This window comes from Sphingomonas paeninsulae (assembly GCF_003660165.1).
Taxonomy (GTDB): domain Bacteria; phylum Pseudomonadota; class Alphaproteobacteria; order Sphingomonadales; family Sphingomonadaceae; genus Sphingomonas_O; species Sphingomonas_O paeninsulae.
The window spans coordinates 2,714,974-2,822,840 of record NZ_CP032829.1; the positions used below are offsets into that span (position 1 = coordinate 2,714,974).

Below are 107,867 nucleotides of genomic sequence, written 5' to 3' on the forward strand. Positions count from 1 at the left end.
GGTCACCGGTGGACGGCAAAGTCTGGTGGGAAGCAGACGTTCGCCAATGACGTAGTTTATCGCTTTATTGGGTGCCAAGTCCGGTTAAAGCGGGCGAGCTGCGGCGTATTTGGACGAATAGCATCAAAGACGACCGCGCCGACCTCTCCGTAGAAGGGGGGATTGTTTCCCACGCCAGATGTCACGCTTCCACCCTTCACGCGTTCGAAGACAATACCCGTCCCATCCATCGCCCCGTAAATCGCGCCTTTCCAAGAAGAGGCTAGAGTATCCAGCTTAGAAATAAGCTTCATGTACGAAGAAGAAGACAGCGTGATCCTCACAGATTGCAGAGACACGTCTTTCCCAGATATTGGTTTAATGACCATCAGGCCTTCCGCGCCTTCTGGCGTGCGATGAAGCGAAATCGCAAAGTTTGTATCGCCAAATGAAGGCATCACGACGAGTCGAAAGCCATCGGGTGCAAGTGCAGAAATCGGTGGTAGCTGATTTAACAAATCAATCTCTGATCGATCATAATAGGGGTTCTTCAATCGGTTCAACGCCGGGCCTTGCTGCATAAGTGTCGTTTCGCGGAGAGCATCTCGCCTTTTCAATTCAGCCAAGCCGAAATAGCCTACGAAAAGCATCTGTAGGCCAACGACAGCGGTACTGAAGTAACCAAACCAGTGAAGATATTTGAGCCTAAACCAATGCGTCATAACTCCCGACTACCATACCTTGAGATGTCCGCAATTGGGCGGAAGCGGGCATTTACTACCGTTTACTCAACTCAAATATCCGTCCTCACACTAGCGTGCCCGCAATAGCGTAATCTTCGCCTTGCCATGCACTCGTTCCACTTCGACATCATAGCCTTCGACCGTGACGGTTTCTTTCTTCATCGTTTCGACACTGGCTAGGGCACCGGGGGCGATCCAACCGAGGCGCAGGAGGCGTTCGAGAGCGACTATGCCTGCGCCGCTTTCGTAAGGCGGGTCGAGAAGGATCAGGTCGTAGGGCACCGCTGCCGGCCCGAGCGCCATTACGGATTGCGCACGGATTTCGGTTTTCGGTCTGGTGGGCGGGATTGGCTTGGCTTCGCTTTCTTCACTTGCGGTCGTCGAAAGCGTGACTTGCGGCAGAATGCGCGATGGCGCGCGCGAGAAGGAGTTAGGCCTGGAGTCATCGCCCATCATCTTGACGATGTTGGTTTTCAGCGCGCTGATTGCATCTCCATCCTGTTCGACGAAGGTGCAGCTTGCCGCGCCGCGCGACAGGGCTTCCAGCCCAAGCGCACCGGAACCCGCGAACAGGTCGAGCACGCGTAGCCCTTCGAAACTGCCGAGGCGGCTGACCAGCATGGAGAACAGCGCTTCACGTGTGCGGTCGGCGGTGGGACGGGTGGTGTCGCCTTTTGGAGCGATCAGGGGGCGGCCGCGATAGATGCCGGAGATGATGCGCATTTACTTGTTCTTTCCGCCGCGTGGTGGGGTGCCGGTTATGTTGCGCGTTGGACCGGGGCGAGGTTTGCGGGGGCCGGACGATGGGCGCGATCCACCAGGTTTGCCGCCCGGTTTGCCCGATGGCGAGAAGCGCGTGACTGGCGCGGACGGGGCGACTCCCGGTACGGTCGGAGCATTGCGCCAATGTTTTTTGACGGCGGGCTTAGCGGCGGCATCTCGTTCGCGGACGGCTGCTTTGACTGCGGCTTCGCGTTCGACCTTTGGACCGAAGTTGCTTGAACGTGCGCGGCGTTTGTCGCCGGGTGCTTCGACCGGCTTCTGAGTGAAAATACGCGATGCCTCAGAACGAATGATTGGGGCACGAGCAGGAGCCGCGCGCGGAGGCGCGGCAATCGGGCGAGGTGTCGGAGCAGGCCGCGACCGTGGCGCATCGTTACGGCGACCGCGACCACCAACGGCCAGCGTCGCATCATCGTTGATCCCGACCATCTTCATCCCCTTCATGTTTTTCATGAAATCGACGACGATGTTCTGCTTGATCTCGTCAACTGCACCGACCGGCATATCGTGGAGCGGGAACGGGCCGTAAGCGGTACGGATCAAGCGACTAACCTGAAGGCCCAGATGTTCGAGGACGCGGCGGACTTCGCGATTCTTGCCCTCTGCCAGTTTCATTTCGATCCAGAAGTTGGTGCCGGTGCGGCGTTCCATATTGGCGTCGATGCTGCCGTAACGGACGCCTTCGATCTCGATACCTTCGATGAGATCTTCGAGCTGAGCCTGCGATACGTGACCATAGCAGCGCGCGCGATAGGTGCGGGGAATGCCCGACGATGGCAATTCGAGTTGACGCTTCAACTCGCCATCGTTGGTCAACAGCAGCAGCCCCTCGGTATTTAGATCGAGGCGACCGACCGGAACGACGCGGGGCAGTTCACCGGGTAATTTGTCATAGATAGTCGGCCGACCCTTTGGATCTCGCTCGGCAACCAAAAGCCCGGTCGGTTTGTGATAGCGGAACAGACGCGCGGTTTCGGGTGGCGCGACGGGGTTGCCATCGACAGTGATCCCCTTCAGCGACGTCAGGATCGTGGCAGGGGTCTCCAGCGGAACGCCGTCGAGGGCGATGCGGCGCTCCTCGATCATGCGCTCAATTTCGCGCCGCGACGCAACGCCTGCACGCGCAAGCAGCTTGGCAATGCGATCGCCGGTTTTATTGCCGTGCTTGTCGACAGGTGACTTCTCAGGTGGTTTCATAACGCCGCTTTAGCGGTTCGGCCCGACTTGTCGAAGCCCTGTCCTGCTCTACAAGGCATCCATACGATAAAACCGTTGGGGATATGATGGATCAGGGCAGCGAAGCGACGGGAACGAGAGGCGGCTTTACGAGCGGCGTGCGCCCTTATTTCGAAAAAGCACCGCTGGCGTCGTTCTTTCTGGGCATATCGTCCGGCTTTCCACTGACCTTGCTGCTATCCACAATGACCTATTGGTTGTCGAAAGAGGGAATCGACAAGAAGACGATCGGCTTCGCTGTCGGATTGACCACGCCCTATACGCTGAAGTTTCTGTGGGCACCGTTGCTGGACAGGGTGCGATTGCCGGTATTGACCGGGATGTTCGGGCAACGCCGGTCGTGGCTGTTCCTTATTCAGGCGCTGTTGGTTTTCGTGATCTGGAACCTCGGCACCAGCGACCCGGCGCATCATATCGGACGGTTTGCGTTCTGGGCTATTGCGACTGCTTTCCTGTCGGCGACACAGGATATCGTCATCGACGCCTATCGGATCGAAATCCTCAGCGACCGGCAACTGGCTCACGGAACGGCGATGAACCAGTTCGGCTATCGCACGGGTAATTTGATTGCGGGCGCGGGAACGATTGCCGTCTTTTCGCCCGAAGCATTGGGATTTGGATGGCCTTTGGCTTATGGACTGACTTCGTTACTGGTTATTCCGGCTGCCGTTGCGGCGCTGATGATCGGACCGGGACGTCACGTCGAACGGATTGGGAACGAGCGATCGGTCAACTGGATTGCCGAGACCGTAGTTGCGCCCTTTGCAGAGTTTTTTCGTAGGCGCGGTGCGTGGCTCATTCTGTTGTTCGTGCTCACCTATAAATTAGGCGACGCGATGGGACAGTTGATGCTTAATCCGATGATCGTCGACCACGGTTTTAGCGACACGGAATATATCGCGATCAACAAATTGGTGGGCTTCTGGGCGCTGATTATCGGGTCAGGGCTCGGCGCGCCCGTAATCGCAAGATTCGGAATATCGCGATCATTGTTTATTTCCGGGATTATCATGGCAATCGCCAATTTGGCGTTCGCGATGGTGGCGTTTTCAGGGCATAATCTGGAAATGCTGACGTTTGCTGTGGGGCTGGAAAACCTGTTCGCAGGGATCGGTCTGACGGTTTTCGCAACATATCTCGCGGGGCTGTCGAACCTTGCGTTTACAGCAACTCAATATGCCCTGCTCTCTAGCGTCGCTGCGGTGGGGCGAACATTCATATCCGCGCCATCGGGTTATGTGCAGGAGTGGTTGGGCTGGCCCGGATTTTATGTCTTCGCTGCCTGCATGGCGATCCCGGGGCTGATCTTTCTGTGGTTGATGCAACGGCACGGCTTCGTCGTGGAACGAGCACGGCAACCGGAGTCTGAAATCATCGACTAACAGGTCTGCCCAAGTCTGCCATCGCAGTCGCTAGCCCTTGCGCAATGAACAGCGCGGACAGGTGGTCGAGCGTGCCCGTCAGTCGCGTCAGGGCAGCGCGCGCGGTGGGCGTCGTATCGCTGGCGGTTTCGATAAGGTCGAGGAACGCTGCCTCTCCCTCAGTCATCCGGGGACAGCAACAGGGTGCAATCGTAATCGGGTGTCTGGCGACGCGCGATACTTCCTGCATCAGCATACGGAGGAAAATGAGCGGCTTTTGATAACCGATTCCGCAAGTTGCGATCATCGTATTGGCGGCGTGCGCATTGTCGGTGCCCCCCGAAGCCATCAGTCGCATCGCGACGAGAACGTTCCTCGCAGGCTGGGCAGCGGGGGCGAGATGGGGCAGCAATTCAGCGATCGTCAGCGATTCGTCGGCCATTAGGTCCTCCTCTAATGGTCAAAGTGTGGCGCTATTGAGAATTACTCGCAAGTCCTAATCTGGTAGTTGACGATTTTCCCGCAATGCCTCGCCCGCTAGGTAAAGCGATCCGACGATCAATATGTTTGCAGGCGCGAGGAACTGGGACAATGCATCCCCCAAATCACCGCCAGTGCGGCCGCGCCACCGTGTTGCGAGCGCTCCGGTGTCGGCACTCGCATGATGCGGCACGTTGATGAATGTCAGGCTCAAAGCATGGGGCGCGAGGGCCGCAAGAATATTGTCGGCGTCCTTGTTCGCGAGAATGCCGACAATGAGGTGTCGCGGTCTGGCTTGGAGTTCCAGGGCAAGCGCCTCGGCTGCAGCAGGATTGTGAGCGCCGTCGACAGTGATCGTGCTTCCCGCAGGAGCGAGTGCTGTCAACGGGCCGGGAGCAAGTTCTTGCAAACGGGCAGGCCATCGGGTTTGGGCAATCCCCGTTCGGATTGCATCATCAGACACGAATTGGGTCGTGCGCAGCATTGTTGCTGCAAGGTTGGCATTGCGAATCTGATGTCCGCCCGGCAGGCCGGGACGAAGCGAAAGGTCGATTTTCCAGTCGCGAGTTTCGATCAGCAATGGGGCGCCAATTGTCGCTGCGGCAACCTCTATCTGCGCAATAGCTTCGGCAGGCTGGGCTAGTACGACCAACGGAACGCCACGCTTGGCGATTCCTGCTTTTTCGGTTGCCATCTCCCTCAACGTCTCACCTAGAAATGCCTGATGATCGACGCCGAGTTGAGCTATGCCGCAGACTATTGGCCGGGCGATAATGTTAGTCGCATCCAATCGTCCGCCCAGACCAACTTCGACGATACAGGCGTCCGCTGGCGATCGGCTGAACGCAACGAAAGCCGCAGCAGTTGTCGCTTCAAAAAAACTGGGACCGATTGCATGTGCTTCGGCAACATCCAACACTTCGGCGAGAAGGGCTGCAAGCTCCCCATCTTCAATAAGCTTACCCGCGATGCGAATCCGTTCATTGAACCGGACAAGGTGTGGGCTGGTATAAACATGAGCAGTCAGCCCGGCGGCTTCGATACTCGACCGGATAAAGGCGCAGGTCGAGCCTTTTCCGTTGGTGCCCGCGACATGGAATACCGGCGGCAAATGCTTGTGTGGATTGCCAAGATGACCGAGCAATTCGGTGATCCGCTCAAGTCCAAGGATATCCCGGCCCGGCGACAATTGCGCGAACCTGTCGAGTTGTGCCTGAACGGCCGGGTCATCCGACCGCGCGTGGTCGGCCATTAAGCGGCTGCCTTATCCACCATCAGAAAACCGATCAGGCGAGCCAGTGTCTCGCGCAGATCATGGCGTTTTACGACCATATCGAGCATCCCGTGGTCGAGCAGATACTCAGCACGCTGGAACCCTTCAGGCAGTTTCTCGCGGATTGTCGTTTCGATCACGCGCTGTCCGGCAAAGCCGATCAATGCGCCGGGTTCGGCCATCTGGACGTCGCCAAGCATGGCATAGCTGGCCGTCACGCCGCCGGTCGTCGGGTCGGTCATGACAACGATATAGGGCAGTCCGGCCTCGCGAAGTTCAGCGATCGCGACGGTGGTGCGTGGCATCTGCATGAGCGACAATATGCCCTCCTGCATCCGTGCGCCGCCGGCTGCCGTGAAGATGATATAGGGTGCATGCAGCGCGATGGCCCTGCGAACGCCCGCCAGAAATGCAGCGCCGACAGCAACACCCATCGATCCGCCCATGAAGGCGAAATCCTGAACACCAATGACTGCAGGGTGACCGTCGATCGTGCCGCTGGCGGTAATGAGCGCGTCGGTTTCGTTGGTGGCGAGCCGTGCCGCGCGCAGGCGATCGGGGTATTTTTTCGAATCGCGGAATTTCAGCGGGTCGTCGGTCGTTTTCGGCGTTTCGAGCTCGTCATAACCGTCGTCAAAAATCTGCGCGAAACGGGCATCTGGACCAATGCGCCCATGATGGCCGCATTGTGGGCAGACCGACAGGTTTTCCTCATACTCGCGGCTGAACACCATCTGCCCGCACCCCGAGCATTTGATCCAGAGATTGTCCGACGTTTCGCGCTTTGCGATAAACGGGATGCGTTTGCGGACATCATCGATCCAGCTCATGCGGAAACTTTCGTGCGTGCGGAATGGACCGCAGTGGAGAGGGTGCGGATATAGGTTTCAACATGGGCGGGCGCATCGGCCCCATGTTTCGCGACGATTTCGACGATTGCCGAGCCAACGACAACACCATCGGCGACGCGCGCGATTGCAGCGGCCTGATCGGGTGTGCGGACACCGAAGCCGACGGCGACGGGGATGGCGGTCGCAGCTTTCAGACGGGCTACGGCGGATTCGATGCTGGTTTGGGCTGCCTGTTGCAAGCCGGTGATCCCCGCGACCGAGACGTAATAGAGAAATCCGCTCGCGCCATCGAGGACGGTTGGCAGGCGCGCAGCGTCCGTTGTCGGCGTAGCGAGACGGATCGGCGCGATACCGGCGGCGCGAAGGGCAGGGCCCATTTCCGCATCTTCTTCGGGCGGTAAATCGACACAGATGACGCCATCGACACCAGCATTTTTAGCGGCGGCAGCAAACCATTCCGGACCGCGTCGTGCCATGGGGTTTGCATAACCCATCAGGATCAATGGCACGTTTGGATGCCGCGTACGGAAGCCCTTGGCGATCTCCAGGATATCGGCTGTTTTGGTGCCCGCGGCCAGGCTCCGCAAATTGGCGGCCTGAATTGCAGGGCCGTCTGCCATCGGATCGGTGAAAGGCATCCCGAGTTCGATGATGTCCGCGCCACCCGCAACAAGCGCATCTAGGATTGCCGGTGTCGCCGATGGAGTTGGATCGCCAGCGGTCACAAAAGTAATCAGTGCCGCACGATTGGCGGGAAAGGCTGAAGAAAGACGGGTCACAGCTTTACACCCAGCGCTTCGGCGACGGTGAAGATATCTTTATCTCCACGACCACAAAGGTTCGCAACGATGATGCTGTCCTTTGGCATCTTCGGCGCGCGGCGCATGACGGCGGCGATTGCATGAGCGGGTTCGAGCGCGGGGATGATCCCCTCGATCGCACACATTAGTTTGAATGCCTCAAGCGCTTCGATATCGGTAGCGCTGTCATATTCGACGCGACCGATCTCTTTTAGCCAACTGTGTTCTGGACCGATGCCGGGATAATCCAGTCCTGCCGAGATGCTGTGCGCTTCAGTAATCTGGCCGTCGTCGTCCTGCAGAAGATAGGTTTTGTTACCGTGGAGAATGCCCGGCGACCCACCGGCCAGCGATGCCGCGTGCTCCTTGTCCAGACCATGACCTGCAGCCTCGATCCCCAGCATCTTGACGTCTGCGTCGTCCAGAAACGGATGGAACAGCCCGATCGCGTTCGATCCGCCGCCAATTGCCGCCACCAGCAAATCGGGCAGGCGACCCTCCCGCTTCAGGATTTGCTCGCGCGCTTCCTTGCCGATGACACTTTGAAAATCGCGGACGAGTTCGGGATAGGGGTGCGGTCCCGCTGCCGTACCGATAATGTAAAAAGTGTCGTCGACGTTTGCGACCCAGTCACGCAATGCCTCGTTCATGGCATCTTTCAACGTTTGCGCGCCGCTCGTGACAGGGCGAACCTCAGCTCCGAGCAACTTCATGCGGAATACGTTGGGCGACTGCCGCTCGACATCGCGGGCACCCATGAAGATTGTGCAGGGCAGGCCGAAACGCGCGGCCACGGTGGCCGTGGCGACGCCGTGCTGACCAGCGCCGGTTTCCGCAATGATCCGTGTCTTGCCCATGCGCAGGGCCAGCAAAATCTGGCCGATACAATTGTTGATCTTGTGCGCGCCGGTGTGATTCAGCTCATCGCGCTTAAAATAGATTTTTGCGCCACCGAGATGCTCGGTCAGTCGCTCGGCAAAATACAGTGGGCTGGGGCGTCCGACATAATGTTCCATCAGATCGTCGAACTGCGCCGCGAACGCCGGGTCGATCTTTGCCGCGCGATACTCCCGATCGAGGTCGAGGACGAGCGGCATCAGTGTTTCGGCAACATAACGCCCGCCGAACTGCCCAAAATGGCCGCGATCATCGGGCTGCGCGCGAAGGGTGTTAGCTCCGGCGGGCAGTGTCTGGATGGGGAGTGTCTGGATGGGGAGTGTGTTTGTGTCTGTCATAGGTTCGATGTGGCTTTAAGGAACGCGGCAATCTTGTCCATATCCTTGACGCCGGGCGCGGATTCGACGCCCGATGAAATATCGACCAGCGGCGCTCCCGTTACGCGAACTGATTCGGCAACATTTTCGACATCCAGTCCTCCGGACAAGGCCCATGGCATATCGTGGGAAAACCCTTCTAGCAGCGTCCAGTCGAACCGCAGACCCATTCCACCCGGCAGCGTATTTTCGGGCGTCTTGGCATCATATAGAATGCGCGCTGCGACGTCGCGCCAGCGTCGCGCCTGATCGAGATCGGCGCGCGTCCGCACCGCAACGACTCCCCAGATTTCCAAACCTTTCGTGGCGATCGCGGCGGCGCGTGCCGGTGTCGTGTTGTGAAGCTGCAAGACGTCGAGGTGACCCGCAGCCACTGCTTGCTCGACCAGCAGATTGCACGGGTCAACGAAGACGCCAACGCGCTTTACGTGAGCGGGAACCGATGCAGCCAGTTCGGCAACGCGTTCGAACGTCACATTGCGTGGACTGGACGGGTAGAAAACGAACCCGACATGGCTCGCACCACCTGCGATTGCCGCGTCGAGCGTTCGTGGCGTCGATAGCCCGCAGATTTTGGTTTGAACGGACATGAGAGCTTTCACTTTTTCCGACGCCGCTTTGGAAAGCGGAAGTTGGATTACAGAGTCGCTTCGATTGCTCGAACAGCGCTGTCGGGATCGGCAGCCTGAGTGATCGGGCGGCCGATAATGAGGATCGATGCGCCATCGTCGAGCGCTTTGCGCGGCGTCACCACGCGCTTCTGATCGCTTGATTCACCGGTTGGGGGACGAACGCCTGGCACGACGAAATAACCTTCAGGCCAAAACTTGTGGACCGCCGCCACTTCCTCGCCGGAGCACACGATTCCATCCAGTCCGGCCTCGCGAGCAGCGGCAGTCAGGCGCATGACCTGATCGCGGGGATCACCCGAGACCCCCGCTGCAGCCAGATCACTCTGATCGAGACTGGTGAGCACAGTGACTGCAACGACTTTCGTTCCCATGGGGGCGGCAGCCTTTGCATCCTCCATCATCGCCCGGCCGCCCGCTGCATGGACGGTCAATATGGCGGGGGATAGCGGCCGCAGTGCGTGAATGGCTTTCGCGACCGTATTGGGAATGTCGTGGAGCTTCAGGTCAAGAAAGATAGGTAGCCCAAGGCCCGCCATCGTCCGTACACCAGCGCGACCGTTGGCCGAAAAAAACTCGAGGCCAAGCTTTATGCCGCCGACATGACGTTTGACAAGCGCGACGATTTTCTGCGCGCGCTCGATATCGGGGGTGTCGATGGCGACCCAGATTGGACTGGTCATAATGTTGCCGTGGGAGCCGTGATCGGAACCGTATCAACGACCACGCCGCCATTTTGCAGCGGTACGATCTCGTTGAGGCCGCGTGTCTCGATCAGGTTACGGTTTGCGGTTTCGAGTTTACGGCGCAGGCTCCAGCGTGTGACGCGGTGGAGTATCCAGGGCGGTAACAGCCCGAGCAGAAAGACCGCAAGCAGCAGAACCGGCAGCTTCCATTCGGCCTCAATATCGCTCCACAAATGGACCGTTACGGGCACCCAGTTATTGAAGGCGAAGATCACGGCCAGCACGGCAATGACGACCCAGAATACGGTGCGGAGAAACTGCATTTGGCGAGCAACCTTATTGTGTCTCGTCTCGATCTAGGCTCGTTTTGCCCTTTTTGCCACCCGCCAGTTCGGTGCGCAGCGCGGCAATGAGGGGAGCGATGTGAGTGAGGCGCACCGCTTCCTCATCGAGTATTGCATGAAATAAATCCTGTTTGGTGCTCGCGATCATGCTGGGGTCAAGGCGAGCAGAAGCAGGGAGTGTCGATACGACGATGTCCACAAGCCGCTCCGCACCGTGAAGTCGGCCCCACAGATAGTCGTTTTCGCGATAGGTTCGACTGAAGAATGCGCCGAAGCTGTTGAATTGAATCCCTTTTAGGGTCGCCGACGCATCGCCGGTTCGGATCGATTGCGCTTCATCAGGTGAAATTCGGTCGACCTTGATTTCGTCGAACTCGTCGAAGCCTTCGCCCTGAAGGAGCGCAAGTGTCGCGACATCGTAAAATGGAAAGCCGAGGTAGGCGAGCAGTGGTGCGCGTCGGTCCGCCTTCGGGCAAGCCGCAAGCGCCTCGGCAATCGCTGCGTCGGTGGCGCCATCGAGTGCCAATAGATCGGCGGACAAGTCGGGAGCGGCTTCGAGGTCAAGATAATAAGCCAACCTCTCGTAAAGTGCAGCACTTACCTTCTCAAAATGGGCGTCTGGATAAGCCTCCTCAAGTTCGGCCAGCGTGCGGCCGAGGAAGCGAAGGCGGCGGATGCGGTAAGCAATGTCGTGCTTGGCAAAAAACTCGAGCGGGGTCAGCGTTTCTGAATCCTCGACCAGAATCGCCCGAGCTTTCGGTGGCGCAGCATCAACAATGTTCGCCATTTTTAGCTGGCAGTAACTGACATAGCTATGTCCGGCATCACGGGCGGCCCGCTCCTCCGCACGCTGTCTCCATCCGGCCAGACGGGCAGGATTGGGTCGGTCGATGAACAACGTACGGCCAAACAGTCCCGCGACCGATGCTTCGACATCGGGCCGTAGCTTTTCAACGATCAGGCGCATTCGCTTGATTCTGGCTGATCGCTGCTCCAGCGCTTCCAGATTGTCGCGGATTGGCTGCTCGCGTGGAATGTCCGACAGCGCGCCAAATATCGTCGTGAAAAACCCCGGTATCTCGGCCTCGCCACCGCGGTTTATCTTTACCGAACGAATGCCCGGTTTCGGGTCGATATACACGAAACGCCGATCGACCTCGCGGCGCGCGGGCCTTTGTTTCAGTGCTTCGATTGCCGGTCGAAAAGGCGCATTGGCCAGCACTGACCCGTCGATCAGGACTGCCTTATCAATCAGTTCCGATGCCGCACGACGAGGCAGCACCCGCGTAAGGAATGCATCGCGATCCGACCATTCACGATTGCTGCTACCAAGCACACGGTCGAGTTCGGCGGCGGTGAACGGTGGAAAGGCTCCCGGAAAACTCGCAGTAGCCCGCGCTGCGAACGTCAGATTTTCAACCGCGTCCAAAAGATCAGGCTCGCCCGGCGCATCACGAAAAGCGAACGTCAGTCGATGTTCGTTTTCTATAATCTGCGCTGGAGAGTTTAATTTCAGCGTTTCCGGATGCCCGTGAAAATCGGTCACTGTCACGAATAGATCGAGTGGCTGTTCGTCGGGCAGAAGGCGTGGCCCAACAGCCTGTTTACCCATCGCGTCGAACGCATCGAGCAGCAATCGTGTGAATGTTTCGCCACCAAATGGCGGTTCGAACCATCGGGCGCGAACGAACCGCGTCAGCTTTGCGTTGATTTCGTCTCGCGTTTGCTCGTCCAGGTCATCATCCCACGTCGCTCCCTGGCGGCCCGAAAACGCCCAGACCAACGGCGTTGCCCAGAATTTGGAGAACCGATGAGACGCTTTTGCTTGCGGGTCGAGTAGCGAATCGACGTCGGCCGATTCGAGCCACAGGTCGGTCAGCGGATCGAGCGATTGCCCGGTTGCGATTGCCTGAGCCAGAAAAATTCCGTTGATTCCGCCTGCCGATGCGCCGGCAATGATATCGGCGAGAACACGTAGTTTCAGACCCGATGTGACAGCTATGGATTCGAACAGTCCGGCGTAGATCAGGGAGGTAGGAGAGGGGGCCGTCTCTTCATCGTGGAACGCCCGCGAAGCTCGTGCGAGGTGCCAGATCTCCTTGGTGATACCGTGCATATAGACCGCAAGGCTGATCCCGCCGTAACAGATCAGCGCAAGCCGGAGTTCTTTCTCTCTCATCGTCCTTCTCTCATATCCGCGATGTCGCACGGTGGCGCGCTTACGCCTAGCCCGCAAACACGCTTGCGTTCCCGGTTCGTTCGCGGCAGGAGGGCGAAATGGCGAAACCGCAAAAACGATATGTCTGTCAGGCTTGCGGGTCGGTGGCGTCGAAATGGGCAGGGCAATGCGACGACTGTCTTGAATGGAATACGCTGGTCGAAGATGCAGGCGCGGTCGTTACGCCGTTTTCTGCGCGCCATAACCTTCAGGCGGGCGGCAGGGCGGTAACGCTTGTCGCGCTCGATGCCGAGACACCGCTTCCAGATCGTATGCCGAGCGGGATTGCAGAACTGGACCGCGCGTTAGGCGGCGGTTTTGTGGCAGGCTCTGCAACGCTGATCGGTGGCGATCCTGGTATCGGCAAATCGACATTGTTGTTGCAGGCCGCTGCCAAACTGGCACTTGCCGGAAGGCGGGTCGCCTATGTGTCGGGAGAAGAAGCCGCCGATCAGGTGCGACTGCGCGCGCGGCGATTGGGCCTCGGAAATGCGCCGGTTGGGCTGGCTGCGGCAACTTCGGTGCGCGATATATTGGCGACATTTCCGGTTGCGCCCGATTTGCTCGTGATCGATTCGATCCAAACGATGCATTCGGACTTGATCGAAGGTGCCGCTGGAACGGTTAGTCAGGTGCGAGCATCGGCAGGCGAATTAATCCGTTTTGCCAAGGAGCGCGGGACGGCAGTTGTGCTGGTTGGTCATGTCACCAAGGACGGCAGCATCGCTGGACCACGCGTGCTGGAACATATGGTTGACACCGTGCTGAGCTTCGAGGGTGAGCGCAGTCATCAATATCGCATCCTTCGCGCGATCAAGAACCGGTTTGGTGGCACCGACGAAATCGGCGTTTTCGCAATGAGCGAGGATGGACTTGGCGAAGTTGGCAACCCGTCGTCCCTATTCCTGACGACGCGTGGAGAGGCTGTGACCGGAACGGTGGTGTTTCCTGCGCTGGAAGGAACGCGGCCTGTTCTGGTTGAAGTTCAGGCGCTGACGGTGCGGCTTGCCAGCGGAGCGACGCCGCGGCGTGCTGTTGTTGGCTGGGATTCGGGGCGATTGGCGATGATACTCGCCGTGCTGGAAGCGCGTTGTGGCCTGTCGTTTGCATCGGCTGAAGTGTATTTGAACATCGCAGGCGGTTATCGACTGAGCGACCCGGCGGCCGATCTGGCTGTTGCCGCGGCCTTGATCAGCGCGTTTTCGGAGCGACCGGTCCCGGCAGACGTGATCGCGTTCGGCGAGGTTGCGCTTTCAGGAGAGGTGCGTCCGGTTGCCCATGCGGGACTGAGGCTGAAAGAAGCGACGAAGCTTGGTTTCGAACGCGCATGGTTGCCATCAGGCGTAAAAGGAGAGGGGATCGCGCTCAACGGGTTCCGCAGTCTCGGTTCGCTCGTGGACTTCATGTTGGGACGTTCATGAATGGCCCTTTTGAAATGCAGGTGATGCAAGGCGGGGGTTGCGCGGCTCACGCACCCGGATTAGGGCGACTTGCAACAGATTTCACTCACATGAACGAGAAGGACCCTTCATGAGCGAGACCGCCGACCGGGTTAAGAAGATTGTCGTAGAGCATCTCGGTGTCGATGCCGACAAGGTGACCGAAGAATCGAGTTTCATCGACGATCTGGGCGCAGACAGCCTTGATATCGTTGAACTTGTTATGGCCTTCGAAGAAGAATTTGGTGTCGAGATTCCTGACGACGCGGCTGAAAAGATCACGACCGTTAAGGACGCGATCAGCTTCATAGACGCTAACAAGGGCTGACCCTTAGCAGGCTTGCCCTTGGTGAGCCGGCGTGTTTCGGACGGCCTCCCCGCATCTGCAGGGAGGCCGTTTTCGTATTAGACGTTTGATTTGAATGATTTGGGAGGCGAATATGCGCCGTGTCGTCGTCACTGGACTGGGAATGGTCACGCCACTTGGCGCTGACGTGGAAACCGTTTGGGCCAACATATTGGCTTCAAAATCGGGTGCCGGACCGATCACGCGCTTCGACGCGACCGACTATGCCTGCAGGATCGCGATGGAAGTGAAGCCGGCCGACCACCCTTATGGCTTCGACCCTAACAAGCGTGTTGATCACAAGGTGCAGCGCCAGGTCGATCCGTTCATCATCTTCGGTATCGACGCTGCTGGGCAGGCACTCGAAGACGCTGGTCTGACCGACATGACCGAAGAACAGCGTTTCCGCGCCGGACTGTCGATCGGTTCGGGCATCGGTGGCCTTCCAGGGATCGCCAGCGAATCGATCGTCCTTCACGAACGCGGTCCGCGCCGCGTTTCACCCCACTTTGTGCACGGCCGTTTGATTAACCTGATCTCGGGTCAGGTCAGCATCAAATATGGCCTTATGGGGCCGAACCATGCAGTCGTTACAGCTTGTTCGACCGGCGCTCATTCCATCGGCGACGCGGCACGGATGATCCGGGACGACGATGCCGATGTTATGCTGGCTGGTGGGGCAGAGGGGGCGATTTGCCCGCTCGGGATCGCCGGATTCTCACAGGCGCGTGCGCTATCGACTGCTTTTAACGACACGCCTGAAAAGGCTTCGCGTCCCTACGATGTCGATCGCGATGGTTTCGTGATGGGTGAAGGGGCAGGGGTTGTCGTCCTCGAAGAATATGAACATGCCAAGGCGCGTGGCGCGAAAATCTATGCCGAAGTCATCGGCTACGGCCTGTCGGGCGACGCATATCACGTCACCGCGCCGCATCCAGAAGGCTCGGGCGCTTTCCGTTCGATGCAAATGGCCATGCGGAAATCCGGTCTCGAACTTTCAGATATCGATTACATCAACGCGCACGGCACATCGACGCCGCTGGGTGATGAGCTTGAGCTTGGAGCCGTCCGCCGTTTGTTCGGTAGCGCGATGGACACGGTGTCGATGAGTTCGACTAAATCGGCTACCGGGCACTTGCTCGGTGGTGCCGGTGCGATCGAGAGCATCTTCTGCATCCTCGCTTTGCGCGACCAGATCGTCCCACCAACGCTTAACCTCGACAATCCGAGCGAAGGGTGCGCTGGCGTCGATCTCGTCCCTCACGTCCCCAAAGAGCGCAAGGTGAAGGCTGTCCTGAATAACAGCTTTGGCTTCGGTGGCACCAACGCCAGTCTGGTAATGAAAGCGATCTGATGCGCCGCCTGATGATTGTCGTGTTGCTAGTCGTCGCGGCATTCATCGGGATTACCGTGTTCCGTAACGCGGCCGGTGCTCCCCGTGATATCAATGTCGTTATCCCGGCAGGCTCTAGCCTGACCTCTGCGGCAAAGACACTTGAACAGGCGGGGGCGATAAAATCGTCGCGGGCGTTTCTGACCGATGCCAAATTGTTCGGCAACAAAGACCCGATCAAGCCCGGCGAATACCATATTACGCGCGGCATGGGTCCCGAATCGATCCTGAAACTGCTCCAATCGGGCAGGACGCTGCAGCGCTTTGTGATTGTTCCCGAGGGTATGCCGTCGATTCTTGTGCAGGAAAAGCTTATGGCGACACCGCTCCTGACCGGTGAAATCGCAACGCCGCCGGAAGGATCTTTGCTGCCCGACGCATATTCCTACACGCGCGGTGAACCGCGTTCAGCAATCGTAGGGCGGATGCAAAAGGCCATGCAGACTGCGCTCGCCAACGCCTGGAAAGCGCGCAAGCCGACGACTGCCGTTACGACGCCCGAAGCCGCCATCATCCTTGCGTCGATTGTAGAAAAAGAAACAGCTTTGGCCAGCGAACGCCGGATGGTCGCTGGCGTGTATTCCAATCGCCTGAAACGGGCGATGCCGTTGCAGGCCGATCCGACAACGATTTATCCGATCACGCACGGTAAACCGCTCGGTCGCCGCATTCTGCGTTCCGAGTTGCAGGCCAAAAACGGCTATAACACCTATCGCAAGTCGGGCCTGCCCATCGGCCCGATCACTAACCCGGGCAAAGCTTCGATCTTGGCGGTTCTGGATCCAGCCCCGACGCAAGCGCTGTATTTTGTCGCGAACGGATCAGGCGGTTCGTCATTTGCCGACACGCTACCGCAACACAGCGCCAATGTGCAGAAATTCTATGCTCTGCGCCGTTCCCGGGGTGAGATGTAAGTCAACGCTATTTCGACGCGTAAACCTTCACCAAATCAAACAGATAGTCCCGCCCCTCGTAAAGCGATGAAACTCGCATCCGTTCATTCAAACCGTGGATGCCGTTAAAATCGGACTCTCCAAAGATGCCGGGTACGCCATAAACAGGAATACCAATCGCTTCGAGAAATATACCATCGGTCGCGCCGGTCGACATTAGCGGAAGAATCGGGACACCGGGGAAATGTTTCTCGGCGACTGCAGTAGCAGGCCCGACAATTTTTGCATCCAGCGCGGGAGGCTTGGCGATCGGCCGGATCGGCGGGGTCATCGTCAAATTTATTTTCGGGTCGTTGATCGCTGTCACCAGAGCAGCGCGCGTCGTCTCGTTCGTTTCGCCAGGGAAAATACGGCAGTTGATGTTGGCCCCAGCGCGCTGAGGCAACGCATTGTTTGCGTGGCCACCGTCGAGCAACGTCGCGACGCACGTCGTCCGCAATGTCGAGTGATAGGTTGGATCGGTCGATACGATTTTGTTGGCAGCTGTATCGGTAGGGTTGGCGAGCAAGGCGGTTATCGCGCCGCCCATTTGGCCGCCGACGTTTTTTGCGGTCTGGGAGAAATAAGCCCGCGTGGTGTCGGTGAATTTCGCGGGAAATTCGTACATCCTGACAGCGCGTAACGCGTCGGCGAGTTCATAGATCGCATTGTCGGGAACTGGCCGGGAACTGTGGCCGCCGGGGTTAGTCGCTTCGATCCGATAATTCTGAACTGCCTTTTCACCGACCTGCATCGCGAGCGACATCTTCTTTCCGCTCGGATCGAGTTCGCCACCGCCCCCCTCATTCAGGGCGAATTCGGCGGCAATTAGTTCAGGACGATTCTGAGCGAGCCATGCTGCGCCATTGAAAGCATAGCTCGTCTCTTCCCCGCATGTCAGCGCAAGCTTGATCGTTCGCTTTGGCTTATACCCCTCCTGTCGAAACCGAACCATCGCGTCGGTCCAGATCGCCGCCATCGACTTATCGTCAGCAGCGCCACGCGCATAGAAAAAGCCATTTTCCTCAATCAGCTTGAAAGGATCGCGCGTCCAGTCCTCGCGCTTTGCCTCCACCACATCGATATGGGCCAAAAGGAGCATTGGTTTGATTCGAGCGTCGGTCCCCTTCAGAACCGCTACGAGGCCGCCGTCTTTTGGGTGCTCAGATGTCAAGAAATAGGTTATCTCGGAATCGGTGAAACCAGCAGCCTTCAATCGAGCACCCATTTTGGCGGCAGCATCGGTGCAACTACCTACCGACAGCGTCGTGTTCGTCTCGACCAGCTCCTGATAAAGTGCTCTGAACGCTGTCTGATCCGGGCGGAGCGTTTGTGCGGATGCGGGAGAAAACGCGGCTGTGGCGAGTAGCACGGCGGCGAACGTTCTGGCGATCATGGCATTCCCCTTGTCACGGAGATGCTATGCGCTTCAACATTAGTCGTAAAGTGCCCTTGGCATCGGCGGGTGTCGTCCTCATATGCGGTTCGAGGACGTGTCTGTCCTTTCCAGATTATCCAAACAGAGGAGACCCCGATGATCGTCGGCCGTGAAGTTCCCAATGTAACCCTAAAGACCCGCGTTCGTGATGAATCGGTCGAAGGACCAAACCCATTTCGCTGGCAGGACGTCGCAACCGGTGACCTGTTTAAGGGCAAACGTGTCGTGATTTTCGGCCTGCCCGGTGCTTATACCCCAACTTGTTCGTCCAAGCAGCTTCCCGGTTTCGAGGGCGGTTATGACGAAATGAAGAGCCTTGGTATGGACGAGCTTTATTGCGTGTCCGTCAATGATGCTTTCGTAATGTACAACTGGGGTAAGGCTCAGGGTCTCGAGAAGGTAAAACTGCTTCCCGACGGTTCGGGCGACTTTACGCGTCGGATGGGTATGTTGATCGACAAAAGCCATCTGGGCTTCGGTCAGCGTTCATGGCGCTATGCTGCTGTCATCGATAACGGCAAGGTTGCTGCATGGTTCGAAGAACCCGGCATCAATGACAACGGTTCGGATTCCGATCCTTATGAGCAGTCGACGCCAGAAAACATTCTCGCTTGGCTAAAGGCCAACCCGAAGAAGTAAGCTCTATTTCCCCTCTCGGTTACGGGAGGGGGATTATAAGCGAAGGCCGGTCGTCTCCGGCAAGCCCGCCATCAAATTGAGACTCTGGACGGCAGCACCACTCGCGCCTTTGCCCAAATTATCCAATGCCGCGACGAGCCGCGCTTGGGTGCCCTCCGCATTACCGAACACGAACAGGTCGAGCCTGTCGCTATCTGCGGCTTGGTTCACGGTGAGCAACTCTGGTGGCTGAGGCAGGGTGACAATAGACGATCCGGAAAATGCCTGAGCCAGCGCTTCCCGAACGATCGCAACCGATGGCTGTGCGGGCATGGCACCAAGATGCAGTGGCACTTCCACGATCATCCCGCGATACGTGCTTGCTACTGAGGGCGCAAAGATCGGCCCATGCGACAATCCCGAATGGCGCTGCATTTCGGGGATGTGTTTATGGGCAAGCGTCAGCGCATAGGTACGCCATGCTGCTTGCGGCTGTCCCGATTCGAATTCGGCTATCATGGCTTTGCCACCGCCTGAATATCCGGAGACTGCGTTGACGGTAATCGGCCAGTCCTTCGGGATCAGACCTGCGCGAATCAATGGCGTGACGAGGGCAAGAAAGCCTGTCGGGTAACAACCCGGGTTCGACACGCGCATCGCTCCCGCAACATCGTTTCCGAGTTCGGGAAAACCATAGGTCCAACCCGTCGTCGTTCGAAACGAAGTAGAGGCGTCGATCACGCGCGTATGCGAATTGTCGATGAGTGATACCGCCTCGCGTGCAGCATCATCGGGGAGGCAAAGAATGACGATATCGGCAGCGTTAAGCGCGTCCTTACGGGCTGCGGCATTTTTGCGTGCAGAATCATCCAGTTTAAGAAGCTCAAACTCCGGTCGCCCGGTCAGTCGTGTTTCGATCTCAAGCCCCGTAGTGCCCGCCGCTCCATCAATAAAAATTCGCATCATAGAGGTTCAATCGCGTTTGAAACTACATAACCCACAGCGCCCGCGCTGCGGCCCCAACCCCAGCCCCCGCTGATATCGAGCAAGTCGAACTGCTCGCCGGGGTTAAGTGATACCATTGTTTCTGCTTCAGCCGAAGGCGCAGCACGCAATTCGGTGGTGGCAATTACATTGAATGCACACGCCTTTGCATAATGCGGAGCGAACACACGATCGGCGAGATCGACATCTGCGAGGTCACCTCGAACAGCATCGACGCGCAGATCTATTGGCACAGTTCGGCCTTTGAGTGAAAACCGCTTACGCTGCGGCGCGGGTACGTTGTTGTTTGCCAGCGATGAGCCGCCCGAATGCGTCAAGAAAATCTGCCCCTTCATCCGTCTTTGCGACGAAGATATTGCGACGGTCCATTTCGTCGCGCTGACGGCGCAGATAGCCGAGCGCACCCAGTCTGTTCAAGGCGCGTGTCACGACGGGCTTCGAAACGCTTAAACCCTTGGCTAAACCACGCACGGTATGTGGCCCCGGCGTGAGGTAAACCAGCATCAAGAGCGCCATCTGGCGATTTGTCAGGTCGGGATGCCCCGAACGGACGTATTCGACGAGCGGTCCCATCCAGTGTTCGAGCGTATCGGGTGCCAAGGTCCATCCTTCCCACCCATTCGGCAATGAGGGCGGTTCGAATAGTCAAACGCACACTTTGGCAATCGGTTGCGCAGGTTTGGTGATTAGCGGGGAAACCGGTCTTGCAGCATCGCCCAGACAGCGCGCAGACCCAGTGCCTCGCCACCTTTCGGGCGGCCGGGTTTGGATGACGGACGCCATGCGAACGTGTCGAGGTGCAGCCACGGATTTGTGGGCGCAACGAACTTCTGCAGGAATAGCGCGGCGGTCGTAGCGCCTGCAAAGCCACTGTCGGGAGAGTTGTTCAGGTCGGCGATTTCTGACTTCAGCATGTCGTCGTAACCGGCGTGAAGCGGGAGTCGCCAGAGGGGGTCATCCTCGGCGACGCCCGATTTCAACACCGCGTCGGCCAGCGCGTCATCATTTGCAAAGGTTGCTGGAAGATCGGGACCAAGAGCAACGCGTGCTGCGCCGGTCAGGGTTGCAAAGTCGATGATGAGTGCAGGGTCGCCCTCTGCTGCTTTGGTCAGGGCATCAGCGAGGACGAGGCGACCTTCGGCGTCGGTATTGGCAACCTCGACCGTCAGCCCCTTGCGACTCGTGAGGATATCGCCGGGCCGGAAAGCATTGCCCGAAATCGCGTTTTCGACGGCGGGGATCAGGAGATGAAGGCGGACGGGCAGGCGGGATTGCATAATAAGCTGAGCCAGCGCGAGGGCATGCGCCGCGCCGCCCATGTCCTTCTTCATATTTCGCATGCCGGACGAGGGTTTGATATCGAGTCCACCCGAATCGAAAACCACGCCTTTGCCGATGATGGCGACTAAGGGGTGAGTAGTGCTGCCCCATTCTACCTCGATAAGGCGCGGGGCGTTTTTCTTGTCGGCGGCGATTCCGACTGCATGAATCATCGGATAGCCGGTTTCGAGGTTGTGTCCCTTCGTGACCGTCAAAACGCCATTATATGTTTTCGCGACTTTTTCCGCTTCGGCTTCGAGTTCGCTGGGCCCCATGTCGGCAGCGGGCGTGTTCACCAGATCGCGAACGAGAGTGACCGCTTCGGCTTCGCGAATGGTCGATTCGATGCGGGCGAGATCGGCGGTCAGGAGGATGCGTGGGCCGGTTGGTTTGGCGTCGGGTTTATACCGGTCGAAGGCGTAGTGAGCGAGCAGCCAGCCCAGAGCGGCCGGTCCTGGCGAGACACCCTCGGCCAGCCGATAAGTCCCTTCCGGAAGCAATTCGGCTGCGCGGGCTAGGCACCATGTTTTGAGATCGGCAGCATCTTTTACGCCGACGACGGCTGACCATGAGTCTGATAAAGATATGACTGCGAGGCTGTCGGAGGCGCCCGTAAACCGCTGAGCAGAAAGAACAATCCTAACGTTCTCAGGCTGTGCAAGCAGCCAGTTTTCGTATCCGGTGCTGTCCACGATATGGATGGTGATAGCCGTTTGCCCGCGATCAGCTTCCAACATTGCCTTCACTCCGTAACAACACCGAACAGATCATGTGCATCCGCGTCTTCGATCAGTACGCGGACGATATCGCCCTGTGCCAGCCCCGATGTGTCACGCAGGAAAACCTCTCCGTCGATCTCGGGAGCATCGGCTTTCGAGCGGCCGGTTGCGCCGCCTTCTTCGTCAACGGCATCGATAATGACGTCGAGTGTGCGACCAATTTTGGCTTGTAGCTTTGCCGCAGAAATAGCGGCGGTGCGCTCCATCAGACGAGCATAACGCTCTTCCTTGACCTCTTCCGGGACGGGGTTCGGCAAGTCGTTCGCGGGCGCGCCCTGTACAGGTTCAAAGCGGAATGCACCGACGCGGTCAAGTTGCGCTTCGTCGAGCCAATCCATCAAATACTGGAAGTCAGATTCAGTTTCACCGGGAAAACCGACCACAAATGTGGAACGAATGGCAATATCAGGACAGATTTCGCGCCATTTATGGACGCGTTCGAGCACTTTTAGCTCGTTAGCCGGCCGTTTCATCGCCTTAAGCACCGAGGGCGCTGCGTGCTGGAACGGAATATCGAGATATGGAGTGATCAAACCCTCCGCCATCAGGGGAATGACCTGATCGACGTGCGGATAGGGATAAACGTAATGCAGGCGGACCCACACCTGATTTTCCGGCGTGCCCAGCGAGCCGAGTTCGCGGGCGAGATCTGTCATGTGAGCCCGGACTTCGCGGCCATGCCATTCGCGCGACTGATGACGGATATCGACGCCATAGGCCGAAGTATCCTGACTGATGACAAGCAGTTCCTTCGTTCCCGCAGCGACCAGCTTTTCAGCTTCGCGCAGGATGGCGTCGGGACGGCGGGAAACGAGGTCGCCACGGATGCTGGGGATAATGCAGAACGAACAGCGGTGATTGCAGCCCTCTGAAATCTTCAGATAGCTATAGTGGCGCGGCGTCAATTTCAGGCCGCTGTCAGGCACCAAATTCAGAAATGCATTTTTCGGCATCGGAGCATATTCGTGCACGGCACCGACGACAGATTCGTACTGATGCGCGCCACTGATCGCCAAAACCTTTGGAAAACGCGCGCGGATCATTTCCGCTTCTTTGCCCAAACAGCCGGTAACGATGACACGGCCGTTTTCGGCGATCGCTTCACCAATGGCTTCGAGTGATTCTTCCTTGGCGGAGTCGAGGAAGCCGCAGGTGTTGACCAGCACGATGTCGGCACCCGCATAATCGGGCGACAGGCCATAGCCGTCAGCGCGCAGCTTGGTGAGAATACGTTCGCTGTCGACAAGTGCCTTGGGGCAGCCGAGCGAAACCATGCCGACTTTCGGCGGTGTAGGGAGGATGGTGGCCATGAGAGGGGCCGCCTGTAGGGGAAAATGCGGGGTTTGGCTAGGCGTGTGGGAGTACGGGCTCCAACGTGTCAAAACTAACGGATGGAGCGAGTCGCGATCAGGACGCTGGCACCAGCTTTGTCAGTCCACCCATATAGGGGATGAGGACATCAGGTACGACCACGCTTCCATCGGTTTGCTGGTAGTTTTCCATCACCGCAACCAGTGTGCGCCCAACAGCGAGTGCCGAACCGTTCAGAGTGTGAACGAACTCGTTTTTTGGCTTCGTGCCTTTTTCGCCGACCAGTTTGTAGCGCGCATTCATGCGACGGGCCTGAAAATCGCCGCAGTTCGAACAACTGCTTATCTCTCGATATAGCGCCTGACCGGGAAGCCAGACCTCCAGATCGTATGTTTTTTTGGCGGAAAAACCCATGTCACCGGCGCAAAGCAGCATCCGGCGATAAGGAAGTTTCAGGCGGTCGAGGATTGTCTCGGCAGCCTGTGTCATGCGTTCATGTTCGGCGTCGGACTGGTCGGGCGTGGTGATCGATACCATCTCTACCTTGTCGAACTGATGTTGGCGGATCAGGCCACGCGTGTCGCGCCCGGCGGCACCGGCTTCCATACGGAAACAGGGCGTCAGTGCTGCAAAGCGAAGCGGAAGTTCGCCTTCGGTCAGGATCTTTTCACGGACGAGGTTGGTCAGGCTGACCTCCGATGTCGAGATAAGCCAGCGCCCATCGGTGGTCTTGAACAGATCGTCGGCGAATTTCGGAAGCTGGGCTGTGCCGAACATTGCATCGTCGCGCACCAGCAATGGAGGAGATACTTCCTGCGCATCAAACTCATTGGTCTGCACGTCGATCATGAACTGACCGAGCGCGCGAGACAGGCGGGCAATCTGACCGCGAAGATAAGCGAAGCGGGCACCGGCGACAGCCTGTGCTGATTCGAAGTCGAGTCCGAGCGCAGGGCCGAAATCGGCGTGTTCGCGCGGGCTGAAATCGAAGGCTGGGATCGTGCCGCGCGTATGGACGACAATGTTGCCGGATTCGTCCGCGCCGTCCGGAACATCGGCGACAGGGAGATTTGGGAGCGCGGCAAGCAGGTCGGTCAGATCTTTTTCAGACTGGTCGGCGGCGGACGGAGCATTTTTCAGCGCCTGCGCTTCGGCCTTCAGTCGATTGGCAGTCCCAACATCGCCTTGAGCCATTGCGTGGCCGATTTGCTTGGCGATCGCGTTGCTGTCGGCCTGGGCCTTTTGCAGCGCGCTGAGAACGGCGCGGTTAAGTGTGTCGGCTTCAAGGATCGGCACCGATGCACCCTGCACGCCCCGCCGCTTCAAAGCAGCGTCGAAAGCCTCAGGATTTTCGCGAATGTATCGAATGTCGTGCATAATCCGCGGCTAGCGGGGAGGGGACTGAGAGGCAAGTCACCGCGATTCTGTTCTTCTGCTCACCTCCGGTGGATGGTGGTGAGAGATGGTCAATCCAATCCGCTCGTGTCGAATGTAGTCGAGACACGCTATCTTACTTACGCGTGTTGCTCATCCCTCGACTATGCTCAGGACGAGCGAATCAGGATTTACGCCGTCTTTCTGGCGAATTTGCCGCGCGCAACCAGCGCCGCTGCGCCAAGACCGAACAGCAGAACCATTGGTGGTGCAGGAACGGGATGGGGGTCGCCGCTCGACGTCCAGCCCCCTGTGCTGCCGTGATGGCCGCCGCTGGACGTCCAGCCTCCTGTGCTGCCGTGATGGCCGCCGCTGGACGTCGAGGTCGAAGTTGATCCCGAAGAAGACGAAGAGGAAGATGTGCTGGTCGAACTGCTGGTCGAGGACGACGATGCGCTCGATGTCGAGACATTGCCGCTCGAAGATGAGGTAGAGGACACGTTGCCGCTGGAGGTCGAAGTGGATGATCCACCGGTCGAACTTGTCGATGTCGAGGTCAGGCCGCCGGTTGAGGTTGAAGTCGAACTTCCGCCCGAGCCGCCCGAAGACGTCGACGTTGAACCACCGCTCGTCGATGTCAAACCGCCGGTGCTGGTTGATGTCACGACGACGCTGCCACCACCCCCGCCCGAACTACCGCCGAAGAAGCCGCCACCGAAGACGCCGCCGCCGCCGAAGCCGCCCGAACCGCCGACAACCGGAATGAACTGTGCGCCGCCGCTGCCTCCTTCGAATGGTCCGCGGTCATAGGCGGCATCGCGCGGGGCCATTGGAGGCAGAGGTGCCCGGCTGGCGATCGTCGTTACCGTACTCGTGCCGCCGCCGATCGCGCACGCGCTCTGGACGCGGCGGACATGCCGAACGACTCGGCGCTGGGCAATTTGCCTTGGAGCCACGCGCTTATGCTTGAAAGCCTTTGGATGATGGACGCGGGGGCGGGGCTGTTCGACAACATGCATCGCGCCGCCGCCAATGATCGCACCACCACATGCGCAAGCGCAGAGTTTCGCCAAGGCCATCTTAACCGACATCATTGTATCCCGTGTTCACACCGCTTTTGTGGGACTTCACCCGCGATCCTGTGAGATCACCGTGCAGAGTCTGACAAATGGTTCAAGCGTATTAACCACTTTTTTACCATTTTTGACGGGTCGAGATCGTGCTGCGCTTCAACAAAGCTGGTTAATGTTTCATTTAGGGTCTGTTTTTCGGACGATAATTATTCAGTTGTTTGGAAAACCAGTCGCTTGCGCGGCCTCAATGGCCTCCGTATAGGCGCGCCAATAGCAATTGAGTGTCCGGCAGCGCACCGTTGCGGTGACCGGGCCAGCGGTGGAGAATCCGAGTGGCGACCGTGGCGAACAATAATCCAACGACCGCCGATGATGCAGAATATCGACCATCGGTCGATGAGCCTTTCATGGGTGAGAAACAGCTTAATTATTTTCGCGAGAAGTTGGTGGCGTGGAAGGACTCGCTGCTGCGTGAGGGGCAGGATACGCTCACCACGCTACAGAACGAACCACTGCGCGAACCGGACGTAACCGATCGTGCTTCAAGCGAGACGGACTGGTCGATCGAACTGCGTACGCGCGACCGCCAGCGCAAACTGATTGCCAAGATCGACGCGGCCCTGCGCCGCATCGAGGATGGCGAGTACGGATATTGCGATGTGACCGGCGAACCGATTTCCCTGAAGCGACTCGAAGCTCGGCCGATCGCGACGATGACCCTCGAAGCGCAGGAAAAGCACGAGCGGCAGGAAAAGGTTTCGCGCGACGAATAACGTCACGTTTACGCTTTAGCGATTTTTTGCCATTATGGTCGCTCCTGAAGACAATTTACCGGCGGGGAAATTCGAATCGTGAATGCCGAGGCCAAAGTTCTGAGAGCCCAGCGTCAGGCGGAACGCGACAGCTTGTTCCTGCGTGCGACTTTGCAGGTTCAGGGTATTGCCGGGCCAATCAACGTGCGCGTTCGTAACCTGTCGAACGGTGGCATGATGATTGATGGCAATTCCCTGATGATGCCGGGACAATTGGTGCAAACCGAATTGCGCGGCATCGGACCTGTCACGGGTGTAATCGCATGGGTCGAAGCAGGGCGCGCTGGCGTCGCTTTCGACGATATGGTCGATCCGAAGATGGCCCGGTCGCAGGTAACGGCTGTGCCCGAGGCGGCGATCATGAAAGCACCGAAGACTAACGATCGCCGACCCGGACTTAAGACGCGCAGCTAAGCGGGTAAGCTATCCCGACTTTCGACCGGACAGCGCCTCTTTCAGTCGTAGTTTTTGTTTCTTCAACATGCTCAATAACGTCGAGTCGGGAAGAGGGCGGCGGGTTTCGTCGGCGAGGCGGCGTTCTATCCCGGCGTGCTTTGCTTCCAGGGCTGAGAGGTGCGTCGATTGCATGTGGCAAACTCCTTCAAAGCGGGGAATGATTGAACCACTGATCGTGGCGATTGTCTCCTAGTTTTTTGCACCGAATCGACGGATCGACTCTGGAATAGCGACGGGCTGAGAATCGCCGGATTGCTAACCCACGGTTGAACGGTTCGGGGGTCCGGTCTAACGACATTTTCAGTTAATTTGGGGGCAAGTCGATGGAACCGAACGAGCTGGCGGTTCGCCTTCACAATTTTCGCATCGAACACCGCGATCTGGATGTTGCGCTTGCCGCAATTCTTGCGCTTGGCACGCCCGACCAGTTGCAGGCGGCCCGGCTGAAAAAACGCAAGTTGCGGCTCAAGGATGAGATTATGCGGCTCGAAACGATGCAAATTCCCGACATCATTGCATAAACCCGCCTAGCTGGCCGGGCTTTGCTGTGCCAATAGATGGCTATGCTCGCCCGGCGCCTCACCGACAGTCTGTATGTCGAAGCCATGTTGCTCGCCGACGAGGCGCGCGCTTATTTCGATGCGAGTTATCAGGGGGATGGTCGTGAAGCGCTGGAGCCTTTTGATAGGGTGCTGTTTTCCTGTGAGTCGCTGAAGGTTACGACACGCCTGATGCACATCATCGCGTGGCTGCTGACCCAGCGTGCCGTCGATGCCGGAGAATTGTCGCGCGACCAGGTGCGCGAACCGTCGCGTCGGCTGGGTCCAGCAGTGGCAAGCGATGACGCCGGGCTAAACCGATTGCCCGAAGCAGCGCGCAAGCTGATTGCGACGAGCGTGGATCTATATCGCAGGGTCGAACGGCTTGATGCAGGGACAGGTGATGACGTGTTGACGACCAGCTCCGCGCGCCACCTGCTCCACCGGCTGAGCCAGTCGTTTTGACGTTGGCGCGGTGTTCACGATGACGGCTTTAACAGGCCTCGATATTCTGGTGTTGCTGGTCGTCGGCGCGGCGGCAGTATTTGGGTTTATGCGCGGGTTTGTCAGCGAAACCATGTCGCTCGCCGCCTGGGTGCTGGCGATACTGGCAGTGAAATTATTGCATGAGCCCGTGGCAGCGGCGCTGGTCGGTCCGATCGGCACCGACACTGGTGCGTCGGTGCTCGCGTTTGCATTGATTTTCGGACTGACATTTTTTGTCGTGCGTTTGCTTGGCAACAAGCTTGGCTCGGCTTCGCGGCGGTCGCTGCTCGGTCCGCTCGATCGTTTGCTCGGGTTCGGGTTCGGTGCGGTGAAGGGGATTATCGTAGCCACGCTGGCATTTTTGTTTGCGTCGCTGGTTTTCGACACGTTGCATGGAGCGGCGCAACCGCGGCCTCCGTGGATGACGAAATCCCGGACCTATCCACTGTTGCGCGCGAGCAGCGCGGGACTCGTCGATTTTGTCGAGAAGCGTCGCGCAGAGTGAGCGCCGGACTTTATAATATTGACGTGTTGAGGTTGGCGACTTCGCTCGCCGACTGGCCGCGACTGAGTGACCCGCAAGCGAGTGCCGAGAAAAAGTCGGTCGTGTGCGGGAGCCGCGTCACTGTCGACGTTACGCTGGATGAAAACGGCCGCGTCGCCGTGTTCGGCCAGGATGTTCAGGCGTGCGCGCTGGGGCAGGCGTCGGCAGCGCTTTTGGCACGGCACATCATTGGGCGGAGTGCCGGGGAAATCGAAGATGCAAGCGCGGCCCTCAAGGGGTTTCTTGCTGGCACTAACGAATCGATCGGCGAGTGGCCGGGCCTCGAAGTGCTGACGAGTGCACGCGGTTATCCCGCTCGCCATGCTTCGATACGGTTGCCGTTCGAGGCCGCTGCCGAAGCCGCGAAATTGGCGACGGAACGATGAGCCAGACCGTCCTTCGCGAAGGCGTCGTCATGCTTGGCGCAGGATTTATGTTCGTCATGCTGTTCCGCCGTTTCGGCCTGGGTGCAGTCCTTGGTTATCTGGTGGCGGGCGTTGTGATTGGGCCGCATGGCCTTGGCATCATCGGGGGCGCGGAAAACAAACTTAACGTCGCTGAACTTGGCATTGCGCTGTTGCTATTTTTGGTCGGCCTGGAACTGAATCCGGCGCGGTTATGGCGGCTAAAACGCGACATTTTTGGCATGGGATTTGTGCAAGTCGTTGCCTGTGGCCTCGCGGTGGCGCTGATCGTGCGATTCGCGGCGGGCGTGTCGTGGGGGGCGGCGTTGGCGCTCGGCCTCCCGCTCGCGCTCTCTTCGACCGCGCAGGTTTTGCCTAGTTTGAAATCTTCGGGACGGATCAACACGCCGTTTGGTGAGCGCGCGTTTTCAGTTCTGCTGTTTCAGGATTTGTCGATCGTTCCGCTGATTACGATTATCGCAGCGATGTCGCGCGCGCCGGTCGATCCGTCGGTTCCACCGGGCTGGTTGATGGCGATTTACACCGTCGGTGCGATTGCCGGACTGGTCGCGGCGGGGCGCTACATTATCGGGCCGGTGCTACGGTTGGTGGGGCGCGTTGGGGAGCAGGAACTGTTCATCGTCGTCGGACTGTTTACGGTTTTCGCCAGCGCTGCGGTCATGGAATCTTTGCACCTGTCGACGGCACTCGGCGCGTTCATCGCTGGTGTGATGCTGGCAGATTCACCTTACCGGCATGAGATTGAGGCCGATATTGAGCCGTTCAGGGCGATCCTGCTGGGACTGTTCTTCATCGCGGTCGGCATGGTTCTCGACGTTAACGCAGTGCTCGATAATCCGGGGCTGGTCATCGGCATGGCGTTGGCGCTGGTGGCGACAAAGACGGCGCTGATATTCGGGATCGGTCGGCTTTTCGGCATGGAAACCCGGCCCGCGTTCGGTCTCGGCCTGTTGTTAAGTCAGGGCGGCGAATTCGGTTTTGTCCTTTTTGCTCAGGCTCAGGCGGCAATGCTGATCGAACCACGCGCAGCGAGTATCTTTGGCGCAGTCGTAACGCTGTCGATGGCGACAACGCCGTTCCTGCTGATGATCGCGCGCAAGTTCGAATATGTCGCGCCCAAGGGTGCGAAGCCGGAGGGACCAGCAGATGCTCCCGATTCGAGCGCGATCATTATTGGTTACGGACGGTTCGGACAGACCGTATCCAATATGCTGAAGGCACAGGGCGTTTCGGTGACACTGATCGACCTCAAGCCTTCGCAGATCGAACGCACCGCAGAATTCGGGACAAAGGTATATTATGGCGACGGTCGTCGAATCGACCTGTTGCGGACGGCGGGAGCGGATCAGGCGCGGCTGATATTATTCTGCACCGATGACAAGGATCTGGGACCAAAGGAATTGTCGCCCATACTGGGCGCATTTCCGCAAGCGGCGGTGTTGGTTCGGGCGTTCGACCGCCGCCAGATGATTACGCTGTCCCCGCTAGACATCACGATCGCGATTCGTGAAGTTTATGAATCGGCAATCTACATGGGGATCGAGGCATTGAAGTCTCTTGGCGTCGCGGGCGAGCGCATTCAGGAGATCGAACATGGTTATCGCGAGCATGATAATGCCCGGTTGGAGGCGCAGACCGTGACCGGAGATTTGCACATTCGTGAAGATCTGTTCGGACGCGAACCGGCGATCGTCAGGCGCGAAGCATGAAGCGCGACTGGTTGATCGTAGCCGCAGCTTTGTCGGGGGCAATCGCGATAGGGGCGGGCGCATTCGCATCGCACGGCGCAAGCGGTACTGCACGCGAACTGTTGAAAACCGGGGGACTGTATCAGATGGTTCATGCCGTTGCGGCGGTTGCGTTGATCGACAGGGCGCGACGGCCCGCCTGGCTCATGTTGGCGGGCGCGGCTGTGTTTGCATTCAGCCTGTACGCGCTTGCGTTGGGTGCGCCACGGATTGCCGGAGCGATTACGCCGTTTGGTGGGATGGGAATGATTGCCGGGTGGCTGTGGCTAAGCTTTGCCAGGCGTCCCGGCCGGAAACGCTGATCGGCATTTGTCGGAGCAGTAAATCACATTTTCCCAGTCGCGCGCCCATTTCTTGCGCCACGCAAAAGGGCGTTCGCAGACTGGGCATATTTTTTGGGGCAGGTCGCGTTTGGCAACACCGTTGGGCATCAGCCCACATCGCTGTCCAGAAACGCCGCGACTTCATCAAGTGACACTGATTTGTCGAGAAACGTCTGGCCGATCCCGCGTGCGAGCAGGAAAGGCACAGTGCCCCCCTCGCGTTTTTTGTCGTGAGACATGTGCGCGGCAAGGACCGAACCCGACGCCGTGACGTCAGCGGAGCGCGCGCTGGCAGGCAGGCCCATCCGGTGCAAATGCGCCGTAACAAGCGAGGCATCCTCGGTCGAACATAAGCCCCGTGCAGCGGAAAAACGGAAAGCGATTGCCATTCCGGCTGCAACAGCTTCGCCGTGGAGGAGGCGGTCACTGTAGCCGGTTTCGGCTTCGAGAGCGTGGCCGAAGGTGTGACCCAGGTTCAGCAAGGCGCGACGGCCGCTGGTTTCGCGTTCGTCCTCACCGACGATGGCGGCCTTCGCACGAACGCTGGTTTCGATGGCATGGGTGCGGGCGGCGGGATCGCCGGACAGCAGCGCGGGCCCATTGCCTTCACACCAGGCAAAGAATTCGGGATTGTCGATCAGTCCGTATTTCACGACTTCGGCATATCCGGCGCGGACTTCTCGCACAGGCAGAGTGTCGAGCGTGGCGGGGTCGATCAGAACAAAGCTCGGCTGGTAGAATGCGCCGATCAGGTTTTTGCCCGCACGCGTGTTGATCGCGGTCTTGCCACCGACCGAGGAGTCGACCTGAGACAATAAAGTGGTGGGGATTTGCACGACCGAGCAGCCACGCTTCACGATGCTGGCGGCAAAGCCGGTCAGGTCGCCGATCACGCCGCCGCCCAATGCGACGATGGCTTCGCTGCGTTCTATCTCAAGCGCAAGCAAGGCATCGCAAAGCTGTTCCAGATGTGCCCATGACTTGGTCGATTCGCCTGCTGGCAGGATGATCGGGTCGATTCGGGTTCCTGCGAGCGCGGCCGTCAGTGCCGTAAGGTGGCTGGCGGCAACATTCGTGTCGGTCACCACCACCAGTCGCCCTTTGCCGGTCCACGGCGCGAGGTGGCGCGCGGCATCAGCCAGCGCGTTATTCTCAATGACGATGTCATAGCTTCGCGCGGCAAGGCCGACGGTCACGATGCTCAAGCGCGAAGTTCCTTTAATATGGCGTCGACGGTCGCCTCATGCGGCGCGGGATGGCTGAAAACATGTAGGGGCGCGAGTGCATAAACCGGATTACGCACCTCAGCGAGTTCGCGCAGCACGGTTTCGGGATCACGATCGGCAAGCAGAGGGCGATCACCGCGCCGCCCGACGCGCTGGACGAGGGTTTGGATATCGGCCTGAAGCCAGATCGTCGTGGCGTTGTTCAATATCAGTTCGCGGGTATCCGATTGCATGAACGCCCCGCCGCCGGTCGCAATAACCTTGCGCGTGCCATCGATCAGCCGGGCGATTACCCGGCGTTCACCGTCGCGGAAGTGCTGCTCGCCGAAGCGTTCGAATATTTCAGCAACCGTCAGGCCTGCCGCCGTCTCTATCTCTGTATCCGCATCGACGAACGGAATGTTCAATCGGCTGGCCAGTCGGCGCCCGACTGTCGATTTTCCGACACCCATCATGCCGATAAGAACGATGGGAAGCTTTGCCACTTGTTTGGGTTGAGTGTTCGTCGTCATCCGGTTGGGGCTATACATACGAGGCGTCATTCGGGCAAAGAGCAGCGCAACGGTTTTTCGCCAGCGATTATCAAACGAAACGAGTTGAGTGCCATGAGAAGTGTGATCTGGATTGTCGTAGCGATCGTACTGATCGGTGGCGTCGTGGCGTTGTCGCGCAAGGATACGAGCAAGCCGCTGGTACACGTCGAAAAGATCGTTCCCGATAATGCGCTCACGCACTAAAGTTTTTAATGCCGCCCTGAGCGTGGCGCGGCGCTTTCGTACTGACTTTCTGACGACTGCGGCACTGACCGCCGCGCTGGGGGCAGCCGCGCTTTACCCGGCGCTGGCACAGAAGGGGCCCGAATCGATCCTGCCGCCGGGTTTCGGGCAGCCTGAGCCGGCAGCGCAGCCGAAAGCTGCCACGCCGAAAACAGTGACGCCGAAAGCCGCGACGTCGCCAGCCAAGGCGCCAGCCAACCTTATTCCTGAGCCCGCCCCGGCATCAGCGCCGTCAATTCCATTAACGCCGACGACGGATGCTCTGAACGTTGCAGAAGCGGTCGATGACGGGTTGGATAATGAAATAGCGGCAATCGAACCGACCGAATTGCCGGAGGAAGCCCGGAGATCGATCGACCGCGTTGGATTGATGACCCCCGACAATGGCGGACTGGCAGCGGATGCTTTCGGCAATGCGAACGGCGTTTTCCTGACGAGTGTGATGCAGGGGATGGACGCACCGGTCGCGTCACGCTGGGCCTCTATATTGTTGCGTCGTGCGCTGCTGTCACAAACCGATACGCCCCGTGGCATTGCGGGATCCGACTGGATCGCCGCGCGGGCATGGCTGATGGTGCGGATGGGCGAGGCCGACAATGCGCGCAGTCTTGTCCAGCGGGTCGATGCTGTAAATTACACGCCATGGCTGAACACAGTCGCGATGCAGGCGGCTTTGGCGACCGGAGATCCGGCTTCATTATGCAGCATCGCCGATGCGGCGGCGCAGACGAACAATGATCCCAGCTGGCCGCTGGCGCGTGCAATGTGCGCCGGGCTGTCGGGCGAATCGGGTACGGCCAGCGCGCTGGTCGATCAGGCGCGGGCTTCGCGAAGGGCGGGGGCATCGACGTTCTGCTCGCCGAAAAAGTCGTGGGCGTCGGCACCAACAACCGGCGAGCGATCACAATTCAGTGGGATGGCGTCGATCAACTGACATCGTGGCGGTTTGGTTTGGCGACCGCGACCGGTGTCGTAATTCCTGACGATTTGTTGAACACGGTCGGGCCGCAGGTTCGTGCGTGGCAGGCGCGTTCACCCTTGCTTTCGCCAGGTGCGCGGGCGGCATCGGCAGACTGGGCGGCGACGCTCGGCGTGTTTTCGAACGCGGCACTGGTCGATCTTTACGGGGCGATCTTTGATAATGCGGACCCTTCGGAGCGGAGTGGCACAACCGCAGAGTCCCTGCACAATGCCTATGTCGGGGAGCCGTCGGATCGGCTGTCTGCGCTCAAGGCACTTTGGGGCGATGGCAGCCAGTCGGCGTTGCAGCATTATGCGCGGTTGATCCTGACCGCTCGGGCAGCGGCAATGATCGTACCGGCAGACGGAGCGGCGCAGTCGGATTCTATCGTTGCGGCAATGATGTCGGCAGGCTTTGATATTCAGGCCGCGCAATGGGCGGGTTCAGTCGGTTCGGGATCGCTCGGCTGGGGATTGCTCGCCGTTGGTACACCGCGCGTTCCCTTCAGGATTGATAGCGGCAAGCTCGACTCGTTCCGCAGTTCGGCGGGGGATGCTGGTACGACGCGTGCGCGGTTCCTGTTTGCAGGATTGGCCGGACTGGGGCGCCTGTCGGCTGGTGATATCGCCCAGCTTTCGCAGGATTATGGCGTTCCGATCGCACGGCAAAACTCGTGGACGCGTGCACTGGACAAGGCCGTTCTCGACCGTCAGCCGGGAACAGTCGCGCTGCTTTGTGCCGCAGGGATGCAGACTGCGCGTTGGGGCGCTGTTCCGCCTGCACAGCTTTACCATATCGTTGCCAGCCTGAAGGCTGTTGGGCTGGAACCTGAGGCGCGAATGATTGCGGCTGAGGCGGTCACCCGGTCGTGAGTGGAGACCGGCAGCGGATCGAGGATTTCCTCGCGATGCTGGCGGCGGAATCGGGGTCTGCGGCGAACACGCTGTCGGCTTATGCGTCCGACCTGTATCAGGCATCCGAGATATTGGGATCGAAGCTGGCGTTAGCTGATCCGGTCGAATTGCAGCGACTCTCGGCGGAATGGGAGCCATTGGCACGGTCGAGCGTGGCGCGAAAGGCGGCGGCGCTGCGGCGGTTTTTCGGGTTTTTACAGGATGAGGGCGTGCGGGCGGATGACCCGTCGCACGCTTTGCCGCGGGTTGGCGGAGCGCGGCGGCTGCCGCGCACGCTCGATCACGAGGCGGTTGCCAAACTGTTTGCCGCGATTCCCGAAAGCGATCTCCGCCTTACTGCTTTGGTCGAATTACTTTATGGATCGGGATTGCGTGCGACCGAACTCGTTTCGCTCGATGTGCGCGCGATCGCTGCCGACCGTCCGTTCACGATATTGAAGGGGAAGGGCGGCCGCGAACGGATGGTGCCCGTATCCGATCGAGCACGGGCGGCCGTATCGGCATGGTTGGCAATCCGTCCGCAGGGTTCGCGCTGGTTGTTTCCATCGGGAAAGGCGCATCTTAGCAGAGTGCGGCTGTTCCAGATGATGAAGACGCTGGCAGCGAACGCAGGCATTCCGCCCGAACGTGTCAGTCCCCACGTCCTGCGTCACGCTTTTGCCACTCATCTGCTCGAAGGTGGGGCCGATTTGCGGGCGTTGCAGACGATGCTGGGTCATGCCGATATCGCGACGACCGAAATTTACACTCATGTAGAGACTGCGCGGCTGGTCGAACTGGTCAATACGCGGCATCCGCTTCTGGACAAGCATCCACGCTGACGGCACTCAGGATGACAGCCCCTCGTTGACCGCGCGCTCAAGCGAACCTAGTCGGATTGCATGACAGCATTTCTCGATTTTGAAAAACCCGTTGCCGAACTTCAGGCGCGTATCGCCGCATTGCGTGAAACCGCAGATGGCGGCGAGGCCGACATTTCGGTCGAAGTTTCGCGTATCGAGGCGAAAGCCGACAAATTGCTGCGGGATACTTATACAAAGCTGACCCCCTGGCAAAAAACGCAGGTGGCACGGCACCCCGATCGTCCGCATTTCCGGGATTACGTCGCGGGCATGCTCAGCGACTTCACCCTGCTATCTGGCGACCGTGCATTTGGCGACGATCAGGCAATTCTGGGCGGCCTGGGCTATATCGACGGACGGCGCGTCATGGTGATCGGGCATGAGAAGGGCAACGACACCGCCAGTCGCATACGCCACAATTTCGGCATGGGGCGACCCGAGGGTTATCGTAAGGCGATCAGGCTGATGCAGTTGGCGGATCGCTTTGGTGTTCCGGTAGTAACGCTTGTCGATACATCGGGTGCTTTCCCCGGAGTGCAGGCAGAGGAACGTGGTCAGGCGGAGGCGATCGCCCGATCGACTGAGCAATGCCTTGCGCTCGGCGTCCCGATGATTTCGGCCATCGTAGGCGAGGGAGGTTCGGGCGGCGCGATTGCGCTTGCTGCGGGAAACCGTGTCCTGATGTTCGAACATGCTGTTTACGCTGTCATCTCGCCCGAAGGCTGCGCATCGATATTGTGGCGGAGCGGTGAGCGTGCTGCCGATGCCGCCGAAGCGATGAAGGTCACGGCTTCGGATCTAAACCGGTTGAAAGTCGTTGATCGCATCGTCGCTGAACCGGTCGGCGGTGCGCATCGGAATCCCGCTGTCGCCATCGCCAATCTGAAAATGGCGATTGTTGACGAACTGGATACACTGACGCCGATGACTTCGCAGGCCTTACGCACTGACCGCCGCAATAAATTCCTGTCGATGGGAAACCTGTAGTCGGCCGAAATGCAAATCGGGCGGCAAACCGATGTTTGCCGCCCGAAATATTCAGCAAGTCTGTCGATCTGCTTTTATAGGCAGATCAGAAGGATCAACCCACCTTCATGTTGGTCGAAACGTTAGTGAACGTCGTTGTAAGCTTCGAACCAAGTGCGCTCATTGCAGTGATGGCGGCGACAGCGATCAGAGCGGCAATCAGGCCATACTCGATTGCGGTTGCGCCCTTGGTATCCTTGAACATTTTGCGAACGAATTTCATAACTAGTCTCCTGTAAGTGTCTCTAACTACCCGACTGTCCCCGCCGAAGCACGTTCAGTAATATTGGTATTATGCAGAACAAGTTGCCAAATGTTTAATACGAAATAGCTAGTTGGCGTTCTGCACTTTGGTGGAAATATTGTTCCACAAACCGCTTGTTGCGGCTCCAAGCGCTTGAAGTCCTGCTAACATGCCAAGACAAACAAGTGCCACGATCAAGCCATACTCAACAGCAGTCGCTCCCTTTTTATTGAGGGCAAGCGCGCGCATCAGTTTCAACATCGCCTTGTCCCCGGTCCCGTTGTGCCTCTAGAGGCCAGAAGATCGATACTGCGTGCGGAGTTAAGAAAATCCTTATATCCCCGGAACAGAGTGAAACTGACGCGCTGTGGGTCGTGGCTGCGGCGCTCATCGCTGCGGATGGCCGGGTGTTGGTGCAACGACGGCCGCCCGGAAAATCGCTTGCGGGACTGTGGGAGTTTCCTGGAGGAAAGCCTGAAATCGGCGAAAGCCCGGAGCAAGCACTGGTCCGCGAGCTCGATGAAGAGTTGGGTATTGCGGTGGAAACGCGTGATCTCACGGCGTCAGCCTTTGCCAGCGAGGCGCTTGGTCACAGGCACTTGATCCTGCTGCTTTATATTTGTCGAATTTGGGAGGGCGCGCCTAGAGCGCTCCATGCGAGCGAGTTGCGTTGGGTGGATTTTGCGGAATTAAATCGCCTTGATATGCCACCTGCGGATCGTCCGCTGATCGCAGCACTCGCCAAACTGATCTAGTCGCGCCTGGCCAATGCTGCAGCCAGTGAAGTTGTCCCGCTGCCACGCTTTGCCGGTTTCGGTTGATCGGGCGAGGGTGCCCACCCTGTCAGCGTCACGAGGCTGATGGTTTCGCGAACCTTGCCATTGGCGTCGGCACGCGCGGCAAACGATGCGATGGCTGCGGAAAGCCACTTTCGTGTAACTCCGTGGCGCTGGGCGAGGACGTTCGTTGCAGCGGCCGCGCGAAGGTCGTCGATAAGGCGTCCAAAGTCCCGATAGCTGAGATCGAAACTATCGAGATCGGCTACCGGTAATGCGAACCCGGCGCGAACCAGCAAGTCACCGGCAGAGGCAACATCGACCTGAGGGTGGAGGCGAGCTGCGCTTGTGCCGACAGCAGCGTCCGCTGCGGCGATGGCGGCACGCGTGGTGGGCAGGCTGGGAGCGGCGGCCATACATCCAAGGAACAGGCCGTCAGGCCTTAAGGCACGGCGAACAAGCAGCAGTGCCCCAGGCAGGTCGGCCACCGTATCGAGCAACCCCGCCACAAGTACGAGATCGAAAGTTTCCGGAGGAAAGGGCAGGCGGTCTTCGTCTACTCGGACGCCGTGATAAAGTGCGGCACGAACGGCGGATGGATCGGCAACAGTAACTGCAATGCCTTTTGCTTTGACCTCCGCAATCAACCGTCCTTCGGCACCAAGGATGAGCGCCGACGTGAAATCGCGCTTTACGGTACTTAGTCGGTCGAGCAGTTCGTCGATGATCAGGCCGGTGAAGAAAGCCTCGGGCATCGCCGTCGTCCGGTCGCGCCGGATGCTCCGTGCGTTGCGGTCGAATAACTCTGGCGGGCGAGACGTCACGGGGCCGCTTGTGCCAAGGTTCGCCAGCGCCGACAAGGTCGCGATGTCGCCTGTCTATCAACTCATGCGCCCGATCCTCGACTATGTCCTGCCGCCGCGTTGTCCGGGGTGCGGCAATGTAGTCGAAGCAGATCATCGATTTTGCGTGCCGTGCTGGCAACAGCTCGATTTCCTGACGGGATCGGGTTGTGCACGCTGTTCGATCCCAATGAGCGTTCAGGATGGCTTGACATGCGGTCCATGCCTCGGAAGTCCGCCTTCGTTCGATGGTGTCATCGCGGCGGTGGCCTATGGCGATATCGCGCGGCGCGTTGCGTTACGGCTGAAATATGGACGCCGCACCGGTTTTGCTCGGACGATTGCTTCAGTATTGGCACCGCGCCTGCAATCCGACGTTGCTTTATATATTCCCGTTCCTCTCCATCGTTGGCGCTTGTGGTCCCGTGGCTTCAACCAATCCCATGCAATCGGGACCGCGCTAGCGAGGTTGCATGGCGTAAGTTGCCGATCCGACATCCTGATCAGAACGCGCGCGACACCGCCGTTGCGGGGCATGAACGCGTCGGAGCGACAACGTACTGTAAAATCTGCCTTTGCAACTACGATCAAACTGCAGGGACAGCACATCTATCTGGTCGATGACGTGTTCACGACCGGCGCGACCGCCGACGCCTGCGCCCGCGTGTTAAAAAGAGCGGGAGCAGGGCGCGTAACGGTTGTATGTTGGACTCGGGTGATCCGCGACGATTGACAAGCCGGGTGGCCGACCACAACTCTACAGGACAAATGGAGTGTGCGTTCGTGCCCAAAATACAGGTCTATACAAAGCCGTTCTGTCCCTATTGCTATCGTGCCCTGGCGTTGCTGGGCACGAAGGGTGCGACCGTCGTGGAAACAGACATTTCGATGGATAGGGCAGGTCGCGATGAAATGTTATCGCGAGCGAATGGCCGAACGACTGTACCGCAGATTTTCATCGGTAACCGCCATATCGGCGGATCTGATGATCTCGCCGCGTTGGAACGGGCAGGCGAACTCGACGCATTGCTCGCAGCCTGACGCGTGAAGATCGCCATCTTGCAAATGACATCGGGCATCGACCCGGCAGCTAATGCGCGGACGATCGTCAGTGCTGTGACGCAGGCCGGCGTGGGCGGGGCCAAAATGTTGTTCACGCCCGAAATGTCGGGCCTTGTTGACCGCGATCGCTCGCGTGGGCGCGCCAGTGTGCGGAGTGAGGGTGATGACGTAGTATTACGCGCCGTCTGCGCTGCCGCCAAAGAACAGGGCATTTGGGTTTCGATCGGTTCGTTGGCAATTTCTGGAGCGCGGGACGATGGCAGGCTGGTCAATCGAAGTTTCCTGATCGACCCAGCGGGCAAGGTCACAGCACGCTACGACAAGATTCATTTGTTCGATGTGGACCTGCCAACCGGTGAAAGCTGGCGCGAGTCTGCTGCTTATGCTCCCGGTGAACGAGCGGTGGTCACGGAATCTCCGCTCGGAAAACTGGGGCTAACGGTTTGTTATGACCTGCGTTTCCCCGCGCTTTATTCTGCGTTGACCGATGCGGGTGCTACCGTCCTGACCGTCCCTGCGGCGTTCACCGTGCCGACCGGACGGGCGCACTGGCATCTATTGCTACGCGCCCGCGCGGTCGAGGCCGGTGCTTTCGTGGTTGCCGCCGCGCAGACAGGCCTTCATGAGGACGGTCGGGAGACGTTCGGACATTCGCTCGTTGTAGATCCATGGGGAAATGTGTTGCTCGACATGGGAACAGAACCGACGCTGGGGATGTGCGATCTCGACCTTGCCGAAGTCGATCGCATTCGCGGTCGGATACCGGCGTTGTCGCATCGACGCCCGATTACGCTGACGTGATCGTATTCGATCTCCAGTGCGAGAAGGCGCACGGCTTTGAAGCATGGTTTGCAAGCAGCACCGCCTTCGAGTCGCAATGCGAGGCTGGACAAGTGATTTGTCCGTTTTGCGGTTCGGCAAAAATCGGGAAGGCCGTGATGGCACCCAGAATTGCGGCAAAGGCGTCGATGTCGCGTGGTTCGATGACGCCCGCCGAGGCGATGACGAAGCTTGCGACCATGCAGACCGAACTATTGAAGGATTCGAAATGGGTCGGCAGTGCATTTGCCGAGAAGGCGCGGGCTATGGCGGATGGGGATGCAGCCCCGGCAACGATACACGGCACCGCGACACCAAAAGAGGCTATTGCCCTTCGCGAAGAAGGTATCAGCGCATTGCCGCTGCCCTTTCCTGTGATCCCGCCCGAAAAGCGCAATTGACCACGGGCCGTTCGCACCGGTACGAGCAACCTCGTGCCCCGATAGCTCAGCTGGACAGAGCAACGGTTTCCTAAGTCGTTTGGCGCTTTTCTCGCCATCGTCATTTTATGGCAGATTTCAGCCATTTTTGATACCCCTCTTAGTTGCAGACCGTTGCTCCTGTGCCCCGGATTGTGTCACCCCGTGCATTGCTTTCAATTTCTGCGCTGGCGTCAGGAACTCTAGATAAAGCTCTGTTGTCTTGATGCTGTCGTGCCCGAGAAGGCCTTGCAGCGTGTAGATGGAACCGCGACCCTCGCGCAGATATGTGACCGCATAAAGGTGCCGGTAATCGTGGAAGCGATAGGGTTCGAAATCCGTTTTCGATTGTGACGCTTTTTGTGCCACCCTTCGCTTGATGTCGCCGAACCTCGATGCTGGTGATCCCCACCGTTCGCCAGTGCCATGCCAGAACACCCAAGGCTTGCCGATGAACTGTGCCTGTCGGGCGACAATGGCCTTCATCTGGCGCGTGTAGGGAATGACCCGCATCTTGTTCCGCTTTCCTACAATAGTCACGGATTCGTCCAGGGGGTCTAACTGAGAATGCTTCAGGCCAAATAGCTCGGCTTGCCGTAACCCTGAGATCAACGCGAATTCGCAAGCGTCACGGAAACGATCTGGCGCAGCCTTTTCAAGCATACGCATCGAATCTCGCTCGGGCAGGCAAATCGGGTCGCGCTTTTCCTGAAGGATGCGCGCCGTCCGAAATGCCAGCGTCGGGTTGCTGTCTATCCAGTTCTCGCTCATCGCATAGTCCAGCACACTTGAGAGCGCGGTAAGATCGCGCTTCAATGTGGCGACCGTGCAAACTCGGAGACGCGCCTTTCGGATCGTTCGGAGCAATTCAGGATTGATGTCGTTTAAGGTCTTGTCATCAAGGAACGTGCGCAGCTGCGCGAGGCTCACCAGATACCGCTTGAACGTGCTGGCGGACAGGTTCTCAACGCCATGCTCGTTCCATGCGACGACTGCCGATTGCCAGCTTTGTGGCGCTATGATGCCAAAGCAGGCCTCGTTCTCGATGCGGGCGCGCTCTGCCTTCAGGCGTCTTTCCGCGAGCGCGCGAACACGCGTGAGTAGGCTGAATCGATACTCGGTGCCTTGGACCTTGAAACGCGCCCACCAGATGCCGTTGCGCGGATAGATGTTCGGCACTTGGATTCCTTCCGATTGACCGATTGCGCCCATTGGCGAAGTATCTGGACATCAAATGTCCACCGGCCAGCAGGCTTGCCCGCGCCGGGTATCTCCTCACGAGCAGCAAGGTCTTGAAGCGTGCGCTTAGGCAGTCCCGTTATCAAGACAGCTTCAGCGATGCATACGCGCTCTGCAATCGTCATCCCCCGGCTCCCGCAAGCTCGCGCGACATTGCGACCGGCCAGTCGGGTGCGCGGGAACTGGCAGGGGCGGCAACTCTCGGCCTGTCGTGATGCCAGACTAGACCTTGCACGATCTCAATATCGGCATGATGCTTGCCGTCGAGGGCAAGGTAATACCCACTGTCCCGCTCGCCTTCTGGTGTCAGCGTTAGATGCGACACGAAAAAATACGGAGCGGCGTTCTCATTCTTGCCAAGCGTCGTTTCGCGCATGACCTGCTTAAACATGAAGTGCCGTTTCCGCCAGCGTGCGCCGGTGAAGTGATACACCTTCAGCACGTCGCCGGCTGCGATGCTCCGACCGGTTTTGTCGTAAATCTGGGTCACAATTCCCCCTCAGCATGAAACACGACCCCAACCAGCGCATCGTCGGCGAATTGGCGGATAACCCTAAGACGCGTCGGTTTAAGCAACTCTGCATCTTGAGCGCTGAAAGGCTCTGGATTGGTCATGCGGATTGGCCCGTCTTGGTTAAACGCCTTGCGGCCTTGCCAGTTTGGCGGGATGGTGGTGTCAGTGGTCATCTCTTGAACCCCCACGTTATATCTCCGATGATGCCCCTGTCGTGCCACGCTGGCTTTTTGGGTCGGTAAAGTGCGGCGATTAATGCGAGCGCAGCCAAAGCCTGCGCTTTCCGCAACTCTTTTATGATCTCATCTTCCCTCATCTCAAGCCACCCCGCGCGCTGGGTCGGCGAGGGTGAATAAAAATTTTCTCATGCCGCCTCTCCGAAAAGTGAACCTTGCCGCTGGGCATCCTCAATGCGCTCGCAAGCCAACCCGAAATATACCGGGTCTTTCTCAATGCCGATGAATGACCGCCCCTCAAGCATCGCAGCAACGCCAGTCGATCCGCTGCCCATGAAGGGATCGAGGCACGACCCGCCTTCAGGCACCAGCGCAACGACTATCTCGCGCATCAGCGGCAACCATTTTTGCGTCGGATGGGCAACCTTTTCGCTGGCGCGGATACCGGCGCGATAGGTGTCCGAATAGAACACGTTACGACGCCTTGGATCGGCATCATTGAACGGCGCACCGGGCGTATAGCCGTATAGCGCGAACTCAAATCCGCTAGGCCACCAGTTCCCCGGCATAGCGGGAGGCGGGCAAGCCTTGATCCAGCACGCGGGCTTGACCGTAAACCGATCTTCCAGCGCCAGTTCGAAGAAGCTGACTTGTGACGCGCCACAGAAAACAAAGAATGCGTTGGCAAGTTCGCCTGATGCAGCGATTGCCTCTATCGTTTCATCGCGTGTGGCTGCTCCGTCCCATGCAAATTGCAGGGTGCGCTTGCCGTCCAACTTGTTCTGCGCGCCAAAGTTATTTCGTATGGCATACGGCGGATCTGCAATGAGGGTGTCCACTTTGCCAATCGTCGGCAGGATGTCGCGGCAGTCGCCTAGGTAAAGCTTAGCGTTTCCGATTATGAAAGGTTCAGCCATCACTTTTCCCCCTCCTTGCGATCCCGCTCTGGCTCAGCGAGGCGGGGCGGAGTGGACAGGGCGGGATCAGCGTTTACGTGCACGGCCATGTAATCTCTCCTGTTTCATATTCTTTTTCGCCGTAGGTGCAGCACTTTGGGCAATAGACCTCCACGCGGTATTCATTGCTGAACTGCGACGAAACACTCTCTTGCCAATCATGGGAGCAAATCTGGTTTGGGATGCTTCTCACGTCCTCCTTCTGACTCTCAACGACCTCCGACGCGCCGGACAGGGCGGCAGCGATAGCGCGGGCAATGGTGGGCCAGCGGAAGAACGCATTTTCCATACCGCTGTCCGTATATTCTTCGCCATCAGGTCCGCGCAAAATATCCTTCACGCGCTGAACCGTTGTCCCGACATCCCCTTCCGCCCCGCCGCTGCTTTCGCCGGGGCCGTGGTCGATGGGTGGGGTGCGGATGGTGAATTGGGCTGCATAGTCCGACGCTGCCTCTCCAAAATCAGGGTCTGGCTCCACGTTGCCTGCTGCCCAATGGTTATGGACGTCTGTTGCGCCTGCTATGTAGGCGTTGGCCCGTTCACCACTGATCGCGGCGTCTATGGTCGGCTGCATGGCGGCGATGGCGGCGAGTGCGTTCAATCTCCTCGCGAACAAATGGGCTTCGTCGCGGTCGTCAAAAGACTGCACCCTTTTTCCGCGATCAATCGCATAATACTTGCTTTGGATGTCGGCCCCGTCTGTTGCCCACGCCCGCATAGCTTCCGCCACCCGCTCGACATCACACTCCCGCGCCTGTTCAATGCCCTCGACCGGCTGCGCGGATGCGTTCATTGCCTTTGCGATCACCTTGTCATCATAAATTATGGGCGGGTATCCGATGTGAGCGGCTTCATCCTTCGCAGCCACAGCGACGGCCAATGCCTCGGCAATCGTTGCCCCCTCAAAACGACGGTCAGCAAAGCCAGTCCAGAACCCGCTGCATTCGACAGCGTTATTCGGCGGCCCTTCTGGATTGTCGCAAAGGATCGTGACGGTGTCAGCTTCTTCATCGCGCAAACGATTGACCATCACCCATTCGTCGCGTGCCTCGACCGGCTGCGCGGTGGGGGTGGCTAGGGCGGCATTTGGAAAAGCAACACGCTGTTCCGGCCCGTCCAGCATGTAGATCACGTCGCCAAGGAACGCGTGCAGTTCGGCGTCGGAACCGTTGCGGCAAACATGTCCAACCCTGTCAACGTACGGGGCAGGCTCCAGATACCGACGCGCCATGTCCTGCATTTTCGCGAAGTGCGCGGTTTTCAATTCTTCACTCATCATGTTTCACCCCTCTGTTCAGCCCGCAAATCCTCAGCCCGCCAAGGAAACACGAAGCCTTGGCCATCAGGCCGAACGCGGTTGCTGCGGAGATATGCTGCCGACTGGCGGTAGTCGCGCGCGGGCAGGGTGCGGGATTGGAGGACCGCGTTCATGATTCCACCGTGAAAGGGTGTTCGCCCGCCCATTCGGCATGAAGCCGGTTTGCGATGGCTGGGTGGCGAGCGTCCGCGCTACTGCCAACTTCACTGTCGGCAGGCATAACTTCCTCGATTTGGGCGATGGAATTGCGTGGCAACCACTCGTAAACGCGGTCATGTGGCGCTCGCTCATCCACTATAAACAAGCGTAGCCCACTGCCCGCAGCGAGGTAATCGACGGATCCCTGCGCATCGATATGAACGATGACCATTGCTGGCGTTGTCATACATCACCCCGCGCGATCTTCGCCATGCGCCGCCCGATGCTCGCCATGTTCGGCGTTTCCAGCGCTATGATGGCGTCGAGTTTGGATTGGGCGCTGAACGAGCGCTCCTTCCAAGCATTCGACTGACCGATCCAATGATTAATCTCATCCACCACGTCTTTCGCTTTGATTAGCGGCGCTGTTATTGCCGGTCGCTGAGTCAACCATTCAAACATCTCTCTCGTCCTTCTAAAATCACCGCCGCGCTTGTTGGGTCGCGGCGGCTCCCTGTGGAAATTCAGATACCCATCGATTGGCGGGCCGCGTTTTTCACGCGCCACCGCTTGTAATAGGCCAGTTGCCTATCCCGGTTTTTGGCGTACCAGCGGCGGTTGGCGGCGCGACGGTTCACTAGGTCGCGCTCGCGGGCAGTCTCGCGATCGGTCATTGGTCGAACTCGGCCAACAAGACGGCGGCGTGATCCTTCAGCTTCTCACCATCGCCATCATCCAGAAGCGGCAACAACGCAGCCAAGCGGGCGTCGATGTCCACGCGGATTTCGCAGTCGTCCAGTTCGGATATTGCCGATTCCAGGGTGGCGATTTCGCCGGTTTGGGACTGGTCTAGAACTTCGTCGGCTTCAGGGTCGGCAGCGATGCGATGCTCAAGGGCGTCCAGACGGGAAACCGGGGCGGCTTCACGTTCTGGGGTCAGCGCAATTGACGGGACCGTTTCGTCACGGTCAAAGCTGTCCTCAAGGTCTGTGGACATCGGCAGACGCTTCGATAGGCGGCGCATGACGGTCTTGCGGGCCATCTCCGACCACCACGCAACCCACGGGCCATTTCCACTCGCGCGGCTGACTTTGCGAACCTGCTCAATCTCTTCGAAGTTCATCACTTCCAGCAGGCGCGCGCCATCCTTCAGGACGGCTGTTGCATATGCGCCGATTGCCTTGCCGCGCGGCTTGTCGAGGGCAGGAGGATTGTGCGTTACGTCCTCGTCAAACCCGAGATGCCAGACGAACTCGTCATTTTCGTAAACGACTTGCGCGCTGATTTTTGAGACATCGCCTGACTGGCGGATCTTCTTCAGGATGCCCGCAATCATCGGCATGGCCTGTGCCTTGTTGCCGAACTTCACGATTGCAGCTTCGCGACCATCCGGGAGCAAGCCATCCTGTGCCAGCCTGACGATAGCGCCGAACAGCGACGACCGATCGAGGCCAGCAAGGTCGGGGTTGTTCTGAATGGCGGTCATCGCAACGCGAGTGAATTTCTCAACGGTGACGTGCTTTGGTAGTGCCGCCTGAAACTGCGGGGCCATCTGCGTCAGGTTCTGCCGAATGACCGCGATAGGGTCAGCGCGACGATCTGCTAAATTCGTAGCCATGTTAATTCGCCTCTTTCACTGAAAACTGACGCCAGCCCTTGCGAGCGCCGATATGGGTTCCGACGTGAGCCTCGGTGATCAGCGTCCCCGCCGCCCCCTTCGTCTGCGAGCAACTGACCTTGTGCAGCGGAAGCATCGCGTAACCGGCGCTTCCAATCTTCATCATCAGGGCGTTCTTTGCGGTTTCTGCGCGAACATCGGCGGCTTTCGCCTCTGCCTTCGCCGCTTGCCATTCATCAGCAAGGTCAGACGCTTCATTATCGCCGCGCAAATCCGCCACCTCCTCAGTCGGAACGCCAAGCAGTTCCGTTATCGCCCGTCCGTCGCGTTCGAAGTCGGGGACCGGGGCGTCGCCCGCACGGATGGCCTGCCAGAACTGTTCAACGCGGCGCTCGATATCGGCGTAAACCAGTGGTCGGAAATCATACTGGTAGCGGCGCAACTCATTGCCGCCGACGAGAACAATCATGTCGCCCCAAAGCGCGCCAGACAGCCCTTGATAGGACATGTTCTGCAACAGATAATTCAGCGGCGGTTCGTAACCCCACTTCTTTACCTGGAGCCAATCGACCATCTTCACCTCAAGGATGCCTTTCCCGCGTTCCGGGCAGGTGGCGATACAATCGGGATGACCGCCTAGGCCTTTGCCATTATCGAGCCGGTGCGGCGTTTTGAGGGGTACGTAGCCCCACCGTTCGCAGGCGGCTTCGATGATCAGCGGTTCAAGTTTCACGCCCCAATAAGAACGCTCATTTTCCGGCACATTGTTGGCATCGACCGCGTTGAACTCCGGCGTTGCTATCGCTCCGGTCTTGCGGTGGTACAGTTCGAACTCGGTTAGCCATGGAGACGCGCCGAAAAGGGCTGCTACTTCCGACGCTCCGACGACCGACGCGCGAAATGCAGCATCGTCCTGTTCGACCGCCTTCAACTGCGTTGCCATGTCACTTAGCTCCCAAAATAATGATGAAAAACAGCGCGACCGGCACGATCAGCGCGAACACAGCCACAGCCAGCGCGGAGGTGAGCAAGCTTTCGGGTTTCGACGCGGGGATCATGACACGGCCTTCCGACCAGCCCAAAACCGCGCAACGCCAGCATCCATCTTGTCGTAAACAGCCGCCTGCCGATCAGCGCGATCCGCGTCCTGTGCGGCAGCATATTCGGGGTCGGTCTGGTAGCGGCGTGTCTCGGCTAGGCAGGCGCTCATCGCTGGAACTTTCGCCAGCCATGCGTCCTCGGTCACGATCTCGCTGCCGTCGCGCTCAAGGCTTCGTTGAATTGCGAAGTGGTTGCGGGTCATGGTTCAGTACTTCCCTTCAAAATCAGGAACCGCGCTCACAGGTTTGGAGAGCAGCGCGAGGAGGAGACGGATCATTGCGGGGCGGCCTTGGCGATTGCGGCGCGGGCGTTGTCCCAAAGCAGCTTCGGACGGTGTGTCTCGAAGCTGCTCACGAGCGCCTCCAAAGCCGCCAGCAGATCAGGCGCGGCGGCTATGAGGTGGGCGTTGGCGGTCTCTGCACCGTCTGGCATATCCATTTCGATAGACGCGACGGTCCACTCGCCCTTTTTGCCGAAGCGCGTGGCGCGGGCGACATTGCCGACAATCTCAAAGCCGTCGTGATAGTCGTCGACGCGCCAAGGTCCCGGAGTATGCTGAGCACTCATCGCGCAGCCACCTGACGCGACCACTGCCAGTCTTTTTCAACATGCCGATACCGCCGATCCTCGCACTCCCGCTCGTATTCGCTACGGCAATCTGCAACCGCATCCGCAATCGCATCCGTCGGCATCAGGGCATCGACCGCCTCAAGCAGCGCGCAAATGTCTGCGGTGATGGTGTCGGAATCATCGGCGTAGGTCAGCCGCTCGGTTGCAGCGATTACCGCCGACTTGCGGGTGGCGAATTGGGCTAGGGCTGAGTGTGTCATTTGGCTGCACCCATTTCCAGCGCGGCAACCCGCTCCATGTCAGCCATTGCGACCTCGTTGCTTTCGTAAAAGCGCACAGGGCTGATAGGGATGCCGGACGCCTTAGCGATCTGCATCGCCGCGAACGCAATGTTGGTCGCGCCCTCAAGTGCATAGCCTTCTGCGCCTGCCGCATGGACGATATGGCCAGCGCGGCAATGCGTTGTGCCGCAGTGCCAAGTGGACATGTCGAACGCGCCCTCAACCTTTGCCGCAGCCAACACCTTGGTGTGGAGGTTTTCGACCACCGGCACGATGAAAGCGGGCGTGTTAGCCTGGACGGGGGCGAGATTTTTTTTGCTATACAGGCCCGAGCAGTCCGAGCAGTCCGAGCAGTCCGAGCAGTCCGAGCAGCCCGAGCAGCGCGAGCAGTCCGAGCAGCCCGAGCAGCCCGAGCAGTCCGAGCAGCGCGAGCAGCCCGAGCAGTCCGAGCAGCCCGAGCAGCCCGAGCAGTCCGAGCAGCGCGAGCAGTCCGAGCAGCGCGAGCAGCCCGAGCAGTCCGAGCAGTCCGAGCAGTCCGAGCAGTCCGAGCAGTCCGAGCAGTCCGAGCAGTCCGAGCAGTTGGTACACCAGTCGCAATTGATCAGGCTGGCTAGCGACTTTTCAGCAGCCTCGCGGGTGCCCCAATATGAAATGCTCGCCTTGTTGTTGCGGGCATCGATCAGCCAATCGCCATCTTCGCGATATGTGGTGGCTGTCTGCACTGCGTCTGCGGGGGTGGTTTGCATTTTTCGGCGTCCATCTGTGGTGATGGAGCCTTTATGCGGAACGTACGTACGTCCGTCAACTCATAAACGTACGGAAGTACGATTTTATCAGAATTTAACGTACAACGTGGAGGCCAATCTTCCCTAGGCAACAAAAAACCCCTTGAGATGAATCCGCAGTAGCAAGCACAAAGAGCAATATTGATAAATATGCTTGCTAAGCGGACGCAGCAAGCAGAGACTGGCTCGGGCAGCAAGCACGGAGCGATTCTTAGTGATGGATACCCCACAGAGTAAGGGCGGGAAGGCCCGCTCAGAATTGCTTTCGCCATCAGAGCGCCAGCGGATCGCGCGGGCGGCTGCGAAGGCTCGCTGGGATGAGCCTTGCCCAAAGGCCATCTTCGGTGAGCAGGATAAGCCCATCCGAATCAGCGATATAGAGGTGCCCTGCTACGTCTTGGATGACGGTAAGCGCGTGATAACTATGAATGGAATAATGGACACATTCGGCATGGCGCGAGGCGGCGCTATGGTGAAGGGTATGAATCGTTTAGAGCTTTTTGTCTCCAGAAACAGAATAAAACCTTTCATTTCCAGTGATTTGTACGAGCGAATCGTTAGCCCGATTCGGTTCAGAATTAAGAACTCCACTGCCTATGGTTTTGATTCTGATACACTGATTGACGTGGCCGAAGCGGTCATCCAAGCTGACAATGCAGGCACCTTGCAGAAGCAGCAGGCGGGCATAGCACATCAATGCCGGGTGATTACATCAAGCCTTACCCGCGTCGGCCTTATCGCCCTCATTGATGAGGCGACGGGCTATCAGACTAATCGCGACAAGGACGAACTCCAGCAAATTCTCAGTGCCTATTTGCTGCCTGAGCATCGACCTTGGATGGAGACAATCCCAGTAGAATTCACAAACGAGATATACCGGGTTTATGGCTGGACCCGAACAGCGAACAATCGAGGGCCGCGCTATGCAGGGAAGCTCATCCGCAACTTAATTTATGAAAAGCTCCCAAAGCCGGTTCTCCCCGCCTTAGATGAAATCAACCCAACGAATGCCAAATACCAACGAAAGCACCGGCACCATCAGTTTTTGACAGAAAAACAGGGCCTAGATCACTTTCGAACGCAAGTTATCACGGTGATGACATTGCTCCGGATTTCGAAAAACAAGGGCGATTTTAACAGGCATCTTATCTCGTATTTTGGTTCGCAAATGTCATTTGCTTTTGATGATGATGTATGAAGTTTAGCATCATAAATTGAACTTCAGGCAACAAAAAACCCCGCCGAAGCGAGGTTTGGTGGAGTTTATCGGGCGGGCAGGTTATTTCTTATGCGCTTCGGCTGCTGCCATCCCGCTTTGATATGCAGATGCGGTCGTCCCCATCGCGCTGACATAAATTGCCACAGCTGCGTAAGTAAGGCTGATTATCCCAATTACAGAGCCTATGATGGCAATTATAATTGTAGATTTGGCGTTTCGTGCGTGCGCATCGACGGCGGCAATTTCCACTTTAAGTTGGCCGACATCTTTGGCGACAGAGCCCAAAGCGATAGTGAAACCATCCATCTTGCCGATCAGTTGGGCAAATTTGGTTTCTGTCCGCGCCTCAACGGCCTCCAGCTTCGCGTCCAAAAATCGCTCATCGAACGAATTTGTTGCCGCCCCTGAAGCGATAGTTTTGGGTGCTGCCTGTGTCATATAACTTCCCTGTATATAGGGAGTCTGTGAAAAAATGGTAGCCGCCATAGCTGCCGCGCGTCCTGTCCACCATGTCGGGGGCGCGTTAGGCGACGGCGGCAGCATCTATCATCCCTAACTGGTCGCCGATCATTTTATGAACCGCCCGCAGCACTTCCGTCGGCATTACAAGACTCGCTACATTTTTTACTGCTGGCCGTGTATTTCCCGCTTCATCTCCAACCAAATTTTGCTCGCGAAATACAAGCAAAGATGTTTCTGGGTTCACAAAAGACTGCGCGCCAGTAGCCCATACTCTTGGGAGATCCATGCCGAGGGAGAATTCTGGTCCGCGACTTTGAATTTCGGCATTAATATCTTGAATTTGCGAGTTTTCTGAACCTTGATCGGCCACTTGTGTCTCCTGCTCTATTGTCATCACAATTCCCTCACCCGCATCGCGCTCTGGGCAACGCGGCCACTCATAGCGCTCCACCGCCAGCGGATTGAGCCAACATCGAAACCATCTCGCGCTGGCGGATATCACCTTGCTTGGTCCGCACCATGCCGGGGATCAGGAAGCCGTCAATCAGCAGCCAGATAAACCCAATGACGATAAAGTAGGAAAGTATCTGCATAATCGCGCTGGCAGGACGACCGAGATAGAAGCGGTGTGCGCTCACAAGGCCAAGAAATAGCCAAAGTAGATAGGCGACCGCCACACTAGCCCCCTCATTCGTTACGCGTTGCTCGATAAGCTGCAATTGTGCAGTCGATAATGCCATTTAATCCCCCGTTTTTGTTGCCGCCGCCCCCGGCAATGCCACTAAGCTGCCGATGCTAGTACGTCGCTCATCCGCAGCGCCTTATCGATACGCAGCACATCGTTCATTGCGATACGAAAGGTCAGCTTTGGCTCGTATTGTTGAAGCTCAACGAATTGAGACGTGCGCCTAACAAGTCGCTTTATCAACACATGGCGAGCCGTCTCTCCGTCATCGGTATCGTCGGTTGGACGCAAATAGACGACAACGAAATCCCGCGCGCTAATAGAAGATGTTTTCTGAACAACAAGCAGATCTCCATCGTCAAACGCCGGGTCCATTGAGTTGCCCTGGACATAAAGCCCATAGACATCCCGCTTGCCATTGAGGATCTGAGGTCGCTCGCGATATTCGATAATATCCGCTGTATTCAGCCTAGTTAGTTCGATAGCCTCGCCATCCACAATAGTATCCGCCCCCATAGCTGAACCATACACCGGCAGATCGTCATTCATACGACTTAAGCTGGATCCTTCGTATTTCACCGTCTTGGCGTTCGATGGCGGTCGGTGCGAAACCAGCGCCTCTATTTCCTCCTCTAAGATCGGAGGCGCACCTTTGCCTCGTAGCGCTTTAGCAAACCTGTCGGCGGCCTTTCTGCCTAAAGGCGTATCATATGTGTCCTTAAAATACTCTTGAACTGAAGACTTACCTTTGTAGTCGCCGCCTTTTGCGATGTCGTCCAGTGACATCGTTGTTCTCGCCTTAAGATCGAGCAGCACTTGGCCGACAGTTTTGCGTTCTGACATGTACGTGTCTTCGCAGATGTGAGGTACGTTATCTAGGCCGTTGACAACCGTACGTACCTCGGCGTACGTCAAGTTCATGAGCAACTTTCGAGACTTGATCGCATCGCGTGGCGGCATTCGACCGCTAGCTCGCGCCTTAGGCCACAAGAACCCGTCCACGGTTCAGGGTTGGTGGGAGCGAAACAGCATCCCCGAAGCTCATCTGCCATCGGTATCGGACATATCTTGCGCCACTGAGCAAGCACGCGCCGCATGAACCGCAAGCTCGAAGGCGCGGGGAGGGCGGGCAACTCCCAGCCCGAGTTGCTGACGTGCACAAATTGGCGCGCTCGCATCTCCACAACGCCACGCCCTGCACCCGTCGAGACTGCTGCTGCGGTGACTAACTCTTTCCATGACAAGCCAAATACATCGAACCGGGAGCAAATCCGTGAGCAACTATGAAATGCCGACGCCAGTTGTGGCGGGCGACCATATTCACCGCACCCTCGGCCTGTTTATTGGACGGGGCCGTAAATATCAGTGCAGTGACATCGAAACTGGCACGGGAATCCCGGAACGCACGGTAAGTGCGTGGCTGGCATCCGACCCGCTGGAGCGTCGCGCACCCAAAGGCTGGCATTTACTGACTCTGTGCGGGTTTCTCGGGGAGGTGTTCACCAGCAAGATTATCGGACTGGTAGGGCAGGGTGCGCATTCGCTTGATCCGGAAGCCAATGCGCCGGGCGTCATCATCGCCCAGCTTATCGGCGGGACGGCTGAGTTCGCCATTCGCGGCGCTGACCACATTTATTGCAACGTCGATCGCGGTGCGCTGGAGCCGGTCGCTGATCAGATGATCGCCACGCTGACACCCTTTTCAACGAAGGGGCGGTGAGCATGATGGACCTGAACCCCTTCAAGCTGCGCCGTCAACGTGACGAAGCCCGCGCGACAGCCGAACTGCTCACCGAGAGAAATCTCAACCTCCGCTATGGGCTGAACAAGCTGGCGGAGGATTATCATTCTGTCGGTACGCAACTCGCCATCGCAAACGCCCGTCTCCAAAAGCGCAAGATCGACCGCAAAGCCGCTGACCGTGCGCCGATACGGGCCACGCTTGCCGGGCTTCGGCGTGGGTTGGGGGTGGGGGCATGACACTCCCTATCCCCGCGCACGCTCAGACGATCCTGCGCATTCTGACCGCCGCCGCAAACGCTGGCGATCAATGTCCGACTAACGGCGTTCTGGCGGAGGCTATCGGTGCGCTGTCGATATCGGCCCCAGCAAACGCAATATCCCTGCTTGAGGCCATTGGCCTGATCACGGTTGAACGCGGCTCGTGCCGACGCATGGTCACTATCGTTGCAACGGGCAAATCAACCGCGCCTGTCGTGAGCAAAATTCGGGCTTACGGCACGAGCGCCAGCCCAAAACCTCATAATCGCAAGCGGCGCCCGCTTGAATACGCCGAGCCTGTCCGCGTCGATCCATCACGCATCGTTGACCGTGACCCGTGCACATATTGCGGCACGCGATCCGATCACGGCTGCATTCATAATCGGAGGGCGGCGTAATGGCTATCGGACAAGTAAATTGGACCGTTGAGGATGATGAGCGGCTTTGCGACTTGGTCGCGAACGAGCTTCCCTTACAGCGCATCCCACTGCGTATGAATCGCAGCCTGCTATCGGTGAAAGCGCGCTGGCGTCGGGTTGTCCGCGAGATGGGGCCGCAGGCGATATGACTCCGACGCAACGCCGCGCCATTCTGAATAAGCACGCTAACGCGCACTATATTCGGCCCGAGAGACTGCTTGCCCACGATCAGACGGCCTCCGTCTCAGGCATCCGCCAGCGCATCATGCGTGATTTGCGAAGTGAAGGCTTCGCCATTTCCGAAATCTGCCGAATTTTAAACCGCTCAGATACAACCGTGCGCTTTGGATTGAGGCGCGCCGCATGACTGCCGCGCAGATCACTGCCACCGTTCGCAATCTGCCGGTTTCCACAAGCCTGCCGGGGACGCTGACGCGCGGACAATGCACGGCTCAGGACTTTTTGCGCTGGCCATCGCGCCGCGACGATTTTCCCAAATTATCAATCATCCAGCACGCAGTCGAAACCGGAAGGAATGGATAATGGACACCGCTACTTTGAAGGCGCTCGCCAACGGGCCACTGAACAACGCGCTCGAATTGTTTCTGCCTGAAGGCCGGATGAGTCTGAAGCGCCGTCGCGCGCAATACCCCCCCTGTTGGCGGGCTACGTTGTGCCCGTCGATGTCCCGTTGCCGCTAGTCGGCGGACACATGGGCCGATGATCGCCGCGCCCGTTTTCAACCAAGGAGAGAAGTAATGTCGGATATTATCCAGGCGGACAAGCTGCGGCTGTTTATCGAAAGAATTGAGCGGCTCGAAGAAGAGAAGAAGGCATCAGCGATGATGTTCGCGACGTTTACAGCGAAATGAAGGGGCAGGGCTACAATACGCCAATCGTCCGCCAGATCGTCAAGCTTCGCCGCATGGAGAAGAATGACCGCGACGAGATGGACGCGTTGCTGGAAACATATCGCGATGCGCTCGGGCTGGCGTGATTCCAACTCGCACCAAATACCGGGCGGTTAAAACCGTCTGCGGCGCGCTTCACCTGCATGACAGCAAGGCTGAGGCGCGTCGGTGCGACGATCTGACTGCGCTTGAGGCTGCGGGGCATATCTCGCGCCTTGAGCAGCAGCCGGTGTTCCGCGTCGAGATCAACGGCAAACTGATGTGCCGATACGTTGCCGACTTCGCGTGGTTCACGGATGACTGCCGAATTGTCGAGGACTGCAAAGGCTTCAAGACCGACATTTACCGGTTGAAAAAGAAGCTGGTTGAAGCCTCGCACCCCGGCGTGGTCATCACCGAATGGCCGGTGCGCGCTCCAAAGAAAAGGAAGCCCCGTGCCAAAGCTACAGCTTAGTTGCGAGCATTGCCACGTCGCCTTTGAACGATGGCCATCTGCGCCCGCGAAATATTGCTCGCGCGATTGTTGGAAGGCGGCGACCGTTTCTACGTTCGATTATGCCGGATGGCACAAAGACAATCGCGTCGATCAAAATGCAAAGAAATCGGCTTGGCGCAAAGCCAACCCTGAAAAGCGGTTGGCCATTCAGCGCAAATGGCGTGCGGCGAACAAAGCCACCATTGCGGCCAACGGCGGGATGCGCCGGGAGGCTATCAAGGCAGGCGTTGATAAATCGGCAGTTACGGCTGTTTTGACCGCTGCTGACGGCCATTGCACCTATTGCGACGGCCAGTTCGAACGCCTCGAGTTAGACCACATCGACAGCCTCGCCTTTGGCGGGAAGCACGCTCTCAATAATTTCCTGCCAGCCTGCCGAAGCTGCAACGCCAGCAAGTCAGACAAAGACGCGGCTGAGTGGATATTTGAGAAGCACGGCATCAATGGGTTGGTTCGAGCCGTCTATATGCTGGAAAACCGCCAGCGATGGACTCCTGAGGCGTCGCATCCCGGCACCGTGATTACGATATTTCCGCCGAAGAAGGCGAAGAAGCGGAAGGCGAGGGTATGAGCCACGAAGATGACATCAGGAAAGAGCGGGAAGCGGTCGATCGGCTGAACGCCGCGCTCGAGCAGATATCAGAGGATATCATATGGTATTGGGGCTGGGGCGACGGAGAGGGTGGATACGTCCTTGAGAAATTGCCCGCCATTGTGAACGAGCGTGATTTCGATTGGCCCGGTGACGGGAAGGCTAAACCGAGAATCTACCAAAAGAAGGTTATCAGCCGCAGCCTGTCCAAGGCGGTGTTCGAACGCGACGCCTTCCGTTGTGTGATTTGCTCTACTCACGTCGATTTAACCTGTGATCATATTTACCCTGAATCGTTGGGCGGCGAAACCATACTCGCCAACCTTCAGACTATGTGCCGCTCTTGCAATGCCAAAAAGGGCGTTCGCACTTGAGCAATCACATCATCTCGATGGCGTACAAGCGCGACCTCCGCACGGCTATGCGCAAGTCGGTAATGGTTTTGCTTGCCGACAAGGCCAGCGACGATGGTAGCGGCATCTGGGCGTCTAAAAAGACGATGGCCGACGAGTTGTGCTGCTCGAAGCAGACGGTGATCGATACCGTGCAGCAGTTCATTGATGAGGGGCTGCTGGTTAAGCTGGGTGAGCGCCGCAACGCCAATGGGTACACCGTTGAGTACGGCATCGACATGGCCGCGCTGGCCGCAACTCCGATGGTTAAATGCCATCAGGATAAGGGGTCTAGTGATTGGACCGGTAAACCTGCTGGACCGGTCAACGTGGCAGGGGGACCAGTCAACCTGCTGGACCCAAACCCTCCAGAACCATACCCAAGATAGCTAAAGCTACCTTGGGTAAACGCGCGCCGAAAGTTGAAAAGCATCTTTTGCCCGACGACTGGAAGCCGATAGCGTTCGGCGCTGACACCGAGAGCGCGAAGATACTGGCGAAGTGGCCACCCGGCGAGATCCCGTTCCAACTCGAACACTTCCGTGCCCACCACCTCAAGAAAAACGACCAATTCAGCAACTGGCAGCACGCTTGGTCAACGTGGGTTTTGAACAGCCGAAAATTCAGAGGAAATGACCATGGAAAACAACATCATCATGTTCCCGTCGCCAGCGATGGCATTGGACGCACGGGGCGAGCTGCACAAACTGCAAGAGAACAAATTCGTTTGGCGGGCTACGGCTGATTTCATCTGGTCGGAACTAACGACATCGCTTGCGCTGGTCTGTCCGGTCAGCATGACAGAGGATGACCGGGCGCAGTGGATTGCATCAGCCGTCACGACGATGATGGAGGTGGGAGTTAGTCCGGGCGACCTCCGCAAAGCCAATCTTTCTGCTCGCACCGATCCGGCTTGTGACCATCCAGCGAAGATCATCCCGGCCATCATGCGTGCGTTGGGGCCTAATTGGGTTTCATCCCGCGTCGAAATTTATGAGACGGATACTCGGCAACCTATGGATTTCACCGAGATCGAGGCCCGCGTGAAAAGTCGCGATATTACCGAACATGAGCTGAACACGCTTCCGAAGCAGTGGTTGCAAATATTCGACTGCCGCAACCTCGTCCGGTGGCATGGCAATGCTCGCGTTTACCGTCTTCGCGCAGAAGGCCGGGAGCAATCCGCATGACGCCGCCACACACACTGACAGCGCATCACCCAAAACGCGCAGAAAACCGCCATATATCGCGCGATTTGGCGGCAGAGGAAACCACCCCCACGCACCCCGACCCGTTCGTTACTTGGGCGCTTTGGGCGATGGGGGAGAGTGATGAAAGAGCGGCCAACACCCGTCCGGCCTTATGCGCTGCGCCCGTGCCCACCCGATTTTCGCGAACGGTATATGCTCGGCGGTTGGGAAGAGGTCGAACTCGAATACGGATCGCGTCCCAGCGTCATCACGCGTTGGATCGAGGAAAATGGCGGCGATGAACTGCGTTATGCGCGTTCCGAACATCTCAAGGCAATGCGCGCTGAAGCGTCGGTAGCGCGGCTTCAGAGAAGAAGGGTAGGATAATTACATGTATGTCAGTGACCATGCTGTTTTGCGCTACATCGAGCGCGTGATCGGTCTCGATGTCGAGGCTGTTCGGGTAAAGATCGCCAGCCCAACCGTTCAGAAAGCCGTCGATTTCGGATGCGAAACTGTGGTGCTTGGAACGGGGCAGCGGATCATCCTTCATGGAGATGTCGCGGTCACCGTTCTGCCGAAGGGCGCGAGGGGTACGCGGTGAGTGAAGGTATCCGCACCCCGGAACTTGAGGCTATCCTGATTGATGGCATCAGCGACGGAATACCACTGCGCCAGCTTTGCCGGACGCACGGGATAGGGAAGTCGACCGTATATGACTGGATGGCTGACGACAAAGAATTTGCCGGACGCTTCGCGCGCGCACGTGAGATTGGCTTCGACGCCATTGCCGCCGACTGTCTCGACATTGCTGACGATGTATCGAATGACACAAAGATCGTTGGCGAGGATGAGCGCGAGGTTGCCAACACTGAATGGATCAGCAGGTCAAAGCTGCGCGTGGAAACCCGCTTGAAGCTGCTCGCGAAGTGGGATCCGAAACGCTACGGCGATAAGATCCAGCACACCGGCGATGGTGGCGGGGCGATTGGCATCACCATCACCAGTGACGACGCCGCGCTGTAGCCGTGGTGTTTGCTCTCACGGCCAAACAGCAGGAAGCAAACCGTCTTCTTGGGTCGCCAGCTACCAATATCATGCTCCGGGGCGGATCGCGATCAGGCAAGACGTTTTTAATAACCCGTGCGATCTGTATACGCGCGATGAAGGCGGAACGGACACGTCACGCGATCTTCCGTTTCAGGTTTAACCACGCAAAGGCGTCAATCTGGAACGAAACGCTGCCCAAGGTAATGAGCCTATGTTTTCCGGGAATTCCTTTGTCGACGAACGAAACTGATTTGATCGCGACGTTTCCGAATAACAGCCAGATCATCCTTGGCGGGCTGGATGATAAGGCGCGCGTCGAAAAAGTGCTGGGTCAGGAATACGCCACAATTTACGCGAATGAGGCTTCGCAGATACCATGGTCATCTATCGAAACATCCCAATCGCGCCTTGCCCAATCGTCACCACTCGCCCTGAAATATTATTATGACTGCAACCCACCTTCAAAATTGCACTGGTCCTATCAGTTGTTTCGCGCCGGTTTGAAGCCAGGAACGAAAGAAGCATTGGCGAATCCGGCCGATTATGCCGAAATGCTGGTAAATCCTGCCGATAATCGCGCCAATCTCCCCGCCAAATATTTCGAAATTCTTGCGGGCATGTCATCGGCACAACGCCATCGCTTTGAAGCAGGAGAATGGGCGTCCGAAGTTAATGGGGCGCTGTGGAGCGTTGAAGGCGTCGATACAAACCGCGTGACCCTTGCCCCCGAGATGCAGAGGATTGTTGTGGCGGTTGACCCTAGTGGGACGAAAGGCGACGGCCAAGGCGATGACATCGGCATCGTGGTAGTCGGTAAGGGCACCGATGGCCGCGCCTACGTGCTCGCCGATCGCACCTGCCATTTATCGCCCGATGGCTGGGGCAGGCAGGCCGTAAAAGCATACAAGGACTTCGGCGCAGATCGGATCGTGGCAGAGAAAAACTATGGCGGCGCGATGGTGGAGGCTGTGATAAAAATGACAGATAAGACCGTCAGCTATAAATCCGTGAGCGCCACTCGCGGGAAAGTTGTGCGCGCGGAGCCTATAGCCGCCTTATACGAGCAAGGTCGGGTAAGCCATGTGGGGCCGTTTCCCGATCTGGAAGATCAGATGTTTAGCTTCACCCCCTCCGGCTATGTCGGCGAAGGGTCGCCTGATCGGGCCGATGCACTGGTGTGGGCATTAACCGAACTGATGTTGGGCGGTTCCAATTACTCATGGGACGCCCTGTAGCGCCAGCGTCGGTAACAGGGCCTTCCCGTCCGCGATAACCACGCGGGCCTATGAGCATGGTTCGCAGCTTCTTCGACGGCCTGACCAACGTCCTGTCCGGCGCAGGAACCAGTGTCGATAAGCGGGTTCACGCTCGATACGGCCTGAACATCGTCGATCAGCATCAGGTTGAAGCGAGTTACCGAACATCTTGGCTCGCTCGCAAGATCGTCGACATGCCAGCCCACGACATGACTCGAGAGTGGCGCGACTGGAAAGCTGACGGTGAACTTATCGGCAAGATCGAAGCCGAAGAAAAGCGATTGTGCCTGCGTGAGCGGGTGACGCAGGCGATCGTTCTTGGTCGTCTCGGTGGTGGCGCGATCTACCTCGGGATCAAGGGGGATGACCCTTCTCAGCCTCTAGCTGTAGAGCATATTCGCCCCGGCCAACTGTCCTACATCGCGGTATTCTCGCGCTGGCAACTGACGATAGGGCAGGAGGTTTCTGACCCTGAAGATGCTCTGTTCGGTGGCCCCGACTATTTCCAGATTACAAGCATCGCGAACAAGGTCGGTGTGCGGATACATCCGAGCCGAATGGTTATCTTCAAAGGTGCGCACGTCATGCGTGGCATTGGCTCGCAATGGGAGGACGCGTTCTGGGGCGATCCTATCTATCAGGCTGTTGGTGACGCGATCCGCAACGCTGATAGTGCGCAGAATAGTTTTGCCAGTCTGATTGATGAGGCTACTTACGACGTCATTGGCATCCCCGGCCTGATGGAGCGTCTATCACAACCGGGTGGAGACGCACAGCTATCCAAGCGCCTCGATGCAGCCCGACAGGGCAAATCTAATCATCGCGCGATCATCCTCGATAGTGGCGAGGGCGGCAAAGATGCCGAGACGTGGGTGACGCGTCAGGTCACTTGGGCCGGAATGCCCGAATTGATGGCCGCGTTCCTGCAAACGGTCGCTGGAGCTTCGGATATTCCCTACACGAGGTTGCTTGGCACCTCGGCAACCGGCATGTCTGCAACCGGCGAAGGCGACAAAAACGATTACCTGTCGAGCATTGCGACCAAGCAAGAAACCATGCTCCGCCCGAATATGGTTCGCATCGATGCCGTGATGCTGCGATCGGCCGGGATCAAGGATGAGCTATGGTTCGATTGGTCACCGTTGTTCGAGATGGGCGAGAAGGAGCGCGCGGCCCTCGATAAGCTGAAGGCGGATACCGCGAAGGTGTGGGGTGATAGCGGGTTGGTGCCGATCGATGCGCTAGCCAAGGGTGCGCAGAATCTTCTGACGGAAGATGGAACCTACCCCGGGCTGGATGAGGAACTGAAGAAGGCAGAGGCCATTGTTGCGCCAGACGCGGATGTCGCCCCCGTCGTGGCCAACCCCGATGACTTAGGCCTGACCAGTGAGGCTAAGCCAAAGCCGCTATTGAAAATCGTGGGCGATGCTGCGCCGCGTCCGCTCTACGTCAACCGTCCGCTGCTCAACGCCGCCGAATTTATCGCATGGGCCAAGGCTCAGGGATTCAAAACCACAACGCCCGCCGATGATCTGCACGTCACGATACTTTACAGCAAGACGCCTGTGGACTGGATGAAGATGGGCACCGATGGCTGGGGCAGCGATGCCAAAGGCAATTTGGACGTCGCCCCCGGTGGCGCTCGTATTGTTGAGCCATTGGGCGACAAAGGCGCGGTCGTGCTGTTATTCACATCGTCAAGCTTGTCGTGGCGTCATGAGGAAATGGTCCGCAACGGTGCATCGCATGACTTCGACGAATACCAGTCGCACGTCACGATTTCATATGATGCTAGCGATGTCGATCTGTCGAAGGTTGAGCCGTATCGTGGCGTACTGAAGTTCGGGCCGGAAGTGTTCACCGAGATTGTTGAAGATTGGAAGCCCACCGGCGGCGAGGCGTGAAATTTCTTCTCGCCGAATTCGCCCGCCGCAAAACCAACCGGCGTGGTGTCCTAAAACTCCGCAGCTTCGTTACCCCCAAGACGTTCGCCGATGAACTCGCCCGCATCAGCCTGCGCGTGGTCGCGGCATGGGATGGCGAACTGGCGGCGATCGAGCGGACCTATTCGACCACGCTGGATGGCATGACGCGCGACACGGCGGCAGACCTTGGCGCGCAGATCGAAGATATAGGACAGGCGGTGAACCGGCTGATCCTGACGTTGACGCCTTCGTTGCGTGCGTGGGCCTTGCGTGTCGAGAAATACAGCCGCGAGAAGTGGGCAGGCGCTGTCCTATCCGGGACCGGCGTTGACCTTGGCACGATCCTGCACAGCGGCGATGTGACCGAGACACTGGAAACCGTCGTGGCTCGTAACGTCGCACTGATCCGCGATGTATCGGCGCAGGCACAGGGCCGGATTTCCGATAGCGTGTTTCGCGGGTTGCAAAAGCGGTCGGCGGCGGTCGAAGTGGCTAAAGAGATACGCGAGGCCACGGGTATGGCGCGCGATCGGAGCATTCGGATTGCCGGGGATCAATCGAAGAAGCTGACTTCGAAGCTGGATCAGGAACGGCAGCAACAGGCGGGACTAGAGAAATTCGAATGGGTGCATGGTGGCTCCCAAAATCCGCGACCGGAGCATGAAGAACTGGACGGGCAGATATTCAGCTATGCGGAGCCGCCTTCAAGTCTTCCTGGGGAAGAAATTAACTGTTCCTGCCGTGCCGGGCCAGTGTTGAGTCTGGATGATTAGAAGGCTATAAAAGTCGAGCCGAACGAGGGGTCTAGACCTCGCCCGGCTCTAACCAAAACGATCACGGAAGGATCGAATATGGCTGAATCTCTCGTAGCTGCCGTGCGGCGCACTCGCAAATCTTATCCCCGCATCCAACCCGGCGACGTTTTCAATAAGCTGACCGTAGTGTCCGGCGACACCCCCTACATTCAACCGTCGAGCGGGAAGCCTGTCGATCGGTGGATTGTTCGTTGCGAATGTGGGCGAACGCTTCAAAGAAACCCTGCCCAATTACGTTCCGGCCAATCGAAAGATTGTGGATGCGGGCGGAAATACAAAGCTCCGGCGATAGGCACTGTGTTTGGAAGTTTGACCGTTTGCGGAGAACCGCGCAGCATCAATAAGCAATGGATGGTCCCGTGCCTCTGCAAATGCGGCGAACGCAGGCTACCGTTTTCATTTTCACTGACTGACGGAAGTTCCACTTCATGCGGCAAGTGCCGCGCTCCCATGAGCGATGAAGCTAAAGACGCTATTGGTTCGGCAAACCGGACGCATGGCAAATCAGCTACGTCCATATATCGCACTTGGCAGGCGATGAAAAACCGTTGCACCGACCCACGCAACCAAGCTTTCCCGATGTACGGCGGGCGCGGAATTGACGTTGATCCTCGATGGCTTGCCAGTTTCGAGGCGTTCTACGCTGACATGGGCGATAGGCCTGATGGAGGCTACAGCATCGACAGGATCGACAATGACAAAGGGTATTATCCTGAGAATTGCCGATGGGCCGATGATTCAACCCAAAACAGAAATCGTCGCTCTTTCACTATAGTCAGGCGCGGCAAACAGATTAACGCTCCCTCAGCCAGCGTCGGTAAACTCACTTAACAGCCACGAATAAACGGTCCAACATGTTCATGTCGGACCATCTTACGCTCGACGCGCCACGACGCACCAAGGACGGCTACATGGCCGTTCGGGCTAAGGCTGCACGGACAGGCCATTATGCCTATTCGGGCCGCGATGTGGACCCCAGCAACATGCACGGTCTGCGCGACACGACGACTGTCAATGTTTTGCGCGATGCCGATCAGGTTTTCGCCGCGAAAGCTGCTCATAGCTTCATCGGCAAGCCGATCACCGACAACCATCCTGCCGACAGTGTGACATCTGCCAATTGGAAGGATCACGCTCGCGGCACGATCATGGGCGCGAAGTGGGAAGAGGGTGGCTACCTCGCCTTCGACCTCATGCTTACCGATGAGAGCGCCATCAAGGCGGTTGATTCCGGTAAGCGTGAGTTGTCGAACGGCTATTCCTGCGAGCTTGAATTTGGCGATTTCACAGCGGCGGACGGCACGAAATGCCTCGCCCGGCAGGCCAACATCGTCGGGAATCATATTGCCCTGGTCGATAAAGGCCGTGCCGGTCCCGAATGTCGCATCGTTGATGCTGCCGCGTGTGACGCAATTTCACCAACGACCCTGCAATCCATTTTTACCGACAGCGGAGAACGCACTATGAAGAAACTGACCATCGACGGCCTGCTGGTCGATCTTGCCGACGCCGAGGCGGTTACCGCTGTTGTTGCGAAATTGCAGGGTGCCGCCGCTGCTGCGATTACCGCCAAAGATACCGCAGAAGCCGCGCTGGCGACCACCACGACGCTATCGGCAACCAAGGATGCTGAGATTGCCACGCTTAAGCAGCAGGTCTCTGACGCAAAACTGACGCCGCAACAGTTGCGGGATGCTGGCAAGGCTTACGCCCTAACGCTGGATACCGCCAAGAAGCTGGCTCCATCGCTCAGCCTCGCGGACACGATGGATGAAGCCGCGATCAAAAAGGCGGTCGTTTCGGCTAAGTTAGGCGACGTCGCCAAGGATTGGACCGACGCTCAGGTCGATGTCTCGTTTGCCACGATGGCAACTGCGACGCCGGTCACAGACAGCGTCCGCACCGTGATGACGAACGGAATCGTCCAGATCGGCGATGCATCTGCCCGTGAGACATCATCGCTCGCCAAAGCCAACGATCATAACGCCTGGCGCAACGCCAGCGCGGCAGCTTAAACAGGAGGGCGCGCAATGGCGTATCAGAACGGTTACACGCAATTCCAGCCTGACGGTTTCCCCGGCATGTTGGGGAACATGGAAAACTGGAACGGTCTTACCCGAACCGCGACAGCAACGATCGCGTTCGGTGCTCCGGCTCAGCGTTCCGGCGACAAGCAGTGCGCTCCACTCGTTACGGGCGGCGAGTTCATCGGCATCGCGATCGGGCATCACGTCATCACCAGCACGAACGGCGACAGCTACGGGCAGTACGACAACGTGCCGCTCGCTGATGAAGCCGGGAAGATTGGTGGCCTCGCTGATGCTGCAATCTCAGTTGGCGCTGCTCTCAACTGGAACACAGCCAGCGGTCGATACACCACTGCCTCTGTTTCCGGCACCGTGATTGCCGTTCCGGGTGCCGAGGCTGACACCGCCGCCGCTGCTGCGGGTTCGTTCTTCTGGGTGCGGCTGCGCCGTACCCCATCTTAAGGAGGTTTGACTGATGTACCAACTCAACGACGCACAGCAGGCCACCTTCGGGTTCGTCTATAACCAGTCCCTGCTGGTCAATTCGACCGTTTACGAAACTAAGTTCCCCGACCTCGACTTTGGGCGACTGGTCTATGTCGATAGCTCGGCACCTGAATTCGCGCCCGGTATTGCGACCTTCATCTCCAGCACGCTCGGCAAGGCTGATTGGTTCTCTGGCGCCGCCAAAGACATCAAGAAGGCCGATGTGACGCGCGATCGAGTTGAAACCCGGTTCCACATGGCCGCGATCGGCTATGGCTATAATATCGAGGAAGCCGGGCAGGCTCAGTTGATGGGCATGAACCTGGACACAGGAAAAGCCGAAGCCGCACGCCGCGCATACATGGAGTTCATGTGGAACGTCACTCTCACCGGCGATACCACGAAGGGCTTGGCTGGCCTTATCAGTCAGACGGCGGGCGTCACCATCGGCACAGCACCTGCAGACGGTACGGGTTCTGTAACCACTTGGTTCGCCACAGATGGTACGATGACAAAGACGGCCACGCAGATCCTGCGCGACTTCAACAATGTCATCCTCGGCATCTTTACCGGGTCGCTTACCGTTGAAATGGCTGACACTGTTTTGCTTCCGTATTCGACTGAGGCGTTCCTTGGCGCAACACCGATGTCGGCTACGAACAGCGAGACGGTACTTTCGTTCATTGAGCGCAACAACGTTTATACCCGTCGCACCGGTCAACCCCTCACAATCCGGGGTGAGCTTGGTTTGGACGCTGCGGGTGCTGGCGCAACGAAGCGCATGGTTGCCTATGCCAACCGTCAGGACGTGGTGAAACTGCACCTGCCAATGCCGCATCGCTTCTTGCCCGTGGCAACGGCTGACAACGTGCATTTCGACATTCCCGGCATTTTCCGTACCGGTGGCGTCGAAGTCATCCGGCCCGGCGCTTTTCGTTATCTGGACGGGATCTAAGCCATGGCCGAAGCAAAGAATGTCAAGCATGTCGTCACCAACGTGTCAGGTGGCCCACGGGTAATCAACGCGATTCCCGGCGTCCTGTTGCAGAATGGGGAGTCCACCGATGGCGCTGTTGAAATGACCGAGGCTGAGTTCGCGGTCGCCAAGTCCACCGAGTGGTTCAAGTTCGGCGATAAGTCAGATGCGAGGCCCAAGCCTGCCGACAAAGCAGACTAAAGCTTCAAATAACTTCCTGACGGGAGTGAAGGGGCTGGCGTCCAACGCTGGCCCCTTTTGCATTTACCAGCGTCGGTAACGAACCCAGATGTGGCAAAATAGAACGTCGGGCCATGACAGCAACCGTCGCCACGTTCAAAACGATATTCCCCTCGTTTGTCACGACCGCTGACACATCGGCTCAATACTGGCTTGATCGGGCCTTATTGACGACAGGCGCTTGGGACGACGACCACGCCAGCTATCTACTGACGGCGCACTATCTAACGCTGCAAGGGCACGGGACGGGCGCTGAGGCTGAACTTGCAGCCGGTGGGGCGTCAGGCTTCACCTTGATCCAGTCGGGGGCGTTAAAGCTGGAGCGGGCATCGGCAAAAACCGGGTATGCTTCGACCTCCTACGGCCTGCAGTTTTTGCCCTTTCTTCGCGCCCATTTTGGCGGTCCCTCGATCACGTCAACCGGATCCGTTTGCGATGGCCTGCTGCGCGGTGGCGTTGCTGGGGCCTATCCGTGGGCTTGATGGACGGCGGACTTGCGCGGGTGTTCGCATCCGTGCTTGCTCCGATGTACCTTGACGCCACGCTCCACCGCAGATCCGATGCCGACGACGGTTTCGGCACAATCGGAATAGCTTGGTCCGACGAGTGCATCCGTGCCCAACTCGACAGCGCAACGCACGCGATGCGCATGACGCCGGGGTTCACTGACACCGATGTGGCAATCTACGTGCTAGCGGCAGACCTATGCGATCCGATCGACAGCGATTGCGAAATCACCGTGCGCGATCAGCGCTATGCGGTTGCCTCGGTCACGACTGACCCCGCGCTGTCCTATTACCTGTGCCGTGGTCAGCGGGCGTGACGGTCTTGCAAAAATTACCGGAATTTGCGATACATAAGCGGACTGAACGGGTGCTTGTAACACCGCGCTCAGCCCTAACCAAAACGATCACGGAAGGATCGAATGTGGCTAATCGCCGACTATATCCCTGCAAGACGTGTGGCAAGTTGACCATTTTGCGAATGGGTATGTGCAATCTTCATTACAAGCGCTTGCGCAAACATGGCGACCCGCTCGCTGGCCCGACTTTCCGTGGGGATTTGCTTAAATGGATCGACAAGCACGTTGATTATAAAGGCGATGAATGCCTGTCTTGGCCCTTCAGTAAGAAGGGTGAGGGCCGAGGCGGCATAACGGTCGATGGCAAAGAAATGTGGGTCGCGCGCTATATGTGCGAGCGAGCGCATGGTCCCGCGCCGACGACAGATCACGAGTCTGCGCACTCTTGTGGAAACGGGCATCTTGGGTGCACTAACCCTCACCACCTGCGTTGGGCGACCCGGACTGAAAATCAGGCGGATCGTTTTAAGCACGGCACTGATAGTCGTGGGGAAAAGTGTGGCTCGGCTAAGCTAAATCGAGCGCAAGTGCTCGATATCAGAGCTTCCCAAGGGGCGCTTACAAACCGGCAACTAGCCGACAGGCATCAAATTTCAATTGAGACTATTCGCGACATTCATAACTGCCGGAGTTGGTCATGGCTGTAACTGGCTGCAAGACACACACCGACCGCCTGAAGCGCATGGCCAGCCAGGCCAACGTTGAGCGGGTCGGGAAAGCGCTGTTCAAGGCGGGGCTGGCAATTCAGGTTGAAGCCCAGACCTCGATCACCAAGGGTAAGGTGTCGGGCAAAGGCCATGTCCGATCGAAGCCGGGGCAGGCTCCCAATGAGGATACCGGCGTCCTGAGCGGTAACATCGAAACCGTTCAGGAAGCGCCGCTCCGGGTGACAGTTTCGAGCAACGCGCCCTACGCAATACCGCTCGAACTCGGCACTTCGAAGATGGCCGCTCGCCCGTACATGAAACCTGCCGTCGCCAAGAAGCGCGATGAGGTTACAGCCTATGTCCGGCGCGTCATTCAAAACACAATTGGAGGTTAATCATGGCCCAGTGGCTCAAGTTCAAGCGTGATTACGACCACATCTGGGGACGAACGCGCACACTGCGTTTAAGGCGGACAGCGTGGTCTTCGTGAAAGATGAGGTAGCCGATCTTGCCATCGCTGCCAAGGCTGCGGAATCGGTGAAACGCCCAGATAAGGGCGACGAAAGCCGCGAAGAGGGCTGATGGCCAACGATCCCCGTCTGCCTGTTCGTCGGTCCGTCGTCGCGCTCCTACGGTCGGACGCGCCGCTATCGGTGATGGTAGACGTTCGCACCTATGGACCTGAGACGCCAGCGAACGTGACTTGGCCGTTTAACCGGTATGGCAGCGCGACCTATATCCCTGAGCGAGCGACATGCATGGACGGGGCGAAGGTTTTTGTGTCGGTTCATAGCTTTGCGCGCGGCCCCGGAGAAGACGCAGCCTCAGCTATTGCGGCGAGGATAGCCAAGATACTCGATGGAGCCACACTGGTGCTTGAAAACGGGGACGAGGCCACTGTCACAGTGACAGGCGGGCAGACACTGAGAGACACGGATGAGGCAAGCGCCTGGCACTGCACGACAGACATTGAGGTCACCGTCGTTTCGCAGTAGGCCTACGGGGTGGACGACACCCCCTCCGATGCTGAACGCCTGTTTGGCGCACTGATCGCGCAACTGCACGCGAATGGCACGATTGATCTTGATGACATTTCGGAGATGGCATTACGGCTCGATTCTCCCGAACTGGCGGCAGCGGTGCGCGGGTATGCGTTCGAGGGCGCTGTGAAGCCGGGGGATCGGGTGAAGGTGCGATTGACGGTTGTTAAGCCCGTTTAGCCGTTGTCGTCATCTTTATCATACGGAACCGGGGAAAATAGATCGTTCGCCGAAGAAAGTAGGCTGTTCGGCGTTTCGTGCGCGTGTGGAATTTCTCTCATTCTCTGTCGGGCCTGTTCGAGTATTTTTGCGACACAATATGGCACGACCGTAATCACCATTGCTGTTGCCGCCGATGCAGCAAGGCCGGGAGCGCCTAGAGCCTGATCACCATAGGCGGGCCTCGCTATCTGCATAAGCGTACCCCACATGAGCCATGTGCTGCACCCGGCGGCAAAGAGCGTAATGATGTCGAACAGCCCAACGATTGCTTTGAACATATTGCCAGCCCCTAATTTGATGCTGTTACGAGCGGAGATATGTCTTTTTTCTCGAAATCGGCGCGGTGCTGAACGAAGCTTTCTTCATCTACGATTTGCAGATCGGATCGGCCCGTCATAAATCCCGGCTTGATCTGACAGCGAACGTATTTCGTTTGTCCGGCAGCGACGATCACGTCCACGCTGGCGGTCTTGTTGGTCAGGATATAGTCGCCTGCGGGCACAGACCATTCGGCGTATTTGCCGCGCCCAAGTTCAACAAGCTCTTGCCCCTTGTAGCGGATTGGGCAGCCTAACGCTGCGCCCATTACGCTAGAGCCGCGATACATGATGATCGTGGCGGTCGGTATCGTGATAGTCGGAGCGGCAGTTTGAGCCAGTGACATGACTGGCGTGGTAATGATCGCGCAAGCGAATGCGGCGAAGTTGATTTTCAAGATGATTTACCCCCGTTTGTTACGGCGGCATAGCTATTCGGTTTGGATGCTCGTTTCAACAACCCGGCGATTAAACCCTCAAAGCCTCACCGGTCATCTTCTCGGCAGCATTTCGCAAAGCATCCTCCCCCAAGCATTCATGCTTTTGCCTGACAGTTGGGCGGCCAGTGCGGCTTGCGCATGAACGCTCGGGTCAATCCGAAACATCACCTTGCCGGAATAAGGCTTCTGCGGCGCTTTGCCGATCTTGGCGCAAGTGGCGATATAGTCCTCAACCGCCTCATGGAATGCCTCGATAAACGCCTTTCCATCATCGGCATGGAAGCTGATATTGTCATCGATCCCGGCCAGTTTGCCGACGAGGATCATATCGTCGGCGTCGAAATCGACGGTTGCGGCATAGCCCTTGTAGGTCATTACGGTCATGGCTCAACTCCTAGCTTTATAAGGGAATCGCGGGCTTCACGAACCTGATAACGCTTAGCTTCCTTCGCCGGGTGAGGGCGGTGGAAGCTGAAAACCAGTTCGCCTTTCACGAAACGGACGCGAGAACCATTGCCCTCGATCACTTCGCATCCGACCGCGACCAGCAAGCCCTCAATGGCAGCCCATGCAATGGTGCCCGATGCCGGATCGGTGAACACCATCTTGAGCGTCTTCTTATGCTTGCTATTCATGCTGGCATATAGCGATAGCGCAGGCGGAAATGCAAGCGAAAAGCGCTAGCGTTCTGCGATAGTTCCGGCGCGCGCCTTCGTCACGTCCGACAGGGCGGATCGAAAGGGTCGCCCCTTTTCATTTAACCAGCGTCGGTAAACCCTCCGTCGTCACAGATTTAATGTTCCGCGAAATCATTCACGTTCGCGGAGATAACCATGGCACGTCCGGCACTCATCAAAGGCGGCTATTTCACCATCCTGATGGGCGATGGAGCCACACCGGCGGAGGTGTTCACTGTCCTTTGCGGCCTGAATACGCGGTCCTTCACCATCCAAACCAACACGAGCGACGTGTTTGTAGCCGATTGCGCGCTCCCAGAAGATGTACCAGCGCGTCAGGTTAATCTCACCGGCAAGCAGTGGGACATGAGCGGTGCGGGATTGTATAACCGTACTGACGCCACCCGCATTCGTGCAGCCGTGGGCGTTGTTAAAAACTACCGGTTCAGCGAACTTGAGCCAGCTTCGCCCGCCGTTGCGGTGGATTCAGGCTGGTGGGCTGGCGCTTTCGTCCTGACTAACTGGCAGCAGCAGGCCGCTGATGGGCAGTATGTCACCGCCTCCATGACCTTTGTGTCTGATGGCCCGGTTCTTTGGGTTCCCACCGTTTAAGCGAGGTGGCCCGTGCAGACGCATATTGATCTACTATTCGGCGACGGCGAGTACACGTTCAAGCTTGGCTTGCGGCAAATCCTTGCGATCGAAGAAAAATGCGGCCCTATCGGCGAGGTATTTGCCCGGCTGCTGAAGGGGCGCTACGTCGGCAACGTCGATGGTTCGGGCATTGGACTAGCTTCTGAAGGCGCGTTCCGCGTTGACGATATCATGGAAACAATCCGGCAGGGCCTCATCGGTGGTGGAGCGGGGTCGTTGATGGCATTCCAGTCGTAGTCACGTCGATTGTCGCAAACCGTTTGGTCGCCACCTACGTCGATGGACTGCCGCTTAACCGAAGTTGGACGGACGCCACCGCCGTGATGTCGGCCTGCATCGAAGGTTATAACCCTCCCGAAAAAACAATCGCTGAGCCTAAAAAAAAAGTGAGGCCGTCGCGCTCGACTGGGGCGAAATCCTCGCCAACTGCAACGTGATGGGGGTTGCGCCTAGCGAAGCTGGCAAGTTGACGCTCTACGAGTACGGCGCGCTGCTGCACTTCTGGAACAAGCGCAACAGCCCCGACGAAGAGGAAGAGGTCGAGGCTCCCGACTTCGATATCTTCGAGGCTGAGACTGCCCGTCTGATCGCCGCTGGCGTGGCCGCGAACTGATGGCCGTCACTTCAGACAGTGTCGTCGTTACGCTTGAGGCGAAGATCGACGGCTATAATCGAGACATCAACCAAGCGGCAGACAACACATCTCGTAAACTCGATCAGATTACGGGTTCCACGAAAAAGATGGGCGCGGCTGGGACTGATGCATTCGCATTACTTCGCGGTGCTGCTGTTGGATTTGCCGCCTCCGTAGGAGTCGACGCTCTCGCTCGGGTTATTAAGTCCGGCCTTGATTACGCAGCGGGCTTAAAAAACATAGCGCAAGCCGCAGGGGTTAGCTCGCAGTTTCTTCAGGAATTCAGGTTTGCAGCGACTGCCAGTGGCGCAACCATAGAACAAGCGGATGCGGGACTAGCAAAATTCAGCAAATCCTTGGGAGATGCATTCAACGGCAAGTCGAAAGAGGCTGTCGCCAATGTAACGGCGGCACTCGTCGGGACCGGCGTGTCACTGCAACAACTCGCCAAAATGACCGATAGCGCACGGTTTGAAGCGATCTCTGATGGGCTGTCGAAGATCAAAGACCCTGCCCAAGCCGGAACACGCGCTCTGGCATTGTTTGGAGAGGCTAACCGCGCGCTGATCCCCACATTGACAGCGGGCGGTGCCGCGTTTCGCAAGGCTGCATTGGACGCTCAATCTTTCGGGCTGATCCTCTCAGATAGCCAGATCGCACACGCTGATGAGACTGCGAGTAAAATCCAGCGCTTAACCCAAGCGTTGCAGGTCAAGATCGCGGGCACGGTGGCAGATAATGCCAATGCTATCGGCACCTTGGCGAATGAGTTGACTAACCTCGCGGTCTGGGCAGTGAAGGCGGGTCAGCAGTTCATTGGCTTTGCAAACATCGTGCGAAACCAAAGCTTTTTGACGGCTCTCGGAACCTACAAGAGCGCTGACCTACTTGCTGCCGCCACTCCGAAGGGCAACGCAGTGTCGGCAATCCGCGGCGCGGCGGACGCACAACGCCGACTTGCATCTGCCGAGAGACAAGTCGGCTACGCTCCGGATTCCGCATCCAATCAATCCGAGTTGGTTGCAGCCAAGAGAGCGGCTGTGGACGCCGTTCAAAATGCCAAAGATGCTGTCACCGCGGCGAAAGCGTCGCTCAACCCTAATGCGGGAAATGCGACCGCAGGAGGCTCCGCCACAGTAACTCCGCCTAAAGGCCCTAAAGGTCCAAAAGGAAAAGATCCCGCGGACATCGAGCGCGAATTCAACCGCGCCCTTGCTCGCGCGCAGGAAGACTACCTCCGCGAGCAGGAGGACATGACTGCGGACATCGCGATCCGCGCCGGGATCGAGAGCGACCTAGCTGAACGCCAACGCCTCCAGTCCGTCGAGGATGTGAGCCTCAACAAGGATTATTCACAGGCACGCAAAGACACGCTGATCGCCGCCATCGACAAGGCGGCATCAGCCCGGCAGGATTCGATCAACCAGCAGAAGATCGAAGCGCTTGCTGATGAGTCCGCCAAGATCGCCGTTGGCTCCCTAAGCAGCCAAGAGGATATTCTAAAATTGCAGGGCGGGCTTGCAACTACGCAGGCGAAACGCCGCGATATTGAACTGTCGATCATAGCGCTCAAGTATGAAGAGGAGCGCATTCAGAACCAGCGCGTGATCGATGACACGCTCGCCAGCAAAGAGGCTAAAGCAGATGCGCGTCGTCGCAACGAGACGCTGGCGCAACGTCAGAACTTAGATATTCAGACGGCCGAGCAGAACACGATGACGCCGGGCGAAAGCTATTTGAAGGATCTCCGGAAAGACGCTCAGGGCCTTAACGAGGATTTCCAGCAAGTTGCTGTCGACGGCCTTAAGTCTCTCAACGACGGGATAGCCGACGCCATTCTTAGCGGCAAATCGCTAGGTGAAGTGTTCAATTCGGTCGTTAACCAGATCGTCTCTGGCTTGCTGAAGATCGCTATTCAACAAGCGATAATTAAGCCGCTCGGGGAATCGCTGTTCAGCGGCGGCGGCGGCGGGGGAGGCCTGCTTTCCGGCATCGGCAATTTTGCGAGCAAACTCGTCGGTCGCGCATCCGGTGGTGACGTGCAGGGTGGTCAGACCTACCGAGTCAATGAAACGGGCATTGAGGGTTTCCAGCCAGCCGGGTCGGGAAAGATTATCCCGCTCGGTCGGATGCCGACCGCAGTCTCAGGCGGCGGTACATCGATCGTTCAATCCTTTACTCTGGACGCGCGTGGCGGTGTCGTAACGCAAGACCTTCTTGATTACGTCAACGCACAGGCGGGGCAGGCGGCAATTGCGGGGGCGCGTGGGGGCGCTCAGATCGCATCGCGAAACTATGCCAAAGCAGCCGCCCGGAGGCTTGCATGAGTATCATGTTGCCAGACCCTCGGTATCTGGAGGTTTCATTCTCTCCGTTGGATTGGGGGCAACTCTTACGCCGTCACTGGGCGGCCCGGTCCAGCGCATCAATCGCCTCGGAAATCGCACAGCCATAAGTTACACGCTGCGTCCGCTATACAGTCCAACCGAGGGCCGTATCTTCGTGGCGCGGCTTATGCGTGGTCGTCAGGTCGGCGTTATCGTGGTGGTGCCCCAATCAGGGATCATCGTCGGAACGCCTGGAAGTCCGCTGGTGAACGGCGCTGTTGGTGGCGGCATCGCTTTGCCCATCAAAGGGCTGACGGCGGGCTATGTAATGAAGGAGGGTCAACCTCTGTCGATCATCCATAACTCACGTCGCTTCCTGCACTGGTTTGCTGGTGATTATACGGCTGATGGCTCAGGTAGCGGGGCCACCAACATATATCCGCCGTTGCGCACGGCGTTGACGAACAACGATGTCATCGAGATTGCCAAGCCGTACATCGAAGGCTCGCTTTCCGCTGACAGTGATCGCTGGAGCAAGCAGGCCGCGGCCCGAAACCCGATCAGTTTCACTGTGACGGAGGACGCATAGTGGCCACTCCAGCGATGGTCACAGCCCTTCAGGCGAACCCGACCACATTATTCGGTGCGCTCCAGATCGACCTGAAATCGGGGCAGACCGTCCGCGTCCTCGACGGCTGCGCCAGCCTTACCTTCAACGGCGGCACGTTCACTGGACTTGACCCATTGTTCGGTACGATTGCGGCCATCGACACCATTGAGGACGGGTTCGGCGACGAAGCCCCAGCGTTGTCGTTCAATTTCATCCCGGCCAGCGGTGCATCGATCGCAGCGCTGGCGGTACCTGCGAACCAAGGCTCACGCGTCCGTGTCTGGTTGGGCGCTCTCGACACATCCTACAACGTCGTCGCTGACCCAATCCTGCTGTTCGACGGTGAACTTGACCAGATCACGCCAACAGTCGGCAAGGACAAGCGCGAACTCGACGTAGATGCCGTCTCTGGAATGGAGCGGTTCTTCGACAATCAGGAGGGTGTCCGCCTTTCGCCGACCTTTCATAAATCATTGTGGCCGGGAGAGACGGGTTTGGACAATATCACCGGGCTTGAAAACAAGGTTTTCTGGGGCGTGATGGGTGAAAGCGTTTCGCCTGTGACCATAGGTTATGTCGGCGGTCCTTCTGGAGGCAGCGGTCGCGGCAATTCTGGCGCGGTCCAATGGTGATGCACGTCCTAGAACGCCGAAAAATCGCCACCGAGGCGACGATGGCGCGGTTCGTGGGCAAAGAATTTCGTTGGGGTTCCGCCGATTGCGCCAAGCTCGCTGCCTTCCACCTTCGCCAGTTGGGCGTGAAGGTCGGTATTGCGAAGGCGGGCAAGTGGACAACCGCGCTGGGAGCCAAGGCGGCTTTGAAGCGAATGGGCGTGAAGTCGCTTTCGGAATTGGCTGACAAGCATCTGGCGGAGATCGCACCCGCTGCCGCACTGCCGGGCGATATCATGATCATGCCCGGCGATAATGATTTTGAAGGGTTAGCGATCGTGCTGGGGAACGGGGCCGTGCTTGGCTGGCACGAAGAGGCGGAAGGGTGCGCGGTGTTGCGCATTACCTATGAGCAAACGCGGGCTTGGCGGGCGATTGTATGAGCAAAATCCTCAAGATTGCAGCCGTGGTTGTCGGTGTCGTGGCTATTACAGTGGCGACCGCTGGCATCGGAACGGCACCCGCAATCGCCGCATCGGGGACCGGCTTTGGGGCCGTTGCGGCATCGGCTGCGGTTGGAGCCAGCGCGTTCGGGTTGTCGGTCGGAACGTTGACAGCCGTTGCCGCGGGCCTCTCCCTCGCCAGTTCTGCGCTCGCCAAAAAGCCCCAATCAGGAAGCGCAGTCGGATCGCCCACCAACTGGAAAGCCGATGTTGGCGCACCGTTGCCCTACTGGATCGGGCGCACGCTCAACGCGGGCAGTCTCGTGCATCGTATCGGCTACCCCGGCCCGGACGCTGGTGTTCCCAACCAGCTTGAAACCTTCGTCACGGTCTATTCTGGTGCAGGGCCGATAGCTGGTTTCGACAGCTACCTGATGGACAAGGTTGCGACCACGTTCACCGGTACGAACGGAGCCGTGGTTGGCACGCTTGCCGGGTATGCTTGGTTGACGGCAAAACTTGGCGCGCAACCGGAAGCCGCCGCGCACGTCGCACCTTATGCAGTACCGCCTGGTTGGGGTCCGTCTGCAAAGTTGTCGGGTCTGGCATCCACGATGCTGACGATATGCTTCGACAACAAGGGCAAGGTCTATCCTACGGGCGAACCGAAGCTGGCAATCGTCGGGCGGGGTGTCAGCGCCTACGATCCTCGCAAGGATAGTACCTATCCGGGCGGCTCAGGGACGCAACGGTCGGCAACAGAGTCCACATGGGCCTACAGCGACAATCCGTGGCTCCACGCGCTTACTTGGGCCATCGGGCGGCGTTCGAACGGTATCCGCACAATAGGCGTGGGAATGCCGATTGCGAGCATCGACGTTGACGCGTTCGTGCAGGCTGCAAACGTGGCTGACGCGAATGGCTGGAAGATCGGCGGCGTTGTCGGTTCGACCGATGACAAGTGGAACGTCCTGAAGCAAATGTGTCAGGCAGGCGGTGGCGAGCCTGTCCGGCAAGCTGCGATGCTGTCCTGCTTTGTCAACGCGCCGAAAGTCAGCCTTGCCACTATCACCGCTGACGATCTAGCCGATGGCGATATTTCATTTCCGGCGATGCAGCCGCGCCGTGCCCGGATTAACAGCATCGTACCGACGTATCGTTCTGAAAGTCACGATTGGGAGGTCGTGGCGGGCGATGTGGTGAAGGGAGCCACGTACATCGTCGAAGATGGCGAGACACGCACGCGACAGGTCGATTACCCGCTAGTGCAGTGCTTTGCAGGTCAGCAACCAACGCAGGCCGCGCAACTGGCTGCATATGATATCGTCAACGCCCGCGAATATGGCCCAATCCCCATCCCTCTCAAACCGGCATGGATCAGGTTCAAGAATGGCGACTGCCTGACGCTGAACATCCCTGACGCAAATTTGGTCAATCAGACGGCCATCATATTGAAGCGCGGACTTGATCCTTCGAACGGTTCGGTGTCGTTGACATTTCGCTCGGAGACTGCGGCCAAGCACGCGTTTGCTTTGGGTAAAACCACGACAGCGCCGCCAACGCCATCGATCAGTGCGCCGCCTGTTAATCCCTACTGGATGGACCCGAATGCCACGCGCGATATTACCCTCGTTGACGTATCGTACTCCGGCACCATCAACATCAACGGCAATAGCCTGAGTGGCAATGGCTCGGGTGGGGACTGGACAACCGGCGGGGCTGACAAGAATTATTATACGAGCAGTGAAGTCGCAGTTCGTATGGCCAGCCTGCAATCCCGTTTGATGATAGGGCTAACTTCTCGGGCGTCGTTTTCCGCGCCGATTTACACAAAAATGGAATATGCGATCTATTCGCAAACGCAGGGAAGCGGTTCAGCTTATCTGATTTTTGAATCAGGGAAGAACGTATTCACTGTTCCTACGATTGTTTCAGCGCCCGACGACTATCTGCAAGTCATTAACGACGGGGCGGTCGTTCGATATTATATTAATGGCACGCTGGTTTATAAATCGCTGGTTGCGCCGGGCGGCATAAAATATCGAGCTGTCATTACAGTTGGGTCAGGTTCGACAGCTACGGCGATCGTCACCGATATAAAAGCAGGACCGACGCTTTCCGCCATTGACACGTTGGCAGGAAGCGGTGCGCAAAACCTTATCTATAACGGCGGCGCGGAACTCGGAACGACGGCCGGTTGGGTTACGAATTATCTAGGCGGCGCGGGACCGGTTGGATTTTACGCCGACCCCACCTACGCACAATCGGGAAAATACTCGTTTGTCTTGTCCAAGTCGGCGACTAGCGACCAAAATGGCGCAACCTGCAAATCAGTCGCCGTCATGCCCGGCGAAATCTACAATATAAAAGTCTTTCTCTATGGCATTGGCTCGTCAAGTACGGGCTTGTATCTCCGCCCCGGGGAAAGTGCTGTCGAAGGTTATCCGGCAAGCCAAATTAGCGGTTCACCTTCGCCCGACTTTGTCGCAAATGGCCCAGTCGCCAACGGCTTAACGGTCTACGATCTTGTCTATACCGTCCCTGCTGGCGTCTATTTCTTTTCGCTGAATGTCATTGCTTACACCGGAACGCCAAGCATTGCCTTTGAAGCGGCGATGCTCAAACAGATTGGCGCGCGCAATCTGCTAACTGACGGGGGCGTTGACCTCGCCACCGTTGTGCCGGGCACCTTCGCATGGAAGACCGGGTCATCAGGCACCCAGACAACAACATCGGGCGCATCGGCGGCAGATACCGGTGTTATCAATGGTACAGGTACGGGCACTGTGACGGCAGGCACCCGCGTAACCTTGACTGGAAACGCGGCGTTTTCTGCCGCGACCGGGTATCCGGGGCAAACAGCTTCAGTTGCCTTGCAGCTATACTACAACGTGAATGGTGCTGGATGGGTGTTTACCGGCGTGAGTGTCGCCAACAATGGCGGCTTCCAAAACATAAATCTACAGTCGGCTAGTTGGATCGTGCCTGTGACCGGAAAAATGCAATTTGCCTATAATGTACATAGCATCGGAAGCGGCGGGATGCCGGTAACGGTCACGTCACACAGTATAAATCTTGAAGTGATCAACTTCAAATGACGGCTTTCAAACTGCACAACGACGATTGCTCCATCGTAGAATACGGGGTCGAGGTTGGGGATGTCTCATCACTTCCCGCCGCGCCTGACGGGTTCCGGTGGACTGAGGTGCCGACGCCTGCTTTAGACTACACGGTCGAGCTACTGGACGGGAAGTACACTGCGGTCCCCTACGTGTTCTCACCGGTTATCGTTCTGAGCAGCACCAAGGCGGCGATGAGAAACGCGCTCTCCACGCTCCGCGACGTGATGGAATGGGCCGGATGCGCAACACCTGTTGGCCGTTCCGACACCACTCCCGACAGTCAGCGCAAGGTCAACGGTGCAGTGACTATGGCCCTTATCGCCAGCACTGCCGGTGCGCCGTTCTCGATCGACTGGACGATGGCTGACAACTCGTCGGCCACGCTGGACGCACAGGGGATGATTGCATTGGGCGTCGCGGTCGGACGCTATGTTTCGGCCTGCCATGACCGGGGCGCGGTCATCAAGGCGGCGATCGACGCGGCGGCAACCATCGAGGCACTTGAGGCAATCGACATTGCGGCAGACTGGCCAACGTGATCCAGCGCCTGAAGCTCTGGGCGTTGTGTGTCCTGATCGCTCTCGACCAGCTGGCGCACTGCCTGCTTGGCGGCCCTAAATATATCCTGTTCGGCGGACCGACCCCGGACCCAGATGAAACCATTTCCTCAATCGTCGGTCGCCAAGCCATCGTCGGCAAGCGGTGGGCGCTGATCTGCGAAGTGTTCATCGACGCACTGTTCGGCGCTGGTCACTGCCGCAGCAAGATCGGCACCTAACCAGCGTCGGTAAATATGCCGACGTAAACTGAATAATCACATCGTGAAGGAGTAGTCGTATGCGCTTACCCGCAGGATTTGCCGCGCCGTGATGGAAATCCCCGACTCCATCCCGGTCAAGGTCGAGGGCCTTTCGCCCAGCACCTATGTCCTCGTCGCGATCCTGACAGTCATCGTCGGCGGGTTAATCAAAGTGTGGCCTGCGCTTCGGAAGATCGCGGCGGAGGGGGACCAATCATTGCGTCAGGACTTGATGCGTCGCGTCCACGACCTTGAAGCCGAACTCAAGGCTGAGCGCGAGGATCGGGCGAAGTCTGAAGCATTGCTCCACGGCCAAATCCACGAACTGCGCAACAGTATGGTCGAACTGACACTTGCGGCGGGGAGAATGACGAAATGACGGACCTTAACTGGCCGCGCATCCAGGCACGCATTGGCGTCACGCCAGACGGGCAACCCGGCCCACGCACCTATGCAGCACTGTTCAGCAAGGTTGCAGGCCGCGACCTTGGCGACCGTGGCCGCGATCTGGGCGTTGGCGCATCGCAATATCTGGCGCGGTATCGGATCATCACGCCATTGCGCCTCGCGCACTTCCTTGGACAGACATCTCATGAATCGGGCCGCTATAAATACCTCCGCGAGATATGGGGGCCGACACCGCAACAGGCCCGCTACGAAGGGCGGATAGACCTCGGCAACGTGCAGGCTGGCGACGGCAAGCGCTTCATGGGGCGCGGCATTCTGCAAATCACAGGCCACGGTAACTATCACCGCGCAAGCGGGCGCATTGGGGTGGACATCGAGAGCAACCCGCCGCTCGCCGAACGCCCTGACATCGCCGTCCTGACCGCGTGCGACTTCTGGGCCGCGCACAACCTGAACGAACTGGCGGACGCGGACAACCTTCGCGCTCTCACTCGCGCGATCAACGGTGGCGTCAACGGCATCGCTGATCGCATCGAACTAACGAACGTGGCGAAGGGTATGCTGGCATGAAAATCATAAACCCTGACTGGTTCAAGAACCTGCTCGCGATGTTCCTCGTTTCAGCGTTCACGGCTGTTATCCCGCTGCTAATCTTCAAGGATATCCCGACATCAAACCGCGATATCATTACTTATATGGTCGGCCAGCTTAGCGGCATGGCTCTGATGGCCCTCGGTTTCTACTTCACACAGAAAGCGGGTCAGGACGTTCTCGATACCAAACGCGCCGACAATACTACGACCGCCCTTAACGCGATCACCGCAGTCGCAAACGCCGGATCTACGCCCGCGCCCGCTGACGCAATCGAAGCCGCTCAGGACGTTGCCGATACCGCCCAATCCAAAGCTAATGAAATCAAGGAATCCACCCCATGAAACGAATGATCTTGCCGCTACTGCTCGCCCTGTCGGCCTGCACGCCACCCGTTCCCATAAGCGCTATCGCGCCAGCCCAGATCGCCAGTCACACAACCGCCGACGATATCGCCATCCGCTCCGCCGAGCAGGCTTACAAACTGTCGCGCACCATCATCGAGTTGGGCGTCGATAGTGGGCTGCTGAAAGGCGCGAACGCAACCAAGGCGGCGAACATCGACAATCAGGCTTACGCGGCCCTGACAGCGGCGCGCACGGCCTATGCGGCATTCAATTCTCCCGGCCTGCTTTCCGCAGCGTCGCAACTCAGCATCTTCGCCGATCAGGTGCAGGCGCTCGTGAAAGGAACAGTCAAGTGAAGATCAATCTGCAAACAGTGCTTGGCGCGCTGCCATCACTTGTCCCGTTGCTCAACGGTTCGAGTGCGGTGGTCGATCTTGTCAGCGAGATCGTCAAATCTTTCGACGTGAAAGATCAGGCCGTCATTCAGGAATCTATCGCTGTGTTGGCGGGCGATAATGACGCTGGCCATGCGCGGTTGCAGGCCAAGTTGCTGGCGGCTTCGGGAAAATGAAACGCAAAGTCGGAACTATGTCGGCAGGCGGAATGCGCGGCGAACTGTCTGCGTTCATCACCCGCGCTGACGGCACGATCGAAGACCTCGGAGTCATCGCGCGCACCCGCGATCCCCTCTGGTTCCGCATCAAATCTACATTCGGAAAGGTGTTCAAATGAAAGTCCTCTACAACGTACTGAACGCGCAACTCGTTCAGACCTCGAAACAAATTGAGTTCGAGGGGCAGTCCGCCACGCTGACGGTTGAACGCATGGTCGTGGAAGCCCTGCCACTCGACGGGGTTAGTGGCACTCTCACGCTTAATCTGCCCTCTGACACGATTGTTGCTGAGGGCGACACCATCACTGTTCTGGTCGGGGAGGCTGAATAATGGCGAATATCTTCTCATCGGCAGGCAAAGCGCTGATAATCTCACGCCTCATGGGGTCCGGTACCGAACCGAAACAGATTGGTTGGGGAACCGGCGCGGGCACGTCGGCAGTCGGCGACACTACGCTGTTTACCGAAAAGGCGGTGGATCTCGCGACCGGAACCGGTACCCGCGTTGCTGGCACGTCGTCGGCTGTCACGACAACCATCGCCAACGACACGCATCAGGTGGTCGGAACGCTGACCGCAACTGGCGCGGGCACTGTTACGAACGCCGGCACTTTCGACAACGCCACCATCGGCTCAGGCAATCTGTTCCTGAAGGGTGATTTCACCGGAATCGCGCTGGCCATCGCCGACGCCGTGACCTTCACGTTCAAATATCAGCAGACGTAAATGACCGTCCGTATTGCCGACTTCACGACCGGCACATACACCGGGATAACCCCGGCCAACGTCAGCGCGAGCGGGGGTTATGCGCAGACGGTCGCGGGGGTGCTCACGTCGTTTGCTGCGAACTTGCTTCGGCGGACAGACAAGGGGTTGCTAGTCGAACCGGCTGCGACGAACCTGCTAAAGTATTCGCAGCAACTGGACAACGGCTATTGGGGCCACGATGGAACCTCAACGGCCGATTTCGGGGCCGCCCCAGATGGAACGACGACCGCCGACAAGCAAGCCGATAACGGGTCTGGTTTTGTTGATTTCAACACCAACACCAACTCCAACACTGTAACCGCGTCGACCGCATATATAATCAGCGGGTATTTCAAGCGGATAACGGCATCCAAGCAGCCGTTTATTCAACAAAACCAGACCTTTAACAGCGGCAGTAGTTTTGCCGCCGACGTGCAATATTTCAATGTCGATACGCTTGCGGGCGCGGGCACTGAAACTCTCGCCGGAAACAATTTGTGGTCAAATGCCACGGTGGAGGCGCTTGGCTCATCATGGTTTCGTTTTGCCGCAACTCTAACTTCGTATGCCGGAAGCCCGGTCTTCCGCGAGTTCTTTGGCCTTTGTGATGCAACGGGCAGCAGAACGGTCGCCGCCAGTTCAAGCGCATTGTTTTGGAACCCACAACTTGAAATTGGATCGGGCGCTCCATCCTCGCCAATTCTAACGACCAGCGCAGCCGCAACCCGCGCCGCCGACGCAGTATCATTCACGGTTCCGGTGGGGGCCACAACGCTAACTTTCACGTTTGATGATAATTCGACCATCACCGTCGGGGTAACCGCCGGGGTTGCGTACACAATACCGACCAGTTTTAGCCGTCGGTATATTAAATATGTTGACGATAACGAAACCGGGGGCGGCACGACGTACACGCAAGCCGTTTCATCGTCGGGCGCTGGCGTTGCGTCTCTCGCACGCTTGGCCGCTTATAAGCGGTCTCTGACCACGACGGGCGTAGGCGTCCTTAAACTTCAACGCACCATCGCGCTTCGCAAAACATTCACCGGCGTCGGCGTCGCATCGCTCGCTCGCAAACTGGCGCTCGGCAAACCGATATCTGCAACAGGCATCGGCCTCGTTGCGCTGGCAACGATGAAAGCCAAAGGCATCACGATCAGCGCAACCGGCATCGGGCTGACCGCGCTGCAACGTGCGATCGCGGTCACGAAGTCGGCTAGTGGAACTGGCGTTGCATCGCTGAACCGCTTGCTGGCATTGGGGCGCGCCGTTTCGGCATCTGGCGTGGGCATCGCATCTGTCAGTCGTACCATCGGGCTTGGTCGTTCGATTGCAGCCTCCGGTACGGGGCTGGTGACGTTGGCGACGTTTAAGGCCAAAAGCATCACGGTGACAGCGGCGGGCATCGGCATTGCGTCGCTCAACCGAATAATCGCTGCGGGTCGATCCATTGCCGCTACCGGCATTGGGCTGGCGAGTATTGTTCGATCTGTCTCTCGCCTGCGCACAATCTCAGCGTCTGGAGCGAGCTTTGTGACATTGGGGACGCTGAAGGCTAAAAGCCTGACCGTCGCCGTATCCGGCGTCGGCCTCGCATCAATCCAACGAGGCATGTCCAAAACACTGAATTTTGCCGGGGTGGGTGTCGCCATTTTCAACCGGATAGTTCCGGTGCGAATTACCGCCTCAGGCGTTGGCGCAGCCTTCCTGACGTGGCTCCGGCCATCCGGCGCAATCGGCACGAGCCGAATTTTGCGCATCGCCGCAGAAATCCGGTCCTTCGTCATCGGAGGCGAAAACCGAGCGCTCCCTGTCGAACCTGAAAACCGGACAGATCCTGTCCCGCATGAAAACTGAGGCCAACCCATGACAACGACATTCCAGCGACAGGCCGATGGCATCCCCGTCATCCTGAAAGCACCCTCTGCGACCCTTGATTATCTTGAGGACTGGACCGCGTGGCTATCCGCACTCGAAACGATCACCGCGATTACAGTTAGCATCGACACCGAAGGGTTGACGATGACGCCCGCGCCGACATGGACTGGTGGCATAGTGACTGTGTGGCTGTCAGGCGGCGCTCTCATGGTAGGTTACGTCGTCTCGGTGCAGATCACGACAAGCCAAGGCCGGATCGATACGCGGTCATTTCGGGTTCGGTGCGTGCAGCGTTAGACGCGCCTCACCCAAATAATGCCGCATCATCATCCGGCAGAAAGTGCACGTCACCTCGGTATCGATATCGGTATGCCGGTTGCCACCCCCGCACAGTGCTTTGCCGTTCGCTGTCTTGTGCATGTTCGCGTTGTGTTCTGGTTTAGTGATTCGGGCAAGGGGTGGGCATGGCTGCTATCATTGATGCCTCACCCCATCATCTCCAACTCAAACGGCTCAGGATCAATAAACCGGCACCACTGATCAGCCATCGCGTCGGCTATGCCCTGATAGGTCCGGCTGCGATCACGGGCGCGATTCGGACCGGGTGGCGCACGATGGCACGCGCTCCATGCCTTGTGCTCATCAGTGCCAGCTTTGGGCGGCGTCAGCATGTTCGTCGGCACCAGCGGCGGCAGATTGATCGTCTCGAACCCGGTGAACTTGAAAAACGGCTCACCAAAGAAATACGGATGCACGAACTGCGTCTTGCCGCGCCCCGTCAATCGGATCGCATGGCCGTGCATAACCGGGTTCTCGATAGCCTTGTGACGAATCGGCGCTTCACGGCACGTCCTGTAAAATGCGGCCGCTGTTTCGACCTCGGCCCAGCGCGGTTCGTATCGGCCATTCTCTTTCAGCCCGTCGATATACAGATGCTTCGCGCCTGAATTGCACAGCACGGTGCAGGGCGGGTGCATGACACCAAGGAACGCCCAGCCAAGGCCCAGCAAGTCGCGCAGGTCGCATTGCAGGTGCTTGTTGCTCCTGTCGGCTGCGGGGAGCTTATCGCAGGACCAGGTATCGATACCGCGCGCGGCGAATGCTCGGCGGACGACACCTGATTCCTCGCACCCGATCAGCGCGGACCGGGATAGGTCTAGGCTGGCGAGGGTGGTGGTGAGGGGGGTCAAACGCGCAAAACCCATGAGAACACGCCGCGAACAGGTTGTGCCACCCCTTGTGTCACCACGAACCGATGCCTACCGCGTGATTTGCGCGTTCCGCATTGACGTGTAACCCGCAGAAACCTAGGAAAAACGCGGTCGCCCCGATAGCTCAGCTGGACAGAGCAACGGTTTCCTAAACCGCAGGTCGGGAGTTCGAGTCTCTCTCGGGGCACCAGAATGCTGTTTGTCGGTAGCTAGACAAACCGCAGAAAACCGTGGGTTATTGCCTTAATCGGTTGTGATTGTTCGTCTCCTGTCTCGACGATCGTTCAGTTCTTAGCAACAGTGTCCTATTCGTGGCGGAATTACCCGTTTAGGCCTGCCTTGCAAGGAGCGTAAGCTGTAAGTTTCGCAGCGATCGTTGCGCGATCAAAGCAAGACTTCGATCAGGCTTGAGGTGCAGATAAGCGGGAAGTGGACGATGCTTACCGAATCGTGTCGATCATTGCTGGGCCTAACCTTGGCAGCAATCATGGTGGGATGCGCGGCGGCACCGATTTCGCTCCCACCACCACCGGTCCATGCTAACGGTCAGGTCTTGTGGCATATTGTGAGCGAGCACTGCATTCCCGATCAACGCGATCGAGGAAATCCAGCGCCTTGCGCCAAGGTGTCGGTCGCCGATGGCATCCAAGCTGGCTATGTGGTGCTCAAAGATCGCGTGGGCAAAAGCCAGTATCTCGTGATGCCGACAATTATGATCACCGGCATTGAGGATCCTCAGTTATTAACCCCTGGCGCTCCTGACTATTTTACGCCTGCTTGGTCCGCGCGAAAATTCGTGGCCAAGCGATTGGGAACGGCGCTCGCCCGTGAAGATGTCAGCATTGCGATCAACTCTCTATACGGTCGCACCCAGGATCTGCTGCACCTGCACGTCGATTGTTTGCGAACCGATGTTCGCGACGCGCTACGCTTGGCCGCGCCAACGATCGGACATCACTGGGTACGCCATGCATTGATCTTGAACGGTTACCACTACCGCGCCGTGCGCGTCGATGGTGACGACGCTGTTGCCGCCAATCCGTTCCGCCTCCTGTCCAAGGGACTGCATGTTCGACAGAGTGACATGGGGGCGTGGACGCTCGTACTGGCTGGCATGGACTATCCCGATGGCCCTCCTGGCTTCGTATTGCTCGCCGCACGAGCCAATCCTGCGGCAGGATATAAAGGTTCTGGTGAAGACCTGCAGGACCATGCTTGCACCGGTCGCGATGCACCTGCTCGATATTGAGCTTAACCAGCAACGTAAGGCAGCCAAGGCGAGCGCGCATTGCTGCGCAAGTTGACGGTTGTTATCGACGCATTGTCGCAAGCGGCGCTGACTGACGGATCGGTTTCAATCCGGTGGGGCGATTGAGACTGACTGCTGACCGGTCCTCGATGGCGTCTTAAATGCGCTGTCCGGCGCTGCGGCCTTACGGTTGCTCACATTAACCGGTGATAGATTGATCCGGCAATCAGGGAAATTTGGTCGCAGCCAATCAAAGGAAGCCTTTTATTTTTCTCCTGTGTTAGCGCTTCGACTCTGCCAGTCTCCGCCCATTGCCTGAAATAAAGCGACGCTGTCGCTAAGGCGGGCCGCGCGCGCTTGTATCAATTGTAGCGAGGCCTGAGCATTGGCGGCACTGGCATTCAGAACCGTCAGAGTGCCCACGTCACCCAATTCAAGCTGACGCCTTACGAAGTGAAGTGTGCGGCCTGCGGCATCGCTCGCGCGATTTGCCGCATCGAGGGCGTCTCCATCGGTACGCAGGCCATTAAGTGCATCGGAGACATCGACAAACGCTTGCAGTACCGAAGCGCGATATTGTGCTTTGGCGCCATCGAGCGCGGCTTCAGCAGCTCTTTGCTGATGGCGCAGCGCTCCTCCATGAAAGAGCGGCTGCGTGATCCCTCCGATAAGGGTCCAGAACGGATTTCCGGTGGCAAACATTTGAGCAAAGTCTGTGGCGACGCCGCCTGCTGTTGCGCTTAACTGAAATGCGGGCAGACGCGCCGCAATTGCGGTTCCAACGTCAGCACCTGCGCCCCTCATCTGCGCTTCTGCTGCCTGTACGTCCGGCCTTTGCCTGACCAGGTCCGCGGGGAGCGATACCGGTAGCGACTGCGGCAGGGCCATTGCTGCGAGATCGGGAATTGGAGGTAAGGGATTACCGGGTGCCACACCTGTCAACGCGGCGATAACGGCGTGCTGATGTGCAAGCGCGCGTTGAAGGGGGGGCAGGGCACCCTCGGCAGATGCCAGAGCCGTTTCCTGCGTCGCAACGTCGGAGGCTCCAACCGATCCAAGCTGCTGGCGTCGTCGCATCAGCGTGAGTAACTCTGCATTCGACGCTATGCTTTGCGTTACCGCCATCACCTGCGCCTTGAGCGATCCGGTTTGAATGACTGCCAGCACGACGTTCGCAATCACCGTGGTTCGCGCCGCCTCGAAGTGGTTGCGTTGGACTTCCGCTGCGGCGCGGGCCGATGCGACTTTGCTTTTCACGCCGCCAAAAACGTCAAGCGCATAGCCGACGGTAACTTGCGTCGTATGGAGCGTGTATAGCGTCTGATTGGGATCGAATAGCGGTGTCGCGAGCGCGTTGGACACGCGGGCACGCTGCGCCTGATAGCTCAGATCCAGCGTGGGTAGTTTCGCACCATTGGCAGCGCGGCCCAGTTCCGCCGCTTGCCGAAGCGCCGCATCGGCCGTCTGGATATCGTTGTTATGTCTGAGCGCCAGTTCCACCAGAGCATTTAGTTCTGTGTTTCCGAAAGCGTTCCACCAGTCCTTCGCAACCGGGGAACCAGCGACGATCGTTTGGGACGGCCCGCTGACTGGCGTAATTGGCGCAGTCGAAGCAACAGCATTGACTGAAGGCGGCAGCGATAAATCGGTTTGCGGGTGAACCGGACCTAAAGCGCATCCCGAAACCGAACTGAGAATACACATTGTCAGGGCGATACGACGGACGATCATGCCACCGACCCCTCATCATGGTGATGTCCCACATCCCGTCCGTGTGCGCCCCGATCCTCACGATTTACGTGTCGCGAAAAGCGATCGATCAGCACTGGAAGGACAAGCAGGATCAAAATAGGAGCCAATGCCATGCCGCCAACGACGACGAGTGCGAGCGGCTTTTGAACCTGGCTACCAATTCCGCTGGAAAGCGCAGCGGGCAAAAGGCCGATCGCCGCTGCGAGACAAGTCATGACAACGGGGCGCATCGAATTGGTGACCATGATCGACAACGCACGGCTGCGCTCATGCCCCTCATCCACCGCTTGGTTGAAACTGGTGACCATCAGGATGCCGTCCATCACCGCGATACCGAATAATGCGACGAACCCGATTGCTGCTGAAATGCTGAACGCGGTGCCGGTTAGTACCAGTGCGAGCACCCCACCGATGATAGCCATCGGAATTGCGCTGAACGCCAGCATCGTATCCCGAACGGAACCGAAATTGGCATAGAGCAGCCCAAGAATAAGAATGAGGCTGATGGGGACGACAATTTCGAGGCGGTGGATTGCTCCGTTCAGGTTATCCAACTCGCCTGCCCATTCTATATGATAACCAGACGGAAATTTGACCGTATCGGCAATGCGTTTCTGCGCTTCACTCACCGCGCCACCAAGGTCGCGATCACGAACACTGAACTTGATCGGGATATAGCGTTCTTGATGTTCGCGATAAATAAAGGACGCGCCCGAGGTCAGGTGAACCGTCGCCACTTCCGAAAGGGGAACCTGGATCAATCCCCCGTTCGGTCCTGGAGCGCCGATGGTAATCTTGCGGATAGATTCGACACCGTCACGCTGTTCGGGCCGTAGTCGCACGACGATCGGGAAATGCCGATCGGTCTTTTGTTCATAAAGATCGCCAGGCGATTGCCCACCGATTGCGGCGGCAACCGTTGTATTGATGTCATCGGGTGTCAGCCCATATCGCGATGCCCGCGCGCGATCGATGTCGATCTGGACCGTCGGTTGACCAAGCGACTGAAACACGCCGAGGTCGGCAATACCGTTAACGAGCGCCATTTGGGTTTTGACCTGACCCGCCAATGCCTGAAGTGTCGGCAAGTCCGGGCCGAATATCTTGACCGAATTCTCGCCCTTAACGCCAGATGTCGCTTCCTCGACATTGTCTTCGATATATTGGGAGAATGTGAAATCGACGCCCGGATAGCGTTTCATCAGTCTGTCATTCAATTCCGCAGTCAGCTTGTCTTTGGTTACGCCCGAGGGCCATTGATCGGCAGGTTTCAATGGCACGAAATATTCAGCGTTGAAAAAGCCTGTCGCATCGGTGCCATCATCGGGCCGACCGTGCGTCGATAAGACCGCCTGAACTTCTGGATAGCTCGCCAGGATCTTGCGAATGCCGTTTACGGTTGGCTGCCCTTCCTCAAGTGAAATAGAGGGAGGCAAACTGGCACGGATATACAAATTACCTTCTTCGAGATGCGGCAGGAACTCCACGCCCAACGATCGAACGCCAACCAAGGCTGTGGCGAACAACAGGATAGCGCCACCGATCGCCAATACCCGGTTTGCCATCGCGAAAGCTGCCGCTGGCTGGTAAACAGATCGCAACTTTCGAACGATCCAGGTTTCGACCTCATCGAGCTTGTCCGGCAGCAATAGCATAGCCATGACGGGGGACACGGTGAACGTGGCCAACAGTCCCCCGCCAATCGCATAGGCGTAGGTTTTCGCCATCGGTCCGAAAATATGCCCCTCGACCCCGGTTAGCGTGAAGAGCGGTATGAAGCTGGAGATGATGATGGCGGCGGCGAAAAATATGCCGCGGCTCACTTCATGCGATCCATGCAAAATCGCCGATAATCTGTTCGCGTGAGAATAATGGCCGCCCTGCGATTCCGCATGGACTGACCTTTCGACCATGTGTCGATAGATGTTTTCCATCATGATGACGCTGGCATCGACGATCAGGCCGAAATCAAGTGCGCCGACGGACAGGAGATTGGCGGACTCCCCCTGTGCGGTAAGGATGAGGACGGCAAAGGCGAGCGCGAAGGGTATGGTCGTTGCAACGATGAGCGCACTTCGCAAATTGCCCAGAAATACCCATTGCAGCACGAAGATCAGCAGGACGCCTGCGAACAGATTATGCATAACGGTGCGAGTAGTCAGGGCGATCAGATCGGACCGGTCATAGATCGGCTCGAGCCGAACGCCCGGCGGCAAGATGTTCGAGCTATTGATATTTGCAATCTCTGCCTTGACGGCATTGATCGTCGGAAGCGATTTCGCTCCGCGCTGCATCAGCACGATACCCATGACTACATCATTGTCGTCATTGGCCCCGGCGATGCCCAGTCGCGGCTCGTTACCGACAGTGACTTTTGCGACGTCGCGCAAGAGTACGGGTGAATTGCCGCTCGTGGTGACGAGAACGCTGTCGATCTGATCGGGCGACTGGATCAGTCCTACGCCTCGGACGATAGCGGCCTGTGGTCCAAAATTGACGGTCTGCCCACCGACATTGCTGTCGCTTTTACCGATGGCTGTGATGACCTGAGCCACCGTTGCCCCATGCGCGAGAAGGCGGTCGTTATCGATAATGACTTCGTAAGTGCGAACCTTGCCGCCCCAGCCGGTGACATCGACGACGCCCGGAATACGTTTGAAGCGACGCTGCAAAACCCAATTCTGGAGCGTCTTTAGATCCATGACCGAGTAACCCGCCGGAGCGACTATCCGGTAGCGAAAGATTTCGCCGATCGGGCTGGTGGGAGAGATTTGAGGCTGGGCATTCCCCGGAAGAGCACCAAGCTGGCCGAGGCGATTGATCACGCGCTGCTGCGCTTCCTCGAACCCGATATCGTAACTGAATTGAATTTTGACGTCGGACAGGCCGAATAGCGAAATCGCTCGAACAACGTTCAGATGCGGGATTCCCGCCATCTGGACCTCGATCGGTATCGTGATGTTACGCTCGATTTCCTCGGCCGAAATGCCGGGACTCTGAGTCACGATTTCTACCATTGGCGGTACAGGGTCGGGGTACGCTTCGATATTTAAATTTAGAAACGCGATGACACCCGCCACCATCAGGCTCAGCACCAGCGCGATGATGAGCATTCGCTGGCGCAGGGCAAATCGGACCAGTTTATTCATGACGGTCGGACGATTTAAACATGACCGGGCGTATCGTCATTCACCCATGCTCGCTTCGTTCACAAAGATTGCGCCGGCCGTGACCAAGCGTTCGCCAGCGCGCAGGCCCGACAAAATCACAACCCTTCCGTCGCGACTATCGCCGATTGTAACCGCCCGAGTCTTAAGCAGGCCGCCCGGCATGGCGAGCCAAATTCGCGATTCGTCACCTTCGTGAATTATGGCGCTCGCGGGAACCGAAATGACCGAACCTCCCGATGCCGCATGTCGGATCGTGAAATTGGCGAACATTTGTGGTTTGAGCGCAAGGTCGGCGTTCGCAACCGATGCGCGGACCGGAAGTCGATGGGTTACGGGATCAAGACCTGCGGCAATATTGTCGATAACCGCGTGGAAGACGCGACCGGGATACGCAGGCGTTGCCACCTCTACCGTATCGCCAACATGAACTTGCGCGGATTCGCTTTCCGCCAGTTGCGCGACAAGCCACACGTGGGTCAGGTCGGCTACGATCATAACCGGCGTTGCGCCGCCTGCACTGACATATTGACCGACTGAAACGGCGCGCGATGCCACGGTTCCATCGACCGGCGCGTGTAATGTCGTCTCAGCATGAATTCCGGATACTTCGCCTGCATTTTCAAGGCGTTGGATTTCGTCATCCGTCTTGCCAAGGATGACCAGCTTGTCCCGCGCAGCGCCGACCGCTGACTCGCTGCTCCGTAATGCTGATTGCGCTGTGACGAGATCGTTCTGCGCCTGTCGATAATCCTTCAGCGCGCCACCCGCCGTCTTGTAAATCTCTGCCTGCCTGACGGCATTTTCCTGAGCGATGCGCAGTTGCGAACGTGCGGCGGTGTTTTGCGCAACTGCAGAGAATAAGCCGTTACGTGCATCGACGAAATCCGACGTTTTTATCATCAGTAGTGGCTGGCCGCGCCGGACATGGGCACCCGCTTCGACCAATACCTGAGTGACTTGCCCGGAATAGGGAAGGATGACCGGTGTGCTATGATCGTCGTCGACCGCGATCTGGCCTGTCGCGGTGACAATCGCACTTGCATCGCCCGATTGTGCGGGTTCGATTTGCAAAGTTTTCAATTGCTCGGGCGTCGGCTTGAAACTTCCCGGTGGCAGACTGGGTACGACAACCGGTTTGGCTGCGGTTAGCCAACTGAAGAGCGTGACCAGCAGCCAGATAAGCAGAATTGCGGCAAACCCGAGAAACAGGACGCGAATTTGCGTTCGGCGTGGAAGTGCCTTTGCCGATGGGAGAGGCATGCCCTCATAGTCTTCGATCACGAGTGCCGGTCCGGATGAGGCATGCAATTCATGAGGCTCTCCATAGTGTTCGGTCACTCGGTTCGGATCATCGACTGGTACGAGTGGAGAATTATTTGATGAGTTTCGGCCAAGCGTTAGTCGCATTGTATTTTACTTTATACGTGATCGGGTTTCATTCACGCATCAAGTGAATTGATTGGACGGTAAGCCAGAGCGCGGGGCAGCAGCACTTGGCCGCGGCTTTCTTGTGCTAGGTTCTGGGATGACTCGCGTCATTGCTTACGATCTGCTCCTGGATGAACAGTACGAGCGACGACTGGCAAGTGCGAAGAGGAGCCATCAAAATTCCTTCAACGATGCTCCCGAGCGGGCCGGTAACGGACGCTTGCAGCGGGGTCAATGGGGCCGTCGTCTGGAGTCAAAAAAGGGTGTCGAGAGTGTTTTCGGCGAATGCTCCGGCAACGGTGGACCAAACGCCTGCTGCGTGTGAGACTGGTGAAGGTAAATGATCGAGTATAGTTTGCGTGGCACTCGACTGCGCAATTCTGACAAATGCCAGCAGGAGGCCAAGGAAACTGTAGCATGCCCACTTTGAAGCGCCTGTCTCGTTGCAGCTTTGTCGTTCAATGTTGAACTTTTTTCCGCGTAGCGGTGCGCGCGAGGCGCAAACACAGGCAATCTGGATCGATCTCTGTAACCCCATTCCGGGGAGAGCGCGGAGGTTGAAGGCTTGACTGGCCTTGGCTTACCAAGTCGCGACAGCCTCAGCGAGATCGAAAGTTCAAGCCGCCTCCGAGTTCATGAGGGCGTGCTTTCGATGGGCATATCGATGGTTTCGCACGACGATGCCGGATCGCTGCAAATTTCGCCGATCGGGTTCGTCTTGTCGCGCGATCGCCTTGTCACAATTCGTTTTGGGACTTGGCACGCCTTTGACGTTGTAGCCGAAAGCTTCGATGAAACCAGGACGACACCAACCTCAAGTCTTGAGGTATTCATCGACCTCTGTGATGAGATTATCAGTCGCCTAGCTGACAGCCTGGAGCACGCGGCGACTGAATTGCGCAAGATTTCCGTAGCCACTTTCCATGCGCCAGACGAAAAAGGTGGCAAGGTTGTCCGTTCCAATCGGATTATTCGCGCCAAGCTTCGTCACATTGGCCGATTGGGGGATCGCATTTCGGAAAGCCGCGACGCCTTGCTGGGCGTCGGGCGCGCCGTGAATTTCGCCTGCGAACTGACCAAAGATTGGAGTGATGACAGGTTAGGCGCTCGGATGAAAAGCTTGCAGCAGGATGTGGCCTCCCTGGATGATTACCAGGTCCATCTTTCCGACAAGGTACAGTTCCTGCTCGACGCTATGGTCGGGTTGATCGGGATCGCTCAGAACGATGTTTTCAAAGTCCTAACCATTGTCTCGATCGTCGGCATTCCCCCTACCTTGATCGCGGGTATTTACGGCATGAACTTCAAGAATATGCCCGAATATAACTGGGCCCTTGGTTATCCCTATGGGCTCGCGGTGATCGCGCTGAGCGCAATCCTACCGTTGGGCTGGTTCAAGTGGCGTGGCTGGTTCTAAGCGTGGGCCACAGAGAGTCTGTGACTGTGAATGGCCGAAAGTTGCCAGTTTGCTTAGCGATGGATCGACAAAGAAGCTGCCATTCATCAGCGAGCGTCGCTATTTGTCAAATGGGCCCACCAAGCGGCGTTATTCTCTTTCTGCAAGGCCTTAAGCACTTCCGGCAAACTGCTCCAGCTTGGCTCGATCGACTTGGAGAAATCGCTGTTCGCTAGGTCGAGACTTTTACCACATTGCACGATTCAATCTGGTCTCAACTCTGCAAGAGCCCGACGGGCACCAGCCTTATCCGGTTCGATCGACAAAGAGCGTCTGAAGTAGATTCTGGCTCGTTCCTTATCGCGGACCACGCCCGAACCTGCCTGATACGCGAGACCAAGATTAAGACATCCATCAGCATCTTTCAGATCGCAAGATTTGCGGAACAAGACGGCGGCACGGACCGCATCCTTGTCGATACCGCGGCCATTCTGGACAAGCGTTCCAAGATTGCCACATGCCGCGCCGTCGTCTTGATCGCAAGCTCCCACGTAAAGTGATGCTGCCCGCGCCGGATCTTTCCTTACCCCCAGGCCCTGATCGTACACCACGCCAAGGTTATAGCATCCCCCGGCATCGTCGCCGTCGCACGACTTTTTGAACAGGCGCATCGCTCGCCTTGCATCCGCTTTGATGCCAACGCCCATCGAATAGGCAGCACCCAAGCTCGAACAACTCGCCGCATTGCCGTTGTCGCAAGCTCTGTCAAAATAGGTAAAGGCGCGCTGGGCATCTTTTGTGACCCCGCTCCCATTTACAAGTGCCAGGCCGAAATTGCCACAGTCGGCAGCACCACCGATTTCGCAAGCCCGGGCGAAAGCGGCGGTGGCGCGGTTGGCGTCCTGTGCCACACCGTTGCCGTTGTAATAGGCGATGCCCAGCAACGTACAACTGTCGGGGTCGCCACCGGTACATGCCTTGTCTAAGAAGACAGCAGCCTGCGCGACATCTTTCGTGACGCCCTGACCATTGGCGAACCTTGTGCCCAACTCCGCGCAAGACCCGACAGTTTCCGTAGCGCAGGCTTTCTTGAGTTGTGCGATCTCTATGGCATTTTCTTCGGGCCTGGCATTTAGCGGACCTTGGGTCATGTCCGGCAACTGCGGGTCTGTTTGTTGGGAAACATTTTTTGTTTTTGTGTCCGGCTTTTGCGGTAATACATTACCCACTTCTCGTCCGGTCATCGCCTCATGCAAGTCATGCGCATCGGTGGGTTTGTTGCCGCGCGCAATCAATGCCTCGGCAAACGCGACTTCATCAATCGCGAGCGGAAACAGGTCGTTGGTGACGCGGTGTGCTTGGTCGCCACATGCGAAGCGAAACTCGACGTCGCCTAACGTATCCGGCGCGACCATTTGCATCGATCTCAGACGGGCGTGCGCATCGCCGATCTCTCGACCTCGTTCGTCAAATCGCAGTATCTCGAGCAGTCTGATCCGGCGCTTCCCGCACTCGGCACGCATATGCGATTTGGTCATGACTTCCGGCTCGGCCGGCCTAATGACGTGCATCGTCCAATAGCTGACGCTGTCCTTGTTGCGTTCGATAGACTGCGCATCAACGAATACAACGCGGCCGGGACCACTGTTCACATACCACCATTCCGACGCCATCGCCGGGAATGGCGCAAGCGCTAGCGTCGTCACCAGCCCTACATAAGACCCGAACCTTCCTCGCATCCACTTTCTACTGAATTTGAAGAGGCTCATCGCGTGGAAATCGGCACGACAATATCCAATCCGTCGCGTCGACAATAATTTGCGTCAATGACCTCCGTTCCATGCGAGATGTCTTGGGTAGCAACTCTTGCCATAGCTGGCACGACGCCGACGGAGTAAGTGATGCCGAGCGCGCTAGTTGCCTTGATGGTGATCACAATATGACGAAGCTGGATCATGTTCGCGCCAACCGCAAACGAGGCAATTCGACTTATCTTGGGATTTGTTAGATCGTCGCCGCTGTATCCACGAACTTCCAGAATTATGCCGTCTCGATCTACATCGAGAAACGCGATATCGTATATCCTGTCGCTGCCCCCCTCCCGCGTGTCAGGTGGTTGCAGCCCTGTCGCGTAGTCATGCGGTGGAACGATCAATTCCCCTCGTTTGGCCGAATGGATTCCGCTGAATGTCACGAAGCTCTTGGAGAGGTGGCGCGGTTCGCAAACCACGGGAAAATATGGCGCTTGGGTAGCGACAGTCAGGGTGTTGCGATTCAGTGGCACCGCGCCAACCGGGGCCACAGTCAGTAAAACAACCGCGACCATGCCTTGGACTATCCATCGTCCTTGCATCTTTCACTCCCTATATATCCACATGGCGGCGGCGATAATCAGCCGAATCGCAACGATCGTATTCACCAGTCCCAGATTATCTCCGGCATAGGCAAGCCTTGAAATGATATCGTATTGAATTGGCATTGACCCCCGTGATGAGGCTATTATGGGAACCCTCGCCAAGTTCTTCTCTAGCTGCGACCGGGTGATGGAGCTGAATTTACTCGGGAATAAATAACTATGATCCTTCCAAACCTGTTCTTTGCGGTTGCAGCAGGAACGCTTCAGACATCTGCTGCGGTTGAGAGCTTAGATCAGCCAAGCAAGAATGTCGTTTTGGGCAATGAACGGGCAATCGTGTCGCTTTCATGTGACAGGGGAAGCGTAAGTTTCCGGCTCCGCTGGCCCACTCGGATCGAAGCTCCCTTTCTGAACATCGGGGTGGGCAACAGCAACGGTATGGACGCAGCGATGGGGGCGGCAGAACCTTGGAAAATAGTCGATAGTCCTGACAGGCGAACGGCAATGGCACCGCTGCCTGCTGCCAAGATCGTCGCCTCTAGCGCTGGCGAAGAACTGCTATTGCTCAACGTTCGAGGCGAAAGCGATTCCACGATCGCGGAATTCGACGCGCTTTTGATGAAGGCGGCGCTCGATGAACTTGTCGGGCAATGCTCTCCGGCGTGATCAGACGGCAAAAATGACGCGCGCGTTCGCAAGTCGCGTCTTCCGTTATGCCGTGGCTACGGCGCGAGCAGCATCGGATCTCGCTGCGTCACTCTGACGTCCCTCCATTTTCTCAATTCGTGGTTAGAATGCGAATTTTCCTGTCCTGTGTTGACCCACGAGTAAGGAGGAGAAGACGGCGTACACAGGGGCATCCGGCGAACATGATGGGCGGGTGGGGCGTTCCAAGCTTGGTGAGGTGGCCTTAGACAAGCAGGATAACGAGCGAGGGCGGCTTCCTCCCTTCATCCTTGTGCCCGGTATCACTTTGGCATGACGGGTACACTCATCTGAGTATTTGCGTTGTGCGGTGGCAATCCCGCCAGTTTTGCATGATAGTCCGCGACGAGGTCGGGATCGGCATTATGACTGTGATTGGCAAGAAATGTCCTCAAGGCATCCCGGTATTCTGCGATGAAAGCCTTGTTGTTTGGGCTGACTGCAAATTGCGCGGCCGCTTTATCGACGGGCGCTCGATCCTGACTGATCAGATATTTTTTCCCATAGGGTGACTGATCACTTAGAATCACAAAGTTGCGGGCGAACCCCGGAATATATTTGACGGCGAAAGGCTGGCCGTCCGGCGGGATCAATATCTCGTTACGGATGGGATAAATGCTGGCGGACATGCTATCGAACTGTGTCAGTACGTCTTTACCATCGGATGTTTTCAGCACCGCATCATAAGCCCAGATATTCTGGTCGTTTAGGGTAGAGCTGGTTTCCTCGGAATGGGTGATGACGGCGGTCCCGTTCACGCCGAACGCATTGAGAAACAGCGCATTGGAGATGTGCGCGGTGAAGATATTGACCGGACCGCACAGAAAGAATGGCAGAATCAGAAGATACCATATCTCACGACCGCGCCATTTCGCCATCGCATGGCCAAGCAGTACACCTACGGCAATGAGCACCGGCCATGCCCAAAAGGGATGTTGAGCGAGGAAGTACAAAATGGCTGACAGGATGGACATCAACCGGGTGAATCATTCGGAGGGCGTAAAGTCAACGCGGAATGGGCGAGATGAAAGGCAAATATGACTGGCTCTTCCTGTCGAGCCAAACGAGTTCGGATTTGCCAGCTGCGCGAAGGTAGGCAACGGCTTCAAGGAGTAGCGGATGGCGGAGATCACGCTTTGTCAGGAGGCCGCGTTTTCCACGCTTATCTCGCGCCATCAAAGCGGCCTTTTCAGGTTTGTCATTATAGGAACGCACCCAGAATATCGTGATCCCATCCGTGAATTCGAACATATCATATTCGTAATGATATTCGTAGAATCCACTCGCGTTGGGTTCCGATGCATCAATGGAGTGCGAAATTTCTACTTTCATGCTCTGCGCGGTGCCGCCTCGCGCCATACTCCCCCACAGGGCGAGGATATGGTCTAGCCGTAACAACAGCTTTCAATCCTGGGTGAAGTCACAGCGGCGCTGCGCCACGGAAATTTCGATCGCCGAGACATAAGCAAGGGACGCCGCAATCGATAGGCTTAATGGACGGGTTTGATTGCTCCATGCTCCCAACATAACTCACCAAAATCGCTGCACGCCCGCCAAGTTCGAACCTTTACGTTGTCCTTTACGCTCATCTCGCCGGGCTCGCCATGCGGCAGCTTCCGACCATCCGCAGAACATCGAAATCAAGCTGAAGATGAAAATTATCGGTAGCATACGACTCCCATGATGCGTCGTTACGAGACTGGCTGTTACAATGAAAAAACCAGCGACCGGCCCTAATTCCGGATAGTGAATGATTTTGAAGAGATTCCAAGAAAACCAAGCCATTGCGATGGCTATGATAGCACCTCCAATAACATCACCAAGTGCCTGAATCATAACAATTATCAGTTGCATCACAAACTACCTTTCGGGTCGTGCGAAACTAATGGTTCCGGTAAGGCCGGAGCGGCCGCTTAGCCATTCTAATAGATAAGTCGTGTTACGATATTTTTCAAGGTTATTATAGATCAACCTGATCGTTTTTACGGCTCAATTGGCACCGGCAACGAAGACTCTCTTTCAGTTGGCGAAAGTCGTTCGATGAAAAGCATGTTGATTATGATCTCCTCCGGGACGAACGATCTTTTCCAAAGCTGAGCCTGTCGATGCAGCCTCGGCGTGCCTTGCCGCATCTGCAAGTGACACGAGGCCGACAAGCTTGCCCGAAACATCGACAATCGGAACGCGGCGTACCTGTTGTTTACCCATCCATCGAACGACGCTTTCAACGCTGTCCTCTGCGAGACAGGATTTCGCCGGCGCTGTCATGACATCTCGGACAGCGCATAATGAGCTCCGTCCGCTTACAACGACACGCATCACTATGTCGCGATCAGTGACCATTCCGACCAGGGTGTCGCCATCGGTGACGGGAAGGCAGCCGACATCTCGATCCGCCATTGTCCGCGCGATATTCTGTATCGTGTCTCCGGGACGCGCAGTGACGACAGCTCGAGTCATGATTTCCGAAATTTTCATGTTATTTCTCCAACAATCGAGAGGCTGATGAGTTTCCATTTTGAATCCCAACGTTCTCCCAACTACCGGCGTGCGCAACAGAATCTTTTTGCTGTTCAGGCGCAATAAGTTTGCAGAAAAGTGGTTCGATCCATTGCGTAGATGTGAGCATTTCAGGTCACGTCATTGAGCCTCCAGCTTTTTGAAAGCTTCTCCAAGTTCTGCCTGCCGTCAAGTTCTGGGCGTGTCCGTTGAACGGGGATTGTTCCGGGCGGCGAATAGCGGGCTGGCTTTAGCTCGGCTGCAAACTCTGTTTGCGGATGCGCGACGCGGCCAGGATTTTCCAGAGATTGAGCGCAAGAATTTTGCATAAAGCGATCAAAAACATTCGTTTGGTTGGCGAGACTTATAGGCAGATGATTATCAGTCAGGAGTGCACAGCAAATGAGTACGAGCAACTCAACGAGTTTCAAAAGGCCGCATGAACTTAATCGATCAAGCGCTTTCGCTTTCCGGATGGCTGCGTCTGTAATTTTTACGGTGGTTTTCTCGGTGGGGATAAAGAACATCGGCGCGAGCGGTTTTTTTGGCGAACCTGGCAGGCTTTTACTCGTGGGAATGCTCGTGATCCCAGCAGCTTTGATTGTTCAGATATTTCGCTTTTGGCGGAAGATGTTCAGACCCGGGGAGCGGTGTAATCGTGAAACGCTGCCAATCATCGATGCGACGATGTGGCCTGTGGTCGTGGCGTTTCCGCAGAGTTTAAGACAAGTGCCCGCGCGCTCGGCTTCCGGTAATTCATTAAGCGCTTGGATCTCGTCAGAGCTCGCATAGCCCATCAACGCCATCCCCAGTAACGCGTCCCATAGGGAGGCGGGGGCGTTGCTCACGCCGATATCGCCGCCGCCGCACGTAAGCCGGTGCGGATACGACCCATCACCCCTCATCCGCTTTCGTGGAGTGTACGGCGTAGGCAGAGTAAGAAAATTCCGGGCTATCCGGCACCAGAACGAGTCTGCCCTCTTCGAGATAAGAGCGTACAAACCCTTTGCGAAAATACCCTGAGCCTCCGGTTGCGAGGATATAATCCAATGCCAGCGGGCCGTAACTGATTGCAACGACGGCGTTCGGGTGATCGGGAAAGGCCGCCTGATAGCTTGCAGAGAATTCCTCGCCCCAATCGATGCGCACATGATGTTCGGGCCCAAGCACGCGGTCTTTGGAGGTCGTGCGGACCAGCACCAGTTTTTCTTCGAACAGCAATTCGGCAATGACGCCGGGTCGCCGAGGCGCAGCATAGAGGATCGCCACATCGAGCGAACCGTCCTGCACTCGCTCCATTAGCCGGTCGGAGTTGTCGATTTGCGTACTAACCGCCAATTCCGGACATTCGCGTCCCATCCACAGCAACCAGTGGCGGAGCAACGGACTCCAGAGACTGAGTTCTGCGCCGATGGTTACGACAGTCTCGCGGCCCGGCGGAAGCGCGACCGAACGGCGTGCGCGTTCCCACACCTGCACGAGCGTTGTTGCGAACCTCAGGAACTGTTCGCCGGCGGGCGTCAGCTTCGCCCCGGATTTGTTGCGAATGAAAACAGGGCGGCCAAGTTGCTCTTCAAGGACGCGGATACGTGCACTGACCGCAGTTTGTGTCAGATTCAAATTGGCGGCCGCATTGACGAAAGTACCCGTCTTAACGACCTCCAGGAACGTGCGAGCGACGCTAATATCCATCTATCACTCTTTTTCTTTTCAAGTGCGATTATATCCATTTTCGTTATGGCATTAGCAAGGCGAATGGGTGCCAAATCCGACATCACGCAGTTGCGCTGGACCTCGATCGTTTTATGAAGCCGGAGCGCCCGGTTTCGGACTGTCGGTGGGCGCTGCGCGCTTTCAACAGATCCTGTCGCGAGAGGATGCCAAGAACGCGGTGGCTGCCCGGTTCGACAATCGGAATCCGGCCAATCCCTGAATCCACCATGAGGTCGGCGACTGCGCCAATGGGCGTTTCGGGATAGGCGACCAGCAGCGATGCATCGGAAAGCGTCTCAGCCAGACTGGTTTCAATCATGATATCGCCGACTTGCCAGCGTAACGCGTCGGTTCGAGAGACGAGGCCAAGCAGAACGCCACCGTCATTCACGACAGGATAGCTGCGATGTTTGGCACCTTCAGCAAAAAAGTCAGCAGCATCACGGAGCGACATCTTGCCCGGCAGCGTTGCCGGATTGTGCGTCATCAACTGATCCGCCTGAACCAGATCGAGAAGATCGACACTATATTCCTGAAGAATATGACGCCCGCGTCGGGCGATCTTTTCGGTCAGAATAGAGCGGCGCATCAGGAGCACACTGACGGCATATGCGGACGCGGCAGCCGTGATGGCGAGCGGCAGCGCATCGAAATGGCCCGTCAGTTCGACAGCGAAAAGTGCGCCTGTGATCGGTGCGCGCATCGCGCCGCTCATTATACCAGCCATGCCGATCATAGCCCAGAAGCCCGAGCCACCGGGCAAGAAATGCCCGAGCAAACTACCTGCGGCCCCGCCGAGTATAAGCAGGGGGGCAAGCACGCCCCCTGACGTTCCTGAGCCCAGCGCCACGAGCCAGATAACTCCCTTAACCATGAGGAGCGCCAGCACGACCCGCATTGCCAGCGATCCGTCGAGCAGCGCCTGAATGCTCGGATAGCCTGCGCCTAGCACATGCGCATCGATCAATCCGCCGATGCCGACCACGATGCCACCAAGCGCTGGCCACCACATCCAGTGGATGGGTAACCGATGAAACAGGTCTTCGACGCGGTATAAAGACGTCGAGAGTAATGTAGCCTCGAGACCGACGAGAATGCCGACACCGGCGGCGGTTGCAATAGGCCATAGTCCTGAGGGTGTAAGGGCAATGAAGGGAAACATCGCACCGCCGCCGATCATCCAGGGCCGCCATGCGAAAGCAACGATCACACCCACGACCACCGGCACGAAACTGCGCGGTTTCCATTCAAAGAGCAGTACCTCGATCGCGAGCAGGATAGCGGCCATCGGGGTACCAAAAACTGCGGTCATACCGGCGGCGGCCCCTGCAACGAGCAATGTTTTACGCTCTGCGGCGCTCAGGTGGAAGCATTGCGCAAACAGCGAGCCGATTGCACCACCTGTCATGATGATCGGCCCTTCTGCTCCGAACGGCCCTCCACTGCCGATCGACACGGCCGACGATAGGGGTTTGAGCAGCGCAACCTTCAACGATAGCCGGCTTTCGCCGAACAGAATCGTTTCAATCGCTTCAGGAATGCCGTGGCCGCGGATCTTGTCCGAACCATAGCGTGCCATCAGGCCAACGATCAGACTGCCAATCACCGGAATGGCGACAATCCAGAGTCCGAGAGGCGTGTCGGTAATTGCGGCGGGTTGGGCCGAAAGCCGTCCGAACCAGAACAAATTGGTGGCAATGGCAATCAGGCGAAGCAGAGCCCACGCACCGATCGCGCCGCCGGTTCCGACGACGACGGCCATCGCGGCCAGCATGAGCATACGCCAGTTCGCACTATGGTCGGCCAGTCGATGACTTTCTGTTATGCGTACCGCTGCAAACTTCATAAATCGCCTTTAATCTTGGAGAGCGACCTCAATTATGTCGCAACACGATATTATTCAACAGCGAGATGACGAACGATGACGAAAAGCGATGGCTTAACGGACCAGGATTATGTCGTGCTGGCTGACTTTCGCCATACGCTGCGGCGCTTTCAGGCTTTCAGTGAGGCAAAAGCCAATGAAGTCGGCCTTACACCGCAACAGCATCAGGCGCTGCTGGTGATCCGGGCGACGTCGCCCGGAGAGGTCACGGTGGGCTATATTGCGCAAAGGCTCATTATGAAGCCCCATAGCGCCACCGGGCTGATCGACAGGCTGGAAACGCTTGAACTCGTCACGCGGCAGGAGACAAGCAGCGACCGTCGGCGTTCAGTTCTGCGACTTACCGACAAAGCCGAAGCGCTGCTTGCTAGCCTGTCCGAAACGCACCGCGAAGAGGTCCTTCGGCTCAAGCCACTGCTTGCCGAGCTTTTAGAACAGCTCGGATGATCTAAAATCAATACTATTGCGGTTGACCATCAATATTTTGAACTTTGGCGTAACGCGTTACTGAGGCATGGGCCGGGTTCTTGTTCACCCAAATAAGCGCCGGATTGCCGGACCGTTCTCATCCGACTCGATTGCATCATTGCCAACTTCATTACGTCCAGTGCGTTCATCGCAGCAACTGCTGGCAATTGATCCCCAGAAATTTCTGTTTTCATTGAGCAGCTTCGTTGCTGCAGCAGCGACACTTCTGATCACTTTCTCAGCGAGCTTGCCAAGGCCCTGGTGGGCGCTGCTAACAGTTTACGTAACAGCTCAACCCATGGCGGGAGCTTTCCGACCCAAGATATTTTACCGTCTTGGCGGAATTCTGACCGGTGCAGCAGTTACGATTGCGCTGGTCCCGAATCTTCAAAACTCGCCCGAATTGCTCATTCTGTGCTTCGCGGCCTGGACAGGGTTTTGTATCTACCTTGCGGTTCTAGACCGAACACCCCGAGCGTTTTGTTTTCAAATGGCGGCGTTCAGTTCGGCGGTAATCAGCTTTCCCTATCTCGACGATCCCGGAAACATTTTTACGACGACCATATCGCGGGTCGAAGAAATGACGGTTGCGATCGTCTGCGTTTCTATCGCCCATGCGCTCCTACAACCGTGGAGCGTGACGCCTGTCATTCGTGCGCGGGCTGAAGCGTTTCTCGTTCATGCTTCGCGCTGGACGGCCGAAGCCCTTGGAAGTCGGCACACCACGCTGGAATACGAACACCAGCGAACACTCGCGACCGATGTGACGGAACTTGGCATGATCGCGATTCATTTACCTTTCGACCAACGATCGGCACCCGCGACCCGGCGACTGGTTTTGAGTTTGCAAGAGCGGCTGGCGACCATTCTTCCACTGGCTTCTGCTACGGCCAACAGACTTGATCTTCTTCGCGCGCTCGCCCCCCTCGACGTTGAGCTAAGCACGCTTGTCGATGATGTCGTTGATTGGCTGGTAGGCGGCATAGAGGCACCTGCTGAAATAGAGCGAGAACTGGTCGAGCGCTGTCGCCTGTTGGCGTCGCGTTATGAACAGGCGCCCGACTGGCAAGCTATACTGGCCATTAGCGTTTGCGAGCGTATGGCGGAATTTGCCGAGGCGCACTACGAAAGCCGACTCCTTGTGCAGCAGATCGGTGTTCCCATTGACGATGGTGACGACAGCGCTCTCATAACCCAGATTGAAAGCTATCCTCTGGCCCGTGATCATGGTGTCGCGGCGCTTGCAGGTCTGGCGACGGCAACAGCGATCACGCTTTACTGCGCGGTTTGGATTTTGCTTGCGTGGCCGAACGGGTCCGCGACCGCCGCCTTCGCTGCGCTCATCACCTGTTCGTTTGCTGTGCAGGACGACCCGGCACCGGTGATCGGCCGCTATCTCGGCTCAACGCTGATCACCTTTCCGCTTGCAGCCCTATACCTCTTCATCATTTTGCCGCGCGTCGATGGCTATGGGATGCTGATCGTCACGCTGGCACCAGCATTGCTGTGGATGGGGTATATTCAGGCCGACCCCGCTCGATCGGCACGCGCCCTGCCGATGTTTTCCTGTTTCATCGTCGGCATGGGTTTCCTCGATCGTTTTCAGGCTGACTTTGCCGTGTTCATGAATACCGGTCTTGCGCAGGTCGGCGGCATCGTAACCACGCTGGCGGTCACCAAGTTATTCCGTTCGGCCAATGTACTGTGGACCGCACGACGGATCGTTCGCGATAACTGGGTCGATCTTGAACAATTGGCAAACATCCGCAGGCCCTTTCGGCCCGCCCAATGGACGGGGAAGGGCATTGATAGACTGGGACTGGTCGCGGCTCGAATGGCCGTCGCCTCTTTGGGAGATGCGCTTCACGCCGCCGACGGCCTCGCCGACATTCGCATTGGTCGGAATATTATTCCAATCCGTCGCGCTCTGGCAGCAGTGCCGCATGATGTGCGCCGCACTTTGGGTGTCGTGCTTGCCGAAGTTTCGGTTCTGTTTCGCGATCGTCGCCGGGCAAGCGATGCGGTGCCGCCGCCCGCTACTCTGCTCCATGCGATTGACGCCGCGATTGAGGGGATGCTTGCAAATGCGCAGTTGGGGCCACGTCATCAGGCGCTCCTCGCTCTTGTCGGGATGCGCTGCAATCTGTTCCCGGCAGCTTCCCCTTTCCAAAGGACACCCGCGCAATGATCGAGGAACTGCACCTGTTCGGTGTCTATATGCCTGCCGCTCTGGTCTGGGCGGTCATTGCCGGCATATTGGCCTATCTGCTGCGCAATTTGCTCCAGCGCCTCCCTCTTTATCACCTCCTCTGGCATCCGGGCGTTCTGGAACTCGCGCTGTTCGTGGCGCTCTGGTGGGGTTTGACGGTGTTGGCCGACAATTTCCTTTCACGCGCGCTGGTGTCCTGAAATGCTCAACCGTAATTCTCTTCTTCGTACCGTCGTGACCACGCTTGTAATCTGCGTCGTGTTAGGGGCCATTTACGCATTGTGGATACGTTATCAGGTTGAACCTTTGACACGGGACGGCAAAGTGCGGGCGGACCTCGTGCCTGTCGCTGCCGACGTCAGCGGCCTTATCACCGAGGTCCGCATTCATGACGACGAAGCGGTCCACAAGGGACAGATTCTGCTGGTTATCGATCGTCCGCGTTATCAGCTTGCGCTCGATCAGGCCGAAGCCAATTTGGCCACACAACGCGTGTCTCTGGCTCAGGTTGCTCGTGAAGACCGGCGTAACAGATCGATGCCTGAGCTTTTGGCTGGTGAGGTTATCGAGCAGGGGCGGGCGCGGGTTGACGGTTTACGGACCACACTTGCTCAGGCGGTCGCCGCTCGCAATCTGGCGCAACTCAATCTGGAACGGACTTACCTCCGCGCGCCGGTTGATGGTACCGTTTCCAACATGACCTTGCAGCCGGGAATCTATCTGAACGCGGGCAAGCCTGTTGTTGCACTTGTTTATAACCGTTCGCTGCGCGTGGAGGGGTATTTTGAAGAAACGAAACTTCCCGCCATCCACGTTGGTGATCCCGCCAGCGTCTATCTGATGGGTGTCGCCGACGAAATCCGCGGCCACGTCGACAGCATCGCAGCGGGTGTCGAAGACCGCGAGCGCGCTGGCGGCGATGCAGGGCTTGCCAATGTGAATCCATCTTTCACCTGGGTCAGACTGGCGCAGCGTATTCCGGTACGGATCAGGATCGACAAGGTGCCGACCGGGGTGCGTCTCATTCCAGGGCAAACTGCGACCGTGATCGTTCACCCGCGAAAGGGTGATGTG

The 107,867-nt window shown here is 57.7% G+C and carries 141 protein-coding genes, 1 tRNA gene and 3 pseudogenes (1 of these 145 running past the window's edge); 80 read left to right on the forward strand and 65 right to left on the reverse strand.

All coding sequences use genetic code 11. From position 1 onward, the window contains the following. Window positions 1-56: 56 nt before the first annotated feature. The 3 genes from D3Y57_RS18755 to D3Y57_RS18765 all read right to left on the reverse strand — a co-directional run bounded on the left by D3Y57_RS18755 (window position 57) and on the right by D3Y57_RS18765 (window position 2,702). A complete protein-coding gene (locus tag D3Y57_RS18755; RefSeq protein ID WP_121155093.1) occupies window positions 57-701 on the reverse strand; it encodes a hypothetical protein in 645 nt (214 codons plus the stop codon). A 90-nt stretch (window positions 702-791) separates the two neighbouring features. Further along, window positions 792-1,445 (reverse strand): RsmD family RNA methyltransferase, encoded by a 654-nt coding sequence (locus D3Y57_RS18760; RefSeq protein ID WP_121155095.1) that lies wholly within the window; start codon window positions 1,443-1,445, stop codon window positions 792-794. After that, on the reverse strand, window positions 1,446-2,702 hold the full coding sequence (locus tag D3Y57_RS18765; protein ID WP_121155098.1) for a pseudouridine synthase: 1,257 nt from the start codon (window positions 2,700-2,702) through the stop codon (window positions 1,446-1,448). It abuts the gene before it with no gap. 83 nt (window positions 2,703-2,785) lie between these two features. Here D3Y57_RS18765 and D3Y57_RS18770 point away from each other — a divergent pair, with 83 nt between their 5' ends. Next, complete coding sequence (locus D3Y57_RS18770) at window positions 2,786-4,123, forward strand: AmpG family muropeptide MFS transporter (protein WP_121155100.1); 1,338 nt, start codon at window positions 2,786-2,788, stop codon at window positions 4,121-4,123. Here D3Y57_RS18770 and D3Y57_RS18775 read toward each other — a convergent pair. Genes D3Y57_RS18775 through D3Y57_RS18815 form a run of 9 tightly spaced genes read right to left on the reverse strand, consistent with a single transcriptional unit; the run spans window position 4,113 to window position 12,618 of the window. Further along, a complete protein-coding gene (locus tag D3Y57_RS18775; RefSeq protein ID WP_121155103.1) occupies window positions 4,113-4,544 on the reverse strand; it encodes a DUF6628 family protein in 432 nt (143 codons plus the stop codon). The two genes, D3Y57_RS18770 and D3Y57_RS18775, sit on opposite strands and share 11 nt — an antisense overlap. A gap of 54 nt (window positions 4,545-4,598) precedes the next feature. Further along, the gene (locus D3Y57_RS18780) at window positions 4,599-5,834 is read right to left on the reverse strand and encodes a bifunctional folylpolyglutamate synthase/dihydrofolate synthase (protein WP_121155105.1); all 1,236 of its coding nucleotides are present in this window, start codon (window positions 5,832-5,834) and stop codon (window positions 4,599-4,601) included. Beyond that, window positions 5,834-6,685, reverse strand: a complete 852-nt coding sequence (accD, locus tag D3Y57_RS18785) for an acetyl-CoA carboxylase, carboxyltransferase subunit beta (protein ID WP_121155108.1) — start codon at window positions 6,683-6,685, stop codon at window positions 5,834-5,836. Before accD ends, D3Y57_RS18780 begins: the two co-directional genes overlap by 1 nt. Beyond that, a complete protein-coding gene (gene trpA, locus D3Y57_RS18790; RefSeq protein WP_121155110.1) occupies window positions 6,682-7,485 on the reverse strand; it encodes a tryptophan synthase subunit alpha in 804 nt (267 codons plus the stop codon). Before trpA ends, accD begins: the two co-directional genes overlap by 4 nt. Next, a complete protein-coding gene (trpB, locus tag D3Y57_RS18795) occupies window positions 7,482-8,741 on the reverse strand; it encodes a tryptophan synthase subunit beta (protein WP_121155113.1) in 1,260 nt (419 codons plus the stop codon). Before trpB ends, trpA begins: the two co-directional genes overlap by 4 nt. Further along, window positions 8,738-9,370 (reverse strand): phosphoribosylanthranilate isomerase, encoded by a 633-nt coding sequence (locus D3Y57_RS18800; RefSeq protein WP_121155115.1) that lies wholly within the window; start codon window positions 9,368-9,370, stop codon window positions 8,738-8,740. Before D3Y57_RS18800 ends, trpB begins: the two co-directional genes overlap by 4 nt. Before the next feature lie 47 nt (window positions 9,371-9,417). Further along, on the reverse strand, window positions 9,418-10,092 hold the full coding sequence (gene pyrF / locus D3Y57_RS18805) for an orotidine-5'-phosphate decarboxylase (protein ID WP_121155117.1): 675 nt from the start codon (window positions 10,090-10,092) through the stop codon (window positions 9,418-9,420). Further along, a complete protein-coding gene (locus tag D3Y57_RS18810) occupies window positions 10,089-10,418 on the reverse strand; it encodes a lipopolysaccharide assembly protein LapA domain-containing protein (protein WP_121155120.1) in 330 nt (109 codons plus the stop codon). The genes pyrF and D3Y57_RS18810 overlap by 4 nt, the downstream gene beginning before the upstream one ends. 13 nt (window positions 10,419-10,431) lie before the next feature. Further along, complete coding sequence (locus D3Y57_RS18815) at window positions 10,432-12,618, reverse strand: patatin-like protein (protein ID WP_121155122.1); 2,187 nt, start codon at window positions 12,616-12,618, stop codon at window positions 10,432-10,434. Between the two features lie 98 nt (window positions 12,619-12,716). On the opposite strand from D3Y57_RS18815, the gene radA reads away from it, so the two are divergent. The 4 genes from radA to mltG all read left to right on the forward strand — a co-directional run bounded on the left by radA (window position 12,717) and on the right by mltG (window position 16,749). After that, a complete protein-coding gene (gene radA / locus D3Y57_RS18820; RefSeq protein ID WP_121155125.1) occupies window positions 12,717-14,078 on the forward strand; it encodes a DNA repair protein RadA in 1,362 nt (453 codons plus the stop codon). A gap of 109 nt (window positions 14,079-14,187) precedes the next feature. Next, window positions 14,188-14,424, forward strand: coding sequence for an acyl carrier protein (locus D3Y57_RS18825; RefSeq protein ID WP_121155127.1), 237 nt, complete (start codon window positions 14,188-14,190; stop codon window positions 14,422-14,424). 112 nt (window positions 14,425-14,536) lie between these two features. Further along, complete coding sequence (gene fabF, locus D3Y57_RS18830) at window positions 14,537-15,796, forward strand: beta-ketoacyl-ACP synthase II (protein ID WP_121156202.1); 1,260 nt, start codon at window positions 14,537-14,539, stop codon at window positions 15,794-15,796. Beyond that, window positions 15,796-16,749 carry an endolytic transglycosylase MltG gene (mltG, locus tag D3Y57_RS18835; RefSeq protein WP_121155129.1) on the forward strand — a complete coding sequence of 318 codons (954 nt, stop codon included), beginning with the start codon at window positions 15,796-15,798 and terminating at the stop codon, window positions 16,747-16,749. Before fabF ends, mltG begins: the two co-directional genes overlap by 1 nt. 7 nt (window positions 16,750-16,756) lie before the next feature. Here mltG and D3Y57_RS18840 read toward each other — a convergent pair whose 3' ends face one another. Further along, window positions 16,757-18,163, reverse strand: a complete 1,407-nt coding sequence (locus D3Y57_RS18840; protein WP_121155131.1) for a M20/M25/M40 family metallo-hydrolase — start codon at window positions 18,161-18,163, stop codon at window positions 16,757-16,759. Window positions 18,164-18,304: 141 nt separating this feature from the next. On the opposite strand from D3Y57_RS18840, the gene D3Y57_RS18845 reads away from it, so the two are divergent. After that, window positions 18,305-18,844 carry a peroxiredoxin gene (locus D3Y57_RS18845; RefSeq protein ID WP_121156204.1) on the forward strand — a complete coding sequence of 180 codons (540 nt, stop codon included), beginning with the start codon at window positions 18,305-18,307 and terminating at the stop codon, window positions 18,842-18,844. A 33-nt stretch (window positions 18,845-18,877) separates the two neighbouring features. On the opposite strand, the gene argC is transcribed toward D3Y57_RS18845, so the two are convergent. The 7 genes from argC to D3Y57_RS20290 all read right to left on the reverse strand — a co-directional run bounded on the left by argC (window position 18,878) and on the right by D3Y57_RS20290 (window position 25,706). After that, window positions 18,878-19,789 (reverse strand): N-acetyl-gamma-glutamyl-phosphate reductase, encoded by a 912-nt coding sequence (argC, locus tag D3Y57_RS18850; RefSeq protein ID WP_121155134.1) that lies wholly within the window; start codon window positions 19,787-19,789, stop codon window positions 18,878-18,880. Further along, complete coding sequence (locus tag D3Y57_RS18855; RefSeq protein WP_121155136.1) at window positions 19,786-20,061, reverse strand: SH3 domain-containing protein; 276 nt, start codon at window positions 20,059-20,061, stop codon at window positions 19,786-19,788. The genes argC and D3Y57_RS18855 overlap by 4 nt, the downstream gene beginning before the upstream one ends. A 25-nt stretch (window positions 20,062-20,086) precedes the next feature. Beyond that, a complete protein-coding gene (locus D3Y57_RS18860) occupies window positions 20,087-20,401 on the reverse strand; it encodes a MarR family transcriptional regulator (RefSeq protein ID WP_121156206.1) in 315 nt (104 codons plus the stop codon). Window positions 20,402-20,514: 113 nt separating this feature from the next. After that, window positions 20,515-21,885: a leucyl aminopeptidase family protein gene (locus D3Y57_RS18865; RefSeq protein WP_121156208.1), complete on the reverse strand. Its 1,371-nt coding sequence runs from the start codon at window positions 21,883-21,885 to the stop codon at window positions 20,515-20,517. 5 nt (window positions 21,886-21,890) lie between these two features. Beyond that, complete coding sequence (rimO, locus tag D3Y57_RS18870) at window positions 21,891-23,237, reverse strand: 30S ribosomal protein S12 methylthiotransferase RimO (RefSeq protein WP_121155139.1); 1,347 nt, start codon at window positions 23,235-23,237, stop codon at window positions 21,891-21,893. A gap of 97 nt (window positions 23,238-23,334) precedes the next feature. After that, complete coding sequence (serS, locus tag D3Y57_RS18875; RefSeq protein ID WP_121155142.1) at window positions 23,335-24,615, reverse strand: serine--tRNA ligase; 1,281 nt, start codon at window positions 24,613-24,615, stop codon at window positions 23,335-23,337. A gap of 188 nt (window positions 24,616-24,803) precedes the next feature. Continuing rightward, on the reverse strand, window positions 24,804-25,706 hold the full coding sequence (locus D3Y57_RS20290) for a PEP-CTERM sorting domain-containing protein (RefSeq protein WP_162987201.1): 903 nt from the start codon (window positions 25,704-25,706) through the stop codon (window positions 24,804-24,806). A 386-nt stretch (window positions 25,707-26,092) separates the two neighbouring features. On the opposite strand from D3Y57_RS20290, the gene dksA reads away from it, so the two are divergent. Together dksA and D3Y57_RS18890 are read left to right on the forward strand one after the other, a co-directional pair. Further along, on the forward strand, window positions 26,093-26,458 hold the full coding sequence (dksA, locus tag D3Y57_RS18885) for an RNA polymerase-binding protein DksA (protein WP_121156211.1): 366 nt from the start codon (window positions 26,093-26,095) through the stop codon (window positions 26,456-26,458). 78 nt (window positions 26,459-26,536) lie between these two features. Continuing rightward, window positions 26,537-26,911: a PilZ domain-containing protein gene (locus D3Y57_RS18890; protein WP_162987202.1), complete on the forward strand. Its 375-nt coding sequence runs from the start codon at window positions 26,537-26,539 to the stop codon at window positions 26,909-26,911. Between the two features lie 9 nt (window positions 26,912-26,920). Here D3Y57_RS18890 and D3Y57_RS18895 read toward each other — a convergent pair whose 3' ends face one another. Continuing rightward, the gene (locus D3Y57_RS18895; RefSeq protein WP_121155147.1) at window positions 26,921-27,085 is read right to left on the reverse strand and encodes a YdcH family protein; all 165 of its coding nucleotides are present in this window, start codon (window positions 27,083-27,085) and stop codon (window positions 26,921-26,923) included. 191 nt (window positions 27,086-27,276) lie between these two features. Between D3Y57_RS18895 and D3Y57_RS18900 the strand changes: the two genes are divergently transcribed. The 6 genes from D3Y57_RS18900 to D3Y57_RS18925 are packed head-to-tail and all read left to right on the forward strand — an operon-like array spanning window position 27,277 to window position 30,997. Beyond that, a complete protein-coding gene (locus D3Y57_RS18900) occupies window positions 27,277-27,474 on the forward strand; it encodes a YdcH family protein (RefSeq protein WP_121155149.1) in 198 nt (65 codons plus the stop codon). A gap of 36 nt (window positions 27,475-27,510) precedes the next feature. Further along, window positions 27,511-27,957, forward strand: coding sequence for a DUF1465 family protein (locus D3Y57_RS18905; protein WP_121155151.1), 447 nt, complete (start codon window positions 27,511-27,513; stop codon window positions 27,955-27,957). A 19-nt stretch (window positions 27,958-27,976) separates the two neighbouring features. Next, on the forward strand, window positions 27,977-28,483 hold the full coding sequence (locus D3Y57_RS18910; protein ID WP_121155153.1) for a CvpA family protein: 507 nt from the start codon (window positions 27,977-27,979) through the stop codon (window positions 28,481-28,483). Continuing rightward, window positions 28,480-28,908, forward strand: coding sequence for an iron-sulfur cluster assembly scaffold protein (locus D3Y57_RS18915; protein WP_121155157.1), 429 nt, complete (start codon window positions 28,480-28,482; stop codon window positions 28,906-28,908). The genes D3Y57_RS18910 and D3Y57_RS18915 overlap by 4 nt, the downstream gene beginning before the upstream one ends. Further along, window positions 28,905-30,656, forward strand: a complete 1,752-nt coding sequence (locus D3Y57_RS18920) for a cation:proton antiporter domain-containing protein (protein WP_121155160.1) — start codon at window positions 28,905-28,907, stop codon at window positions 30,654-30,656. Before D3Y57_RS18915 ends, D3Y57_RS18920 begins: the two co-directional genes overlap by 4 nt. Further along, the gene (locus D3Y57_RS18925) at window positions 30,653-30,997 is read left to right on the forward strand and encodes a DUF423 domain-containing protein (protein ID WP_121155162.1); all 345 of its coding nucleotides are present in this window, start codon (window positions 30,653-30,655) and stop codon (window positions 30,995-30,997) included. The genes D3Y57_RS18920 and D3Y57_RS18925 overlap by 4 nt, the downstream gene beginning before the upstream one ends. Here D3Y57_RS18925 and D3Y57_RS18930 read toward each other — a convergent pair. From D3Y57_RS18930 to D3Y57_RS18940, 3 genes are read right to left on the reverse strand one after another with little or no spacing between them, the layout of a single operon-like run. Further along, window positions 30,962-31,126, reverse strand: a complete 165-nt coding sequence (locus D3Y57_RS18930) for a DUF2256 domain-containing protein (protein WP_121155165.1) — start codon at window positions 31,124-31,126, stop codon at window positions 30,962-30,964. The genes D3Y57_RS18925 and D3Y57_RS18930 overlap by 36 nt on opposite strands. Continuing rightward, window positions 31,126-32,223 carry a 3-dehydroquinate synthase gene (gene aroB, locus D3Y57_RS18935; RefSeq protein WP_121155167.1) on the reverse strand — a complete coding sequence of 366 codons (1,098 nt, stop codon included), beginning with the start codon at window positions 32,221-32,223 and terminating at the stop codon, window positions 31,126-31,128. Before aroB ends, D3Y57_RS18930 begins: the two co-directional genes overlap by 1 nt. Further along, window positions 32,220-32,756 carry a shikimate kinase gene (locus tag D3Y57_RS18940; protein WP_121155169.1) on the reverse strand — a complete coding sequence of 179 codons (537 nt, stop codon included), beginning with the start codon at window positions 32,754-32,756 and terminating at the stop codon, window positions 32,220-32,222. Before D3Y57_RS18940 ends, aroB begins: the two co-directional genes overlap by 4 nt. A 93-nt stretch (window positions 32,757-32,849) precedes the next feature. On the opposite strand from D3Y57_RS18940, the gene D3Y57_RS21225 reads away from it, so the two are divergent. From D3Y57_RS21225 to D3Y57_RS18955, 4 genes are all read left to right on the forward strand, one after another. Beyond that, entirely contained in the window at window positions 32,850-32,981 is a 132-nt protein-coding gene (locus D3Y57_RS21225; RefSeq protein ID WP_277873329.1) for a hypothetical protein, read from the forward strand. 804 nt (window positions 32,982-33,785) lie between these two features. Next, a complete protein-coding gene (locus D3Y57_RS21035) occupies window positions 33,786-34,853 on the forward strand; it encodes a hypothetical protein (protein ID WP_239025931.1) in 1,068 nt (355 codons plus the stop codon). After that, window positions 34,850-35,716, forward strand: a complete 867-nt coding sequence (locus tag D3Y57_RS18950; RefSeq protein ID WP_121155171.1) for a tyrosine-type recombinase/integrase — start codon at window positions 34,850-34,852, stop codon at window positions 35,714-35,716. The genes D3Y57_RS21035 and D3Y57_RS18950 overlap by 4 nt, the downstream gene beginning before the upstream one ends. 60 nt (window positions 35,717-35,776) lie before the next feature. Continuing rightward, window positions 35,777-36,724 (forward strand): acetyl-CoA carboxylase carboxyltransferase subunit alpha, encoded by a 948-nt coding sequence (locus D3Y57_RS18955; RefSeq protein ID WP_121155173.1) that lies wholly within the window; start codon window positions 35,777-35,779, stop codon window positions 36,722-36,724. Window positions 36,725-36,818: 94 nt separating this feature from the next. On the opposite strand, the gene D3Y57_RS18960 is transcribed toward D3Y57_RS18955, so the two are convergent. Both D3Y57_RS18960 and D3Y57_RS18965 read right to left on the reverse strand, forming a co-directional pair. Beyond that, window positions 36,819-36,986 carry a Flp family type IVb pilin gene (locus D3Y57_RS18960; RefSeq protein WP_121155175.1) on the reverse strand — a complete coding sequence of 56 codons (168 nt, stop codon included), beginning with the start codon at window positions 36,984-36,986 and terminating at the stop codon, window positions 36,819-36,821. A 108-nt stretch (window positions 36,987-37,094) separates the two neighbouring features. Further along, window positions 37,095-37,268, reverse strand: a complete 174-nt coding sequence (locus tag D3Y57_RS18965) for a Flp family type IVb pilin (RefSeq protein WP_121155177.1) — start codon at window positions 37,266-37,268, stop codon at window positions 37,095-37,097. A gap of 104 nt (window positions 37,269-37,372) precedes the next feature. Here D3Y57_RS18965 and D3Y57_RS18970 point away from each other — a divergent pair, with 104 nt between their 5' ends. Next, window positions 37,373-37,762, forward strand: a complete 390-nt coding sequence (locus D3Y57_RS18970; protein ID WP_121155180.1) for a (deoxy)nucleoside triphosphate pyrophosphohydrolase — start codon at window positions 37,373-37,375, stop codon at window positions 37,760-37,762. Here D3Y57_RS18970 and D3Y57_RS18975 read toward each other — a convergent pair. Continuing rightward, a complete protein-coding gene (locus D3Y57_RS18975; protein WP_121155181.1) occupies window positions 37,759-38,538 on the reverse strand; it encodes a methyltransferase domain-containing protein in 780 nt (259 codons plus the stop codon). The two genes, D3Y57_RS18970 and D3Y57_RS18975, sit on opposite strands and share 4 nt — an antisense overlap. Between D3Y57_RS18975 and D3Y57_RS18980 the strand changes: the two genes are divergently transcribed. Genes D3Y57_RS18980 through D3Y57_RS18995 form a run of 4 tightly spaced genes read left to right on the forward strand, consistent with a single transcriptional unit; the run spans window position 38,519 to window position 40,907 of the window. Next, a complete protein-coding gene (locus tag D3Y57_RS18980; protein WP_347400404.1) occupies window positions 38,519-39,358 on the forward strand; it encodes a ComF family protein in 840 nt (279 codons plus the stop codon). The genes D3Y57_RS18975 and D3Y57_RS18980 overlap by 20 nt on opposite strands. Window positions 39,359-39,408: 50 nt before the next feature. Then, entirely contained in the window at window positions 39,409-39,666 is a 258-nt protein-coding gene (gene grxC, locus D3Y57_RS18985; RefSeq protein WP_121156215.1) for a glutaredoxin 3, read from the forward strand. Window positions 39,667-39,669: 3 nt separating this feature from the next. Continuing rightward, the gene (locus D3Y57_RS18990) at window positions 39,670-40,488 is read left to right on the forward strand and encodes a carbon-nitrogen hydrolase family protein (RefSeq protein ID WP_121155183.1); all 819 of its coding nucleotides are present in this window, start codon (window positions 39,670-39,672) and stop codon (window positions 40,486-40,488) included. Continuing rightward, entirely contained in the window at window positions 40,485-40,907 is a 423-nt protein-coding gene (locus tag D3Y57_RS18995) for a DUF1178 family protein (protein WP_121155185.1), read from the forward strand. The genes D3Y57_RS18990 and D3Y57_RS18995 overlap by 4 nt, the downstream gene beginning before the upstream one ends. A gap of 117 nt (window positions 40,908-41,024) precedes the next feature. Here the strand turns inward: D3Y57_RS18995 and D3Y57_RS19000 are convergent, their stop codons facing one another. The 16 genes and pseudogenes from D3Y57_RS19000 to D3Y57_RS19065 form a co-directional block, all read right to left on the reverse strand. Beyond that, window positions 41,025-42,137, reverse strand: coding sequence for a tyrosine-type recombinase/integrase (locus D3Y57_RS19000; protein ID WP_121155187.1), 1,113 nt, complete (start codon window positions 42,135-42,137; stop codon window positions 41,025-41,027). Window positions 42,138-42,184: 47 nt separating this feature from the next. After that, window positions 42,185-42,289: pseudogene (locus D3Y57_RS21725) on the reverse strand (hypothetical protein); the annotation flags it as partial. Further along, window positions 42,286-42,654: a hypothetical protein gene (locus D3Y57_RS19005; protein WP_121155188.1), complete on the reverse strand. Its 369-nt coding sequence runs from the start codon at window positions 42,652-42,654 to the stop codon at window positions 42,286-42,288. The pseudogene D3Y57_RS21725 and the gene D3Y57_RS19005, both read right to left, overlap by 4 nt. Then, window positions 42,651-42,851, reverse strand: a complete 201-nt coding sequence (locus D3Y57_RS19010) for a hypothetical protein (protein WP_121155190.1) — start codon at window positions 42,849-42,851, stop codon at window positions 42,651-42,653. The genes D3Y57_RS19005 and D3Y57_RS19010 overlap by 4 nt, the downstream gene beginning before the upstream one ends. A gap of 191 nt (window positions 42,852-43,042) precedes the next feature. Continuing rightward, a complete protein-coding gene (locus tag D3Y57_RS19015) occupies window positions 43,043-43,771 on the reverse strand; it encodes a DNA-methyltransferase (protein ID WP_121155192.1) in 729 nt (242 codons plus the stop codon). A gap of 73 nt (window positions 43,772-43,844) precedes the next feature. Continuing rightward, entirely contained in the window at window positions 43,845-45,089 is a 1,245-nt protein-coding gene (locus tag D3Y57_RS19020; RefSeq protein WP_121155194.1) for a hypothetical protein, read from the reverse strand. A gap of 148 nt (window positions 45,090-45,237) precedes the next feature. Continuing rightward, entirely contained in the window at window positions 45,238-45,513 is a 276-nt protein-coding gene (locus D3Y57_RS19025; RefSeq protein ID WP_121155196.1) for a hypothetical protein, read from the reverse strand. Beyond that, a complete protein-coding gene (locus tag D3Y57_RS19030) occupies window positions 45,510-45,728 on the reverse strand; it encodes a hypothetical protein (protein WP_121155198.1) in 219 nt (72 codons plus the stop codon). The genes D3Y57_RS19025 and D3Y57_RS19030 overlap by 4 nt, the downstream gene beginning before the upstream one ends. Before the next feature lie 62 nt (window positions 45,729-45,790). Further along, entirely contained in the window at window positions 45,791-45,940 is a 150-nt protein-coding gene (locus D3Y57_RS20295) for a hypothetical protein (protein WP_162987203.1), read from the reverse strand. Further along, window positions 45,937-46,884, reverse strand: coding sequence for a recombinase RecT (locus D3Y57_RS19035; protein ID WP_121155200.1), 948 nt, complete (start codon window positions 46,882-46,884; stop codon window positions 45,937-45,939). Before D3Y57_RS19035 ends, D3Y57_RS20295 begins: the two co-directional genes overlap by 4 nt. A 1-nt stretch (window position 46,885) precedes the next feature. Then, window positions 46,886-47,827 (reverse strand): YqaJ viral recombinase family protein, encoded by a 942-nt coding sequence (locus D3Y57_RS19040; RefSeq protein WP_121155202.1) that lies wholly within the window; start codon window positions 47,825-47,827, stop codon window positions 46,886-46,888. 111 nt (window positions 47,828-47,938) lie between these two features. Then, window positions 47,939-48,187 carry a hypothetical protein gene (locus D3Y57_RS19045; RefSeq protein WP_121155204.1) on the reverse strand — a complete coding sequence of 83 codons (249 nt, stop codon included), beginning with the start codon at window positions 48,185-48,187 and terminating at the stop codon, window positions 47,939-47,941. A 71-nt stretch (window positions 48,188-48,258) separates the two neighbouring features. After that, window positions 48,259-48,552 (reverse strand): hypothetical protein, encoded by a 294-nt coding sequence (locus tag D3Y57_RS19050; RefSeq protein WP_121155206.1) that lies wholly within the window; start codon window positions 48,550-48,552, stop codon window positions 48,259-48,261. Then, entirely contained in the window at window positions 48,549-48,815 is a 267-nt protein-coding gene (locus D3Y57_RS19055; RefSeq protein ID WP_121155208.1) for a hypothetical protein, read from the reverse strand. The genes D3Y57_RS19050 and D3Y57_RS19055 overlap by 4 nt, the downstream gene beginning before the upstream one ends. Next, window positions 48,812-49,108 (reverse strand): hypothetical protein, encoded by a 297-nt coding sequence (locus D3Y57_RS19060; protein ID WP_121155210.1) that lies wholly within the window; start codon window positions 49,106-49,108, stop codon window positions 48,812-48,814. The genes D3Y57_RS19055 and D3Y57_RS19060 overlap by 4 nt, the downstream gene beginning before the upstream one ends. Window positions 49,109-49,154: 46 nt before the next feature. Next, window positions 49,155-49,424, reverse strand: a complete 270-nt coding sequence (locus D3Y57_RS19065; RefSeq protein WP_121155212.1) for a hypothetical protein — start codon at window positions 49,422-49,424, stop codon at window positions 49,155-49,157. Between the two features lie 414 nt (window positions 49,425-49,838). On the opposite strand from D3Y57_RS19065, the gene D3Y57_RS19070 reads away from it, so the two are divergent. Then, window positions 49,839-50,819 carry a P63C domain-containing protein gene (locus D3Y57_RS19070; RefSeq protein WP_121155214.1) on the forward strand — a complete coding sequence of 327 codons (981 nt, stop codon included), beginning with the start codon at window positions 49,839-49,841 and terminating at the stop codon, window positions 50,817-50,819. An 81-nt stretch (window positions 50,820-50,900) separates the two neighbouring features. Here the strand turns inward: D3Y57_RS19070 and D3Y57_RS19075 are convergent, their stop codons facing one another. The 4 genes from D3Y57_RS19075 to D3Y57_RS19090 all read right to left on the reverse strand — a co-directional run bounded on the left by D3Y57_RS19075 (window position 50,901) and on the right by D3Y57_RS19090 (window position 52,830). Continuing rightward, a complete protein-coding gene (locus D3Y57_RS19075) occupies window positions 50,901-51,278 on the reverse strand; it encodes a hypothetical protein (RefSeq protein WP_121155216.1) in 378 nt (125 codons plus the stop codon). Window positions 51,279-51,363: 85 nt separating this feature from the next. Next, a complete protein-coding gene (locus D3Y57_RS19080; protein ID WP_121155218.1) occupies window positions 51,364-51,696 on the reverse strand; it encodes a hypothetical protein in 333 nt (110 codons plus the stop codon). 43 nt (window positions 51,697-51,739) lie between these two features. Further along, on the reverse strand, window positions 51,740-52,042 hold the full coding sequence (locus D3Y57_RS19085) for a TM2 domain-containing protein (protein ID WP_121155220.1): 303 nt from the start codon (window positions 52,040-52,042) through the stop codon (window positions 51,740-51,742). 41 nt (window positions 52,043-52,083) lie between these two features. After that, on the reverse strand, window positions 52,084-52,830 hold the full coding sequence (locus tag D3Y57_RS19090; protein WP_162987205.1) for a S24 family peptidase: 747 nt from the start codon (window positions 52,828-52,830) through the stop codon (window positions 52,084-52,086). Window positions 52,831-52,906: 76 nt separating this feature from the next. Here D3Y57_RS19090 and D3Y57_RS21685 point away from each other — a divergent pair, with 76 nt between their 5' ends. The 25 genes and pseudogenes from D3Y57_RS21685 (at window position 52,907) to D3Y57_RS19205 (ending at window position 67,586) form a co-directional block, all read left to right on the forward strand. After that, window positions 52,907-53,086: a carph-isopro domain-containing protein gene (locus D3Y57_RS21685; RefSeq protein ID WP_430739019.1), complete on the forward strand. Its 180-nt coding sequence runs from the start codon at window positions 52,907-52,909 to the stop codon at window positions 53,084-53,086. A 174-nt stretch (window positions 53,087-53,260) separates the two neighbouring features. Beyond that, a complete protein-coding gene (locus D3Y57_RS19095) occupies window positions 53,261-53,707 on the forward strand; it encodes a hypothetical protein (RefSeq protein WP_162987206.1) in 447 nt (148 codons plus the stop codon). 2 nt (window positions 53,708-53,709) lie between these two features. Further along, complete coding sequence (locus tag D3Y57_RS19100) at window positions 53,710-53,967, forward strand: hypothetical protein (RefSeq protein WP_121155228.1); 258 nt, start codon at window positions 53,710-53,712, stop codon at window positions 53,965-53,967. Continuing rightward, entirely contained in the window at window positions 53,964-54,386 is a 423-nt protein-coding gene (locus tag D3Y57_RS19105) for a hypothetical protein (RefSeq protein ID WP_121155230.1), read from the forward strand. The genes D3Y57_RS19100 and D3Y57_RS19105 overlap by 4 nt, the downstream gene beginning before the upstream one ends. Then, entirely contained in the window at window positions 54,386-54,556 is a 171-nt protein-coding gene (locus tag D3Y57_RS20300) for a hypothetical protein (protein WP_162987207.1), read from the forward strand. The genes D3Y57_RS19105 and D3Y57_RS20300 overlap by 1 nt, the downstream gene beginning before the upstream one ends. Before the next feature lie 214 nt (window positions 54,557-54,770). After that, window positions 54,771-54,950 carry a hypothetical protein gene (locus tag D3Y57_RS19110; protein ID WP_121155232.1) on the forward strand — a complete coding sequence of 60 codons (180 nt, stop codon included), beginning with the start codon at window positions 54,771-54,773 and terminating at the stop codon, window positions 54,948-54,950. Window positions 54,951-55,165: 215 nt separating this feature from the next. Continuing rightward, window positions 55,166-55,404 (forward strand): annotated as a pseudogene (locus D3Y57_RS19115) (DUF2312 domain-containing protein). Further along, window positions 55,401-55,772 carry a DUF1064 domain-containing protein gene (locus tag D3Y57_RS19120; RefSeq protein ID WP_205590082.1) on the forward strand — a complete coding sequence of 124 codons (372 nt, stop codon included), beginning with the start codon at window positions 55,401-55,403 and terminating at the stop codon, window positions 55,770-55,772. The pseudogene D3Y57_RS19115 and the gene D3Y57_RS19120 overlap by 4 nt, the downstream one beginning before the upstream one ends. Then, a complete protein-coding gene (locus D3Y57_RS19125) occupies window positions 55,753-56,385 on the forward strand; it encodes an HNH endonuclease (protein ID WP_121155234.1) in 633 nt (210 codons plus the stop codon). Before D3Y57_RS19120 ends, D3Y57_RS19125 begins: the two co-directional genes overlap by 20 nt. After that, window positions 56,382-56,780 (forward strand): HNH endonuclease, encoded by a 399-nt coding sequence (locus tag D3Y57_RS19130; RefSeq protein ID WP_121155236.1) that lies wholly within the window; start codon window positions 56,382-56,384, stop codon window positions 56,778-56,780. The genes D3Y57_RS19125 and D3Y57_RS19130 overlap by 4 nt, the downstream gene beginning before the upstream one ends. Beyond that, window positions 56,777-57,187 (forward strand): hypothetical protein, encoded by a 411-nt coding sequence (locus D3Y57_RS19135; protein ID WP_121155238.1) that lies wholly within the window; start codon window positions 56,777-56,779, stop codon window positions 57,185-57,187. The genes D3Y57_RS19130 and D3Y57_RS19135 overlap by 4 nt, the downstream gene beginning before the upstream one ends. 249 nt (window positions 57,188-57,436) lie before the next feature. Next, window positions 57,437-57,988 carry a hypothetical protein gene (locus D3Y57_RS19140; protein ID WP_162987208.1) on the forward strand — a complete coding sequence of 184 codons (552 nt, stop codon included), beginning with the start codon at window positions 57,437-57,439 and terminating at the stop codon, window positions 57,986-57,988. A gap of 141 nt (window positions 57,989-58,129) precedes the next feature. After that, the gene (locus D3Y57_RS19145) at window positions 58,130-58,375 is read left to right on the forward strand and encodes a hypothetical protein (protein ID WP_121155242.1); all 246 of its coding nucleotides are present in this window, start codon (window positions 58,130-58,132) and stop codon (window positions 58,373-58,375) included. A gap of 4 nt (window positions 58,376-58,379) precedes the next feature. Beyond that, the gene (locus tag D3Y57_RS19150) at window positions 58,380-58,592 is read left to right on the forward strand and encodes a hypothetical protein (protein ID WP_121155244.1); all 213 of its coding nucleotides are present in this window, start codon (window positions 58,380-58,382) and stop codon (window positions 58,590-58,592) included. After that, window positions 58,589-59,014, forward strand: a complete 426-nt coding sequence (locus tag D3Y57_RS19155; protein WP_121155246.1) for a terminase small subunit-like protein — start codon at window positions 58,589-58,591, stop codon at window positions 59,012-59,014. The genes D3Y57_RS19150 and D3Y57_RS19155 overlap by 4 nt, the downstream gene beginning before the upstream one ends. Window positions 59,015-59,019: 5 nt before the next feature. Then, complete coding sequence (locus tag D3Y57_RS19160; RefSeq protein ID WP_430739052.1) at window positions 59,020-60,273, forward strand: phage terminase large subunit; 1,254 nt, start codon at window positions 59,020-59,022, stop codon at window positions 60,271-60,273. 50 nt (window positions 60,274-60,323) lie between these two features. Beyond that, window positions 60,324-62,198, forward strand: a complete 1,875-nt coding sequence (locus D3Y57_RS19165; protein ID WP_121155248.1) for a phage portal protein — start codon at window positions 60,324-60,326, stop codon at window positions 62,196-62,198. After that, on the forward strand, window positions 62,195-62,992 hold the full coding sequence (locus D3Y57_RS19170) for a phage minor head protein (RefSeq protein WP_121155250.1): 798 nt from the start codon (window positions 62,195-62,197) through the stop codon (window positions 62,990-62,992). The genes D3Y57_RS19165 and D3Y57_RS19170 overlap by 4 nt, the downstream gene beginning before the upstream one ends. Window positions 62,993-63,484: 492 nt before the next feature. Then, window positions 63,485-63,865, forward strand: coding sequence for a hypothetical protein (locus D3Y57_RS19175; protein WP_162987209.1), 381 nt, complete (start codon window positions 63,485-63,487; stop codon window positions 63,863-63,865). 29 nt (window positions 63,866-63,894) lie between these two features. After that, window positions 63,895-65,049 carry a DUF2213 domain-containing protein gene (locus D3Y57_RS19180; RefSeq protein ID WP_162987210.1) on the forward strand — a complete coding sequence of 385 codons (1,155 nt, stop codon included), beginning with the start codon at window positions 63,895-63,897 and terminating at the stop codon, window positions 65,047-65,049. A 15-nt stretch (window positions 65,050-65,064) separates the two neighbouring features. Continuing rightward, on the forward strand, window positions 65,065-65,523 hold the full coding sequence (locus D3Y57_RS19185; RefSeq protein ID WP_121155256.1) for a structural cement protein Gp24: 459 nt from the start codon (window positions 65,065-65,067) through the stop codon (window positions 65,521-65,523). 13 nt (window positions 65,524-65,536) lie between these two features. Continuing rightward, the gene (locus D3Y57_RS19190) at window positions 65,537-66,502 is read left to right on the forward strand and encodes a DUF2184 domain-containing protein (RefSeq protein ID WP_121155258.1); all 966 of its coding nucleotides are present in this window, start codon (window positions 65,537-65,539) and stop codon (window positions 66,500-66,502) included. 3 nt (window positions 66,503-66,505) lie between these two features. Continuing rightward, the gene (locus tag D3Y57_RS19195) at window positions 66,506-66,724 is read left to right on the forward strand and encodes a hypothetical protein (protein ID WP_121155260.1); all 219 of its coding nucleotides are present in this window, start codon (window positions 66,506-66,508) and stop codon (window positions 66,722-66,724) included. Window positions 66,725-66,837: 113 nt separating this feature from the next. Next, window positions 66,838-67,245, forward strand: coding sequence for a DUF4054 domain-containing protein (locus D3Y57_RS19200; protein ID WP_121155262.1), 408 nt, complete (start codon window positions 66,838-66,840; stop codon window positions 67,243-67,245). After that, complete coding sequence (locus tag D3Y57_RS19205) at window positions 67,236-67,586, forward strand: hypothetical protein (RefSeq protein WP_162987211.1); 351 nt, start codon at window positions 67,236-67,238, stop codon at window positions 67,584-67,586. The genes D3Y57_RS19200 and D3Y57_RS19205 overlap by 10 nt, the downstream gene beginning before the upstream one ends. Before the next feature lie 119 nt (window positions 67,587-67,705). On the opposite strand, the gene D3Y57_RS19210 is transcribed toward D3Y57_RS19205, so the two are convergent. Further along, the gene (locus D3Y57_RS19210; protein WP_121155266.1) at window positions 67,706-67,972 is read right to left on the reverse strand and encodes a hypothetical protein; all 267 of its coding nucleotides are present in this window, start codon (window positions 67,970-67,972) and stop codon (window positions 67,706-67,708) included. 290 nt (window positions 67,973-68,262) lie between these two features. Here D3Y57_RS19210 and D3Y57_RS19215 point away from each other — a divergent pair, with 290 nt between their 5' ends. The 3 genes from D3Y57_RS19215 (at window position 68,263) to D3Y57_RS19225 (ending at window position 69,492) form a co-directional block, all read left to right on the forward strand. Then, window positions 68,263-68,667 (forward strand): HK97-gp10 family putative phage morphogenesis protein, encoded by a 405-nt coding sequence (locus D3Y57_RS19215; protein WP_121155268.1) that lies wholly within the window; start codon window positions 68,263-68,265, stop codon window positions 68,665-68,667. Window positions 68,668-68,853: 186 nt separating this feature from the next. Next, entirely contained in the window at window positions 68,854-69,267 is a 414-nt protein-coding gene (locus D3Y57_RS19220; RefSeq protein ID WP_121155270.1) for a DUF3168 domain-containing protein, read from the forward strand. A gap of 9 nt (window positions 69,268-69,276) precedes the next feature. After that, complete coding sequence (locus tag D3Y57_RS19225) at window positions 69,277-69,492, forward strand: hypothetical protein (RefSeq protein WP_121155272.1); 216 nt, start codon at window positions 69,277-69,279, stop codon at window positions 69,490-69,492. On the opposite strand, the gene D3Y57_RS19230 is transcribed toward D3Y57_RS19225, so the two are convergent. The 4 genes from D3Y57_RS19230 to D3Y57_RS19245 form a co-directional block, all read right to left on the reverse strand. Beyond that, a complete protein-coding gene (locus D3Y57_RS19230; protein WP_121155274.1) occupies window positions 69,489-69,812 on the reverse strand; it encodes a hypothetical protein in 324 nt (107 codons plus the stop codon). The genes D3Y57_RS19225 and D3Y57_RS19230 overlap by 4 nt on opposite strands. Before the next feature lie 11 nt (window positions 69,813-69,823). Next, window positions 69,824-70,249, reverse strand: coding sequence for a DUF2846 domain-containing protein (locus tag D3Y57_RS19235; RefSeq protein ID WP_121155276.1), 426 nt, complete (start codon window positions 70,247-70,249; stop codon window positions 69,824-69,826). 93 nt (window positions 70,250-70,342) lie between these two features. Further along, window positions 70,343-70,675 carry a type II toxin-antitoxin system HicB family antitoxin gene (locus D3Y57_RS19240; RefSeq protein WP_121155278.1) on the reverse strand — a complete coding sequence of 111 codons (333 nt, stop codon included), beginning with the start codon at window positions 70,673-70,675 and terminating at the stop codon, window positions 70,343-70,345. Continuing rightward, on the reverse strand, window positions 70,672-70,926 hold the full coding sequence (locus D3Y57_RS19245; protein ID WP_121155280.1) for a type II toxin-antitoxin system HicA family toxin: 255 nt from the start codon (window positions 70,924-70,926) through the stop codon (window positions 70,672-70,674). Before D3Y57_RS19245 ends, D3Y57_RS19240 begins: the two co-directional genes overlap by 4 nt. A gap of 198 nt (window positions 70,927-71,124) precedes the next feature. Between D3Y57_RS19245 and D3Y57_RS19250 the strand changes: the two genes are divergently transcribed. From D3Y57_RS19250 to D3Y57_RS19335, 20 genes are all read left to right on the forward strand, one after another. Beyond that, window positions 71,125-71,580, forward strand: coding sequence for a phage tail tube protein (locus tag D3Y57_RS19250; RefSeq protein WP_121155282.1), 456 nt, complete (start codon window positions 71,125-71,127; stop codon window positions 71,578-71,580). A 12-nt stretch (window positions 71,581-71,592) separates the two neighbouring features. Then, window positions 71,593-71,859 carry a gene transfer agent family protein gene (locus D3Y57_RS19255; RefSeq protein ID WP_121155285.1) on the forward strand — a complete coding sequence of 89 codons (267 nt, stop codon included), beginning with the start codon at window positions 71,593-71,595 and terminating at the stop codon, window positions 71,857-71,859. A 199-nt stretch (window positions 71,860-72,058) separates the two neighbouring features. Further along, window positions 72,059-72,235: a hypothetical protein gene (locus D3Y57_RS20305; protein WP_162987212.1), complete on the forward strand. Its 177-nt coding sequence runs from the start codon at window positions 72,059-72,061 to the stop codon at window positions 72,233-72,235. Further along, window positions 72,235-74,583, forward strand: coding sequence for a phage tail tape measure family protein (locus tag D3Y57_RS19260; RefSeq protein WP_121155287.1), 2,349 nt, complete (start codon window positions 72,235-72,237; stop codon window positions 74,581-74,583). The genes D3Y57_RS20305 and D3Y57_RS19260 overlap by 1 nt, the downstream gene beginning before the upstream one ends. A gap of 175 nt (window positions 74,584-74,758) precedes the next feature. Next, window positions 74,759-75,172: a hypothetical protein gene (locus D3Y57_RS19265; protein ID WP_162987213.1), complete on the forward strand. Its 414-nt coding sequence runs from the start codon at window positions 74,759-74,761 to the stop codon at window positions 75,170-75,172. After that, on the forward strand, window positions 75,172-75,825 hold the full coding sequence (locus tag D3Y57_RS19270; protein WP_162987214.1) for a DUF2163 domain-containing protein: 654 nt from the start codon (window positions 75,172-75,174) through the stop codon (window positions 75,823-75,825). The genes D3Y57_RS19265 and D3Y57_RS19270 overlap by 1 nt, the downstream gene beginning before the upstream one ends. Next, window positions 75,819-76,247, forward strand: coding sequence for a DUF6950 family protein (locus D3Y57_RS19275; protein WP_121155293.1), 429 nt, complete (start codon window positions 75,819-75,821; stop codon window positions 76,245-76,247). Before D3Y57_RS19270 ends, D3Y57_RS19275 begins: the two co-directional genes overlap by 7 nt. After that, on the forward strand, window positions 76,244-79,345 hold the full coding sequence (locus D3Y57_RS19280; RefSeq protein ID WP_121155295.1) for a phage tail protein: 3,102 nt from the start codon (window positions 76,244-76,246) through the stop codon (window positions 79,343-79,345). The genes D3Y57_RS19275 and D3Y57_RS19280 overlap by 4 nt, the downstream gene beginning before the upstream one ends. Further along, a complete protein-coding gene (locus tag D3Y57_RS19285; protein WP_121155296.1) occupies window positions 79,342-79,908 on the forward strand; it encodes a DUF4376 domain-containing protein in 567 nt (188 codons plus the stop codon). The genes D3Y57_RS19280 and D3Y57_RS19285 overlap by 4 nt, the downstream gene beginning before the upstream one ends. Next, entirely contained in the window at window positions 79,905-80,147 is a 243-nt protein-coding gene (locus D3Y57_RS19290) for a hypothetical protein (RefSeq protein ID WP_205590084.1), read from the forward strand. The genes D3Y57_RS19285 and D3Y57_RS19290 overlap by 4 nt, the downstream gene beginning before the upstream one ends. A gap of 88 nt (window positions 80,148-80,235) precedes the next feature. Then, the gene (locus D3Y57_RS19295) at window positions 80,236-80,547 is read left to right on the forward strand and encodes a hypothetical protein (RefSeq protein WP_162987215.1); all 312 of its coding nucleotides are present in this window, start codon (window positions 80,236-80,238) and stop codon (window positions 80,545-80,547) included. Beyond that, window positions 80,544-81,146, forward strand: a complete 603-nt coding sequence (locus D3Y57_RS19300) for a glycoside hydrolase family 19 protein (RefSeq protein WP_121155300.1) — start codon at window positions 80,544-80,546, stop codon at window positions 81,144-81,146. Before D3Y57_RS19295 ends, D3Y57_RS19300 begins: the two co-directional genes overlap by 4 nt. Next, a complete protein-coding gene (locus D3Y57_RS19305; protein ID WP_121155302.1) occupies window positions 81,143-81,511 on the forward strand; it encodes a hypothetical protein in 369 nt (122 codons plus the stop codon). The genes D3Y57_RS19300 and D3Y57_RS19305 overlap by 4 nt, the downstream gene beginning before the upstream one ends. Next, window positions 81,508-81,870, forward strand: a complete 363-nt coding sequence (locus D3Y57_RS19310) for a hypothetical protein (protein WP_121155304.1) — start codon at window positions 81,508-81,510, stop codon at window positions 81,868-81,870. The genes D3Y57_RS19305 and D3Y57_RS19310 overlap by 4 nt, the downstream gene beginning before the upstream one ends. Then, entirely contained in the window at window positions 81,867-82,085 is a 219-nt protein-coding gene (locus D3Y57_RS19315) for a hypothetical protein (RefSeq protein ID WP_121155306.1), read from the forward strand. The genes D3Y57_RS19310 and D3Y57_RS19315 overlap by 4 nt, the downstream gene beginning before the upstream one ends. Beyond that, window positions 82,082-82,246 carry a hypothetical protein gene (locus D3Y57_RS20310; protein WP_162987216.1) on the forward strand — a complete coding sequence of 55 codons (165 nt, stop codon included), beginning with the start codon at window positions 82,082-82,084 and terminating at the stop codon, window positions 82,244-82,246. The genes D3Y57_RS19315 and D3Y57_RS20310 overlap by 4 nt, the downstream gene beginning before the upstream one ends. After that, complete coding sequence (locus D3Y57_RS19320; protein ID WP_121155308.1) at window positions 82,243-82,458, forward strand: hypothetical protein; 216 nt, start codon at window positions 82,243-82,245, stop codon at window positions 82,456-82,458. The genes D3Y57_RS20310 and D3Y57_RS19320 overlap by 4 nt, the downstream gene beginning before the upstream one ends. After that, window positions 82,458-82,853, forward strand: coding sequence for a hypothetical protein (locus tag D3Y57_RS19325; RefSeq protein ID WP_121155310.1), 396 nt, complete (start codon window positions 82,458-82,460; stop codon window positions 82,851-82,853). Before D3Y57_RS19320 ends, D3Y57_RS19325 begins: the two co-directional genes overlap by 1 nt. Beyond that, window positions 82,854-84,731, forward strand: coding sequence for a phage head spike fiber domain-containing protein (locus D3Y57_RS19330; RefSeq protein ID WP_121155312.1), 1,878 nt, complete (start codon window positions 82,854-82,856; stop codon window positions 84,729-84,731). Between the two features lie 9 nt (window positions 84,732-84,740). Beyond that, entirely contained in the window at window positions 84,741-85,049 is a 309-nt protein-coding gene (locus tag D3Y57_RS19335; protein WP_121155315.1) for a phage fiber-tail adaptor protein, read from the forward strand. 188 nt (window positions 85,050-85,237) lie between these two features. Here the strand turns inward: D3Y57_RS19335 and D3Y57_RS19340 are convergent, their stop codons facing one another. Further along, window positions 85,238-85,957: a hypothetical protein gene (locus D3Y57_RS19340; protein WP_239025932.1), complete on the reverse strand. Its 720-nt coding sequence runs from the start codon at window positions 85,955-85,957 to the stop codon at window positions 85,238-85,240. Window positions 85,958-86,076: 119 nt separating this feature from the next. Here D3Y57_RS19340 and D3Y57_RS19345 point away from each other — a divergent pair. Together D3Y57_RS19345 and D3Y57_RS19350 are read left to right on the forward strand one after the other, a co-directional pair. Beyond that, window positions 86,077-86,153, forward strand: a tRNA-Arg gene (locus D3Y57_RS19345). A gap of 246 nt (window positions 86,154-86,399) precedes the next feature. Further along, the gene (locus D3Y57_RS19350; RefSeq protein ID WP_162987217.1) at window positions 86,400-87,212 is read left to right on the forward strand and encodes a CDP-diacylglycerol diphosphatase; all 813 of its coding nucleotides are present in this window, start codon (window positions 86,400-86,402) and stop codon (window positions 87,210-87,212) included. Between the two features lie 264 nt (window positions 87,213-87,476). Here the strand turns inward: D3Y57_RS19350 and D3Y57_RS19355 are convergent, their stop codons facing one another. Genes D3Y57_RS19355 through D3Y57_RS19365 form a run of 3 tightly spaced genes read right to left on the reverse strand, consistent with a single transcriptional unit; the run spans window position 87,477 to window position 93,472 of the window. Then, window positions 87,477-88,943: an efflux transporter outer membrane subunit gene (locus D3Y57_RS19355; protein ID WP_162987218.1), complete on the reverse strand. Its 1,467-nt coding sequence runs from the start codon at window positions 88,941-88,943 to the stop codon at window positions 87,477-87,479. After that, on the reverse strand, window positions 88,940-92,113 hold the full coding sequence (locus D3Y57_RS19360) for an efflux RND transporter permease subunit (RefSeq protein ID WP_121155319.1): 3,174 nt from the start codon (window positions 92,111-92,113) through the stop codon (window positions 88,940-88,942). Before D3Y57_RS19360 ends, D3Y57_RS19355 begins: the two co-directional genes overlap by 4 nt. Before the next feature lie 36 nt (window positions 92,114-92,149). Beyond that, on the reverse strand, window positions 92,150-93,472 hold the full coding sequence (locus D3Y57_RS19365; protein ID WP_239025933.1) for an efflux RND transporter periplasmic adaptor subunit: 1,323 nt from the start codon (window positions 93,470-93,472) through the stop codon (window positions 92,150-92,152). Between the two features lie 655 nt (window positions 93,473-94,127). Here D3Y57_RS19365 and D3Y57_RS19370 point away from each other — a divergent pair. After that, window positions 94,128-94,979, forward strand: a complete 852-nt coding sequence (locus D3Y57_RS19370) for a magnesium transporter CorA family protein (protein ID WP_205590085.1) — start codon at window positions 94,128-94,130, stop codon at window positions 94,977-94,979. A 242-nt stretch (window positions 94,980-95,221) separates the two neighbouring features. Here D3Y57_RS19370 and D3Y57_RS19375 read toward each other — a convergent pair whose 3' ends face one another. Together D3Y57_RS19375 and D3Y57_RS19380 are read right to left on the reverse strand one after the other, a co-directional pair. Then, complete coding sequence (locus tag D3Y57_RS19375) at window positions 95,222-96,664, reverse strand: tetratricopeptide repeat protein (RefSeq protein WP_162987219.1); 1,443 nt, start codon at window positions 96,662-96,664, stop codon at window positions 95,222-95,224. Window positions 96,665-96,723: 59 nt separating this feature from the next. Beyond that, window positions 96,724-97,113 carry a hypothetical protein gene (locus D3Y57_RS19380; protein WP_162987220.1) on the reverse strand — a complete coding sequence of 130 codons (390 nt, stop codon included), beginning with the start codon at window positions 97,111-97,113 and terminating at the stop codon, window positions 96,724-96,726. A 420-nt stretch (window positions 97,114-97,533) separates the two neighbouring features. On the opposite strand from D3Y57_RS19380, the gene D3Y57_RS19385 reads away from it, so the two are divergent. Then, the gene (locus D3Y57_RS19385; protein ID WP_121155326.1) at window positions 97,534-97,980 is read left to right on the forward strand and encodes a hypothetical protein; all 447 of its coding nucleotides are present in this window, start codon (window positions 97,534-97,536) and stop codon (window positions 97,978-97,980) included. A 302-nt stretch (window positions 97,981-98,282) separates the two neighbouring features. On the opposite strand, the gene D3Y57_RS19390 is transcribed toward D3Y57_RS19385, so the two are convergent. The 7 genes and pseudogenes from D3Y57_RS19390 to D3Y57_RS19420 form a co-directional block, all read right to left on the reverse strand. After that, window positions 98,283-98,993, reverse strand: a complete 711-nt coding sequence (locus D3Y57_RS19390; protein WP_121155328.1) for a hypothetical protein — start codon at window positions 98,991-98,993, stop codon at window positions 98,283-98,285. Window positions 98,994-99,024: 31 nt separating this feature from the next. Then, complete coding sequence (locus D3Y57_RS19395; RefSeq protein ID WP_162987221.1) at window positions 99,025-99,351, reverse strand: hypothetical protein; 327 nt, start codon at window positions 99,349-99,351, stop codon at window positions 99,025-99,027. Window positions 99,352-99,549: 198 nt separating this feature from the next. Further along, window positions 99,550-99,855, reverse strand: a complete 306-nt coding sequence (locus D3Y57_RS19400; RefSeq protein WP_162987222.1) for a hypothetical protein — start codon at window positions 99,853-99,855, stop codon at window positions 99,550-99,552. A 183-nt stretch (window positions 99,856-100,038) separates the two neighbouring features. Continuing rightward, on the reverse strand, window positions 100,039-100,497 hold the full coding sequence (locus tag D3Y57_RS19405; RefSeq protein ID WP_121155334.1) for a CBS domain-containing protein: 459 nt from the start codon (window positions 100,495-100,497) through the stop codon (window positions 100,039-100,041). Window positions 100,498-100,649: 152 nt separating this feature from the next. After that, a complete protein-coding gene (locus D3Y57_RS20315) occupies window positions 100,650-101,045 on the reverse strand; it encodes a hypothetical protein (protein WP_162987223.1) in 396 nt (131 codons plus the stop codon). A gap of 317 nt (window positions 101,046-101,362) precedes the next feature. Beyond that, window positions 101,363-102,210: pseudogene (locus tag D3Y57_RS19415) on the reverse strand (LysR family transcriptional regulator). Between the two features lie 82 nt (window positions 102,211-102,292). Beyond that, on the reverse strand, window positions 102,293-104,077 hold the full coding sequence (locus tag D3Y57_RS19420) for a chloride channel protein (RefSeq protein WP_239025934.1): 1,785 nt from the start codon (window positions 104,075-104,077) through the stop codon (window positions 102,293-102,295). A gap of 75 nt (window positions 104,078-104,152) precedes the next feature. On the opposite strand from D3Y57_RS19420, the gene D3Y57_RS19425 reads away from it, so the two are divergent. From D3Y57_RS19425 to D3Y57_RS19440, 4 genes are all read left to right on the forward strand, one after another. Then, the gene (locus tag D3Y57_RS19425) at window positions 104,153-104,563 is read left to right on the forward strand and encodes a MarR family winged helix-turn-helix transcriptional regulator (RefSeq protein WP_121155338.1); all 411 of its coding nucleotides are present in this window, start codon (window positions 104,153-104,155) and stop codon (window positions 104,561-104,563) included. Between the two features lie 139 nt (window positions 104,564-104,702). Then, window positions 104,703-106,772, forward strand: a complete 2,070-nt coding sequence (locus D3Y57_RS19430) for an FUSC family protein (protein WP_430739053.1) — start codon at window positions 104,703-104,705, stop codon at window positions 106,770-106,772. Continuing rightward, on the forward strand, window positions 106,769-106,993 hold the full coding sequence (locus D3Y57_RS19435; protein ID WP_121155342.1) for a DUF1656 domain-containing protein: 225 nt from the start codon (window positions 106,769-106,771) through the stop codon (window positions 106,991-106,993). Before D3Y57_RS19430 ends, D3Y57_RS19435 begins: the two co-directional genes overlap by 4 nt. 1 nt (window position 106,994) lies before the next feature. Further along, window positions 106,995-107,867 carry the 5' portion of an efflux RND transporter periplasmic adaptor subunit gene (locus tag D3Y57_RS19440; RefSeq protein WP_121155344.1) on the forward strand. Its footprint extends 27 nt past the window's final position, so 873 of the gene's 900 nt are visible here — the first part of the coding sequence; its start codon is at window positions 106,995-106,997; its stop codon lies off the right edge, out of view.

Coding starts and splice junctions, on each gene's coding strand:
- D3Y57_RS18755 (WP_121155093.1), bottom strand. CDS start 701: ATGACGCATTGGTTTAGGCTCAAATATCTTCACTGGTTTGGTTACTTC.
- D3Y57_RS18760 (WP_121155095.1), bottom strand. CDS start 1,445: ATGCGCATCATCTCCGGCATCTATCGCGGCCGCCCCCTGATCGCTCCA.
- D3Y57_RS18765 (WP_121155098.1), bottom strand. CDS start 2,702: ATGAAACCACCTGAGAAGTCACCTGTCGACAAGCACGGCAATAAAACC.
- D3Y57_RS18770 (WP_121155100.1), top strand. CDS start 2,786: ATGATGGATCAGGGCAGCGAAGCGACGGGAACGAGAGGCGGCTTTACG.
- D3Y57_RS18775 (WP_121155103.1), bottom strand. CDS start 4,544: ATGGCCGACGAATCGCTGACGATCGCTGAATTGCTGCCCCATCTCGCC.
- D3Y57_RS18780 (WP_121155105.1), bottom strand. CDS start 5,834: ATGGCCGACCACGCGCGGTCGGATGACCCGGCCGTTCAGGCACAACTC.
- accD (WP_121155108.1), bottom strand. CDS start 6,685: ATGAGCTGGATCGATGATGTCCGCAAACGCATCCCGTTTATCGCAAAG.
- trpB (WP_121155113.1), bottom strand. CDS start 8,741: ATGACAGACACAAACACACTCCCCATCCAGACACTCCCCATCCAGACA.
- D3Y57_RS18800 (WP_121155115.1), bottom strand. CDS start 9,370: ATGTCCGTTCAAACCAAAATCTGCGGGCTATCGACGCCACGAACGCTC.
- pyrF (WP_121155117.1), bottom strand. CDS start 10,092: ATGACCAGTCCAATCTGGGTCGCCATCGACACCCCCGATATCGAGCGC.
- D3Y57_RS18810 (WP_121155120.1), bottom strand. CDS start 10,418: ATGCAGTTTCTCCGCACCGTATTCTGGGTCGTCATTGCCGTGCTGGCC.
- D3Y57_RS18815 (WP_121155122.1), bottom strand. CDS start 12,618: ATGAGAGAGAAAGAACTCCGGCTTGCGCTGATCTGTTACGGCGGGATC.
- radA (WP_121155125.1), top strand. CDS start 12,717: ATGGCGAAACCGCAAAAACGATATGTCTGTCAGGCTTGCGGGTCGGTG.
- D3Y57_RS18825 (WP_121155127.1), top strand. CDS start 14,188: ATGAGCGAGACCGCCGACCGGGTTAAGAAGATTGTCGTAGAGCATCTC.
- fabF (WP_121156202.1), top strand. CDS start 14,537: ATGCGCCGTGTCGTCGTCACTGGACTGGGAATGGTCACGCCACTTGGC.
- mltG (WP_121155129.1), top strand. CDS start 15,796: ATGCGCCGCCTGATGATTGTCGTGTTGCTAGTCGTCGCGGCATTCATC.
- D3Y57_RS18840 (WP_121155131.1), bottom strand. CDS start 18,163: ATGATCGCCAGAACGTTCGCCGCCGTGCTACTCGCCACAGCCGCGTTT.
- argC (WP_121155134.1), bottom strand. CDS start 19,789: ATGATGCGAATTTTTATTGATGGAGCGGCGGGCACTACGGGGCTTGAG.
- D3Y57_RS18860 (WP_121156206.1), bottom strand. CDS start 20,401: ATGGGACCGCTCGTCGAATACGTCCGTTCGGGGCATCCCGACCTGACA.
- D3Y57_RS18865 (WP_121156208.1), bottom strand. CDS start 21,885: ATGTTGGAAGCTGATCGCGGGCAAACGGCTATCACCATCCATATCGTG.
- rimO (WP_121155139.1), bottom strand. CDS start 23,237: ATGGCCACCATCCTCCCTACACCGCCGAAAGTCGGCATGGTTTCGCTC.
- serS (WP_121155142.1), bottom strand. CDS start 24,615: ATGCACGACATTCGATACATTCGCGAAAATCCTGAGGCTTTCGACGCT.
- D3Y57_RS20290 (WP_162987201.1), bottom strand. CDS start 25,706: ATGATGTCGGTTAAGATGGCCTTGGCGAAACTCTGCGCTTGCGCATGT.
- dksA (WP_121156211.1), top strand. CDS start 26,093: ATGGGTGAGAAACAGCTTAATTATTTTCGCGAGAAGTTGGTGGCGTGG.
- D3Y57_RS18895 (WP_121155147.1), bottom strand. CDS start 27,085: ATGCAATCGACGCACCTCTCAGCCCTGGAAGCAAAGCACGCCGGGATA.
- D3Y57_RS18900 (WP_121155149.1), top strand. CDS start 27,277: ATGGAACCGAACGAGCTGGCGGTTCGCCTTCACAATTTTCGCATCGAA.
- D3Y57_RS18905 (WP_121155151.1), top strand. CDS start 27,511: ATGGCTATGCTCGCCCGGCGCCTCACCGACAGTCTGTATGTCGAAGCC.
- D3Y57_RS18910 (WP_121155153.1), top strand. CDS start 27,977: ATGACGGCTTTAACAGGCCTCGATATTCTGGTGTTGCTGGTCGTCGGC.
- D3Y57_RS18920 (WP_121155160.1), top strand. CDS start 28,905: ATGAGCCAGACCGTCCTTCGCGAAGGCGTCGTCATGCTTGGCGCAGGA.
- D3Y57_RS18925 (WP_121155162.1), top strand. CDS start 30,653: ATGAAGCGCGACTGGTTGATCGTAGCCGCAGCTTTGTCGGGGGCAATC.
- D3Y57_RS18930 (WP_121155165.1), bottom strand. CDS start 31,126: ATGCCCAACGGTGTTGCCAAACGCGACCTGCCCCAAAAAATATGCCCA.
- D3Y57_RS18940 (WP_121155169.1), bottom strand. CDS start 32,756: ATGACGACGAACACTCAACCCAAACAAGTGGCAAAGCTTCCCATCGTT.
- D3Y57_RS21225 (WP_277873329.1), top strand. CDS start 32,850: ATGAGAAGTGTGATCTGGATTGTCGTAGCGATCGTACTGATCGGTGGC.
- D3Y57_RS18955 (WP_121155173.1), top strand. CDS start 35,777: ATGACAGCATTTCTCGATTTTGAAAAACCCGTTGCCGAACTTCAGGCG.
- D3Y57_RS18960 (WP_121155175.1), bottom strand. CDS start 36,986: ATGAAATTCGTTCGCAAAATGTTCAAGGATACCAAGGGCGCAACCGCA.
- D3Y57_RS18965 (WP_121155177.1), bottom strand. CDS start 37,268: ATGTTGAAACTGATGCGCGCGCTTGCCCTCAATAAAAAGGGAGCGACT.
- D3Y57_RS18975 (WP_121155181.1), bottom strand. CDS start 38,538: ATGCCCGAGGCTTTCTTCACCGGCCTGATCATCGACGAACTGCTCGAC.
- D3Y57_RS19000 (WP_121155187.1), bottom strand. CDS start 42,137: ATGGGCGCAATCGGTCAATCGGAAGGAATCCAAGTGCCGAACATCTAT.
- D3Y57_RS19010 (WP_121155190.1), bottom strand. CDS start 42,851: ATGACCACTGACACCACCATCCCGCCAAACTGGCAAGGCCGCAAGGCG.
- D3Y57_RS19015 (WP_121155192.1), bottom strand. CDS start 43,771: ATGGCTGAACCTTTCATAATCGGAAACGCTAAGCTTTACCTAGGCGAC.
- D3Y57_RS19020 (WP_121155194.1), bottom strand. CDS start 45,089: ATGATGAGTGAAGAATTGAAAACCGCGCACTTCGCGAAAATGCAGGAC.
- D3Y57_RS19025 (WP_121155196.1), bottom strand. CDS start 45,513: ATGACAACGCCAGCAATGGTCATCGTTCATATCGATGCGCAGGGATCC.
- D3Y57_RS19030 (WP_121155198.1), bottom strand. CDS start 45,728: ATGTTTGAATGGTTGACTCAGCGACCGGCAATAACAGCGCCGCTAATC.
- D3Y57_RS20295 (WP_162987203.1), bottom strand. CDS start 45,940: ATGACCGATCGCGAGACTGCCCGCGAGCGCGACCTAGTGAACCGTCGC.
- D3Y57_RS19035 (WP_121155200.1), bottom strand. CDS start 46,884: ATGGCTACGAATTTAGCAGATCGTCGCGCTGACCCTATCGCGGTCATT.
- D3Y57_RS19040 (WP_121155202.1), bottom strand. CDS start 47,827: ATGGCAACGCAGTTGAAGGCGGTCGAACAGGACGATGCTGCATTTCGC.
- D3Y57_RS19045 (WP_121155204.1), bottom strand. CDS start 48,187: ATGACCCGCAACCACTTCGCAATTCAACGAAGCCTTGAGCGCGACGGC.
- D3Y57_RS19050 (WP_121155206.1), bottom strand. CDS start 48,552: ATGAGTGCTCAGCATACTCCGGGACCTTGGCGCGTCGACGACTATCAC.
- D3Y57_RS19055 (WP_121155208.1), bottom strand. CDS start 48,815: ATGACACACTCAGCCCTAGCCCAATTCGCCACCCGCAAGTCGGCGGTA.
- D3Y57_RS19070 (WP_121155214.1), top strand. CDS start 49,839: ATGGATACCCCACAGAGTAAGGGCGGGAAGGCCCGCTCAGAATTGCTT.
- D3Y57_RS19075 (WP_121155216.1), bottom strand. CDS start 51,278: ATGACACAGGCAGCACCCAAAACTATCGCTTCAGGGGCGGCAACAAAT.
- D3Y57_RS19080 (WP_121155218.1), bottom strand. CDS start 51,696: ATGACAATAGAGCAGGAGACACAAGTGGCCGATCAAGGTTCAGAAAAC.
- D3Y57_RS19085 (WP_121155220.1), bottom strand. CDS start 52,042: ATGGCATTATCGACTGCACAATTGCAGCTTATCGAGCAACGCGTAACG.
- D3Y57_RS19090 (WP_162987205.1), bottom strand. CDS start 52,830: ATGTCAGAACGCAAAACTGTCGGCCAAGTGCTGCTCGATCTTAAGGCG.
- D3Y57_RS21685 (WP_430739019.1), top strand. CDS start 52,907: ATGAGCAACTTTCGAGACTTGATCGCATCGCGTGGCGGCATTCGACCG.
- D3Y57_RS19100 (WP_121155228.1), top strand. CDS start 53,710: ATGATGGACCTGAACCCCTTCAAGCTGCGCCGTCAACGTGACGAAGCC.
- D3Y57_RS19105 (WP_121155230.1), top strand. CDS start 53,964: ATGACACTCCCTATCCCCGCGCACGCTCAGACGATCCTGCGCATTCTG.
- D3Y57_RS20300 (WP_162987207.1), top strand. CDS start 54,386: ATGGCTATCGGACAAGTAAATTGGACCGTTGAGGATGATGAGCGGCTT.
- D3Y57_RS19110 (WP_121155232.1), top strand. CDS start 54,771: ATGACTGCCGCGCAGATCACTGCCACCGTTCGCAATCTGCCGGTTTCC.
- D3Y57_RS19130 (WP_121155236.1), top strand. CDS start 56,382: ATGAGCCACGAAGATGACATCAGGAAAGAGCGGGAAGCGGTCGATCGG.
- D3Y57_RS19140 (WP_162987208.1), top strand. CDS start 57,437: ATGGAAAACAACATCATCATGTTCCCGTCGCCAGCGATGGCATTGGAC.
- D3Y57_RS19145 (WP_121155242.1), top strand. CDS start 58,130: ATGAAAGAGCGGCCAACACCCGTCCGGCCTTATGCGCTGCGCCCGTGC.
- D3Y57_RS19150 (WP_121155244.1), top strand. CDS start 58,380: ATGTATGTCAGTGACCATGCTGTTTTGCGCTACATCGAGCGCGTGATC.
- D3Y57_RS19165 (WP_121155248.1), top strand. CDS start 60,324: ATGAGCATGGTTCGCAGCTTCTTCGACGGCCTGACCAACGTCCTGTCC.
- D3Y57_RS19175 (WP_162987209.1), top strand. CDS start 63,485: ATGAGCGATGAAGCTAAAGACGCTATTGGTTCGGCAAACCGGACGCAT.
- D3Y57_RS19180 (WP_162987210.1), top strand. CDS start 63,895: ATGTCGGACCATCTTACGCTCGACGCGCCACGACGCACCAAGGACGGC.
- D3Y57_RS19185 (WP_121155256.1), top strand. CDS start 65,065: ATGGCGTATCAGAACGGTTACACGCAATTCCAGCCTGACGGTTTCCCC.
- D3Y57_RS19190 (WP_121155258.1), top strand. CDS start 65,537: ATGTACCAACTCAACGACGCACAGCAGGCCACCTTCGGGTTCGTCTAT.
- D3Y57_RS19195 (WP_121155260.1), top strand. CDS start 66,506: ATGGCCGAAGCAAAGAATGTCAAGCATGTCGTCACCAACGTGTCAGGT.
- D3Y57_RS19200 (WP_121155262.1), top strand. CDS start 66,838: ATGACAGCAACCGTCGCCACGTTCAAAACGATATTCCCCTCGTTTGTC.
- D3Y57_RS19210 (WP_121155266.1), bottom strand. CDS start 67,972: ATGCGCTCGCTCGCACATATAGCGCGCGACCCACATTTCTTTGCCATC.
- D3Y57_RS19215 (WP_121155268.1), top strand. CDS start 68,263: ATGGCTGTAACTGGCTGCAAGACACACACCGACCGCCTGAAGCGCATG.
- D3Y57_RS19220 (WP_121155270.1), top strand. CDS start 68,854: ATGGCCAACGATCCCCGTCTGCCTGTTCGTCGGTCCGTCGTCGCGCTC.
- D3Y57_RS19230 (WP_121155274.1), bottom strand. CDS start 69,812: ATGTTCAAAGCAATCGTTGGGCTGTTCGACATCATTACGCTCTTTGCC.
- D3Y57_RS19240 (WP_121155278.1), bottom strand. CDS start 70,675: ATGACCGTAATGACCTACAAGGGCTATGCCGCAACCGTCGATTTCGAC.
- D3Y57_RS19245 (WP_121155280.1), bottom strand. CDS start 70,926: ATGAATAGCAAGCATAAGAAGACGCTCAAGATGGTGTTCACCGATCCG.
- D3Y57_RS19250 (WP_121155282.1), top strand. CDS start 71,125: ATGGCACGTCCGGCACTCATCAAAGGCGGCTATTTCACCATCCTGATG.
- D3Y57_RS20305 (WP_162987212.1), top strand. CDS start 72,059: ATGGGGGTTGCGCCTAGCGAAGCTGGCAAGTTGACGCTCTACGAGTAC.
- D3Y57_RS19260 (WP_121155287.1), top strand. CDS start 72,235: ATGGCCGTCACTTCAGACAGTGTCGTCGTTACGCTTGAGGCGAAGATC.
- D3Y57_RS19275 (WP_121155293.1), top strand. CDS start 75,819: ATGGTGATGCACGTCCTAGAACGCCGAAAAATCGCCACCGAGGCGACG.
- D3Y57_RS19280 (WP_121155295.1), top strand. CDS start 76,244: ATGAGCAAAATCCTCAAGATTGCAGCCGTGGTTGTCGGTGTCGTGGCT.
- D3Y57_RS19285 (WP_121155296.1), top strand. CDS start 79,342: ATGACGGCTTTCAAACTGCACAACGACGATTGCTCCATCGTAGAATAC.
- D3Y57_RS19300 (WP_121155300.1), top strand. CDS start 80,544: ATGACGGACCTTAACTGGCCGCGCATCCAGGCACGCATTGGCGTCACG.
- D3Y57_RS19305 (WP_121155302.1), top strand. CDS start 81,143: ATGAAAATCATAAACCCTGACTGGTTCAAGAACCTGCTCGCGATGTTC.
- D3Y57_RS19310 (WP_121155304.1), top strand. CDS start 81,508: ATGAAACGAATGATCTTGCCGCTACTGCTCGCCCTGTCGGCCTGCACG.
- D3Y57_RS20310 (WP_162987216.1), top strand. CDS start 82,082: ATGAAACGCAAAGTCGGAACTATGTCGGCAGGCGGAATGCGCGGCGAA.
- D3Y57_RS19320 (WP_121155308.1), top strand. CDS start 82,243: ATGAAAGTCCTCTACAACGTACTGAACGCGCAACTCGTTCAGACCTCG.
- D3Y57_RS19325 (WP_121155310.1), top strand. CDS start 82,458: ATGGCGAATATCTTCTCATCGGCAGGCAAAGCGCTGATAATCTCACGC.
- D3Y57_RS19330 (WP_121155312.1), top strand. CDS start 82,854: ATGACCGTCCGTATTGCCGACTTCACGACCGGCACATACACCGGGATA.
- D3Y57_RS19335 (WP_121155315.1), top strand. CDS start 84,741: ATGACAACGACATTCCAGCGACAGGCCGATGGCATCCCCGTCATCCTG.
- D3Y57_RS19340 (WP_239025932.1), bottom strand. CDS start 85,957: ATGGGTTTTGCGCGTTTGACCCCCCTCACCACCACCCTCGCCAGCCTA.
- D3Y57_RS19350 (WP_162987217.1), top strand. CDS start 86,400: ATGCTTACCGAATCGTGTCGATCATTGCTGGGCCTAACCTTGGCAGCA.
- D3Y57_RS19355 (WP_162987218.1), bottom strand. CDS start 88,943: ATGATCGTCCGTCGTATCGCCCTGACAATGTGTATTCTCAGTTCGGTT.
- D3Y57_RS19360 (WP_121155319.1), bottom strand. CDS start 92,113: ATGAATAAACTGGTCCGATTTGCCCTGCGCCAGCGAATGCTCATCATC.
- D3Y57_RS19385 (WP_121155326.1), top strand. CDS start 97,534: ATGATCCTTCCAAACCTGTTCTTTGCGGTTGCAGCAGGAACGCTTCAG.
- D3Y57_RS19390 (WP_121155328.1), bottom strand. CDS start 98,993: ATGTCCATCCTGTCAGCCATTTTGTACTTCCTCGCTCAACATCCCTTT.
- D3Y57_RS19395 (WP_162987221.1), bottom strand. CDS start 99,351: ATGAAAGTAGAAATTTCGCACTCCATTGATGCATCGGAACCCAACGCG.
- D3Y57_RS19400 (WP_162987222.1), bottom strand. CDS start 99,855: ATGATTCAGGCACTTGGTGATGTTATTGGAGGTGCTATCATAGCCATC.
- D3Y57_RS19405 (WP_121155334.1), bottom strand. CDS start 100,497: ATGAAAATTTCGGAAATCATGACTCGAGCTGTCGTCACTGCGCGTCCC.
- D3Y57_RS20315 (WP_162987223.1), bottom strand. CDS start 101,045: ATGTTCTTTATCCCCACCGAGAAAACCACCGTAAAAATTACAGACGCA.
- D3Y57_RS19420 (WP_239025934.1), bottom strand. CDS start 104,077: ATGAAGTTTGCAGCGGTACGCATAACAGAAAGTCATCGACTGGCCGAC.
- D3Y57_RS19425 (WP_121155338.1), top strand. CDS start 104,153: ATGACGAAAAGCGATGGCTTAACGGACCAGGATTATGTCGTGCTGGCT.
- D3Y57_RS19435 (WP_121155342.1), top strand. CDS start 106,769: ATGATCGAGGAACTGCACCTGTTCGGTGTCTATATGCCTGCCGCTCTG.